This window comes from Amycolatopsis australiensis, assembly GCF_900119165.1.
GTDB classification, from domain to species: Bacteria; Actinomycetota; Actinomycetes; order Mycobacteriales; family Pseudonocardiaceae; genus Amycolatopsis; species Amycolatopsis australiensis.
Genome location: NZ_FPJG01000006.1, coordinates 2,025,183 through 2,140,091 on the forward strand (window position 1 = coordinate 2,025,183; position 114,909 = coordinate 2,140,091).

General features: G+C 70.2%; 105 protein-coding genes, 2 tRNA genes and 1 pseudogene (2 of these 108 running past the window's edge). 63 read left to right on the forward strand and 45 right to left on the reverse strand.

Annotation, left to right across the window (positions count from 1 at the left end; genetic code table 11):
• From BT341_RS11030 to BT341_RS11040, 3 genes are all read right to left on the reverse strand, one after another.
• Positions 1-967, reverse strand: the start of a protein-coding gene (locus BT341_RS11030; protein ID WP_072476190.1) for a GH92 family glycosyl hydrolase. It extends 2,276 nt beyond the left edge of the window; only the first 967 of its 3,243 coding nucleotides appear in the window; the start codon lies at positions 965-967; its stop codon lies beyond the left edge, outside the window.
• A 107-nt stretch (positions 968-1,074) separates the two neighbouring features.
• A complete protein-coding gene (locus BT341_RS11035; protein ID WP_072476191.1) occupies positions 1,075-1,698 on the reverse strand; it encodes a response regulator in 624 nt (207 codons plus the stop codon).
• The gene (locus tag BT341_RS11040; protein ID WP_072476192.1) at positions 1,695-2,849 is read right to left on the reverse strand and encodes a sensor histidine kinase; all 1,155 of its coding nucleotides are present in this window, start codon (positions 2,847-2,849) and stop codon (positions 1,695-1,697) included. The genes BT341_RS11035 and BT341_RS11040 overlap by 4 nt, the downstream gene beginning before the upstream one ends.
• A gap of 104 nt (positions 2,850-2,953) precedes the next feature.
• On the opposite strand from BT341_RS11040, the gene BT341_RS11045 reads away from it, so the two are divergent.
• A complete protein-coding gene (locus BT341_RS11045; RefSeq protein ID WP_072476193.1) occupies positions 2,954-3,469 on the forward strand; it encodes a GlcG/HbpS family heme-binding protein in 516 nt (171 codons plus the stop codon).
• Between the two features lie 14 nt (positions 3,470-3,483).
• Complete coding sequence (locus BT341_RS11050) at positions 3,484-4,695, forward strand: amidohydrolase family protein (protein ID WP_072476194.1); 1,212 nt, start codon at positions 3,484-3,486, stop codon at positions 4,693-4,695.
• Here BT341_RS11050 and BT341_RS11055 read toward each other — a convergent pair.
• Positions 4,685-5,536: a LysR family transcriptional regulator gene (locus BT341_RS11055; protein ID WP_072476195.1), complete on the reverse strand. Its 852-nt coding sequence runs from the start codon at positions 5,534-5,536 to the stop codon at positions 4,685-4,687. The two genes, BT341_RS11050 and BT341_RS11055, sit on opposite strands and share 11 nt — an antisense overlap.
• Before the next feature lie 82 nt (positions 5,537-5,618).
• Between BT341_RS11055 and BT341_RS11060 the strand changes: the two genes are divergently transcribed.
• Entirely contained in the window at positions 5,619-6,887 is a 1,269-nt protein-coding gene (locus tag BT341_RS11060; RefSeq protein ID WP_072476196.1) for an MFS transporter, read from the forward strand.
• On the opposite strand, the gene BT341_RS11065 is transcribed toward BT341_RS11060, so the two are convergent.
• Positions 6,851-8,008, reverse strand: coding sequence for a pyridoxal phosphate-dependent aminotransferase (locus BT341_RS11065; protein WP_072476197.1), 1,158 nt, complete (start codon positions 8,006-8,008; stop codon positions 6,851-6,853). The two genes, BT341_RS11060 and BT341_RS11065, sit on opposite strands and share 37 nt — an antisense overlap.
• A gap of 50 nt (positions 8,009-8,058) precedes the next feature.
• On the opposite strand from BT341_RS11065, the gene BT341_RS11070 reads away from it, so the two are divergent.
• From BT341_RS11070 to BT341_RS11100, 7 genes are all read left to right on the forward strand, one after another.
• Positions 8,059-8,610, forward strand: a complete 552-nt coding sequence (locus BT341_RS11070; RefSeq protein WP_072476198.1) for a helix-turn-helix domain-containing protein — start codon at positions 8,059-8,061, stop codon at positions 8,608-8,610.
• Between the two features lie 99 nt (positions 8,611-8,709).
• The gene (locus BT341_RS11075; RefSeq protein ID WP_072481897.1) at positions 8,710-9,309 is read left to right on the forward strand and encodes a TIR domain-containing protein; all 600 of its coding nucleotides are present in this window, start codon (positions 8,710-8,712) and stop codon (positions 9,307-9,309) included.
• Complete coding sequence (locus BT341_RS11080; protein WP_245804935.1) at positions 9,306-10,925, forward strand: CATRA system-associated protein; 1,620 nt, start codon at positions 9,306-9,308, stop codon at positions 10,923-10,925. Before BT341_RS11075 ends, BT341_RS11080 begins: the two co-directional genes overlap by 4 nt.
• Positions 10,926-10,936: 11 nt before the next feature.
• Complete coding sequence (locus BT341_RS11085) at positions 10,937-11,554, forward strand: hypothetical protein (RefSeq protein ID WP_072476200.1); 618 nt, start codon at positions 10,937-10,939, stop codon at positions 11,552-11,554.
• On the forward strand, positions 11,551-14,649 hold the full coding sequence (locus BT341_RS11090) for a helicase HerA domain-containing protein (protein WP_072476201.1): 3,099 nt from the start codon (positions 11,551-11,553) through the stop codon (positions 14,647-14,649). Before BT341_RS11085 ends, BT341_RS11090 begins: the two co-directional genes overlap by 4 nt.
• 173 nt (positions 14,650-14,822) lie before the next feature.
• The gene (locus BT341_RS11095) at positions 14,823-15,005 is read left to right on the forward strand and encodes a hypothetical protein (protein ID WP_072476202.1); all 183 of its coding nucleotides are present in this window, start codon (positions 14,823-14,825) and stop codon (positions 15,003-15,005) included.
• 99 nt (positions 15,006-15,104) lie between these two features.
• Positions 15,105-16,307, forward strand: a complete 1,203-nt coding sequence (locus BT341_RS11100; protein WP_084743198.1) for a helix-turn-helix domain-containing protein — start codon at positions 15,105-15,107, stop codon at positions 16,305-16,307.
• A 2-nt stretch (positions 16,308-16,309) separates the two neighbouring features.
• On the opposite strand, the gene BT341_RS11105 is transcribed toward BT341_RS11100, so the two are convergent.
• Positions 16,310-19,216 (reverse strand): AfsR/SARP family transcriptional regulator, encoded by a 2,907-nt coding sequence (locus tag BT341_RS11105; RefSeq protein ID WP_245804936.1) that lies wholly within the window; start codon positions 19,214-19,216, stop codon positions 16,310-16,312.
• 148 nt (positions 19,217-19,364) lie between these two features.
• On the opposite strand from BT341_RS11105, the gene BT341_RS11110 reads away from it, so the two are divergent.
• The 5 genes and pseudogenes from BT341_RS11110 to BT341_RS11125 all read left to right on the forward strand — a co-directional run bounded on the left by BT341_RS11110 (position 19,365) and on the right by BT341_RS11125 (position 22,521).
• Positions 19,365-19,964, forward strand: coding sequence for a vWA domain-containing protein (locus BT341_RS11110; protein ID WP_072476204.1), 600 nt, complete (start codon positions 19,365-19,367; stop codon positions 19,962-19,964).
• Between the two features lie 39 nt (positions 19,965-20,003).
• Positions 20,004-20,858 (forward strand): hypothetical protein, encoded by an 855-nt coding sequence (locus tag BT341_RS11115; RefSeq protein ID WP_084742823.1) that lies wholly within the window; start codon positions 20,004-20,006, stop codon positions 20,856-20,858.
• Between the two features lie 439 nt (positions 20,859-21,297).
• Positions 21,298-21,447: pseudogene (locus BT341_RS47810) on the forward strand (RING finger domain-containing protein); the annotation flags it as partial.
• A gap of 18 nt (positions 21,448-21,465) precedes the next feature.
• The gene (locus tag BT341_RS47260) at positions 21,466-21,591 is read left to right on the forward strand and encodes a hypothetical protein (protein ID WP_281255979.1); all 126 of its coding nucleotides are present in this window, start codon (positions 21,466-21,468) and stop codon (positions 21,589-21,591) included.
• A 594-nt stretch (positions 21,592-22,185) separates the two neighbouring features.
• On the forward strand, positions 22,186-22,521 hold the full coding sequence (locus tag BT341_RS11125; protein WP_072481900.1) for a tyrosine-type recombinase/integrase: 336 nt from the start codon (positions 22,186-22,188) through the stop codon (positions 22,519-22,521).
• 284 nt (positions 22,522-22,805) lie between these two features.
• Here the strand turns inward: BT341_RS11125 and BT341_RS11135 are convergent, their stop codons facing one another.
• Entirely contained in the window at positions 22,806-23,087 is a 282-nt protein-coding gene (locus BT341_RS11135) for a helix-turn-helix domain-containing protein (RefSeq protein WP_072476206.1), read from the reverse strand.
• Positions 23,088-23,174: 87 nt separating this feature from the next.
• A complete protein-coding gene (locus BT341_RS11140; RefSeq protein ID WP_143168522.1) occupies positions 23,175-23,945 on the reverse strand; it encodes a sigma-70 RNA polymerase sigma factor region 4 domain-containing protein in 771 nt (256 codons plus the stop codon).
• Between the two features lie 127 nt (positions 23,946-24,072).
• On the opposite strand from BT341_RS11140, the gene BT341_RS44185 reads away from it, so the two are divergent.
• Complete coding sequence (locus BT341_RS44185) at positions 24,073-24,624, forward strand: DUF6907 domain-containing protein (RefSeq protein WP_143168523.1); 552 nt, start codon at positions 24,073-24,075, stop codon at positions 24,622-24,624.
• A 68-nt stretch (positions 24,625-24,692) separates the two neighbouring features.
• Here BT341_RS44185 and BT341_RS11150 read toward each other — a convergent pair whose 3' ends face one another.
• Positions 24,693-25,430 carry a hypothetical protein gene (locus tag BT341_RS11150; protein ID WP_072476209.1) on the reverse strand — a complete coding sequence of 246 codons (738 nt, stop codon included), beginning with the start codon at positions 25,428-25,430 and terminating at the stop codon, positions 24,693-24,695.
• Positions 25,431-26,173: 743 nt separating this feature from the next.
• Here BT341_RS11150 and BT341_RS11155 point away from each other — a divergent pair.
• Positions 26,174-27,790 carry an N-6 DNA methylase gene (locus BT341_RS11155; RefSeq protein ID WP_072476210.1) on the forward strand — a complete coding sequence of 539 codons (1,617 nt, stop codon included), beginning with the start codon at positions 26,174-26,176 and terminating at the stop codon, positions 27,788-27,790.
• Here BT341_RS11155 and BT341_RS11160 read toward each other — a convergent pair.
• The 7 genes from BT341_RS11160 to BT341_RS11190 all read right to left on the reverse strand — a co-directional run bounded on the left by BT341_RS11160 (position 27,787) and on the right by BT341_RS11190 (position 46,515).
• Complete coding sequence (locus tag BT341_RS11160) at positions 27,787-29,916, reverse strand: UvrD-helicase domain-containing protein (RefSeq protein WP_072476211.1); 2,130 nt, start codon at positions 29,914-29,916, stop codon at positions 27,787-27,789. The two genes, BT341_RS11155 and BT341_RS11160, sit on opposite strands and share 4 nt — an antisense overlap.
• A 9-nt stretch (positions 29,917-29,925) precedes the next feature.
• Positions 29,926-31,074 (reverse strand): McrC family protein, encoded by a 1,149-nt coding sequence (locus tag BT341_RS11165; protein WP_245804937.1) that lies wholly within the window; start codon positions 31,072-31,074, stop codon positions 29,926-29,928.
• Between the two features lie 38 nt (positions 31,075-31,112).
• A complete protein-coding gene (locus BT341_RS11170; protein WP_072476213.1) occupies positions 31,113-32,948 on the reverse strand; it encodes a DUF4357 domain-containing protein in 1,836 nt (611 codons plus the stop codon).
• Complete coding sequence (locus BT341_RS11175) at positions 32,948-37,060, reverse strand: Eco57I restriction-modification methylase domain-containing protein (protein WP_072476214.1); 4,113 nt, start codon at positions 37,058-37,060, stop codon at positions 32,948-32,950. The genes BT341_RS11170 and BT341_RS11175 overlap by 1 nt, the downstream gene beginning before the upstream one ends.
• Entirely contained in the window at positions 37,060-39,876 is a 2,817-nt protein-coding gene (locus tag BT341_RS11180; protein WP_245804938.1) for a DEAD/DEAH box helicase, read from the reverse strand. The genes BT341_RS11175 and BT341_RS11180 overlap by 1 nt, the downstream gene beginning before the upstream one ends.
• 100 nt (positions 39,877-39,976) lie before the next feature.
• Entirely contained in the window at positions 39,977-46,195 is a 6,219-nt protein-coding gene (locus BT341_RS11185) for a protein kinase domain-containing protein (RefSeq protein WP_072476216.1), read from the reverse strand.
• 247 nt (positions 46,196-46,442) lie between these two features.
• Positions 46,443-46,515 (reverse strand) — tRNA-Arg (locus BT341_RS11190).
• Positions 46,516-46,776: 261 nt separating this feature from the next.
• Here BT341_RS11190 and BT341_RS11195 point away from each other — a divergent pair.
• The 8 genes from BT341_RS11195 to BT341_RS11230 all read left to right on the forward strand — a co-directional run bounded on the left by BT341_RS11195 (position 46,777) and on the right by BT341_RS11230 (position 54,152).
• Positions 46,777-47,430, forward strand: a complete 654-nt coding sequence (locus BT341_RS11195; protein ID WP_003087851.1) for a response regulator — start codon at positions 46,777-46,779, stop codon at positions 47,428-47,430.
• Positions 47,431-48,039, forward strand: a complete 609-nt coding sequence (locus BT341_RS11200) for a trimeric intracellular cation channel family protein (protein ID WP_072476217.1) — start codon at positions 47,431-47,433, stop codon at positions 48,037-48,039.
• A gap of 67 nt (positions 48,040-48,106) precedes the next feature.
• A complete protein-coding gene (locus tag BT341_RS11205) occupies positions 48,107-48,799 on the forward strand; it encodes a response regulator transcription factor (RefSeq protein WP_072476218.1) in 693 nt (230 codons plus the stop codon).
• Positions 48,796-50,205 (forward strand): sensor histidine kinase, encoded by a 1,410-nt coding sequence (locus tag BT341_RS11210; protein WP_072476219.1) that lies wholly within the window; start codon positions 48,796-48,798, stop codon positions 50,203-50,205. The genes BT341_RS11205 and BT341_RS11210 overlap by 4 nt, the downstream gene beginning before the upstream one ends.
• A gap of 48 nt (positions 50,206-50,253) precedes the next feature.
• Complete coding sequence (locus tag BT341_RS11215; RefSeq protein WP_072476220.1) at positions 50,254-50,676, forward strand: hypothetical protein; 423 nt, start codon at positions 50,254-50,256, stop codon at positions 50,674-50,676.
• 105 nt (positions 50,677-50,781) lie between these two features.
• On the forward strand, positions 50,782-51,582 hold the full coding sequence (locus tag BT341_RS11220; RefSeq protein ID WP_072476221.1) for a DeoR/GlpR family DNA-binding transcription regulator: 801 nt from the start codon (positions 50,782-50,784) through the stop codon (positions 51,580-51,582).
• On the forward strand, positions 51,579-52,661 hold the full coding sequence (galT, locus tag BT341_RS11225) for a galactose-1-phosphate uridylyltransferase (protein ID WP_072476222.1): 1,083 nt from the start codon (positions 51,579-51,581) through the stop codon (positions 52,659-52,661). Before BT341_RS11220 ends, galT begins: the two co-directional genes overlap by 4 nt.
• A gap of 72 nt (positions 52,662-52,733) precedes the next feature.
• A complete protein-coding gene (locus BT341_RS11230) occupies positions 52,734-54,152 on the forward strand; it encodes a trypsin-like peptidase domain-containing protein (protein WP_072476223.1) in 1,419 nt (472 codons plus the stop codon).
• 139 nt (positions 54,153-54,291) lie between these two features.
• Here the strand turns inward: BT341_RS11230 and BT341_RS11235 are convergent, their stop codons facing one another.
• Genes BT341_RS11235 through BT341_RS11255 form a run of 5 tightly spaced genes read right to left on the reverse strand, consistent with a single transcriptional unit; the run spans position 54,292 to position 57,896 of the window.
• Positions 54,292-54,837: a hypothetical protein gene (locus tag BT341_RS11235; RefSeq protein ID WP_072476224.1), complete on the reverse strand. Its 546-nt coding sequence runs from the start codon at positions 54,835-54,837 to the stop codon at positions 54,292-54,294.
• Complete coding sequence (locus BT341_RS11240; RefSeq protein ID WP_072476225.1) at positions 54,834-55,949, reverse strand: molybdopterin-dependent oxidoreductase; 1,116 nt, start codon at positions 55,947-55,949, stop codon at positions 54,834-54,836. Before BT341_RS11240 ends, BT341_RS11235 begins: the two co-directional genes overlap by 4 nt.
• Positions 55,946-56,572, reverse strand: a complete 627-nt coding sequence (locus BT341_RS11245; RefSeq protein ID WP_072476226.1) for a class I SAM-dependent methyltransferase — start codon at positions 56,570-56,572, stop codon at positions 55,946-55,948. The genes BT341_RS11240 and BT341_RS11245 overlap by 4 nt, the downstream gene beginning before the upstream one ends.
• On the reverse strand, positions 56,572-57,255 hold the full coding sequence (locus BT341_RS11250) for a TIGR04282 family arsenosugar biosynthesis glycosyltransferase (RefSeq protein ID WP_072476227.1): 684 nt from the start codon (positions 57,253-57,255) through the stop codon (positions 56,572-56,574). Before BT341_RS11250 ends, BT341_RS11245 begins: the two co-directional genes overlap by 1 nt.
• On the reverse strand, positions 57,252-57,896 hold the full coding sequence (locus tag BT341_RS11255; protein ID WP_072476228.1) for a glycosyltransferase family 2 protein: 645 nt from the start codon (positions 57,894-57,896) through the stop codon (positions 57,252-57,254). The genes BT341_RS11250 and BT341_RS11255 overlap by 4 nt, the downstream gene beginning before the upstream one ends.
• Positions 57,897-58,055: 159 nt before the next feature.
• Between BT341_RS11255 and BT341_RS11260 the strand changes: the two genes are divergently transcribed.
• Genes BT341_RS11260 through BT341_RS11270 form a run of 3 tightly spaced genes read left to right on the forward strand, consistent with a single transcriptional unit; the run spans position 58,056 to position 61,202 of the window.
• Positions 58,056-59,444: a hypothetical protein gene (locus tag BT341_RS11260; protein ID WP_072476229.1), complete on the forward strand. Its 1,389-nt coding sequence runs from the start codon at positions 58,056-58,058 to the stop codon at positions 59,442-59,444.
• Positions 59,445-59,454: 10 nt separating this feature from the next.
• Positions 59,455-60,156 carry a response regulator transcription factor gene (locus BT341_RS11265; protein WP_072476230.1) on the forward strand — a complete coding sequence of 234 codons (702 nt, stop codon included), beginning with the start codon at positions 59,455-59,457 and terminating at the stop codon, positions 60,154-60,156.
• Entirely contained in the window at positions 60,153-61,202 is a 1,050-nt protein-coding gene (locus BT341_RS11270; RefSeq protein ID WP_072476231.1) for a sensor histidine kinase, read from the forward strand. The genes BT341_RS11265 and BT341_RS11270 overlap by 4 nt, the downstream gene beginning before the upstream one ends.
• Before the next feature lie 406 nt (positions 61,203-61,608).
• Here BT341_RS11270 and BT341_RS11275 read toward each other — a convergent pair whose 3' ends face one another.
• Positions 61,609-62,670, reverse strand: coding sequence for an NAD-dependent epimerase/dehydratase family protein (locus BT341_RS11275; protein ID WP_072476232.1), 1,062 nt, complete (start codon positions 62,668-62,670; stop codon positions 61,609-61,611).
• 122 nt (positions 62,671-62,792) lie between these two features.
• On the opposite strand from BT341_RS11275, the gene BT341_RS11280 reads away from it, so the two are divergent.
• The 3 genes from BT341_RS11280 to BT341_RS44190 are packed head-to-tail and all read left to right on the forward strand — an operon-like array spanning position 62,793 to position 63,783.
• Positions 62,793-63,293: a MogA/MoaB family molybdenum cofactor biosynthesis protein gene (locus tag BT341_RS11280; protein WP_072476233.1), complete on the forward strand. Its 501-nt coding sequence runs from the start codon at positions 62,793-62,795 to the stop codon at positions 63,291-63,293.
• Complete coding sequence (locus BT341_RS11285; protein ID WP_072476234.1) at positions 63,290-63,562, forward strand: hypothetical protein; 273 nt, start codon at positions 63,290-63,292, stop codon at positions 63,560-63,562. The genes BT341_RS11280 and BT341_RS11285 overlap by 4 nt, the downstream gene beginning before the upstream one ends.
• Positions 63,563-63,609: 47 nt before the next feature.
• Positions 63,610-63,783, forward strand: a complete 174-nt coding sequence (locus BT341_RS44190) for a hypothetical protein (RefSeq protein ID WP_143168524.1) — start codon at positions 63,610-63,612, stop codon at positions 63,781-63,783.
• Positions 63,784-63,789: 6 nt separating this feature from the next.
• Here the strand turns inward: BT341_RS44190 and mscL are convergent, their stop codons facing one another.
• The 4 genes from mscL to BT341_RS11305 form a co-directional block, all read right to left on the reverse strand.
• Positions 63,790-64,203 carry a large-conductance mechanosensitive channel protein MscL gene (mscL, locus tag BT341_RS11290; RefSeq protein ID WP_072476235.1) on the reverse strand — a complete coding sequence of 138 codons (414 nt, stop codon included), beginning with the start codon at positions 64,201-64,203 and terminating at the stop codon, positions 63,790-63,792.
• An 82-nt stretch (positions 64,204-64,285) separates the two neighbouring features.
• Positions 64,286-64,915, reverse strand: a complete 630-nt coding sequence (locus BT341_RS11295) for an SAF domain-containing protein (protein ID WP_072476236.1) — start codon at positions 64,913-64,915, stop codon at positions 64,286-64,288.
• Positions 64,916-65,046: 131 nt separating this feature from the next.
• On the reverse strand, positions 65,047-65,346 hold the full coding sequence (locus tag BT341_RS11300; RefSeq protein WP_072476237.1) for an FmdB family zinc ribbon protein: 300 nt from the start codon (positions 65,344-65,346) through the stop codon (positions 65,047-65,049).
• Between the two features lie 86 nt (positions 65,347-65,432).
• Positions 65,433-66,023 carry a 5-formyltetrahydrofolate cyclo-ligase gene (locus BT341_RS11305; RefSeq protein WP_072476238.1) on the reverse strand — a complete coding sequence of 197 codons (591 nt, stop codon included), beginning with the start codon at positions 66,021-66,023 and terminating at the stop codon, positions 65,433-65,435.
• A gap of 24 nt (positions 66,024-66,047) precedes the next feature.
• Between BT341_RS11305 and BT341_RS11310 the strand changes: the two genes are divergently transcribed.
• From BT341_RS11310 to BT341_RS11330, 5 genes are all read left to right on the forward strand, one after another.
• The gene (locus BT341_RS11310; protein WP_072476239.1) at positions 66,048-66,953 is read left to right on the forward strand and encodes a UTP--glucose-1-phosphate uridylyltransferase; all 906 of its coding nucleotides are present in this window, start codon (positions 66,048-66,050) and stop codon (positions 66,951-66,953) included.
• Positions 66,950-68,227, forward strand: a complete 1,278-nt coding sequence (glp, locus tag BT341_RS11315) for a molybdotransferase-like divisome protein Glp (protein ID WP_072476240.1) — start codon at positions 66,950-66,952, stop codon at positions 68,225-68,227. Before BT341_RS11310 ends, glp begins: the two co-directional genes overlap by 4 nt.
• A complete protein-coding gene (locus tag BT341_RS11320; protein WP_072476241.1) occupies positions 68,227-68,895 on the forward strand; it encodes a GNAT family N-acetyltransferase in 669 nt (222 codons plus the stop codon). The genes glp and BT341_RS11320 overlap by 1 nt, the downstream gene beginning before the upstream one ends.
• A gap of 162 nt (positions 68,896-69,057) precedes the next feature.
• Positions 69,058-69,882: a divisome protein SepX/GlpR gene (gene sepX / locus BT341_RS11325; protein ID WP_072476242.1), complete on the forward strand. Its 825-nt coding sequence runs from the start codon at positions 69,058-69,060 to the stop codon at positions 69,880-69,882.
• A 54-nt stretch (positions 69,883-69,936) separates the two neighbouring features.
• Positions 69,937-70,012, forward strand: a tRNA-Ala gene (locus tag BT341_RS11330).
• 66 nt (positions 70,013-70,078) lie between these two features.
• Here BT341_RS11330 and BT341_RS11335 read toward each other — a convergent pair.
• Entirely contained in the window at positions 70,079-70,675 is a 597-nt protein-coding gene (locus BT341_RS11335) for a TetR/AcrR family transcriptional regulator (RefSeq protein WP_072476243.1), read from the reverse strand.
• Between the two features lie 102 nt (positions 70,676-70,777).
• On the opposite strand from BT341_RS11335, the gene BT341_RS11340 reads away from it, so the two are divergent.
• From BT341_RS11340 to BT341_RS11350, 3 genes are read left to right on the forward strand one after another with little or no spacing between them, the layout of a single operon-like run.
• A complete protein-coding gene (locus BT341_RS11340; RefSeq protein ID WP_177328784.1) occupies positions 70,778-71,749 on the forward strand; it encodes an N-acyl homoserine lactonase family protein in 972 nt (323 codons plus the stop codon).
• A gap of 58 nt (positions 71,750-71,807) precedes the next feature.
• The gene (locus tag BT341_RS11345; protein WP_072476245.1) at positions 71,808-72,743 is read left to right on the forward strand and encodes an ATP-binding cassette domain-containing protein; all 936 of its coding nucleotides are present in this window, start codon (positions 71,808-71,810) and stop codon (positions 72,741-72,743) included.
• A complete protein-coding gene (locus BT341_RS11350; protein ID WP_072476246.1) occupies positions 72,740-73,480 on the forward strand; it encodes an ABC transporter permease in 741 nt (246 codons plus the stop codon). The genes BT341_RS11345 and BT341_RS11350 overlap by 4 nt, the downstream gene beginning before the upstream one ends.
• Here the strand turns inward: BT341_RS11350 and BT341_RS11355 are convergent.
• Entirely contained in the window at positions 73,464-76,553 is a 3,090-nt protein-coding gene (locus BT341_RS11355; protein WP_072476247.1) for an ATP-binding protein, read from the reverse strand. The genes BT341_RS11350 and BT341_RS11355 overlap by 17 nt on opposite strands.
• Before the next feature lie 111 nt (positions 76,554-76,664).
• Between BT341_RS11355 and BT341_RS11360 the strand changes: the two genes are divergently transcribed.
• Positions 76,665-77,870, forward strand: a complete 1,206-nt coding sequence (locus tag BT341_RS11360; RefSeq protein WP_072476248.1) for a cytochrome P450 — start codon at positions 76,665-76,667, stop codon at positions 77,868-77,870.
• Here BT341_RS11360 and BT341_RS11365 read toward each other — a convergent pair.
• The 3 genes from BT341_RS11365 to BT341_RS11375 form a co-directional block, all read right to left on the reverse strand.
• Positions 77,860-78,504 (reverse strand): DUF6308 family protein, encoded by a 645-nt coding sequence (locus tag BT341_RS11365; RefSeq protein ID WP_072476249.1) that lies wholly within the window; start codon positions 78,502-78,504, stop codon positions 77,860-77,862. The genes BT341_RS11360 and BT341_RS11365 overlap by 11 nt on opposite strands.
• 54 nt (positions 78,505-78,558) lie before the next feature.
• Complete coding sequence (locus BT341_RS11370; protein WP_245804939.1) at positions 78,559-79,509, reverse strand: DMT family transporter; 951 nt, start codon at positions 79,507-79,509, stop codon at positions 78,559-78,561.
• A 76-nt stretch (positions 79,510-79,585) separates the two neighbouring features.
• Positions 79,586-80,308: a DUF2786 domain-containing protein gene (locus tag BT341_RS11375; protein WP_072476251.1), complete on the reverse strand. Its 723-nt coding sequence runs from the start codon at positions 80,306-80,308 to the stop codon at positions 79,586-79,588.
• 87 nt (positions 80,309-80,395) lie between these two features.
• Between BT341_RS11375 and BT341_RS11380 the strand changes: the two genes are divergently transcribed.
• Positions 80,396-81,346 (forward strand): GNAT family N-acetyltransferase, encoded by a 951-nt coding sequence (locus BT341_RS11380; protein ID WP_072476252.1) that lies wholly within the window; start codon positions 80,396-80,398, stop codon positions 81,344-81,346.
• A gap of 18 nt (positions 81,347-81,364) precedes the next feature.
• Here the strand turns inward: BT341_RS11380 and BT341_RS11385 are convergent, their stop codons facing one another.
• Together BT341_RS11385 and BT341_RS11390 are read right to left on the reverse strand one after the other, a co-directional pair.
• Positions 81,365-81,922, reverse strand: coding sequence for a TetR/AcrR family transcriptional regulator (locus BT341_RS11385; RefSeq protein ID WP_072476253.1), 558 nt, complete (start codon positions 81,920-81,922; stop codon positions 81,365-81,367).
• Positions 81,901-82,698, reverse strand: a complete 798-nt coding sequence (locus BT341_RS11390) for an SGNH/GDSL hydrolase family protein (protein ID WP_072476254.1) — start codon at positions 82,696-82,698, stop codon at positions 81,901-81,903. Before BT341_RS11390 ends, BT341_RS11385 begins: the two co-directional genes overlap by 22 nt.
• Before the next feature lie 142 nt (positions 82,699-82,840).
• Between BT341_RS11390 and BT341_RS11395 the strand changes: the two genes are divergently transcribed.
• Positions 82,841-83,812: an NAD(P)H-dependent oxidoreductase gene (locus BT341_RS11395; RefSeq protein WP_072476255.1), complete on the forward strand. Its 972-nt coding sequence runs from the start codon at positions 82,841-82,843 to the stop codon at positions 83,810-83,812.
• Between the two features lie 130 nt (positions 83,813-83,942).
• Positions 83,943-84,464 carry a hypothetical protein gene (locus BT341_RS11400; protein ID WP_072476256.1) on the forward strand — a complete coding sequence of 174 codons (522 nt, stop codon included), beginning with the start codon at positions 83,943-83,945 and terminating at the stop codon, positions 84,462-84,464.
• A gap of 344 nt (positions 84,465-84,808) precedes the next feature.
• Here the strand turns inward: BT341_RS11400 and BT341_RS11405 are convergent, their stop codons facing one another.
• Positions 84,809-86,284: a GAF domain-containing protein gene (locus BT341_RS11405; protein ID WP_072481901.1), complete on the reverse strand. Its 1,476-nt coding sequence runs from the start codon at positions 86,282-86,284 to the stop codon at positions 84,809-84,811.
• A 112-nt stretch (positions 86,285-86,396) separates the two neighbouring features.
• Between BT341_RS11405 and adh the strand changes: the two genes are divergently transcribed.
• Genes adh through BT341_RS11425 form a run of 4 tightly spaced genes read left to right on the forward strand, consistent with a single transcriptional unit; the run spans position 86,397 to position 89,586 of the window.
• Complete coding sequence (gene adh / locus BT341_RS11410; RefSeq protein WP_072476257.1) at positions 86,397-87,920, forward strand: aldehyde dehydrogenase; 1,524 nt, start codon at positions 86,397-86,399, stop codon at positions 87,918-87,920.
• Positions 87,920-88,291, forward strand: coding sequence for a DUF779 domain-containing protein (locus tag BT341_RS11415; protein WP_072476258.1), 372 nt, complete (start codon positions 87,920-87,922; stop codon positions 88,289-88,291). Before adh ends, BT341_RS11415 begins: the two co-directional genes overlap by 1 nt.
• A gap of 31 nt (positions 88,292-88,322) precedes the next feature.
• Positions 88,323-89,006, forward strand: a complete 684-nt coding sequence (locus tag BT341_RS11420) for an MOSC domain-containing protein (protein WP_072476259.1) — start codon at positions 88,323-88,325, stop codon at positions 89,004-89,006.
• On the forward strand, positions 88,996-89,586 hold the full coding sequence (locus tag BT341_RS11425) for a TetR/AcrR family transcriptional regulator (protein WP_072476260.1): 591 nt from the start codon (positions 88,996-88,998) through the stop codon (positions 89,584-89,586). The genes BT341_RS11420 and BT341_RS11425 overlap by 11 nt, the downstream gene beginning before the upstream one ends.
• 44 nt (positions 89,587-89,630) lie before the next feature.
• Here BT341_RS11425 and BT341_RS11430 read toward each other — a convergent pair whose 3' ends face one another.
• Complete coding sequence (locus tag BT341_RS11430; RefSeq protein ID WP_072476261.1) at positions 89,631-91,196, reverse strand: beta-N-acetylhexosaminidase; 1,566 nt, start codon at positions 91,194-91,196, stop codon at positions 89,631-89,633.
• Between the two features lie 76 nt (positions 91,197-91,272).
• Entirely contained in the window at positions 91,273-93,144 is a 1,872-nt protein-coding gene (locus BT341_RS11435; protein WP_072476262.1) for a propionyl-CoA synthetase, read from the reverse strand.
• A 183-nt stretch (positions 93,145-93,327) separates the two neighbouring features.
• Between BT341_RS11435 and BT341_RS11440 the strand changes: the two genes are divergently transcribed.
• Positions 93,328-95,064: a serine/threonine-protein kinase gene (locus tag BT341_RS11440; protein ID WP_072481902.1), complete on the forward strand. Its 1,737-nt coding sequence runs from the start codon at positions 93,328-93,330 to the stop codon at positions 95,062-95,064.
• Here BT341_RS11440 and BT341_RS11445 read toward each other — a convergent pair.
• Positions 95,061-95,630 (reverse strand): class I SAM-dependent methyltransferase, encoded by a 570-nt coding sequence (locus BT341_RS11445; protein WP_072476263.1) that lies wholly within the window; start codon positions 95,628-95,630, stop codon positions 95,061-95,063. The genes BT341_RS11440 and BT341_RS11445 overlap by 4 nt on opposite strands.
• Positions 95,631-95,706: 76 nt before the next feature.
• Between BT341_RS11445 and BT341_RS11450 the strand changes: the two genes are divergently transcribed.
• Positions 95,707-96,420 (forward strand): AraC family transcriptional regulator, encoded by a 714-nt coding sequence (locus BT341_RS11450; protein WP_072476264.1) that lies wholly within the window; start codon positions 95,707-95,709, stop codon positions 96,418-96,420.
• A gap of 1 nt (position 96,421) precedes the next feature.
• Here BT341_RS11450 and BT341_RS11455 read toward each other — a convergent pair whose 3' ends face one another.
• Entirely contained in the window at positions 96,422-97,990 is a 1,569-nt protein-coding gene (locus BT341_RS11455) for a dolichyl-phosphate-mannose--protein mannosyltransferase (RefSeq protein ID WP_072476265.1), read from the reverse strand.
• Positions 97,991-98,057: 67 nt separating this feature from the next.
• On the opposite strand from BT341_RS11455, the gene rsmI reads away from it, so the two are divergent.
• The 3 genes from rsmI to BT341_RS11470 all read left to right on the forward strand — a co-directional run bounded on the left by rsmI (position 98,058) and on the right by BT341_RS11470 (position 100,635).
• Entirely contained in the window at positions 98,058-98,894 is an 837-nt protein-coding gene (rsmI, locus tag BT341_RS11460) for a 16S rRNA (cytidine(1402)-2'-O)-methyltransferase (protein ID WP_072476266.1), read from the forward strand.
• 277 nt (positions 98,895-99,171) lie between these two features.
• Entirely contained in the window at positions 99,172-99,600 is a 429-nt protein-coding gene (locus BT341_RS11465) for a hypothetical protein (protein ID WP_143168526.1), read from the forward strand.
• Positions 99,601-99,894: 294 nt separating this feature from the next.
• Positions 99,895-100,635 (forward strand): hypothetical protein, encoded by a 741-nt coding sequence (locus BT341_RS11470; protein ID WP_072476268.1) that lies wholly within the window; start codon positions 99,895-99,897, stop codon positions 100,633-100,635.
• Positions 100,636-101,197: 562 nt separating this feature from the next.
• On the opposite strand, the gene BT341_RS44195 is transcribed toward BT341_RS11470, so the two are convergent.
• The gene (locus tag BT341_RS44195; protein ID WP_143168527.1) at positions 101,198-101,548 is read right to left on the reverse strand and encodes a hypothetical protein; all 351 of its coding nucleotides are present in this window, start codon (positions 101,546-101,548) and stop codon (positions 101,198-101,200) included.
• A 7-nt stretch (positions 101,549-101,555) separates the two neighbouring features.
• Here BT341_RS44195 and BT341_RS11475 point away from each other — a divergent pair, with 7 nt between their 5' ends.
• From BT341_RS11475 to BT341_RS11490, 6 genes are all read left to right on the forward strand, one after another.
• The gene (locus tag BT341_RS11475; RefSeq protein ID WP_072476269.1) at positions 101,556-101,828 is read left to right on the forward strand and encodes a Hint domain-containing protein; all 273 of its coding nucleotides are present in this window, start codon (positions 101,556-101,558) and stop codon (positions 101,826-101,828) included.
• Entirely contained in the window at positions 101,819-101,962 is a 144-nt protein-coding gene (locus tag BT341_RS45225) for a hypothetical protein (RefSeq protein WP_177328785.1), read from the forward strand. Before BT341_RS11475 ends, BT341_RS45225 begins: the two co-directional genes overlap by 10 nt.
• Positions 101,963-102,006: 44 nt before the next feature.
• Positions 102,007-102,384, forward strand: coding sequence for a hypothetical protein (locus BT341_RS11480; protein ID WP_072476270.1), 378 nt, complete (start codon positions 102,007-102,009; stop codon positions 102,382-102,384).
• An 18-nt stretch (positions 102,385-102,402) separates the two neighbouring features.
• Positions 102,403-102,915, forward strand: a complete 513-nt coding sequence (locus tag BT341_RS11485; RefSeq protein WP_072476271.1) for a hypothetical protein — start codon at positions 102,403-102,405, stop codon at positions 102,913-102,915.
• Between the two features lie 123 nt (positions 102,916-103,038).
• Positions 103,039-103,452: a hypothetical protein gene (locus tag BT341_RS44205; protein ID WP_177328786.1), complete on the forward strand. Its 414-nt coding sequence runs from the start codon at positions 103,039-103,041 to the stop codon at positions 103,450-103,452.
• A 28-nt stretch (positions 103,453-103,480) separates the two neighbouring features.
• The gene (locus BT341_RS11490) at positions 103,481-103,864 is read left to right on the forward strand and encodes a hypothetical protein (RefSeq protein ID WP_072476272.1); all 384 of its coding nucleotides are present in this window, start codon (positions 103,481-103,483) and stop codon (positions 103,862-103,864) included.
• A 5-nt stretch (positions 103,865-103,869) separates the two neighbouring features.
• On the opposite strand, the gene BT341_RS11495 is transcribed toward BT341_RS11490, so the two are convergent.
• Positions 103,870-104,403, reverse strand: a complete 534-nt coding sequence (locus BT341_RS11495; protein WP_072476273.1) for a QsdR family transcriptional regulator — start codon at positions 104,401-104,403, stop codon at positions 103,870-103,872.
• Between the two features lie 49 nt (positions 104,404-104,452).
• Between BT341_RS11495 and BT341_RS11500 the strand changes: the two genes are divergently transcribed.
• A complete protein-coding gene (locus BT341_RS11500; protein WP_072476274.1) occupies positions 104,453-105,409 on the forward strand; it encodes a quinone oxidoreductase family protein in 957 nt (318 codons plus the stop codon).
• Here the strand turns inward: BT341_RS11500 and BT341_RS11505 are convergent.
• From BT341_RS11505 to BT341_RS11525, 5 genes are all read right to left on the reverse strand, one after another.
• Positions 105,386-106,633, reverse strand: a complete 1,248-nt coding sequence (locus tag BT341_RS11505) for an aminodeoxychorismate synthase component I (protein WP_072476275.1) — start codon at positions 106,631-106,633, stop codon at positions 105,386-105,388. The two genes, BT341_RS11500 and BT341_RS11505, sit on opposite strands and share 24 nt — an antisense overlap.
• A gap of 19 nt (positions 106,634-106,652) precedes the next feature.
• The gene (locus tag BT341_RS11510; protein WP_072476276.1) at positions 106,653-107,267 is read right to left on the reverse strand and encodes a glycoside hydrolase family 25 protein; all 615 of its coding nucleotides are present in this window, start codon (positions 107,265-107,267) and stop codon (positions 106,653-106,655) included.
• 78 nt (positions 107,268-107,345) lie between these two features.
• On the reverse strand, positions 107,346-108,110 hold the full coding sequence (locus BT341_RS11515; protein WP_072476277.1) for an ABC transporter permease: 765 nt from the start codon (positions 108,108-108,110) through the stop codon (positions 107,346-107,348).
• Complete coding sequence (locus BT341_RS11520) at positions 108,100-109,077, reverse strand: ATP-binding cassette domain-containing protein (RefSeq protein ID WP_072476278.1); 978 nt, start codon at positions 109,075-109,077, stop codon at positions 108,100-108,102. The genes BT341_RS11515 and BT341_RS11520 overlap by 11 nt, the downstream gene beginning before the upstream one ends.
• Before the next feature lie 82 nt (positions 109,078-109,159).
• Positions 109,160-109,759, reverse strand: a complete 600-nt coding sequence (locus BT341_RS11525) for a PadR family transcriptional regulator (RefSeq protein WP_072476279.1) — start codon at positions 109,757-109,759, stop codon at positions 109,160-109,162.
• A 53-nt stretch (positions 109,760-109,812) separates the two neighbouring features.
• Between BT341_RS11525 and metG the strand changes: the two genes are divergently transcribed.
• The 4 genes from metG to rsmA all read left to right on the forward strand — a co-directional run.
• Positions 109,813-111,609: a methionine--tRNA ligase gene (gene metG / locus BT341_RS11530; protein ID WP_072476280.1), complete on the forward strand. Its 1,797-nt coding sequence runs from the start codon at positions 109,813-109,815 to the stop codon at positions 111,607-111,609.
• Between the two features lie 10 nt (positions 111,610-111,619).
• The gene (locus BT341_RS11535) at positions 111,620-112,456 is read left to right on the forward strand and encodes a TatD family hydrolase (protein WP_072476281.1); all 837 of its coding nucleotides are present in this window, start codon (positions 111,620-111,622) and stop codon (positions 112,454-112,456) included.
• 290 nt (positions 112,457-112,746) lie between these two features.
• Positions 112,747-114,171: a resuscitation-promoting factor gene (locus BT341_RS11540; RefSeq protein WP_072476282.1), complete on the forward strand. Its 1,425-nt coding sequence runs from the start codon at positions 112,747-112,749 to the stop codon at positions 114,169-114,171.
• Positions 114,172-114,287: 116 nt separating this feature from the next.
• Positions 114,288-114,909 carry the 5' portion of a 16S rRNA (adenine(1518)-N(6)/adenine(1519)-N(6))-dimethyltransferase RsmA gene (gene rsmA / locus BT341_RS11545; protein ID WP_072476283.1) on the forward strand. 218 nt of this gene lie beyond the right edge of the window, so only the first 622 of its 840 coding nucleotides appear in the window; the start codon lies at positions 114,288-114,290; its stop codon lies beyond the right edge, outside the window.

Genomic DNA, 114,909 nt, shown 5'->3' on the forward strand with positions numbered 1-114,909 from the left:
CGTGGTAGAGCGCGGTGTAGAACGCCGTCTGCCGCTCGGTCGTGCCCCCGGCGATCTTGATGGCACCGAGCTTGTCGGCCCACTGCTGGTGCAGCGCGGCGCGGGTGGCGTCGAAGTCGTAGCTGTCGTGCGTTTCGGCGGCCAGGTTCTTCCGCGCGCCGTCGAGGCCGGTGTAGGACAGGCCGACCTTGAGCACGACGTCGTGGTCGGTCGTGGCGTCGAAGCTCGCCCAGGCGCCGTTGCTGCCGGTACCCGCGGCGTCGCGGCTGCCCGGCGTGCGCGCCGACCCGCGCCAGGTGCCGAACGAGCTGAACGGCCGGTCGAAGGTGGCGGTGAAGTAGACGGTGTGCTCGTCGTGCCCGGCGCAGAACCCGCCGGCGCGGACGCGGCCTTCGAGGGTGCGGTCGCCGACGACGTGGATCTCGGAGTCCTTGACGGACTGGTTGGCCTGGCCGGTGTTGAACAGGACGTTCGCCTGCCCGGTCGCGGGGAAGGTGTAGCGCTGCCAGCCGGTGCGCGCGGTGGCCGTCAGCTCGGCGTCGATGCCGTACTTCTTCAGGCCGACGCGGTAGTAGCCGGGTTCGGCGTGCTCGTCGTCGTGGCTGTATTCGGACCTGTAGGCGTTCTTGTCAACGTTGTCGACAGCTCCGGTCGTCGGCATGACCGGCAGCTCGCCCATGACGCCGCAGCCGACGCCGGACAGGTGTGTCTGGCTGAAGCCGTAGATCGCGTTCTGCAGGTAGTCGTAGCCGCCCTGGCCACCGGTGTCCGGGCTGACCTGCACCATGCCGAAGGGCGCGCTCGCGCCGGGGAACGTGTTGCCGAAGTTCTGCGTGCCGACGAACGGGTTGACCAGGCTCACCGGATCCGCCGTCGCCGGCGCCGCCTGGGCCACGGCGGGCGCCAGGCCGGCGACCACCACCCCGGCGGCCACCGCGGCGGCCATCCGTCTGCTCTGCGACCACATGGGCGCACCTCCAGGAGATGACAACGTTGTCAAAAGCGGACCGGGGATCGGGTCCGCGGTCGGTGTGCAGCTTTCCACCTGGATGCGCGTTTGAGAAGACCCGCGGTTCAGTCCAGCAGCCGCTGTTCCTTGGCCACGGCGACCGCCCCGGCGCGGGTGTCGACGCCGAGCTTGGCGTAGATGCGGCTCAGGTGGGTCTTGACGGTGGCTTCGCTGATGAACAGCGCACGGGCGATCTCGCGGTTGCCGAGTCCCTGGGCGAGCTGGCGGAGGATGTCGCGCTCGCGGCCGGTGAGGGCCGGGCGCGGGGCACGCAGCTGGGCCATCATGCGGTCGGCGACCGGCGGGGACACGGCGGTGCGGCCGGCCGCGGCCGCCTCGATCGCCGCGTACAGCTCGCCGGCCGACCCGGCCTTGAGGAGGTAACCGGTGGCGCCCGCGGCGATGGCGCGGCTGATGTCCGCGTCGGTGTCGTAGGTCGTCAGGACGAGGATCCGCGGCGCGCCGGGGCCGCCGCGGATCCGGCGCGTGGCCTCGATCCCGTCGATCCCGGCGCCGAGCTGGATGTCCATCAGGACGACGTCCGGCGCGACGACCGCGGCGGCCGCGACGGCTTCCTCCCCGGTCGCCGCCTCGGCGACGACCTCGACGCCGTCCGCGCCCGCCAGCAGGGCACGCAGGCCGGCGCGCACGACGGCGTGGTCGTCGCAGACGAGGACGCGGATGCTCACGAGGCCGCCAGCGGGATCGCGGCCGAAACCACCGTGCCGTGGCCGGGCGCGGACTCCACGGTCAGCCTGCCCCCGAGCTGCTGGGCGCGCACCCGCATGGCCGGCAGCCCGTGCCCGCGGCCGTCCGCGGCCGGCGCCGGTTCGACGAATCCCCGCCCGTCGTCGGCGACGTCGAGCACGACCTGGTCGTCGAGGTGGGTGAGGGTGAGCACGACATGGCCGGCGTCCGCGTGCTCGCGCGCGTTGGCCAGCGCGCCCTGGGCGATGCGGACCAAAGTGGACTGGACCCGCTCCGGCAGCGGCCGGACGGCGCCGTCGACGCGCACCTCGACCGGCAGCCCGGCCCGGCCGGCCACGGCGTGCAGCGCCTCTTCGAGCGACGCGCCGGCGAGGTCGGCGGGCGCGAGGTCCTGCACGAGCCGGCGGGCCTCCGCGAGGTTGCCGGCGCCGATGCGCTGCGCCGCGTGCAGGTGCTCGCGGGCCAGCTCGGGCCGCGCCCACGCCTGGTCGGCGGCCTGCAGCAGCATGGCCTGGCTGGACAGGCCCTGCGCGAGGGCGTCGTGCAGCTCCCGGGACACCCGGTGCCGCTCGGCCAGCACCCCGGCGCGGCGCTCGGATTCGCGCAGCCGCTCGGCTTGGCGGCGCATGTAGGTGATCACCGCGGCGGTGACCGCGGCGATGGCGATCGGCACGATGGTCAGGTTCGGGTCGAAGCCGTCGGCCAGCCGGTTCTCCGAGACGACCACGAGCGCGGTGACCACGGTGACCAGGGCGAGGGCCTGCCCGGCCGGCAGGGTGCGCAGGCCGGTGATGAGCAACGGGATCGCGGACCACGCGAAACTCGGCGCGAGCACGACCAGCACCACCCAGAGCGCGAGGACGACGGTCAGCCAGACGAGGTGCCGGTCGATCAGCCGGCCGGCACCGTACGCGACGACCAGCGCGACGGTGAACCCGAGCACCCACGGCGCCAGCGGGCTGCCGTCGTGGTGCGTCAGGAACCGGACCGCCGACGCGAGCACCAGCAGGAAGAAGGCCGAGTGCATCACCACGGCGAGCCGGCGCGTGTCGGCGTCGGCTCCGGTCATGCCGTCCATGCTCGCTCCTTCCGCCCGCGACACCAGCGTCGACCCGGCCGGGAGGGCGCGCATCAGCCGATCGGATGACCCGGCGGTCGGCCGGGACGACGACCGGAAGGCGCCCTCGGCGGGGTGAAGCTGGAGTCACCGAATCCCCGGAACTCCAGGAGCAGAGCATGATCTCGACCCGTACCCGCATCGCAGCCACCGTCGCCGGGCTCGCCGCGGTCGGCGTCACCACCGTCGGTGCCGTGTCGGCCACCGCGGCGCCGTCCGGCGGCAAGGACGTCGTCCAGACGTCGCACCTGACGATCGGCGCCGCGCAGAAGGCCGCGCAGGCCGCCCTGGACGCCGCCGGCAAAGCGGGGCAGCACGTCTCGGTCGCGGTCGTGGACCGTGACGGCAACACCATCCTGACCCTGCGCGGCGACGGCGCGGGCCCGCAGTCCTACAGCTCGGCGCAGCGGAAGGCGTTCACGGCGGTTTCCTGGAACGCGAAGACGTCCGAACTGGCCGGTCGCCTGCAGCAGACCCCGACGTTGAAGGACATCGACGGCACGCTGTTCCTGGCCGGCGCGGTCCCGGTGACCGCGGGCGCCACCCCGATCGCCGCGGTCGGCGTCGCCGGCGCGCCGTCCGGTGCGCAGGACGAGGCCTTCGCGCAGGCCGGCGTGGACGCCATCGGCAAGTGACTACCGTGTCTCGCATGATGATCCGTGACGTCCGCCCGTGGGGTGGCGAGCGCAGTGACGTCGAGGTGGCCGGTGCCCGGATCGCCGCGGTCCGGCCGCACGACCCCGCCACTCCTGCGCCGCCGGGCGCGGTCGAGGGCCGGGGCCGCCTGCTGTTCCCGGCGTTCAGCGACGTCCACGTGCACCTCGACTCGACGCGGATCGGGCTGCCGTTCCGGCCGCACACCGGTGGCCCCGGCGTGTGGGCGATGATGCTGAACGACCGTCGCCACTGGCGGACGGCGGAGGTCCCGCTGCCCGAGCGGGTGGCGGGCACGCTGGAGCGGATGATCGCCAACGGCACCACGCGCGTCCGCACGTACGCGCAGGTCGACGTCGACTGCCGGCTGGAGAAGCTCGACGCCGTGCTGGCCGCGAAGGAGAAGTTCGCCGGCCAGGCCGAGGTGCACGTCATGGCGTTCGCGCAGGCCGGCATCCTGCGCGAGCCGGGCACGCTGGACGTCCTCGACGCGGCGATGCGCTCCGGCGCCACGGTGATCGGCGGCATCGATCCGTGCACTGTGGACAGAGACCCCAAGGGGCACCTGGACGCCGTGTTCGGCCTGGCCGAGAAGTACCAGGCGGAGGTGGACATCCACCTGCACGAGCCCGGCCATCTCGGCCTGTTCTCGACCGACCTGGTGATCGAGCGCACGAAGGCGCTGGACATGCGGGGCAAGGTGAGCATGTCCCACGCCTACGACCTCGGCTCGATCTCCGAGCCGGTCAGCCGCCGGGTCATCGACGACTTCGCGGAGCTGGACATCGCGATGACGACGGTGGCGCCGTCGGTGTCGGGCCAGTTGCCGTTGCCCGACCTGGTTTCCGCCGGCGTGCGGGTCGGGCTCGGCGAGGACGGCCAGCGCGACTACTGGAGCCCCTACGGCAACTGCGACCTGCTGGACCGCACGTGGCAGCTGGCCTTCACCAACGGCTTCCGCCGCGACGAGCACATCGAGCTGGCACTGGCGGTCGCGACGATGGGTGGCGCGTCGATCATGAGCCACGACGTGCCGCGGCTGGCGGGCGTCGCCGACCGGCCGGGCCTGGCGGCCGGTGACCGCGCGGACCTGGTGCTGGTGGACGGCGAAACCCCGACGAGTGCGGTGATGGACCGCGGGAAGGACCGGACCGTGCTGCACGACGGCGTCGTCGTGGCCGACGGGTTGGCCGTCCTCAAGCCCTGACGAGCCCGCCGGCGGTGGCGAGCAGCGCGGCGATGGCCGGCTTGTTCTCGTCGCGCCGCCGCCACGTCATGGTGACGGTGGTCGTCCGCCCGGCCAGGGGGACGGCCACCGCGCCCGGGTGGTCGACCATCGCGGGCACGATCGCGCACCCGAGCCCGGCCGCCACGCACCGGCCGAGGGCGGCGAGGCTGCCGACCTCCGTGCCGACGACGGGACCGTCGATCCGGTCCAGCATCTCGCGGAAGCCGCAGCCTTTCGGCGTGGCGAGGAAGCCGACGCCGCGGAGGTCGCCGGGCCGGATCTCTTCCTTGCCCGCCAGCGGATGTCCGGGCGGCGCGAGCACCACGAGCGGTTCCTCGCCGAGCGTCCGGCTCGCGAAGGCGGGATCGCCCGGCGCGTCACCGAAGGTGAGACAGACGTCCACTTCGGACTCCCGGACGCCGTGGTACAGCTCGCCGCGGCCGCCTTCGGTGACGGAGATCCGCACGCGCGGCCACTTCGCCCGGTAGGCGCCGAGGAGCGACGGGACCCAGTGCGTGCACAGGGTTTCGAGGGCGCCGATGGTCAGGTCGCCTTCCGGCTCACCGCGTTCTTCGTCCACGGCGGCCTTGGCTTCTTCGGCGAGGGAAAGCATCTGGTCGGCGTATCCGACGAGCCGTTCCCCGGCGGCGGTGAGCCTGAGGCGGCGCTCCCGGTGGAACAGCTTCGACCCGAGCTCGGCTTCGAGGGCCTGGATCTGTTCGGTGACGCTGGACTGCGCGTAGTGCAGCTCGGCGGCGGCCCGGGTGAAGTTGAGCGTCCGCGCGACCACGCGGAAGGTGCGCAGGTGGCGCAGTTCCATGGCATCCCCCATCGGCGTTCCCGATGCCTGCCATCGTAACTGCCTGCTTCCGCCGGTGTCACGGAGCGTCCAGGCTGGCGGGGTGGCAAGACTCCTCATCGGCCTTTCCCTGGGCTACTTCCTGGTCATGCTGGACACGACGATCGTGACCGTGGCGCTGCCGGCCATGTCGCCGTCGCTGTCGGAACAGCAATGGATTTCGAACGGCTACACGCTGACGTTCGCGGCGTTCCTGCTGACGGCGGGGGCGTGGTCCGACCGCTTCGGCGCCCGCCGGGTGTTCTTCACCGGGCTGGCGGCGTTCGCCGTGCTGTCGGGCCTGTCGGCGCTGGCGTTCTCGGCGGCGATGGTGATCGCGCTGCGGGTGTTGCTGGGCGTCGCGGGCGCGTTGCTGGTGCCGTCGTCGCTGTCCCTCATCGCGACGGCGTACCCGGTGCCCGCCGCGCGCGCCAAGGCAATGGGCGTGTGGGCGGCGTTGAGCGGAACGGGCCTGGTGGCGGGCCCGCTGCTGGGCGGCGTCCTGACGCAGGCGTTCGGCTGGCGCGCGATCTTCCTGGTGAACGTCCCGGCGGCGCTGATCGCCCTGGCCTTGTCGGCGGCGGCGCCCGCGACGCCACCCAAGCCGGGCCGCACGGACGTGACCGGCCAGGTCTCGGCGATCGTCGCTTTGTCGACGTTGACGTACGCGCTGGTCGAAGGCCGGCCATGGGTGCTGGCGCTGTCGGCGGTGGCGGCCGCGGTGTTCGTGGCCGCCCAGCGCCGTCCGGACGCGATGTTCCCACCGCGGCTGCTCTCCAGGGGCTTGCTGGCGGGCGCGATCGTGAACTTCGGCCTGTCGGGCGTGCTGTTCGTGCTGTCGCTGTATTTCCAGGAGACCCGCGGTTATTCGCCGTCGTCGACGGGCTTGGCGTTCCTGCCGCTGACCATCCCGACGGCGTTCAACCCGATTTTCACCGGCCGCCTGGTGGCCCGGATCGGCCCGCGAGTACCGGCGGTGTCGGGTTTCGCGCTGATGGCTTCGGGCACGTTCCTCCAGGCGTTTTCCTCATCGGCTGTGTTGTCGGTGATCGCGTTGGCACTGCTGGGGTTCGGAGTGTCGTTGGCCATCCCGTCCCTGCTGACGGCGGTGGTCGGCTCGGCACCTCGCGAGCTGGCAGGAATCGCGGGCGGAGCGTTGAACGCGTCACGCCAGACGGGCGCGGTGATCGGAGTGGCGGCACTGGGCGCGGTCCTGAACGCGACGACACCGACGACGGCGCTCGCCACCGCCGGGGTCGTGCTGTGCGCCGGCGCGGCGATAGTCGCGTGGGAGCCTCAGAAGGCGGCCGCGAACCGCGCCCCCAGGTCCTGAAGGCGTTCGACGGGTTCATTGGCGAACACGAGACGCAGGTACCGGTCCGCGGACGGTCCCCAGCCGGTCATCGGCGTCGCGGCGACCCGGCCTCGGTCGAAGAGCCGGGCCGAGGCTTCGGCCGCGCTGAGCCCGAGCTCCGCGACGTCGACGAGCAGTGACCAGCCGCCGTCAGGTCGGACAACGGGATAGCCGTCCAGCTGCCGCAGCACGGTCTCGCATCGCGTACGCCAGGTCGTCACGGCGCGGGCGACGTCGGCGTCGGCGTCGTCCGCGGCGAGCGCCGCGGCGACGCCCTGCTGCGCGATTCCCACTTGGCAGACGACGTTCGTGAGCCCGACGAGCGCGATGTCGGCGAGGATCGGCGCGGGCCCGACGACCCAGCCGACCCGCCAGCCGATCATCCGCAGTTCCTTCGCCGCCGAGCCGATCGTGACCACGCGATCGGCGAGGCCGGGATGGCTCGCGGGGTGCAGCGGCGGACGGCCGTCGAACCGGATGCGCTCCATGGCCGCGTCGTAGAGCACCCAGGCGCCGTGTTCCCGCACCGGGGCGGCGAGCGCGTCGAGGTGCGCGGGCTCGAGCACGGCCCCCGTGGGCATGGCGGGCCCCATCAGCAGGACAGCGGCCGTGCGCGGTCCCACCGCGGCGGCGAGTTCGCCGGGATCGGTGCGCCACCCGCCGGGGGTCGGTGTCGCCCGGACGTGCCGGGGCACGCCACCGGCCAACCGGACCCGGTTGATCAGCCCGGCGTAGATGGGGTCGCTCAGGACGACCTCGCGACCGGGCTCCACCACGGCGAGCAGGCTGTTGAGGATGCCGTTGAGGCCGCCGGCGACGCTGACGCACTCCGTGCCGGGGTCGTAATCGAGTCCGGCGAGCCTGCCGACGTGGGCTGCGGCCGCCCGGCGCAGATCGTGGTGTCCCTCGAAGGGCAGGTAGCTGTTGGCCGCGTCCTGCCCGATGGCCTCGCGAGTCACCTCGACCGCGATCCGTGGCGGCGGAACGTCGGTGTCGAGGTTCTCCATGCGCAGAAGCTCCGGGTCCCGGGCGGCGTCGGCTCGATCGCCGACGACGTTGACGCCGATGCCGGGGATGTCCTTCAGCCTGCTGACGACCATCGGCACTCCTTGACTGGTTCAGTGGTCACTGTGGCTGTCATACTAGGCACATGGACCAGTCGCCGACCAGCCCGCTCGCGTTCAACCTCCGCCGTCTCCGCAAGGCCCGCGGCCTCACGGTGGTCGACCTGGCCCGGACATCCCGAACGGCCCGCGCGACGTTGACCCAGCTCGAAGCGGGCACCGGCAACCCGACTTTGGAAACGCTGTACGCGTTGGCGAACGCGCTCGGAGTGCCATTGGCGGACCTGATCGCAGAGCGGCCGCCGGCGCCACCGAGCCGGGTGACCCGCCGCGGCGAAGGGGTTCGCGTAGCGGGGAAGTCGGTGGAGGCGTGGCTCCTGGACCGCACACCGGCGGCGGAGATCTACGACTTCACGCTGACCACGTCCGAGATCCAGCAATCGGAACCGCACCCACCGGGAACCTGGGAGCACCTCCACCTCCACACCGGCCGCATCCGAACCGGCCCGGCGGAATCACCGATCGAGTTGGGCCCAGGCGATTACGCCGCCTTCGCGGCGGACGTCGCGCATGTCTACGAACGCATCGGAACGGCACGGGTGACCGGCACTCTGATCATCACGCGAGAGTCGCCGTAGCTGGTGTCCACTTTTTAGCCAGTTTTTGGCAGGTCGGGCAGGATTTGACCACTTTTTCGCCCTGTTCTGCCGCTGTTGGATCTGCCTATCATCGACTGCGTGTCCGGCTACAAGTACGACGTGTTCATCAGCTACAGCCGTCACGGAAGTGCGCCTAAATGGCTGAAGAACCATTTCTATCCGAAGGTCCAGGATTGTCTCATCGACCACATGACGTCGACGCCGAAGATCTTCATGGACAAGACGATGGAGCGAGCGGTCGACTGGCCGGCGGCGCTGGAGAAGGCGCTTCGGTGCAGTAAGATCATGATAGCCGTGCTGACGCCGCGGTACTTCCAGTCACCTTGGTGCATGGCGGAACTGCGGAGCATGCGCGCCCGGGAAAGGCAGCTCGGACTGGCGAGTCAGGAGCGGCCGCAAGGCCTGATCTACCCGATCCTGTATTCGGACTCGGAAAACTTCCCGGAGGAGGAGGGCCTGCGGCGATCGTGGTGGGATTTCAAGAAACTCTCCATGCCTGAACCGGTGTTCCAGGAGAGCCGGGACTGGCCGCTGTTCCACAACACGGTCCTCGAGCTCGCCCGGGATCTGTCCGAGCTGATCCGGCAGGTGCCGCCATGGCAGCCGGACTGGCCCGACGTCGAGCGCCCCGACCCGGTGTTGATACCGCCACCGCCGATTCCGAGGTTCGGCATATGACCGGGACCGTTGTCACCTTCTACTCGTACAAGGGTGGCGTCGGACGGAGTTTCACGCTCGCGAACATCGCCGTCCTCCTCGCCCGATGGGGCCACCGGGTCCTCGCGGTCGACTGGGACCTGGAGGCACCCGGACTCCACCACTACTTCCGGCCGCTGCTGTCCAGGCCGCCCCGCGGAGGGGTGGTCGATCTCGCCGACGATTTCCTGGCCTGCGGTAACCCCCACGACCACGCCATCCCGCTGGACCTCGCGGTGGACGGCTCGGTGGCACTCCTGGCGGCGGGACGGGACGACGCGGACTACACGCGGCGTGTGCAAAGCCTCGACTGGGAAGACCTGTACCGCCGGGGGTTCGCGGAGTTCCTGGAACGGCGCCGCGAGGAGTGGACCGAGAACTACGACTTCGTGCTCATCGACAGCCGGACGGGCATCTCCGACAGCGGCGGCATCTGCACCGCACACCTGCCCGATTGGCTGGTCGTCCTGTTCACGGCGAACCAGCAGAGCGTCGACGGCGTCGTGGACATCGCGCGGCGGGCCGACGCGGCCCGCGACCGCCTGCCCTACGACCGGCAGCCCCACCTCGTCCTGCCGATCCTGTCCCGGCTGGACAACCGGGTGGAGTACGAGAGGGCCGAAGCCTGGCAGGAACGCTGTGCCGAAGCGACCGCCTCGCTGTTCCGGAATTGGCTCGACAAGAGCGTCTCGCAGGAACAGATGCTGAGGCACACCACTGTGCCGTACGTGTCGTACTGGAGTTTCGGCGAGCAGCTGCCCGTCTTGGAAGAACCGTCGCCGTCGGCGGACCAGGTCTCCTTTTCGCTGGAAACCGTGGCCGCGGTGCTGGCCCATCAGTTCGACCGCACGGCGTTGCTGGCGGACAACCGTGACGCCTACGTCGCCGCGGCACGGTCGCACCGGCAGTCGTACGACCTGGACCTGCTCGTGTCGAGCCCACGACCTGCGCAACGGATCGCCAACCAGCTGATCGAGGAACTGAAGACGCTCGGCTTGCGCGTCGATCGGTCGTTGTCCGGTGATCCCGAGTTCCTCGAACAGAGCAGCGATCCGGCCGAGCACCTCTGCCTCATCGTCGACGGAGTGGTGAGCCGCTGGCAGGCGAGCGAGGCCGAGCGCTTCCTGCGGCACGCCCTCGACACCGGCGGCAGGCAGCTGTTCTGCGTGCTGACCGGCCGGACCGACCGCGAGCAGTTGCCGCCTTTCCTGCAGAACCTTCGGCTTTTCGTGCTGGACGCGGCTTCGCGACCCAGGCAGGTGGCACGCCAGCTGCACGAAATCGTCACCGACGGGCCGCCGAATCGCACGGACGCGGACCAGGCGGTGTTGCAGGACGCCGCGGCCGCGTTGCGCGGGGTGCCGGAGGAGCTGACCCACCAAGGGCGCTGGGCCATCGTCGAGCAGACCGTCCGCGACATGACCGCGGCGCTGGATCAGGGAGATGTGGCGTTGCTCAAGGACCTGACGGTCGACCTGGAGCTGCTCAACGACGTCCGGGCCAACGGAAGCCGGTTCGCGGCACCGGCCGGATTGCGTGCGTACATCGACGCGCTGATCAACCGGCTCCACCGCCGGATCGAGGCGTACACCAACTGAAGGAGCGGGGAATGGCGGAACGGTACGGGACCCACGAGCGGGCAGCGCTGCTCTTGCTGCTGATCGAGGGGAGGGCGATCCCCAACGTCGAGATGAGGAAGGACCACGGCATCGAGCTGACCCCGGCCGGTCGCGCGAAGCTCAACAAGGCGGGCTTGCTCGTGACCCGGACGGTGGGCAGGCGGCTGGTGCACGAGATCACGCCGGCGGGCGAACGCTGGTGTGAGGAAGCGCTGGCCACCATCGAGACCCCGCCGCGGGCCGGGGCGCTGGCCCGGATCGGGTTCGAGTGGCTGCGCTCGATCGCCGGGTACCTGCGCGAGCACGACATCCGCCTCCGGCAGGTGCTGGGCGGGAGTGGCGGGACGAACCTGGAGACGCTGATCCGCGCCGCCTACCGCGAGTTGTCCGACGAGCCGCAGGACTGGGTGCGGCTGGCCAAGCTCCGTCCCAAGCTCAACGGTGCGGACAAGGACGAGGTGGACAAGGTGCTCCTGGAGATGACCCGGACCGGGCTCGTCCACCTCGCGCAGTCCGCGAACCGCAAGGCGCTCACCGACGCCGACCACGCCGCCGCCATCCGGATCGGCAGCGAGGAAAAGCATCTCGTGGCGATCGAGGAATCATGACCGAGGAGCTGCGTCAAGCGCTCGCCGCGGTGCGGTTCAACTCCGCGGAGACGCCGGATGACGTCTGGGTCGTGTCGCCCTTCCACGTGGAAGGACTGCACACGAGAGCCGAGCAGCGCATTCACGCCAGCATGGCCGATGCGAAGGCGAGCACCGGCCCGAGCCCGATCGGCCTCACGCTGCAGGGGCAGAAAGGTGTGGGGAAGACCCACCTGCTCGGCCGGGTCAGGCAGGCGGCTCAGCGCGACGGCGGTTATTTCTTCCTGATCGACCTCACGACCGGTCCCGCCTTCTGGGAAGACGTCACCCGCGCCATGCGGAGCGAACTGTGGCGGCCGGACGACGACGGAGAAGTCCAGCTGACCAAGCTGCTGACCCGGTTGTGCGATGCGGCGAAGGTGCCCGAGCCGGTGGCCGCGGCGGTGCTCGGCCGGACTTCCCTGTCCGTGGACGACCTGCATGGTTTCGTCGTGGCGCTCCGCCGGCTCGACGCCCAGGTCGCGGTCGAGTGCGCGGACACTGTCCGTGCGCTGGTGCTTTACAACGCCGTCGACAGCAAGCAGATGAAGATCGGAACCGACTACCTCACCGGTCTGGCCGAGGCGGCCGACGGCGATCGGCAGGCGTGGGGCATCCACCCGCAGCCGAAGTCGCACCGCGCGCTCGTCACCGAGATCTCCCGGGTGCTCGCGCTCACCGGGCACAGCGTCGTCGCGATCGACCAGCTCGATTCGCTGGTCAACAAGGCGCACACGGCGATCGACGACCAAGTGGACGCGGAACTGGCCGGCGAGCTCACCCTGATCGCGGACGGGTTGATGCAGTTGCGGGAGACGACGCGGCGAACCCTGTCGATCGTCGCCTGCCTGCCCGACACGTGGAGCATCCTGAATTCGGTGATCACCGCCACCGTCTCCGATCGGTTCACGAAGACACCGTTGCTCGGGGCCATCGCCGATCCGCGGCTCGGCGAGGCGCTGGTGGCGAAATGGCTCACGACGATCTACGCCCGCGCGGGGTTCGTGCCTCCCCACCCCACCTGGCCGGTCGCGCCCAGCGCGTTCGGTGAGGCTTGGCGCACCTACACGCCGAGGCAGCTGCTGCGGCGAGTGCAGGAGCACGCCGAAGCGTGCTTGAACGGCGAGATCCGCGAACTGCGGTCGTTCGAGGAAGCACCCGTCGAACCGGCCGAAGCACCGCAGGCAAGCCACTCGGAGCCGGACTACTTCGCCGAGTTCGACCGGCAGTTCGACGAGCTGTGGAAAAGCGCCGACGTCGCCGCCGCGTTGAACCAGCACACCGAGGACGACATCATGCCCGAACTGCTGCACGCGGGCCTGCGGTCGTGGATCACCGAGGTCGGCAACGACGACCGGTCGTGGGAGACCGAGCCGCCGCCGGACGGCGGCAACCAGCTGCACGCCGGGCTGCGCAGGACGCTGAACGAGGAACGGGACATCGCCGAACGCTGGGCGTTTCGCGCCATCGCTCCCCGCCACGGCAACGGCATCCTGCGCCGCATCCGGGACGCCAAGGAAGCCGCGGGCATCCGCGACGGCGTGCGCAACCGGCACCTGGTGCTGATCCACCACGGGTCGAAGGGCTGGACCGGCGGCAAGACCAAGGTCCTGGTCGGTGAACTGGCCCGCGCGGGCAGCCCGCGCGTGGAAATCAAGGAGGACGACGTCAGGGCCTTCTGGGCGCTCAAGCAGATGCTCACCAGGCAGAGCTACGAGCTGCTGAACTGGCTGGTGTCGCGCAAGCCGGCGAGCCGGACGAACCTGCTGCGGCAGATCCTCCCCGGCCCGGCGCAGACCCGGAGCAACCAGCGGGAGACCCGTCCGCCGCCGGTGGCGTCCGCGGCCGGTGCCACCTCCGGTGACATCGTCCTCGGGTTGGACGGTGAGATCCGCATCGAACTCGAGTCCCTGCGGAAGCACGCCGTCATCTTCGCCGGCTCCGGGACGGGGAAGACCGTCCTGCTCCGCCGGATCGTCGAGGAGTGCGCGTTGAGGGGCGTGTCGGCGATCGTGCTGGATCCGAACAACGACCTCGCCCGGCTCGGCGATGCCTGGCCGGAAGCGCCCGGAGGCTGGCGCGCCGGTGACGCGGACAGCGCCGCCGATTACCTGGCCAACACCGAGGTCGTCGTCTGGACTCCCGGGCGTGCTGCCGGGCGGCCGCTCAGTTTCCACCCCCTCCCCGACTTCGCCGGCGTGCGCGACGACGAAGACGAGTTCGCCGCCGCCGTCGAAGCGGCTGTGGCGCGGTTGATTCCGCACGCCAGGGTCAGTGGCGGAGCGAAAAGCGCCATCCGCGGCCAAGCCGTGCTGCGCGAAGCTTTGACGCACTACGCGCGGAACGAGTCGCGGAGCCTTTCCGGGTTCGTCGACCTGCTCGCCGACCTGCCGATCGGGGTCAGCAAGCTGGCCACCGGCACGAAGACCGCTGCCGATCTGGCCGAAACCCTGCGGGCCGCGATGGTCAACGATCCGCTGCTCGGTGGCTCCGGCGAGCCGGCCGACCCCGCCGCGCTGCTCACCCCGGGGCCCGGCAAGCGGGCGCGGATTTCGGTGATCAGTTTCGTCGGGCTGCCTTCCGACGAACAGCGGCAGGGGTTCGTCAGCCAGCTCCAGCTCGAGGTGTTCGCCTGGATCAAGCACAACCCCGCGGCCGATCGGCCGCTCGGCGGGCTGTTCGTCATGGACGAAGCCCAGACGATCGCGCCGTCCGGTGGCTGGACGGCGAGCACGCAGAGCACCATCATGCTGGCCTCCCAGGCCCGCAAGTACGGGCTCGGCCTGCTGCTCGCCACCCAGGCGCCGAAGGGGCTGCACAACCAGATCACCGGCAACGCGACCACGCAGTTCTTCGGCCGCCTGAACAGCCCGGCCCAGATCGCCGCGGCGAACGACATGGCCAGGGCCAAGGGCAGCACCGTCGGGGACATCTCACGCCTGGAACGCGGACAGTTCTACGTCACGGGGGAGACGTTCGGGTTCCGGTCCATGCGTGCTCCGCTGTGCCTGAGTCACCACCCGCCCAGCCCGTTGCGGCTCGAGGAAGTGCTCGAGCGCGCCCGCGACGGCCGCTGACCCGAAGGCCGCGTTCCGGCACGGGACGCGGCCTTCGTGCTTTCCCGTTGCCCGCTCGTCCGGGAAACGGTCAACTCCTTGTCGGCGAATCGCCGCTGACGAATCCTGATTGCAGGGCGCGGAAATTCCGCACAGTGCCCTGATAAATCGCCCTTTTTCAAGGAGGATTCGTCATGTCCTTGTCCAAGAAACTGGCCAGAATCGGTGGCCCCGTGCTCGCGCTGTGCATCGTCGCGGCGGCGCCGGTGATCGGCTCCGCAGCGGCGTACGCGGACGGCGACGGCGGGACGCCGCCGCCCGTGACCACCACCACTCCGCCGCCGGCGGGTACGGACGGCAACCCCTGGCACGGCTGACCGGTGCCGGTCCGGCCGCGACGGGTTCGCGGCCGGACCGGCAATTGCGTGCGGCGGGCGAAAATGGTGTACTCGGACACGGCCGGAATGGAGGTCCGCATGGCTCAATCTTTTGGCGCACTGCTGCGGGAATTTCGCGCAGCCGCCGGGATGTCGATGGGTGAGCTGGCCAAGCGGGTCCACTACAGCAAGGGCTACATCAGCAAGATCGAGAACGACCTGAAGCCGCCGAACCCCATGCTGGCGCGGATCTGCGACAGCGTGCTGGACGCCGGTGGCACGCTCATCGAATCGGCACGCGACGCGCGGGCGCGCGCCCAGTCGGCGAACACGCTCGACCGCCGCCGGATGCTGGCCGGCGCGGGAGCGGTCCTCGGCATCGCGCTGGCGGGCGGCCCGCGTCCGATCCTCGACGAACGCGCGGTCACCGGGCTGCGGGCGTCCTTCGAGCAGCTGCGCGCGCTCGGAATGCAGACCAGTCCGGCCGTGGTCCTCGAGTCACTGGTCACCCAGACACACACGGTGCACGCACTGGCCAGGGGAAACCCCGAGCCGATCCGGTCACGGCTGCTGCTGCTGGCCGCCCGGATGGCCGAGTACACCGGGTGGCTGAGCCAGGAAGCGGGCAACGACGAAGTCGCGTTGTCGTGGACGCGGCACGCCGCCGAACTCGCCCGGGCCGGAGGTGACCGGGAGATCGCCGGCTACGCCTACGTCCGGGAGGCCGGGCTGGCGCTGTACCGGCACGACCCGATCAGCGCCATCGATCTCGCCGAGCAGGCACAGCGGCTGGGGCACGCCGGTTCGCGGACCTTCGGCTTGGCCGCCCGGCGGGAGGCCCAGGGCCACGCGCTGGCCGGCGACCGGGATGCCTTCGAGCGGGCGATGGACCGCGCGGCGGACGCGCTGCGGTCGTCGGCTGCGGACACGACGGACTACCCGGTGCTCGGGACGACCGCGCCGGATCCGCTCGCCCTCGCCCGCGGCTGGTCGCTCGCCGACCTCGGCAAGCCCGGCGAGTCGGCCGCCTTGCTGAGCGCCCAGCTGCCCGGGATCCCCGTGACGAACCGCCGGACCAGGGCGCGGTTCGGCGTCCGCCGGTCGCTGGCCCACGCACTGGACGGCGAAATCGACGAGAGCTGCCGGACGCTGGCCGAGACGATCGACGACGTCGCCCACGTCGACTCCGCGACCGTCCGCACCGACCTGCGGGAACTGGCCCGGTGCCTCAGCCGGTGGCGCGGTCACCACACGGTCCGTGAGGTCTATCCCGAGCTGAACCGCGTGCTGCACCGGCATTGACCTCAGCCGGAGCCGCAGGCGCACATCAAGGACGCTCGTTTCTCGCGCACCGCACCGGCTTCCGGCAAGTCCAGCGCGTCGAATTCCGTCTCCGCGGCAGTCCAGTGGGCGACGGCTTCTTCGTGCTTTCCCATCGAGTGCAGCGTTTCCGCGACCCCGCGGTGGGCACGGGCCTGGTAAGCGCGGTTTCCGGCCCCGTCGGCCAGGTCCAGCGCCGCCTTGCTCGCCGCGAGCGCTTCCCGGTGGGCGCCCTGGGCGAGGGCCGTCGCTCCGCGGTCCAGGTAGAGCTGGGTGCGCAGGTCGGTGTCCGGCACGTTCGCCGCCACCTCGCGGGCCTTGTCGTGGTAGCGCACCGCTTCGGCGAACCGGCCCTGCCGGCGGTGCACGTTGCCGATGTTGTTCAGCGCGTAGGCCTCGACGCAGCGGTCGCCGACCTCGGCGGCGTGCGCGTGCGCCTCCGTGTAGCCGGCCAGCGCCTCCGTCAGCAGGCCGAGGTGTTCCTGCACGGACCCGAGGTTGTTCAACGCGTGCGCGAGACCCTGGACGTGCCCGATCTCGCGCAGCATCCGCGCCGCGGCCGAATGCTGGCCCAGCGCGGCGTCGAAGTTGCCGTGCAGCTCGTTGAGGTACCCGAGCATGCTGAGCGCGTGGGCCTCGCCGCGCCGGTCTTCGGTCTGCTCGTACTTCGCCAGCGCCGCTTCGAGGTGGGCCATCGCCTGGTCGTGCTTGCCCAGCTCCATCGTCGGAATCGCCAGCGCGCACAACGTCGCCGCCTCGCCGCGCGTGTCGCCGAGGCGTCGCCACTTCGGCAGCGCCTGTGCTGCCAGCTCCAGCGCTTCGGACAGGCGTCCGCGCCGGTCGTGCGCCGTCGCCAGGCGCAGCAGTACGTGGGCCTGGCCGTAGTCGTCGCCCGCCGGGACAGTCCGCCACGCGAGTTCCAGGGTGCCGATCCAGTCTTCGAACTGGTTGGTCGTGTTGAAAAAGCGCCACAACAGCACCGCCAGCCGCCAGGTGTGCCCGGGCAGGTCGTGGCGGGCGGCGTAGCGGATGGCGGCGACGAGGTTGTCGCGCTCCGCGGCGATCCACCGCAGCGCGGCGCCGGCGTCGGCGAAGACCGGCGTCACCGGGCAGGAACGATCCGTCGACGGCAGCTGCGCGCGGTCGAAGGGGTACGCCGCGCCGACCGCGGCCGCCAGCGTCACCAGGTAGAAGTCGAGCAGCCGCACCAGCGCCTGCCGCGGCGCGGGCTCGACCGCGGCGAACTCCTTGAGCGGGTCCAGCATCTGGTACCGCTCGGGCGCGGCCTCCTCCAGGAGGCTGACCTCGTGCAGGTCGTCGAGCAGCTCACGCGCCTCGGCGACGTCGCAGCCGGCCAGCGCCGCGCCGCCGGCGACGTCGACGTCCGGCCCGGGCAGGCTGCCCAGCAGCCGGAACATGGCCCGCTGCGGCTCGCCGAGCTGCTGGTAGGACACCCGGACGGCGGCGATGCCGTCGTCCTCACCCCACGGCCCGCCCTCCTCCAGCAGGTGGAGCAGGTGGTCCAGCGGCCACCCGGCGTGCCGCCGGAACAGCGCGGCCGCCACCCGGACGGGCATCGGCAGGAACCCGCACCGCTTGACGATCAGCGCCACCTCGGCCGCCCGGCCGCGCACCCGCGGCGGGTCGGTCAGCGCGTGGAACAGCTCGGCCGCTTCTTCCGGCGGCAACGGCGAAAGCCGGACGGGTTCGCCGGTGTCCGCGTCGCCCATCCGGCGGCTCGTGACGATCGCCAGGCAGCCGTCGGCTTCCGGCAGCAGCGGCCGGATCTGCTCGGCCGACGCGGCGTTGTCCAGCACGACCAGCGTGCGGGTGCCCCACAACGTCGTCTGGTAGAGCGAAACCTTGCGGCCGACGGTGGCGGGGATCTGCTCGGCCGGCACGCCGAGTTCGATCAGCAGCTCGGTGAGCGCGTCGCCGACGCTGGTCTCGGCCACTCCGGGTGTGAAGCCGTTGAGCCGGGCGAGGAGCTGGCCGTCGGGAAACCGGTCACGCAGGCGGTGCGCCGCTTCGACGGCCAGGCCGGTCTTGCCGACGCCCGGCGCGCCGCTCACCCAGACCGCGCGCCGCCCGGCCGCGGCGGCCGCCTCGATCGCGGCGAGTTCCGCGGCACGCCCGGTGAACCCGCCGGGCCGGGAAGGCAGTGAGCTGGGCGGGTCACCGTGCTCGGCGCGCGCGGCGAGGTTGCGCAGCACCGGTCCCGGTTCCATGCGCAGCCCGGCGAGGGCGTCGTGGGTGCTGCGGAACACGCGCAACGCGCCCATCCGGTCGCCGCCCGCGAGCAGCGCGCGCATGAGGAGTTCGGCGTGCTTCTGGCTGGCCGGGTCGGACCGGACGAGCGGCCGCAGCCGGTCGCGCGCCGAACGGTGGTCACCGATGCCCAGCTCCAGCTCGGCGAGGTCGCCGACGGCGTCGGAAAGGCTTTCCTCGGGGAACACGACGTCCGGGCCGCCGACCCGGTCGATGTCGATGTCCTCGAGGAACCGCCCGCGCCACAGGGCGACGGCTTCGCGCAGCAGCTCGATCGCCTGGCGCGGATCACCGGTCCGGCCGGCTTCGGCACGCAGCCGCGTGAACCGGACGGTGTCCAGCTGGTCGTCGCCGAGCCGCAGCAAGTACCCGGTCGGGGTCGTCTCGATGCTGACGTCGCCGGCGTCCTGGACGACGTCGCGCAGCCGCTTGATGTAGCCGCGCACCAGCGTGGGCTTCGTTTCGCGGCCGGCCCAGACGATCTCGGTGAGCCGCGCGGTCGACACCGGCTTGTTCGCGTTCAGCAGCAGCACGACGAGGACGAACCGCTGCTGCTGGTCACCCAGCGGCACCGGCACGCCGTCGTGCCATGCCTCGAGCGGGCCGAGCATCCGGAATTCCACGCAGCCTCCCCGGGCGTCAGCTTGCATTCCCCCGGTGATGTCGCGCAATCGGCCGTCGGGGTTTCCGAAATCCGCATTTCTTCCACCTTCGGTACACGCGCGCTTGCCAGACTCCGCCGGTCGATCAGGGGTGAAGGAGAAACCGGGTATGGGGTCCGACGTGTTGCCGTGTTACGTGGCGTGCGACGTCTCGCTGTCGATGGCCGACCACATCGACGAGCTGAACACGGGACTGCGCGAGTTCCGCGGCGCGGTCCACGCGGACGCGTCGGTCGCCGACCGGGTGCTCTGCAGCGTGATCGGATTCGGCGAGGAGCCGTTGGCCGTGCACGGGCTGTACCTGGCGGGCGAAGTGGCGGAGCTGCCGCCGCCGGGCCCGTGCGCGGGAACGAACTTCGGTCCGGTGTTCACGTACCTGCGAACCCGGATCGACTCCGACGTCCACCTGCTGGAAACCCACCGGGTCCGGGTGCACCGCCCGATGGTGTTCTTCCTGTCCGACGGCCAGCCGACGGACCCGGTGACCTGGCCGGCGGCGTTCGCGGCGCTGACGGACCCGACGTGGCGGAACTGCCCGCGGGTGGTGACGTTCGGCGTGGGCGACGCGGACGAGGGGGCGCTGGGCCGCATCGGCACGTACCGCAGCTACCTGAGCCGCGACGGCGTCCGCCTGGGAACGGCGCTGATCGCGTCGGTGATGCACGTTCTGTCCACTTCCGGTCCACCGCCCGGCGGCACGCTGTCGTGAAAAGGGGGTGGCCGTGGAAACGCACTGAAGGAGAGCAAGGTGGAGCGCACTGAGCTGGTGCGGGAGCTGAAGACGCTGCGCAAGGGCCGCGGCCTGGCGGGCCGCATCGAGGACCGGGTGGGCCCGGTGCTGCGCTCGGCGTGCGCGATCTCGGAGAACGACGGATGGGTGGCGATCCGCGCGAAGGTGACGGGCAGGCTGTCGGAGCTGTCGTCCCAGCTGCCGGAGGATCTCCGCCTGGCGGCGTTGGCGGCCTTCGCGATCACGCCGGAGGCCCGCCAGCCGCTGTACCAGGAGAGGGTCCGCTGGGCGGCATCAAGGGTGGACCGCGACCCGAGAACGGTGCGGCGCCGGGTGGACGAGGCGATCGACCTGCTGGCGGAGCTGGCTTCGGGCGAGCCGGCCGGTTCCTCACCGGACAGGTGGCACACGACGGCGTTGACCGTGGCGGTGGTGCTCGAGGAACGGCGCGTGTTCGAGCAGCACCGGGTGAAGGCCGAGGAGGACGGCCTCCGGTCGTTCGACCTGGCGGTTCCCGCGGCGGAGGGCTCGGTGCTGTACGGAGGAACGCTGAGGGAGAGCTCGGTGGAGCTGCCCGGGCCGCTGTCCCGAGGCGAGTCATGGGAGTTCGCTGCGGTGTTCACGGTGGAACCGGCCGAGAACGTCGTCTACGTCCCGCGCCACCGGTGCGAGGTGTTCGACCTGAGACTGAAGTTCGGCACGAGGAACCCGCCGGAGGTCCTGGCCTTGGACGGCGCGTTCAAGAGGGACATCACGGACCCGCGGTACCGGGGCCGCCCGCTACAGCCGAACGCGGCGGGGGAGGTGCACGTGCGGTTCCGGCACCTCACGCCGGGCTTGGCTTATGGCGCCCGGTGGGCGTCCCGGTCGTGAGCTTGCGGCATTCGACTTACGCCGGAAAAGCAAATTCGAAATGCAATAAGGACCGTGGAAAGTGTGCCCCCGGCAGGATTCGAACCTGCGACACCCGCTTTTGTGGATCATGTCTTCCGTTGATCGCCGAAAGCGATCGACATAGTTCGCTACCTGACGATCTCTCGGCTGCGGTGCGCCTGTTCCCGTGGTCATTTGTGATCATCTCGCGACCATTAGCGAGGGTACAGCGTGGCGACGGGCGGGGGAGTTCGGTGCTCGGTCATGGATTCCGGTCCTGCGCGGGGCGGGCATGAAGGGTCCGTGCTGTCGCCGGTGGCCGCCCGGCAGGGCAGCCACTCTTCCCTCAAGGGTAGCCCGTCAGTCGCCGTGTCGGACCGCACGGGCACCCAGAATAGGGTGTTCCCCTACCCGGTTCCGTTCAATTCTGGAGCACCGCATGGACTGCCCGATCTGTGGAGAACCATTCACCAACGGCGAAACGATCAAGCTGCCGTGCGACCACCTCGTATGCCGGAACTGCCTCACCAATTGGCTGTACAGGCTGTACGAGAATCAGCCCACGGCGGACGAATGCCCCCTATGTCGCGCAAAGTTCACCAACACGATGGCATTGAGCGGCGACCTGGACGAGTACATCAGGAACACCATCGCGAACTACGTGGTCGTGTCGGTGTCCGGCGTGGGCATCGGCGTCCCGCTGACCAACGAGGACATCCAGAACGCGTACTGACCCCTGTCCCGATCACACACGGAGGAAGTGGCTACCCGCAGCCGCCAACTGCCGTACTAACCCTCATGCGCAGCAGTTGATCACTGGAAGTCTGGCGGTCGAGAAACTCATTAATTAGTGGGTGGCCTTTCGGCATCTCGTCGACCTGGCGTCGCCCGATCACGCTGTGTCAACGGGGCACTTTCGGCCTGACCGTCACCTACCTGCTCGGCTGCCCCCTTGACGCGGCGTGATAGCCCTCCGGGAGGTTGACGAGATGCCGTTTGGCCGCCCACGGACGCAACCGTCGCGCTCGACTCGGCCATCTCGGAGACCTGCCCGTCCGGCGAGGACATCTTTTCTTCTTGAGCTGCGGCCCCCTGGTGCAGCCGCCGGCCGGTCGCGTGGGTGCCGGAGGCGTGCCCCGCGCGTGCCGGCCGATAGCGGCGCGGCCCCGGAGGGGCCGCCTTGACCGGGACACCTCGGTCGACTTCGATGCCGGCACGATCCGCTTTTACGGCACCGTGATCCGGGTGACCGGACAAGGTTTGTTCGTGCAGGACCACACCAAGAGCCGTGCGGGCATGCGCACGATTCGCCCGCCGGCGTGGGGTGATGGACATTCTGAAGCGTCGTCGTGCGGAGGCTGAGACGCGGTGGGTCTTCCCGTCGGCGACAGGCACTTTGCGGGACCCGGACAACACGCGGGCGCGGTTTCGGATGGTCGTCGAGAAGGCGCCGTACAAGGGTCTGCATCCGCACGACTTCCGGCACTACGTCGCTGGGGTCCTGGACGATGCCGGCTTGACCGCTCGGGAGATCGCCGACTACCTCGGTCATGAGCGCATCAGTACGACGCAAGAGGACTACATGGAACGCGGTGTTGTCGGCGAGGACGTCGGTCCGGCGCTGGAGCGTCCGACGATCGAGCTTCCCAAAGACGAGGGTTAAGCAAGGGTTGGCCAAGCGCGAAGCCCCTGGTCATGATCCCGACCAGGGGTTTTGTGCCCCCGGCAGGATTCGAACCTGCGACACCCGCTTTAGGAGAGCAGTCAACAGCGTTGACTGTGGCCTCTACCTGCAACTTTGTCCTCACGGTTCTCTGTGGTGCCCTCCTGAGCATCGCCAGGCACCAGCGTTTCGGGTCACGAAATGGGCCATGAGATCCCGGCCCGGCGCCCGGGCGTGTCGCGGCTTCCGGTCCCACTCCAGCGGGCGTCGAGCACGCAAGTCGATCACGCCTGGCGGTCGCGTAGGCCAGCCTGAGAGTTCGCAGGCGGAGTTGTCGTGGCCAAGTTGGCGGTGTCGACGACGCTGTTGCTAGTCACGGCAGCCTGCTCGATGTCGTCGATTGCGCGCGCCGGGACGATGATGCGGTTCCGGACCCTGATAGCGGGGAACTCGCCGGCCTGAATTGCCCGGTAAAGCGTCATGGGTGACAGGTTCAGCATCGCTGCCGCTTCGCCGACGCGGTAGAACCGTGGCCGGTCGAGTTCGCGAACTTTTCGATGATTCATGGCATTGGCCTTCTGGGTGAGCTACTGAGAACCCTTCATCACTGGTGGTGTCGGCGGTGAGGCTTGGCTGCCGACACCACCAGCGGGTCATGCTGCGGCGGAATGGCGAGTGAGGGCCTCTGTCAGTCGTCGCTCGGCTCGTGACAGCTGCTGCCGGAATTGGTAGAAGGAGACGCCGCGTTCGTGGGCGACGGATGCGGCTCCCTCGCCGTCGAGCCGTACTCGTCCGATGAGGCTGGCTTCGTCTTCGGTCAGGGTGTCGTCCTTGACGGCTTGTGCCAGGACGAGGTCTGGATGTCCGGTTGTCCGGGCTCGGTACCTGACGAACGTGCTCTCGTCGTAGGTGGAGCGTGTTCCGTTGATCCGGTCTTCCTTGCCGCGGGCTTCCAGTCCGTAGCGGTGGGCCATGAACCGCAGGGACGAGTAGAGCATCGGCTTGTTGGGGTCCAGCGAGTTCAGCGCCTGGAGAAACCCTTCGACGATCTCGGCGTCGAAGTCGGCGATGTCGCCGCGGAAGTTGCGGGCGATGCTGCCGGCGACCTTCTTCAGGCCCGGCATCATCAACCCGAGTGCTGCGGTAGTCCAGGGGTCGCCCTGTTCCTGCGCGCGTCGCACGACCTCGCTCCAGACGGCGTTCTTCACCTGGTTGCTGGTCTGGCGCTTGAGGAGGGTGATCCGGAGTTCGTCCAGGGGGATCGGCCGGTCGGGGAGGCCGAATCCGATGACGCGGCCGTCGAGTGATAGCGCTGTCGGCTGCGCGGTGAGCTCGTTGAAGCGTCGTTCGATGATCTCCAGTGAGGTGAGCGACCGCTGATGGTTAGGCATTGCGTTGCCTTCCTTGTCGGGGGAGGTCGACACCTCCTAATACGGATTCTGCGGCGTGATCATGAAAGGAATCACTCGATTGTGCGACACCTGCAAGGCGTGTCGCTCCGCCGTATTACTCGATCATCTGTCTGCGTCCTCTGTGTTGAAGGAGAACGGTATGGAGAACAAGGCTCTGTTGGGCAGCGTGCCCGGGGTGGATCTGGGTGGGCTCGATGCGGCGCAGCGTGGAGGGCATACCTGCGTCCGGTGCGGACGCGTTCCGCTTCACCGAGTTGACCTGACGCAGGTCGGCGCGCCAGATCTGATCACCTGCTCCGGCGAGGATGCGGCAATCTGCTCGCGATCTGTGTTCTGGCTGGCGAAACCCTGCCCGCGGTGGTGCAACGGTCTACACGACGATCGCGACGCTGGCTCGGATCGTCGTCACTTCTCCAGCTGGGAGGAGCAGGTGCCCCTTATCTTGGAGGATGCCCAGGAGATGGGCCCGGGGTTGGGGTGGCAGCCCGAGCACGTGGTCGTGAGCCTCGACCAGGGCGTCCGCGAGGAGGCACCGCGGATCTGGTGCGGCAAGGGAGTGACCAATCAAGGCTGGCACCTGACCGAGGACGAGGCCCGTCGCCTCGCCGGGACGTTGACGGCCGCGGCGAATCTATCTGTGGGTGAGCCGGCTGATCAGCTGCAATTGCCGTTCGGAATTGTCGCGGCATAGGACGACAAGTTGGCTCGGCATGTCGAACGGCGTGCCGAGCCAGCTCAATTCCGGCGCCGTCTGAATCCTTAGCGCGCGAGCGAAGCGAGGAGAAGTTCGCCGACCAGCGCAATCGTGTCCGGCGTGGTGTCGGAGCCACTAGGTGTTGTCCTGATGAGGCGCAAGCTCCGCTCGGCGGCCGTCCGGAACCACCGTTCGACATGCAACGCTGCGTCCTGTTTCAGCACCATGTCGGCGACGGCGAGCTGAGCGCGGACGACCGGCCCGGTTTCGTCGTCGAGGGCGAGCCGGACGATGTCGAGCAGGTCGGTTGCTTTCTTGACGCGTGCCCGGTTCGGCAGCGCCTGCAACTTTGTCGCGACGAGCGGTCCCGGCTCGGCAACCTGGACCGTGTGCTCGCTCGTGGTGCCCCCACCGACGGCACGGATATGCAGTGGTGTCGCCGAGCGCAGGGCCCAGTCGTGACTGAGCAGGTAGAGCCGATCGGTCGGATCTTCGGGGATATCGTCGAGTTGCTCCTCGCTGACTTCCAGCACGTCCACCAGGACATCGCCACTCGTCGTGGCGACCATCACGCCTGCCCCGTCGATCGCGCTGGCCCCGGTGGCGAGCAGGACATCGAGCTGGCCCGGTTCGCCGAGCCGCCGGTTGACCGTGTCGACATCACTGGTCACCCGGTGCGCGGCGGAACCGAGACGGGACAGGACGGCGAGGCCGCCGACCACGGTGATCCTGCGATCGAGTCGCCGCTCGATCTCCGGAAGCGCCTGGACCAGGGACGCCGTGACCGGACCGAAGAGCTCCACTACCCGTGGTTGATCACCAGATACGTGTTACCTCTTGCGGTGGGTTCCAGCCTTCGAGGATCTCCCGGCCGCGTCCGGGGTCGGTGGCCAGATCGAGAGCCACGAACAGTGGATGTGCCAGCGGCCACGGTGGCCCATCTGGCGATGCCGGGAACCTCAGGGCACACACCTGAGGCACTGGCGCGACCCGGATGGTCGCCCCACGGGCGGCTTCTGATGTCGGCACGCCCAGGAGTGTTTCGGCCCGGTGTGCCGTCGTCGTGTCGGGGACGTAGAAGTCCGGTGGATAGCCAGCTCGGACACCGGCAGGAGCTCCGTAGGCGGCAGCCGCCATCGTGTCCGTCAGAGCCCAGCCGACGCCGGTTGGCGGCTTATTCCAGCCAGTGTGCAACGCGCCGGCGATCGTGGCGTCGGCAAGGAGCGCCACACGTGCCACCTTTGTCTTTGCTGGTCGCCAGGCGCTCGTTGCTTCCCAGAACAGCTCCGGTGTCCGACTGACCAACCTCCTCGGACATCACAGCTAGCGAAGCGAGGAGGAACGCGCCAACCCAGGGCAACTGTGTCCAGCGTGGTATTGGAGCCACTGGGTGTCGCTCTGATGAGGCGCAAGCTCCACTCGGCGGCCTGCAGGGCTGCGTCTGACCGCGGCTAGGTTTCGTCCCGCTCGCGCATCTCATCGTCGGTTTGCGTTGTCAACGTACGCATTCGCCAATTTGGGGCTCTGCAGCGTGTACTGTGGGGGCATGAGTGCCACTCGGACCAGTGCTGCTTCGCTCGTCAGTCCTGCCGAGGTCGCGCGGCTGGCCAAGGTGACACGAGCCGCGGTGTCCAACTGGCGCAAGCGATATGCGGACTTCCCGGCTCCGGTGCGTGGTGCGGGGCGCACAGCCCTGTTCGACCTGGCCGAGATCCGATCCTGGCTGGACCGGCATCGGAAGGGCGATGATCCGTCGCCGGAAGTGGTGCTCTGGCACGCGCTGCGCGCGCGGTACGGCAGCGACATGGTCCGCGGCCTGGCGGACGTCTCGATGCTGCTCACCGCCGGATCGGCCCAGCGGCTCGATTCGGACCTCGGCTCTCTCATCCGGGAGCTCATCGAAGAGCGAACATCGGCCGAAGTCCTCACGGCTCTCGTTGAGCGAATGTCCGGTGGCGAGTACACCTCGACACCTCGCCTGGTGCGCGCGATCGGCCATTTCGTCGGTCCGGTGACTGGTACCGTCTTCGATCCCGCCTGCGGGGTCGGTTCGCTCCTGCTGGCGTTCGCTACTTCCGACACATCATTGGCGGGGCAGGAATGCCATGAGGCCGCGGCGCGCCTGGCCGGAGCGCGCCTGAAGCTTGTCGACCCAGGCGCCGCCGTGCGAGCCGGCGACTCGCTCCGGCAGGATCGGTGGTCTCAGCTGCGCGCTGAACTAGTGGTCTGCGATCCGCCGGTCAACGTCGCGGACTGGGGTCGTGAGGACCTGCTCCTGGACACCCGCTGGGAATTCGGGGTCCCCACCCGCGCTGAGAGCGAGCTAGCCTGGCTTCAGCACTGCTATTCCCACGTCGCCCACGGGGGCAGGGCGGTGGTTGTGATGCCACCGTCGGTCGCCTATCGCAAGGCGGGCCGTCGGATCCGGGCGGAGTTGGTCCGCCGGGGGGTGCTGTCCGGCGTCGTCGCCTTGCCTCCCGGCATGGCCGCGCTGCATGCGCAACCCGTGCAGCTATGGCTGCTGGAGAGGCCGGTCGACGCCGAGTCAAGCCGCGACGTGGTGCGGATGGTGGATCTGTCGGCGAACGACCCGGACGAGACGTTCGAGCCCGTGGCCAGCCAGATCGCGGACGTACCGCTGATCGACCTGTTGGACGAGGACGTCGATCTCACACCGGCCCGTTACGTCGCCGCACAACATGTCGACCACCTGGCCGAGTATGCCACCGCCTGCGCGGCGGTGGTGGCCAGGCTGCACGAGCTCAGTGAGCTGCTACCCGAACTCGGCAAAGGCCAGGGCGCTCTCGACGGCCCGTCGGTCAAGATGGCGGATCTCGTGCGCGCCGGGCTGGTCTCGCTGACCGACGACGGAGCGGCCTCGAAGAGTGACCGGCTGGACACCGACTTCGTGCGCGGTTTTCTGAGCAGCGCCGCGAACGCCAAGCGTGCGACCAGCAGCAGCGGTAGTTTCCGCGCGGACGTGACCGGCGCTCGCATCCCTCAGCTGGGCGTCGACGAACAACGCCGTTACGGCGCCGCGTTCCGCTCGTTCGAGGAGTTCGACCGGTTGCTCGCGGAACTGGCGAAACTGGGACAGCGCGCCACATCGCTTGGCCGAGACGGCCTCACCCTTGGTGCGCTGCGCCCCGAGCCAAGGAATTAGTCGGGCAGGAATGGGCTGGGTGCGCCACTCCACGACACGGACAGGCGTTCGCGTGCCCGGGTGCCGGCGACGAACAACAGGCAACGCTCCCTGAGCAGGTCGCTTGCGTGCTGCTGCGGGTCCACTTCCACGGGCGTGACCTCCTTGGCGAACGGGACCGCACGAGCGGTGGCGCCCACGATCGCGACGCACCGGAACTCGAGCCCCTTCATTGCGTGCATGGTCGCCAGCCGCACGCCCTCGGTGCCGGCCGCCGGACGGTCTTTGACCAGCACTGCCGGAATGTTTTCGGCCCGCAGCCGGTCACGCACCTTGTCCAGCAGGATGTTGAACCGGGTGCACACCGCGATCTCGTGGGGTAGCACACCTTGCCCCAGCCATTCCCGTATGCGTCCGGCGGCCGCGTCGATCTCCGAGTTCTCGTCGGGATATCCGGCGATGTGCGGCCGGGTGCCGTGCAGCAACGATCGGTAGCCGACCAGGCTGTCGTCGCCGTCCCCGCTGAGCTGGCTGACCTGGACGTCGGCCATCACGCCGGTGGACCAGCCGAGGATCTCGGCCGTGCTGCGGTAGTTGACGCGCAACCTGCTGCTCCGGCCGGTGACCGGGATGCCCAGCGCCCGCAGCGACACCCGCGAGTCGTAGATCCGCTGATGGGGATCGCCGGTGATGAACAGGTCGTCCGGTCCTTCGGGCACAGCCGCCCGGAGCACCCGCCACTGCGCTGGGTGCAGGTCCTGTGCTTCGTCGACCACCACGTGGTCATACCGGTGCTGAGTGGCCTTTTGGTCCGACAGCAGCTTCGCGGCGTCCGCACAGACCAGCAGATGCGTGGTCCGCCCCGCGAGTTCGGTGGAGAAGGCAGTCATCGCCTGCCACAGCAGTTCACGCTGCGAAGGCCGCAGCGCGGAGCCGCGGCCGCGGCGCTCGGCCCGGAGGTAGCCGGCTTTGTTCTCGACGCCTTGGGCCAACACCACGTGCCGGAACTCCTGCATCAGGAACTGCTCGGACCACGGCAGGTCGAGCCGGCGGGCAAGGCGCCGCCAGATCTGCCGCTCGTCGGCATCACCGATCGGCGACGGCGCCCGCCCGGTGGCCTCTCGCACCACCCGGTTCGCGAACGCGTCGACCGTCGTGACGTTCACCCGGGCCAGCTGCTCGTCGTCCTCCAGCAGCAGCGCCAGATTCTCCCGCAACATCCCGGCCAGCGCGTTGGTGTAGGTGGAGAGCAGCACCTGAGTGTCCGGCGCGCGGGACAGCAGATGCTTGACGCGGTGCAGGGCGACGACCGTCTTCCCGGTTCCCGGACCACCGGTGACTTGCGCCGGACCACTGAAGGAGGTGCGGTAGGCGACGCGCCGCTGGGATCGGTGCAGGAACACCCGCCACGCGGCGAACGGCTTGTCCAGGGCCTCGGCGAGTTCGTCCGGGCCGGTGACGAGCTTGATCCGGTTCGGCGTGTTGACGATGGCCATCGCCAGGCTGTCGCTCGTACCGTCGCCGCTGGTGGCCGCCAGACGCTCGGCGACCACGTCCCGGTAGACCTCTTCGGCGGTGAACCCCTCGGCGAGGAACTGCAGGACCTCGAACTGATCCTCGGGCAGCACCCCGGCGAAGGCCTCCAGCTGGGCTTGGTCGGCGATGGCCCGCGCCGCGCGCAGGACCTGGTCATCGATGCCGAGCTCGCGCAGAACTGTGTCGGAGTGGCGGGCGAACAGCAGGTCGGGTGCCTTCGCGGCCACCTCTTCGAGGGACGGCGTGAGCTGCTCGATCGCCACCACGTTGCGTACTTCCAACCCGCGGGTCGCCGTGTTGACGGTGTAGAGGCGCTTGGCTGCCCACGAGTAGGCATCGTCATGCGGGACGACGTTGAGCAGCAGGAAGATGTCGCTGCTGTCGTCCGGGGCGAGGACGACGCCGCGCCAGAAGTCGGTGATGCGGATGGTCCGCATGCGCGGGTCACGTGCCTTGTCCACCGACTCCAGGTGCAGCCCCTTGTCCGCGTACAGCTCGGCGATGGACAGCTGCTGGAACTTGGCCATCGCCTTGCGGACACCGGCTTTGACCTGCTTCTCCAGCAGGTCGTAGGTCTCCCAGAAGCTGTTCGCGAAGGCAAGTTGCGGCATGGTTGTCCTTCACTTCCGGATGAGCCGACGGGCCAGGTGCCCGACGCTGGTCAGCAGGTCGCCGGGTGGCTGGTCGAGGTCGAGAACATGCTGGTGGATGGTGATGCCCACGTTGCGGACCCGATGCGAAGCGTGCGGGGCGTTCCCTTTCGCATACACCAGGTGTCCTTCCGGCAGATTCAGCGCCGTGCAGTAGGCCAGCATCTGGTAGAGGTCGGCGTCGGGGAAACCTTCGGGTTTCTCGGCCTTGTACTTGGCGTCGGCCACGGCGAGTGGCGTGCCGTCGTCGGCGTAGTGGACGAAGTCGGGGATCATCCGGATGGCTCTGTCCTCGTCGAGGTGGTGGCGGGCCTGCTGGACAGAGCGTCCACTGTGGCCAGTGAGTGCCTCGCGCAGGGCAGCGGTGAGGAAGTTCTCGAAGACCCGGGCCATGTCGAAGGTGAACCCGTGCACCGTGACGTTCCCGGCGCGATGCTCGACGGACGCGTTGCGCAGGACGAGTTCGGCCAGGCGCAGGGCATGGTGGTAGCGGGCGTTGAGCCGGCTCGGGCGCCAGGTGGGCAGGACGGCGCCGCGGGGAACCGGGCTGACGTCGATCAGGTTAGCCCGCAGCCGAAGCAGCCGCCCGCGCACGTCGGTGGATAGAGGCAGGCGAAGGAGCGCTTCACAGGCTGAGCGCAGGAGCCGGTTCTCGGCAGTTTCGGTGGTGTAGTCGTCGTGGTCGATTTCCACTGGGACGAGTCTGCCGTGGTGCCGGCGGACCTGTTCGGCGAAGCGCAGGCGGCCGCGCATGACGAGTGCTGTTTCCTCGACGGCGACGTAGCCCTTGAGCAGTCCCTGCCGCAGCGCGTGTTCGGATTGGCGGGCGAACAGCCGGGCGAATGCCGGGAGCAGTTCGGATTCCTCGGCCACCTCCACCGCCTCGTCCCGCCAGCCCTTCGGGCTGCGGCTGTAGTCGAGCAGGAACAGCAGGCGCGCCACGGGCAGCTTGGGCTGGATCCGCACGGTGATCGCCCGGCCGCCGGGCACCTGCACGGCCGCCACACCGACCAAGCCTTTGGCCCGGACCCGCCAACGGCCGGGGGTTTCGGGGTCCGGCGCGGCCTCGACCAGGCCCGAGCGCGCCAGAGCACGCCCGGCCGCGCCGTCGAGCGGCACGAACCTGGGCGCGGCGTGTTCGACCAGGTCGAGACTGGTCATGCCGGGTCGATCGAGTCCGGCGTGGGCGTGGCGGCCACCCGCAGAGAAGCCAGGCCGTAGCGGTGCTCGACGTCCATGCCTTCGCCGTAGTGGTGTTCCTCCAGCAACGGGAGGATCTTCGTGCGCCAGGCCCGAGCCAGGCCACCGTCGCGGTGGACGCCGGGTTTCATCAGGTAGGAGGGACCGATCTGGAAATCCGGATCTTCGATGCGGGAGTTCAGCTCGTCGAGCAGGTCGGCGGCTTCAGGGCCGTGGCCCTCGCGGTCCAGCCAGCGGCGGAGCAGGCCGCGAGTGGGTTCGGTCCGCGGGGACAGCTCGACGAACGAGAACCGGCGGCGCATCGCCCCGTCCACCAGCGCGATGGACCGGTCCGCGGTGTTCATGGTGCCGATGACGAACAGGTTGGGCGGCAACGCGAAGTCGTCGCCGGAGTAGGTGAGCCGGACGGACTTGTTGCGGTACTCCAGCAGGAAGTACAGCTCCCCGAAGACCTTCGCCAGGTTCGCCCGGTTGATCTCGTCGATCACCAGGAAATGCGGGATGTGCCGGTTGCCTTCCCGAGCGGCCGCGTTGGCTATTTCGCGCAGCGGCCCGTCAGTGATCCGGAACGCGACCTCCCGGGTGCGCGGGTCCTCCTGGGGCCGGAACCCTTCGAAGAAGTCCTCATAGGAATAGGAAGGGTGGAACTGCACGAGCTTGACCTGTTCCGGGCCACCGCTGAAGTACTCGGCCAGGCGCAGGGCCAGGTAGGTTTTGCCGGTGCCGGGCGGGCCATAGAGGATGACCTGCCGGTCGTCCCAGAGCAGGTCCCGCAGTTCCCGCAACCACGCCACGTCGTGCACCAGCAGCTCCTTGGCGAGGCTGTCCGTCGGTTCGGGCAGTTTCAGCTCGAGCCGGGCCATCAACGCGGCGAGTTCCGCGCTGGACTCCCCGTCGGTCTCTTTGACTTCCCCGGCGAGCTCCTCGTCGCTGCGGCCGAGACCGGCGACCAGCCCCTCGACGCTGGTGAGGTCGACGACGTCGTGCTGGATGGACAGTTTCTGCTGCAGCGCCTCGGGCAGGTCGAGATACGGGTAACCGACGCTGCGCCACTCGGCCGGCCGCCGCAGGTTCGACCGGCCGCCCTCGGAGGCCAGCTGCTCGGCGTCACCGGTGATCTCGCCGACGTAAAGGTCGCCGTTGGAGATCGTGCACACCGTGTCGCCCGGCTTCATCCGGGACAGGAAGACGTGCAACGCCTCGACCAGATGGGTGCGCTGGCTGTAGGTGAGGACCGATTCGTAGTCCTCTTCCACCATAGTGCGCAGTTCGTCCTTGCTCACGCCCTGCTCGACACCTTCGCGCAGGTGACTGGCGGCGAGGCTGACGAGGCCGCGCGGCAACCACAACCGCTGTACCAAGTCGAGACCGGAGACATTGGAGCCGCGGACCAGCCACGTGCGGTTCGGCCCGTACCAGGCGGCCTGGAGAAAGTCCGCGAGTGGACGCCCGTCAGCGGTCTTCCACTCGGTGTAGCCGTTGGCGGACCGGCCGAGCAGGATCTCCGCCGCTGCGGAGGGCGAGTTGCAGATGATGTCCTCGGTCGTCTCCAGGTATCCAGGGAATCGGGTGGATTCGGTGACCCGGCCGCCCGCCCGGAGGCTCTTGCGGAGCTTGTGCGAGGACTTCATCGTCGAGGGGAACGACGGTACCTCCTCCGACCGGACCGGAGACCCCGCACTGACACTGAATTTCTGACTGCCGTTGGTGCCCTTCTCGGTGAGCAGCCGCCCGTGCGCGATGGGGCCGTTGAAGGGAAGCTGGAGCTGGAACTCCGGGTAGGGGCTGTCCATCAGCGTTCCTCGCTAGTGGCCGCCGCAGGATGACGGGGACCCTGGCCGGGTGGCGGGGTGAGGGTGGAGGTGTAGTTCTCCCCGTCGATGAGTGGTGTGGTCAGGCTGACGCCGGCCTGGGCCATCCGGTCGTATTCGGCGAGGATCAGGTCCTTGGTCCGGTAGGTGCCGTACTTCGCGATCTCGTTGTTCTTGAGGCCGCCGGAGTCCGACTGGAATGTATCGAGGATGTAGTCAACGTCGGTGCGTTCGACGCCGTACAGGTGGAAGAAGTACGCGTCCAGCTCGGCGCGCACCTGGGCACGACGCTCCTCGTTCCAGCGGAACGGCTCACTGGAGTCGCCGAGATCCCGGGCGAGCCCTGCCATGTCGTAGGCGGTGTAGACGAGTTCGAGGACCCGCGGAGTGATGAACGGCGTGTGCGGCTTCATCATCTCGGGGGTGGGTACGGGAAGCTGCTTCCACGTCATGAGTGCCATGTGGATTCCGCCGATCTTCTGACGGCTCACAAAGTCGAATACCAGCGAACTCTGGGCGGCGACGAGTGCCGCAATGAGCACCGGCGAGACCCGCGGCAGCATGAGTGGAAAGGTATGGCCAACGGCGGTACGCGGAATCAGAGCAGGGATCGCGGTTCGTTCGTCGGTGGAACGACACACATCGCGCCAACCACACAGCCAGTCCCGATCCCAGGCGAGGCCTGCCAGCCGTAGTTCGACACCAGGGATCTTGACGTCCTTGTCATTCCGCCGGGTCTGGATCAGCCCGCTCTCCGCGATCCAGTACCGCGCGTCCGGCGAGTACCCGGGATCCTGCTTCTCCTCAGGTAGTACCCGCTTCCGGTCTTCATTGCCGGTTCCGTAGTAACGCGCCCAGCGATGGTCGAAAAGATGTGCCATCTTCCCCTCGTAGAGCGGCAGCATCCGCTCCTCGCCTCGCACGAAGACGTTGCCCTCCTGCTGCCAGCCGTCCGCCTCAAGCTCAGCGCGCTTCTTGAAGAGGTCGGAGTCGTCGGTCATGTTGAAGAGATTCTTGAATGAGATCTGCCAGGGGTTTCCGTTCTTCAGACGTTCGTTCCAGAGCACCGGCAGCCGGTGATAGATCGTCGCGGTCAGGTCGGCGTCTCGACGGTTGCGGAACACCGGGAGGTTCCCGGTGTTCGGATTGATGAGCGAGATCTCCTCCGGGCTCAGCGCGAAGATCCGCCCGCGGTCGTCCAGATCTTCGGCGTCGTTAAGGAAGAAGGCGAAGGCGGCCGCAGGTTCACGGATGCCCCGCCCAGCGAGCGAGAGCAGGCAGAACTTGATCCGGGCATCCACCGCAGGGAAGTTGTTGCGGTTTTCGAAGTCGTAGAGAAGCTTGACGGCACCCCGGCGGGTGAGATCACCGAAGAGGTGCTGTCCCCCGGCACCCGTGGCGACGGCGGACTGGACAATGCAGCCGATGCGTCCAGCGGGAGCGGCGATGGTGGCGAACAGCTCGGTGAACAGCTGATCGGTCTGCAGTGAGTTGACGCCCTTCACCGTCAAGCCCTTACCGCACAACGGGAAGGCGCCCGAGCTGCCGGCGAAGAGGAACGTCGACTTCACCTTGCGCCGGCTGGCGCGGTACCGCGTCCCCGCCTCCGGCTGTTCCTTGGCCCACTCCTCGATCCGCCTGCGCCGATCGGCTCCGGAGATCGCGGCGATCGACGGTTCCACGACGCTGAAGTACTTCTTGTCCTCGAAGTCGACCTTGTCCCAGGGCGGGTTCGCCAGCACACAGGAGAAACCCCCGGACCAGCCGGTCGCCGGATCGACCCCGGCATTGTCATCGGGCACTGTGAAGACGTCCGGGAAGGCGAGGTGCCAGTGGAAGAAGCGGTACTCATCCCGCAAACGGATGATCTCGTCGTGCGTCTCCTGCGCAGCGGCCGCGGCCGCCGGGTCCTGCAGCGCCTGGAAGACGTCTTGGGTCACCGGCGGAGGCGCGTCCTTCATCTTGTGCCACATGAACGCCGCACACCAGGCGTCGGCAACGTGCCGCGCGTGCCGGTATTCCGGCGAGTCTTCCCAGACACGGTAGTCGGCGGACTGCCGGTGGACGTCCGCCAAGCTCCGGACCGGGGCATCGATGATCCGCCGGAGCCCGGCGGCGAAGGTGGAGTTGGCGACCTTCGTCGTCTCCGTCGGCTCGAACAGACCCAACTGCCCGAGGCGTTCCTCGTTGTTCTGCTTCTCCAGGAACGCGGCGAACTTCGGGTCGTCACCCTCGACGGCCTTGAATGCCTTGTTCGGGATGCCCTGCCTCAGCAATGCCGGTGTCGCGCCGATGAGGCCGTTGCCAAGTTTGACGTGTGCGTCAAGGAAACTCAGCGGCTTCCCCGGCTCCAGCGCCTCAAGCCACAAAGCGACCTTGGCGAGCTCGACCGCCATCGGGTTGAGGTCGACACCGTAAACACAGCGGGCGACGACTTCGTGCAGCGCGTGACGTATCGCGTCGAGGGTCGGCTCCGGGTTGTTCTCCCTTACCGCGGCCACGCGCTTGGCGATCCGTCGAGCCGCGGCGACCAGGAAATGGCCGGACCCGCATGCCGGGTCGCACACCGTCAGCGACAGTAGCTCTGCCACGACGCTGTCCGCAGGGTCGGGTAGGCCCGCGGCACTCGCCCTCTGCTCACCACGTTTCTGCGCATCGTCGATGATCGGGGCGAGACTGGAGTCCAGCAGGACGTCGATCAGCGCACTCGGCGTGTAGTACGAACCGGTCCTCTTGCGGTCATTGCCCAGGCGATGAGACAGCTCGAACTCGTCGTCCCCGGTACGCCTGGGATCGAGCTCCAGCAGCGATTCGTAGATCGAGCCCAGCTCTTCGGCGTCCATGTTGCGGTAGTCCACCTGCCGCCATCGCAGGCCGTCACGGACCCGGGAAAGGTGGCGCACTGCGTCCAGCAGGCAGCTGTTGGCCAGCGACAGGCCGCGCAAAGGCTCGTCGGCGTCGGTATCGTCGAACAGCCCGCCCAAGCCTGGCAGCCCCAGCTCGGGGCGCCCGCGCTCATCGCCCAGGGCGTCCAGTACGACCCGGACAGCCTGGTAGAGATCGCTGTGCGCAGTGCCCCGGCGGCGGTTCGCCTGGCGACGCAGCCGCGCGGTGGAGAAGTAGGTCGCGTAGCGCCACCGCGTCTGCTCAGACGTTTCGGGAGGATGCAGTGCATCGCGGTCCTCCGCGACGAAGACGAAGATCATCCGGTAGACCAGGCGCAACAGGGCGGTCTGGAAATCGCGCGCGTCGAACTCCCGGCGCAACCGGGCGTTGTCCGGATGCCGGAGGAAGCCGGTGCCCAAGGCCTTGATCGCTGCCTCGACACCGAGACCAAGCTGTTCCAGGGCGCGGGTGCCGGACTTGATCGCTTCCAGGCGCCACTTTTCCAGCCAGCACGAGGCCGGCGCGGCGCCCTCGGCGACCGCGAAGCGGGAGACGTGCAGCAGCCGGTACAACAGGACGAACTCGCTGAACAGCTCACCGTCGAAGATGGCTTCCAGGTCGAAGTCGACGTACGCGGCGGTAGCCAGCGCGCTGGAGTCGCGCAGCAGCCGCAGTTGCCTGCCGTTGGTGATGATCCCCCACAGGTGGGCCTCCGAGCGGTTCAGGCACTCCTGCACCAGCGATTGCGGCGGCACGGTGCCCGGCCCGCCCGGTCGCTTGTCCAGCGAGTGCTGCCACGCCGCCAGGTGGATCGGCACGTGGTTCCACCGGTGACTAATCGGGAACGTCTTGGTGCCGTCGTCACTGGTGATGCCGGTGGTGCCGAGCGGAGTCAGCTCGCCGAAACCGAGTTCGTCGAACAACGGCGCGAGCCACTGCGTCCGCGCCTGCCCGGTGCGGTCGGCCGGTGTCTCGGATTCGGACGCGGCGGGCAGCTTCTCCCGCAGCTCGGCCCACACCGAGCGCAGGTAGTCCCACCGCCGTTCCGCGTCGTCGCGGACCGAGCGGGAACCGACGACCCGGTAGTCGCCGGGGAGACACCCGCTGACATCCTTGCCTTCGGAAATCCGCACCAGCATGTCGGCGGGCAGCAGGCCGCCAACGGTGTGGACGGCCGTGAAAACCTGGTGACGAGCGATGGCGGACATCAGGCGGCCCCTCCCGAGACCGGCAGATAAACGTAGGCACCGAGGATGTCGGCGGACTTCTGGGCGGTGACTCGCATACCCCGGACGATCTCGCCGGAGGCGCTACGCACCCGCCGGTGCGAGGCAAGCAGTTCCGCGGCGAGCTCGTCCCCAAAGGACTCGAGGTGGGCGTTGGCCGCGGCCAGCTGGTCCAGCACCCGTTGCATCGTGCGCTCGCCGAAGGCGGGATCGGTGTTGGCGTCGGCGGTCAGGTCGGCCAGCCGCAGGGCCTCCTCGGCGGGCAGCCAGGTGGCGTTCGCCGGCGAGCCCTGGAACGCGAGTAGGCGCGCGTCCTCGGCGACCAGCTGCCGCTCGCCCGTCCGGGACGGCAGAGTGAGGTGGAAGCGGTAGCGCACCAGCAGCAAGGTCGTGCGGATCTCCACCCCCTTGGTGCGGATGACACCGCAGCGCCGGGCCGGACGCGGGCCGGCCGCCTTGGGGTCGAGCGCCGCGTTGAGCACGTACCCGGCGAGCGCGCCGACCACCGGGTCGGTCCGCACCAGCGCCACTTCTCCGCGGGCAACCGCGGCCGTCGACCGGAACCGCACTGCCCGTCCCGTCTCGACGGCGTCCCCGCCAATCACCGGGGCGACGGCGTCTCGCAGGCCGACATGGGTCCCGCTCAGGTCCGCGGTGAAGCCACCCTCGCCGTCCTCTCGCAGCACGGCTTCCAGCGACCGCAACGCCTGCTGGACGAACCCACGGACCTCACCGGCGCGCCCCAGGGTTTCCCGGACGGCGGCGACCTCTCGGGCGACCTCCTGTGGGTGGATGGCGCGCTGCGCGAACCGCGACCGGGAGGTCTTCTCCCGCTCCGCGGCCGACTTCCAGTCCGCCTCCAGCACCTGCGCCTTGTGCTCCAGGGTCTCCAACTCGAACAGTTCCGCTTGTTCAGGCCGCTGGTCGCGCATCAGGAGCCATTCGACGATCGCGTCGGTCACCGCGGCGGACGCGGCGTCCGGCACCGAAACCGAGATGCCCAGGTCCTTCTGGATCTGGCGGTGCTTCTTGATGAGCACATCCAGAACCTTCCCGTCGATCCCGTTGTCACTGCCGTAGAGGGTGACGACCCGGACCGTGTCCCGCCGCTGCCCGTACCGGTCGACCCGGCCCTCCCGCTGGTCGTGCCGGGTCGGGTTCCACGCCAGGTCGTAGTGGATCACCGCGTCGAAGTGGTGCTGCAGGTTCACGCCTTCCGACAGGCAGTCGGTGGCGACCAGCACCCGGCGGGCGGCTGGATCGTCGCCCGCCTCCTGCGCCAGCTCATCGATCCGCTGCAGGCGCTGCTGCGGCGACAGGGTGCCGGTTACCGCCCGGATCACGACCTTCTTGCCGAGCTTGCCGGCCAGTTGATCGGCGATGTACTCGGCGGTGGGGATGTAGCGGCAGAAGATGATCGGGTGGTAGCCGTCGGCGAGCAGCGCCTTGACTTCCTTCGCCAGCACGGCGAGCTTGCTGTCGGAATCCGGCCCCTCGAGCCGCTCCGCGCGGTCGGCCAAGTCGGCCAGCCGTGCACCCGCTCCCTCGATCTCCGCACCGGGTGCGACGTCGAACCCTTCGAGCGCGTCACCATCGCCGGCGTCCCGCACCAGCGGGGCGCCGAGGCGGTCGGCTTCTTCGACGGTTTCTGCCTGCGCCGTCGCGGACCTGGTACGCAGCGTCTGGGCGGCCGCCCGCGGGGAGGAGACCAGAGATCGCAGCAACGCGATCGCCGACCACCAGGCGACCCGGGCTTCCCGCTTACCCTGGTTGCCCGCGGCATTCACCCGCTCGCTCGCATAGGCGATGGCGTCTTCGAGGAGGTCCCGGTAGGTGGGGGACAGCTTGTAGGTCTGGTCCTTGAAGAAGCGGTCCGACGGGAACTTCGTGTCCTCCCGCAGGCTGTCGTCGGCCAGACCGTCCTCGGTGGTGAGGAACTGTCGTACGTCGGCCCGCTTGCGGTGCACGAAATGCGTGGCGAGCAACGCGCGGCCGGCATCGCTGTCCAGGTTGACGGACGCCAGTTCCGGCCGGACGAGTCCAAGCAGGGCACGGAAGGCGCTCTCTTTACCGCTATGCGGGGTGGCGGTCACCAACAGGAGGTGGCGTTGCTGGTCGCCAGCGATCCGTTGCAGCAGCTCGTACCGCAGCTGACTCTGCGTCGATGCGGTGTCCTCCGCGGCCACGCAGGTGTGCGCCTCGTCCACGATGACGAGGTCCGGGCAGTGCCGGACGAAGTCATCGCGGTGCCGGGTGGACTTGATGAAGTCCGTGGAGACCACCACGTGCGGGTGCCGGTCGAACAACGACTGCCCGAGATCCAGCGCGCGCTCCAATTTGGACACCGTCGAGGCCAGCACCAATTCGGCGTCGATACCGAACTTGGTGCGCAGCTCCTCCTGCCACTGCTCGGCCAGCGCAGGCGAACACAACACGGCGAGCCGCCGGGCACTGCCCTCCGCCAGCAGCTCGCTCGCGATGAGGCCGGCCTCGACGGTCTTGCCGATACCGACGTCGTCGGAGATCAGCATGCGTACCGTTTGCTGACGCAGTGCCATCATTAGCGGCACCAGCTGGTAAGCTCGCGGTTCGACTGCGATACCGGCCAGCGACCGGAAGGGCCCGGCGCCGGAGCGGAAGCCGATTCGCAGCGCCGACCGCAACAGCCCGGCCGCCAGTTCGTCCCCCAAGTCGTCCGGCGACGGTCGCTCGAACTCGGCGTGGCGGACGTCCTCGAACGCCGGGAAGACGGCCGCGATGTCGTCGTCGGCCCCGCCCAGCGGGCGCAGGACGAGCATGTCGTCGGCGCTTTCCGGCAGTACCACCCAGTCCCGGCCACGGGCGGAAACCAGCGAGCCGACGGTGAACGTACTCGTCATGTCCTGTCTTTCGTAGTCGTCAGGCGCCCACGGCAGGGCCGAAGTACTGCTTGAATCGCTCGGCGACGGCCGCCCAGTCCTCGTCGTGGCGGAACCGCACGACGTCCCAGCCCCGGTCGAGCAACCTGTCCTCCGCCTCGGCGTCCCGTTGCGCCACAAAATCGTGGCCGTGCACGGGGCCATCCACGAAGACAGCCACATTGGCCCCCTCCGTCCAATAGACGAAGTCGGGACGGGCCAGAGCTTCCGGGATGAAGGCCTGTGTCTCATCGGGCAGCCGCAGGCCCTGTTCCTTGAACCAAGCCAGAAGCCGTTTCTCCAAGCCGGTGTCGGACTGGTCCGTCAGCCGAGCCAGCTGCTCGGAGCGGGACTCGCCGCGGCCAGTGGCAAGCGCCTGCGCGCCGGCCAAGCGGAGCAGCAGGTCCCGGATGCTGTGCCGGTCGATCGAGCCGTGGTGTAGCTGGTTGCCATAGGTGAGCAGGCATTCGTAGCAACCACGGGCGCAGGGCCTATCCGGGTGCTGGCCGCCGCGGTCAGTTCCGTCCGGCTCGAAGTGGCAGATGTCCAGAGCAGCCCGCACCGCGGTTGCCAACGCTTCCGGATCGGACTGCATCAGCCGCAGCACGCCCGCGCCGCCCTCGGCCGCCTCGGTGAACAGCATCCGGTCGCGGTCACCCCCGTCCGGCGGCAGCAACTCGCTCGTCAGCTCCGAGTCCTCCAGTTCGAAGGCCGCCTCGATGCCCCGTTCCAGGGCATACATCAGCGACAGTGCAACCGCCTCCGGCAGCGGCGCGGCGAGCTTCACCACCAGGATGTTACGGCTGTCCTGAACATACGGGATCACGCGTTTGCGGGGACGCTTCTCGTTGCCGTCGGCGTCGACGGCAGGCAGCTCACTGGAGTCGCCGGAGGCCTCCTTCGCCTGCGCTTCGGTCATCCACTCGCCGTTGACCGGGTCAAGCCAGTAGCCCGGTGGCTCGTCCTCGGCGGCACGCAGCCGACCGATATTGCTGATTCGCACCGTCGCCGAATCGCCGTAGGCCAAGGTAGCGATCTCGCCGTCGCGATCGGACACCGTGGCGTCCCGCCGGCCTGGGCGCGCTCCGTGCTCCTGGAATCGGTAGGAGGTCACCAGCCGGAAGCCCGCACGTCGCCGTTCCTCCTCGTCGGAAGAAATGCGCTCGCGCTTGCGGGTGTAGACGGTGTGCAGGTGCAGCAGGCCGACCGTCTTTTCGGTCAGCGGCGCGTCGCACATGCGGCACCTGCTGTCCTCGACGTCATGGTGGTAACCGCAAGCGGCGCAGCGCTTGGCTTCGGTGGTGACGACGTCGCCGGAGGCGTCGGCGGGCAACTGGATCCGGGTGACCTGGTAGCGGGCGCCCTCGTGATAGATGAGCGCGCCCGGGCCGAACTCGCGGATCGCCAGGAAGCGTGGCCGCTGCAGGTAGTCGCCGTCGGCGAAGCGGCGGCCCGACATCGGGATGTAGGCGGCCAGCGGCAGCCGCGGGAACGAGTAGCCGGGGAGGAAACCCTCGCTGGCCAGGTACCGGTAGGGGTTGAAGTCGGAGAGTACCGAGCTGCTGTCCACGCTCTCGTTCTTCAGCAGGTTGAGCTGTGTCTCGGCTTCCCGGCGCCGGCTCACAGCACTGGTGCGATCGCGTTCGGACAACGTGTGGTCCAGGACCCGCCGGTTCTGCTCGGCCTGGTCGACCAGAGCGGCGCGGAACAGGCCCCGCCATCGGTCGAAGCTGCGGTCGAACACCTCCGGCGCGCGCCGCACGGTGTCCTCCAGCCACTGGTCGTGCCACCAGGCCGTGTCCGCGAACTCGGGCAGCAACCGGTCGAACACGTCACGGGCCGCTGCGACGGCGCGCCGCTGTACAGCGGGGTCGTGTACGGCCGATTCGACATGCTCGTGCAGGCGCAGCCGGGGATCGGGGCGGCGGGCGTCCTCCGGATAGCTGATGTCGATGATCGACGGGATGGCGTTGCCCAGCTTGAGCGAGGACTCGGCCAGCCAGACGGCTTGCACATGCGACCGCACGAGGTCTTCGTTCGCCAGGTCGAGCCGGGGCGGGGCGACGGCACCGGCCACCATCCGGTCGGAACGCCGGAAGTAGTACTGGTCGTGGCTGTTGCCGGTGGCGCAGTAGGTGGTCACGAGCGCCGGCTGCCCGGACCGGCCGGCCCGGCCGCTGCGCTGCGCATAGTTCGCCGGGGTGGGCGGCACATTGCGCATCATCACGGCGTTCAACTCGGAGATGTCGACCCCGAGCTCCATTGTCGGCGAGCAGTAGAGCACCTTCAGCTCGCCCTTGCGGAACTCCTCTTCTCGCTGTTCCCGCTCCTTCGGGTCGACCTGGGCGGTGTGTTCCTTGGCCACCAAGCCGCCCAGCGCACCCGCCGTCTCCCGGTAGAGGTCGCGGAAGAATGTGTTGACACGCGGGCCGTCGCCACTGGCGTAGGTGCGGGTGAGCGGGTCGTGCGTGCCCTTCTCGCCCGTCCCGGCCCGCCAGATCAACGCCCGGGCGGCGATCCGGTAACCGGTGACAGGGACGGCACCTGCCTGCCGCCGGAACCGGCCCGCACGCTGAACCGGGGCTTCGACTTCACGCAGCAGTTCATTCTTAGTCAGCACCCGCAGCAGTTCGACGATGAGCTGTTGCGTGTCGTCGACCGACAACTCCGGGAAATGCTGGCGGCGCAGGTACTTGCCGAACTTTGTCCGCCCGGACAGGAACAACCCCGCGCGGTCCACACCTGGCCGCGAGCCTTGCGCATACGCGGTGCCCACCTGCGGACGGTCGTCTTTGGACAGTACCCACGGGCCGGTCAGACGTTCCTCGCTCGCGCGCTGCAGGGTATCGAAGTCATCCCGGAAGTACTGGACGTCGATGGCGAGGTTGCGGCGCATCTCGTCCAGCAGGGTGCGCATGATCTCGAGCCGGCGGCCGGCGGCGGCGCCCTCCAGATACGTGCCCTGCCACTGCTCTTCCCGCTCCGCGAGCCAGTCCAGGTCCTCGTAGCCGATCCTGAGCAGACCGGTCTGCTCGAGGTTCGGCATGGTGACCCGCCAACCCCGGCGCAGGTCCAGGTACAGGCGGTAGGCGACAACATCTCGCAGCGTCCGCGCGGCGTTGCGCTTTAGCGACGGCGGCAGATCCACCGAACCGGCGTAGTCGGCTTGCTCCACGCCCAACGCGTCCACGACCCGGGACGCGAGCTCCTCGTGGCGGATGCCCTCTTCGCCAGCTTCGATCGTGGCCCGGTACAGGGCCGCTCGCAGCTGCGTTATCTGCACGAAGTCGTTGAAGTGACCAGCCTGCAGCGAGGCGTCCTGGCGGTTGTCGACGAAGGTGAGCAGCTTGCGGGCCCGCTTGTCGAGCGCCTCCTCCGGGATGTTCTTCAGCGACCGCACGATGGAGGCGGATACCAGTGAGGTCGCCGACGAGCGGCCCTCCTGGTCGAGCGTGGCCAGCTTTGCGAAGTCCTTGCCACGAACCTGTTCGTAGCTCACTCCGCAGTGCAGGCAGAACCGGAACGGCGCGGGAATGAACGCCGCTGCCAGGTCACCCTGACCTTCGGTGCCGTAGGGGTCGACAGTGATCGCCCTCGGCAGGTGCTTGCGATAGGACTCCCGCACGGACTCGGTGCCTGCCTCGTCGATCTCCAGCCACGACTCGGGCAACCGGCGATCGCCGATGGCCGCGTTCTCGTCGGCCGGCCAGGAGCGCTCGGGATCGATGTAGAGGTAACCGTCGCCGGACCGGCCTCCGGTAGCGGCAGTGTTCTGCCGGGGCTCGTAGACGTGCCCGCCGCCCTGCGCCGTGCGCCAGACGCTCAGATACTCCTGTCCGCACTCCCGGCAGAAGGCGAGTGGTACGAGGATCTTGCCGTCCGACCCCGGCTGCACCCGCTGATACTCCCGAGTGAGGTAGCGGCTTTCCTTATCCTCGAGCGTGACATAGACGGTGTCACCTTTGGACAGGAACTGGTGCAGCCGGAAAGCGAACAACGGCCGTTCCGTCACCGGATGCCGCGCCTGCGACCCAGCACGGAGTGTTTTGCGAATCGCGTCCGCGCAGACGTCCTCGCCCAGCCCGCTGTCCCGGGCGAGTTCGGCCGACGCCTCTTTGATCGTGGCCAGCCGCTGCCGGACCAGCCTGCCGGTTTCCTCCTCCACGCGCAGGCCGAATCGGGTCTCGATCCAGCAGGCCAGTGGGTCCTCGACCAGCTCCCCGTACGCGTGCGGCGCGTCCGGCGCCAAGAGCCGGTCGATGGGCACCACGGCAGGCGCCTCGGCCGTCGCTCGCACCAAAGTTTCCCCGATCACGTTCTCCGGCTTCACCTCGGTGCCGAACAGGGTGGTCGCCACCCTGGCGACGACGTGACGCTGGTCGGCGAAACTGCCCTCACTTGCCATCGTGGCCGAGGTCCCCACACACTGCAGGTTCTCAGCCTGGCAAGCTTCCCGAACCCGCCGGATGAGCAGCGCCACGTCCGCGCCCTGGCGACCGCGATAGGTGTGCAGTTCGTCGAAGACGAGGAACTCCAGCCCGCCGGCCATCTTGATCAGTGAGCGACGGTCGTCCGGCCGGGTGAGCATCAACTCCAGCATCACGTAGTTGGTAAGAAGGATGTCCGGCGGGTTGTCCCGGATCTCCTTGCGGCGCTCGTCGTTCTCCTGACCGGTGTAGCGAGCGTAGGTGACCGGCTCCCTGCCCTTGCCGTATCCATCGAGCAGGAACTTGTCGAGTTCCTTGAGCTGGCTGTTCGCCAGCGCGTTCATCGGGTAGACGATGATCGCGCGGACCCGCTTGGCGGTGTTCGGACCCGCCGCCTCCCGCTCCCGGAGGATCTTGTCGACGATCGGTACGATGTACGACAGCGACTTGCCGGACCCGGTGCCCGTGGTCAGCACATACGATTGGCCGGACCGGGCCACCTCGATTGCTTCCCGCTGGTGCTGGTGCAACGTCAACGGCCGCCCGTCGCACGCTGTGCCGCCCTCGGTCTTGCCCGCCTGGAAGATCCGCTGGCACTCCTGGCGCAGCAGTCCCGCGGTTGCCAGTTCCATGACCGTTCCGCCCGAGGCGAAGAACGGGTTCAGCGACACCCAGGGATCCGGCCACTGGGACTTCGCGGCCAGGTCCTGCTCGACCTTGGCGGCGATGGTTTCATCGCGGACGATCGTTCCGCCGCGGGTGAAGGCCCGGTAGTCGGCGATGAGGCGCTGGTGCACGTCGAAGACGTCCATTCCGCCGGCGGGCGGCTTCCGCGGGATGGCTGTCCGGACCGGCTTGTCGGTGGGCGTCGTGGAAAGGCCGTCCAGGGGATTCCACTCCTCCCAACCCGGGACGCCGTCATCGCCCACGGCGAACGGCAGCAACGCCTCGCGCACAGCGACAGCGTCCTCCGGCCGCTCGGCTGGGTCTTTGCTGAGCAGGCGCTCGACCAGGCGCGCCAGGTCGGCGGGCACGTCGGGCCGCAGCTGCCGCACCGGCGGCAGTGATTCGTGGAGATGCTTCTGCCCAAGTTCGTGGGCCGACGTGCTGGAAAACGGCGGGACGCCGGTGAGCAGCTCGAACAACACGCACCCGAGGGAGTACAGGTCCGCGGCCGGTCCCACCGTCGAGTCCTGGAACTGTTCGGGAGCCATATAGCGGGCAGTGCCCACCGTCACCCCGGAGCTAGTGATCTGCTGGGCCGCCACGTCGTCGGTGATCCGGCTCATGCCGAAGTCGAGAACCTTGACCACGCCGGTGCGCAGCACCATCACATTGGACGGCTTGAGGTCGCGGTGGACGACCTTCTCGGCATGGGCTGCGGCCAGCCCGTCCGCGATCTGTACCCCAAGGGCCGCCATCCACGCGACCGGCGCCTGTGGACACTCGGAGACCAGCTCGTGGAGCGTGCGGCCGTCGATGAACTCCATCGCCAGGTACGGCAGGCCGCCCTCGTCCATCCCGCCGTCGATCAGGCGCGGCAGGTTCGGGTGGTCGAGGCGCCGCATGATCCGCATCTCGCGCTCGAACCGCTGAACCGCCTTGGGATCAGGGCTGGAGCCCAGGAGTGCGCCGCCGCGGCTACGCAGGATGACCTTGACTGCGACCAGCCGATCCGCCGAGCCCCCGTCCGCATCGAGATCCTCCGCCCGGTAGACCTCACCCATGTTTCCCTTGCCGATGGGACCAAGGAGCCGGAACCGGCTTGCCACGACCTCACGGTTCGCCGACACTTCGCCCTCCCATGATCCGCGCCGAACCTACGCCTATACATCGGTAAAAAGGCGGCATTCATGACAGAGTACACAAGATGCGCTAACGTGACTACCAGATTCACGTTGACGTGGTCAACGGATCCACATCAGCTGTGCGCTCTTCTCGGCGGTGCCACGTCCTCGCGAACTAAGGCATCGTGATGTGACGAGTAGACGGCGAATGCGAAAGGAGAACCAATATCAGCACGCTTGGCCGGTGTTTCTGTGCCCCCGGCAGGATTCGAACCTGCGACACCCGCTTTAGGAGAGCGGTGCTCTATCCCCTGAGCTACGAGGGCCTGCTGCTGCCAGGCTCAGCTTAGCGGGCCTCACCCACGCCGGGCACCTGGGGCGACCCGACGGTCGTCGTCACCCAGGTGAGTGGTTCTCACGCCCTCCCACATCGCGGATACACCCAGCCGGACCGCGCACCTCACCTGACCTGGACGGACCAGTTGGTCACCTGGTCGTGTCTGGTTTCGAACTGCTGAACAACAGTAGGTAACCTTCGTTAACGGGATGCGGGGAGCCGCCTCCACCGGCTGTTGCGGAGGGCTTCGTTGATCAAGCTCATGTTCGCCGACGACGAGGAACTGGTGCGCTCGGGGCTGCGCGCGATGATGTCCGGGGCTCAGGACATCGAGATCGTGGGCGAGGCTTCCGATGGCAGATCCGCGGTCGAGGTCGCCCGGCGGTACCACCCCGACGTCGCCCTGCTCGACATCAAGATGCGTGCTCCTGACGACGGCATCCGCGCGCTCCGGGCCATCCTCGCCCTGCCCGATCCGCCCACCGTCGCCATGCTGACCACCTTCGACATCGACGAGTACGTCAGCCTCGCGCTCCGGCTCGGCGCCAACGGCTTCCTCCTCAAGGACATCGATCCCGCCGCGCTGCTCAGGGCCGTCCGGGACCTGGCGCGCGGCGGCGCCGTCCTCGATCCCGGCGTGGCCGCGCGGATGGTTCAGTCGCACCGGGACGAGCAACGCGCCGCTCAGCCCGCGCGGAAGCTGCTCGCTTCACTGTCCGAACGCGAACGCGAGGTCGTCGCGCTCATCGGGCAGGGCCTCTCCAACGCCGAGATCGGCGGGCGGCTGCACCTGTCCGAAGCCACCGTGAAGGGGTACGTCTCCGCCGTGCTCTCCAAGATCGGGGCGGCCAACCGGGTGCAGGCCGCGCTGCTGGCCTACCGGGGTGGCCTGCTCGACCAGTAGATGCTGCTCACGGCGCTGGAGTTCGTCGGGCTCGTCGCCTTCGCCGCGTCCGGGGCGCTCGCCGCCGTGCGGGCGCGGCTCGACGTCTTCGGTGTCGTCGTGGTCGGGCTCACCACCGCGCTCGGCGGCGGCGTGATCCGGGACGTCCTGCTCGGCATCCACCCGCCCACGACGCTGCGGAACTGGCCCTACCTCGCCGTCTGCGCGGTGACCGCTCTGGTCGTGTTCGCCTTCCACCCGCAGGTCGCGCGGCTGCGTCGCGGCGTGCTGCTCGCCGACGCCCTCGGGCTCGGCGTCTTCGCCACCGCCGGGACGACGATCGCGCTGAACGCCGGCGCGACCGTCTACGCCGCGTGCCTGATCGGCATGACGACCGGGATCGGCGGCGGCGCCGTGCGCGATCTGCTGCTCCGGGAAATCCCGCTCGTCCTGCGGAAGGAGATCTACGCGGTCGCCGCGCTGGCCGGCTCGGTGCTCGTCGCCGTCGGTCACGCTCTGCGACTGCCCGCCGGGCCGGTCACCGTCGTCGCGGCCGCTGTCGTCGTCGCCGTGCGGATGATCGCGCTCTGGCGGCACTGGAACGCTCCGGTCGCCCGCGCACCGGAGTGAGCGATCTCTTTGTGTGTTCTGTGTGTGTTCTTAGGCGAGTCTCAGCACGCTGAGTAAGACTGACGCCATGCGCATCCTTGTGGTGGACGACGACCGCGCCGTCCGTGAGTCGCTGCGGCGGTCCCTGGAGTTCAACGGCTACCAGGTCCAGCTGGCCAGCGACGGTGCGCAGGCACTGGAAGCGATCATCGCCGACCGGCCGGACGCGATGGTCCTCGACGTCATGATGCCGCGGCTCGACGGCCTCGAGGTCGCCCGGCGCCTGCGCAGCACCGGCGACGACCTGCCGATCCTCGTGCTCACCGCGCGCGACACCGTGTCCGACCGCGTGTCGGGCCTGGACGCCGGCGCCGACGACTACCTGCCGAAGCCGTTCGCGCTGGAAGAGCTGCTCGCCCGGTTGCGGGCGCTGCTGCGCCGCGCCAGCCCGGACGCCCAGAACGGCCAGGCCTCGGAGATCCTGTCCTTCGCGGACCTGACGCTGGACCCCGGGACGCGCGAAGTCCGCCGCGGCGGCCGCGAGATCAGCCTGACCCGGACCGAGTTCGCCCTGCTGGAGCTGTTCCTTTCCTACCCGAAGCACGTCCTCACGCGTGGCCGGATCCTGGAGGAAGTATGGGGTTACGACTTCCCGACGTCGGGCAACGCGCTGGAGGTCTACGTCGGCTACTTGCGCCGCAAGACGGAGGCCGAGGGGGAGCCGAGGCTGATCCACACGGTGCGGGGAGTGGGGTACGTGCTGCGGGAAACCCCGCCGTGACCGAGCCCGGCGACCCCCGCGGCACGCGCTGGGGGACGCGCCGGTTCTCGCTGCGCGGCCGGGTGACGCTGCTCGCCGCCGCCTGTGTCGCCGGCGCCGTCGCGCTGGTGTCGATCGGCGCGTACATGGTCGTGCGCAGCAACCTCTACCAGCAGCTGGACGACGGCCTCATGGCGCGCGCGGAAGCGGCCGTCGCGTCGCCGCAGGTCCAGACCGAGCTGCGGCAGGTGCCCGGTGCCTTCCTGGCCAGCGCCGACCTGCAGATCGGGCAGCTCACGGCCGCGCCCGACGTCCAGCACGCCGTGATGACCTACCCGCTGTCGAGCTCGGCGCCGCCGTTCGGGCCGGACGAGCTGGCCGTCGCGAACGGCGACTCGCCGCAGTCGATGCGGACCGACTTCCGCACCGACAGCCGCGTGGTCGCGCTGCCGTCCGGGCACGGCGAGGCCATCGTGCTCGCGCAGTCGATGGGCCCGACCAAGCGCACGCTGAACGAACTCGCGCTCGTCCTCTTCCTCATCGGGGGCGCGGGCATCCTCGTCGCGGCCGCGGCGGGCACGGCGGTCGCCCGGGCCGGTCTGCGCCCGGTCGACCGGCTGACGTCGGCCGCCGAGCGCGTCGCCAGGACCGGCGACCTGCGGCCGATCCCGGTCAGCGGCGACGACGAGCTCGCGCGCCTCACCCAGACGTTCAACACCATGCTCGGCACGGTCGCGGACTCCCAGGAACGCCAGCGCCAGCTGGTCGCGGACGCCGGCCACGAGCTGCGGACGCCGTTGACGTCGCTGCGCACCAACCTCGAGCTGCTGCTCGCCGCGAGCAAGCCGGGTGCGCCGCCGCTGCCGGACGAGGACCGCGTCGACATCATCGCGGACATCAGCGGCCAGCTCGACGAGCTGACCCAGCTGATCGGCGACCTCGTGGAGCTCGCGCGCCAGGACGAGCCGCGTGAACGCTTCGAGCGCGTCGAGCTGCTGGACGTCGTCGAGCGGGCGCTCGACCGGGCGCGCCGGCGGGCGGGTGAGATCAACTTCGACGTCTCGCTGCAGCCGTGGGTCCTGACCGGCGACAACAGCTCGCTCGAGCGCGCGGTGCTGAACCTGCTCGACAACGCGGTGAAGTTCTCGCCGCCGCACTCGACGGTCTGGGTCCGGCTGTACCCGCTCGGCGACGGCACCGCCGTGGTCGAGGTCGCCGACGCCGGCCCGGGCATCGCCGAAGAGGACCTGCCCAAGGTGTTCGACCGGTTCTACCGCTCGTCGGAAGCCCGGACGCTGCCCGGCTCGGGCTTGGGCTTGGCGATCGTGAAGCACGCGGCCGAGCGCCACGGTGGGGCGGTGTACGCCTCGCGGGCGCCGGAGGGTGGCGCGCTGATGACGATCCGGCTGCCGGGGGCGCCGGGCTAATTCCGGCGTTTCCGAGACGCGGGCGGCGGGGTCGACCAGGATCGGCGCATGTCGCTGGTCCGTCGTTGCCTGGTCGCGGCGGCGAGCGGGCTGCTCGCGACGCTCGCGTTGCGAGCGTTCCCCTTTTCGGCCGTGTGCACCGGCCCGGCGTGCATGATCGTCGGGCTCCTGGTCGTGCCGCTCGTGCTGTTCGGCGCGGCCATGCTCGCCTGGGCGCTACTGGCCTTGGCGCGGGTCCGTCCGGCGTGGCCCGTCGCGCTCGGCGGGCCGCTCGTCGCTCTGGCGCTGTTCACCACCGTGCTCGACATGGCGGAGTGTCCGCTCCCGGTGTTCTGCGCCGTCGTCACCGGCTGCTACGCGCTCGCGGCGCTCGTGACCGCGGACGGACTGCCGCGTGTGTGGCGGGTTGCGCTCGGATCGCCCGTCGTGGTGTTGTTCGCCTGGGGCGTGGTGCTGCCGATCGTGCGGTGACCTGCTCTTTCCAAAACTCCGCCCGTGCTGACCCTGCGGATCCCGTGTTGAATCGTGTAGGATTTTGTGTGGTTGGGACTGGCTCAGCGGGGACGGAGTTGAACGGTGCTGGCGCGTCAGCGGCAGGCGGTGATCCTGGAAGAGGCACGGCGGACCGGCGCGGTCCGGGTCAGTGACCTCGTGGCCAGGCTGGGCGTGTCCGACATGACGGTGCGCCGCGACCTCGACGTCCTCGCCGGGCGCGGGCTCGTCGAGAAGGTGTACGGCGGCGCCACGTCGGTCGTCGGCAAGAGCACCGACGAACCCGGGTTCGAGGCGAAGTCCGTGCGCCAGCGCGCGCAGAAGGAAGCCATCGCGGAGCTGGCCGCGACGCTCGTCCGGCCCGGCACCGCGATCGGCATCTCGGCCGGCACCACCACGTGGACGCTGGCGCGGGCGCTGGACGCCATCCCCGGGCTCACCATCGTGACCAACTCGATCCAGGTCGCCGACGTGCTGCGCGGGTCGACGCAGCCGGACCGCACCGTCGTGCTCACCGGCGGCGTGCGGACGCCGTCGGACGCGCTGGTCGGGCCGGTCGCCGTGCACAGCCTGCGGTCGCTGCACCTCGACGTCGTCTTCCTCGGCGTGCACGGCATGGCCGACGGGCCGGGGTTCACGACGCCGAACCTGACCGAGAGCGAGACCGACCGCGCGCTGGTCGAGGCCGGGCGCAAGCTGGTGGTGCTCGCCGACCACACGAAGTGGGGCACGGTCGGGATCTCCACGATCGCGGACCTCGACGAGGCCGACGTCGTCGTCACCGATGACGGGATTTCCGACGAGGCCAAGGAAATACTCGCCGAAAGGGCAGGGGAACTCATGATCGCCGAGACGGCGGAGACGGTCGAGGCCGAAGAAGCGTGAAACGCACCGTACGACACCTGGCCGACGGCCGCGAGATCATCTACTTCGACCAGCCCGGCGCGCCCGACCGCGTCGCCGAGGACACCCGTGACCTGCCGCCGGTTTCGGCCGCGTCGGAGATCCGGCTGGACCCGCTGACCGGGGAATGGGTGGCCATGGCCGCGCACCGGCAGACGCGGACCTACAAGCCGCCGGCCGACCTCTGCCCGCTGTGCCCCAGCAAGCCCGGCAAGCCGAGCGAGATCCCGGAAAGCGACTACGACGTCGTCGTCTTCGAGAACCGCTTTCCGTCCTTCGCCGAAGACGTCGTCGGCGAGCCGTCCACTGTGGATGGTCTCGGGCTGGTGCCGGTGCGGCCGGGACGCGGCCGCTGCGAGGTCGTCTGCTTCACCAGCGACCACGACGGCGCCTTCTCCCGGCTGAGCCCGAAGCAGGTCCGGGCCGTCGTGGACGCCTGGGCCGACCGCACCGCCGGACTGTCCGAAGTGCCCGGTGTGGAGCAGGTCTTCCCGTTCGAGAACCGCGGCGAGGAGATCGGCGTCACGCTGTCGCACCCGCACGGGCAGATCTACGGCTACCCCTTCGTCACGCCGAAGACCGAGCGGATGCTCGAGGTCGCCCGCGCCTACCAGGCCGAACACGGCCGCCCGGTGCTCGGCGACGTGCTGGCCGCCGAGCAGAAGTCCGGCGCGCGCGTGGTGGCGTCCGGCGAGCACTGGACGGCGTACGTGCCGCCGGCGGCCCGTTGGCCGGTCGAGGTGCACGTCGTGCCGCACCGGCAGGTCCCGGACCTGCCCGCGCTGACCGACGCCGAGCGCGACGACTTCGCCGACGTCTACCTGGACGTCCTGCGCCGCTGCGACGCGCTGTACGACCGGCCGCTGCCCTACATCGCGGCGTGGCACCAGGCGCCGGTCCGCCGCGACCGCGAGCTCGGCTGGCTGCACCTGGAACTGTTCTCGGTGCTGCGCGCCAAGGACAAGCTCAAGTACCTGGCGGGGTCCGAATCGGGCATGGCGGTGTGGGTCAACGACGCGACGCCGGAGCAGATCGCGGAACGGCTCCGCGCGGCGGGCTGATCACGCCATACTCATCTGCGATGCACAGGTTCGGCTCAGGAACCTCTCAGGACCATCGCGCAAGGTGAGGACATGACCGAGAACGACCCCAGCGCGCACGACCCCGCCGCGCCGCGGCAGCCCGAGCAGGCCCCGCAGCAGGCCGCTCAGGGCGGTTGGGCGGGGCACCCGTACGGTGACCAGGCCACGCCCGAGTCCGGCGGCACGCCGCAGTACTCGGCGCCGGAGCCGTCCTACCACGCGGTGACCGGGGCCGATCCGTCCTACGGGCCGCCGAACGCGAACCCCTGGTCCGCCCAGGGCGCGGCGTCGGGCCAGACCCAGCAGAGCGTCTACCCGAACCCGAACCCGTATGCCCAGCCCGGCACGTCCGTCTACGGCGCGCCGCCCGCGCAGCCGAAGCGCACCGGCGGGAAGCTGCTGGCCGGCGTCGCGCTGGTCGCGCTGCTGGTCGGCGGCATCGCGGGCGGGACGGTCGGGTACTTCACCGGTGGCTCGTCCCACGGCCCGGCGACCAACGCGCTCGACGCGCCGAAGCCGGCTCAGCAGACCGGCAACGCGCCTGCCGGCTCGGTCGAGGCGGTCGCGCAGAAGCTGTCGCCGAGCGTCGTCGAGCTGCGGGTGAGCGGGCAGCAGGGGGCCGGCGAAGGCTCCGGGTTCGTGATCAGCACCGACGGCTACATCCTGACGAACAACCACGTCGTCGAGGTCGCCGCGAACGGCGGGCAGATCCAGGCGGTGTTCCAGGACGGCAAGAAGGCCGCCGCCAAGATCGTCGGCCGCGACCCGACGACCGACATCGCGGTGGTCAAGGTCGACGGCGTCGGCAACCTGACCCCGGTGGAGATCGGCCGGTCCGACGACCTGCGCGTCGGCCAGCCGGTGGTCGCCATCGGATCGCCGTTCGAACTGGCCGGCACGGTCACGTCGGGCATCGTCAGCTCGCTGCACCGGCCGGTGCGCGCGGGCGGCGGCAGCGGCGGCCAGGAGACGGTGATGGACGCCGTCCAGACCGACGCGGCGATCAACCCGGGCAACTCGGGCGGTCCGCTGGCCAACATGTCCGGCCAGGTCATCGGCATCAACTCGGCGATCTACAGCCCGCAGTCGGCGGGCGGCCAGGGCCAGGGCGGTTCCGAGAGCGGCAACGTCGGCATCGGGTTCGCCATCCCGATCGACCAGGCCCGCCGCACCGCGGACACGATCATCAAGACGGGCCAGGCGGTGCAGACCTACATCGGCGCCCAGGTCACGGACGCCCCGCAGGGCGGCGCCAAGCTCGGCGCCATCACCCCGGGCAGCCCGGCGGAGAAGGCCGGCCTCAAGCCGGGCGACATCGTGACGAAGATCGACGACCGCAACATCGACACGTCCGACACGCTGGTCGCGGCGATCCGAACCCGCGCCCCGGACGAGAAGGCGACGTTCACCCTCGCCGACGGCCGCACGGTCGAGGTAACCCTCGGCGGCCAGCCCGTCCCGGCGAACTGACGGTATCCAGACGCTCGGCCGCCCTTGGGTGGCCGAGACCAGCAACGGCTCGACCCCCGCATCTCGGGGCCGGACCCACTAGGCCACGCGCGACCAGGCACTCGATGCCGGTCGCGCGTGGCCGCATTTGTGGCGCCGGTCAGGCGCCGGGCGGGTCGGTCGGCGTGCCGGGGGAGTCGGCTCGCGGACCTGCGGGGTCGGTTCGTGCGCCGGGTGGGTCGGGTGGCGTGCCGGGCGGGCCGATTCGCGTGACTGACGGGGCACCACGCGTGAGTCGCGGCACGGCATGGCGGGTTAGGGCTGTCAGGACCACCGCCAGCCAGACGGCCGCCAGCGTCAGGGCCAGGCCCTGCGTCGGGTTGCCGTCGTGCAGGCCGGGCATCGGCGGGGTGCCGTACGGGCGCCAGAGCAGTGGGAACGCCAGGATCAGCAGGACGCCCGTGAGCACCGTGCCCGTCACCACCGGAACTCGCCACGGGTGCGGAAGCAGGCGGCCCAGCAGCATGCCGAACACCGCCGTCAGGGGAACGATCACGCCGTCGTTGGCCAGCGGGCCGCCGACGATCCAGCCGATCGTGCCGAACACGTCCGGACGCAACGGCAGCGCGTACCGGGCGAACAGCACCACGCCCCACGCCAGCGCCGCGAGGCCGGGCAGCGCCAACAGTGCTCGAGCTGTCCTCACAGCGCCTCCAGCTTCGTGACCCACTTCGTCTGCAGCACGCCGGGCCGGTCCGGCGCGATGATCCGGCACGGGAAGCCGTGGTCGAGGTCGAGCACCTGGCCGTTCAGCTCCAGCGCCAGCAGCGTCAGGTCGTCCGCCGTGTGTTCGCCGGGCAGGACGCTGACGCGGTACAGCCCAGCACGCTCCATCGAGGACACCCGGATCGCCGTCCCCGGCGCCGCTCCGACGGCTTTCAGCAGCACGGGCAAGGAAATTCCGCGCCAGGTCGCCGACTGGCTCCAGCCCTCCACGCATGCGATCGGCAAATCGGCCGTCGTCTGCGGTAGTGCGCGCAGCTCGTCGAGCGAGAACGCCGTTGTGCCGTGCGGGGTCACCACCGTGAGCCGCCAGGCCGGTGACCACGTGATGCCCGCGGCCGCCGCCGTCCGGTTCACCGGGAGGCCTTGGGTGCCCTTGCCCGTCTTCCACGCGAGCCCGGACACGCCACGCAGGAAGGGGACCGTCGCGCCGGCCGTGGCGACGACCGCGACGCCCGTCGCCAGCCCGGTGGTCAGCAGGAACCCGCGCCGGGACAGCCTCGCGGCCGGCGGCTCCTCTTCGGCTTCGCGGGTCAGCGCCCGCCGGATGACCGGCAGCTTCACCGCGACGTGGAGCAGGATCGAGCCGATCGCCAGCCACGCGACCGCGTAGTGCACCTGCGGGAAGTAGAAGCCCCACGGGTAGTTCTGCGCGACGTTCAGCAGCCCGGTCGTCAGCTCGAAGAACGCCGCACCCGAGAGCACCAGGATCGACAGCCGCTCCAGCGCGTGCGGCAGCGAGCGGACGAGCGGCCGGCCGAACAGCTTCGGGTAGACGCTCCACAGCTTCGCCAGCAGCAACGGGATCGACGCCACGCCGGAGATCACGTGCAGACCCTGCGTGACGCGGTAGAGCCCGATCGGGCGGCTGGGCCAGGAGAACCACCCTGGTGGGTGCTGGATCAGGTGGCTGATCAGGCCCGTCACGAAGCAGGTCGTGAACGTGACCGCCAACGCCAGCCCGATCTTCGACGTGACCCGCTCGTCGTGCGCCGGCGCCGTGAAACGGTCTTCCCGCGGGATCGGCAGCTTCATGATCGCTCCAGGCGCGCGAACCAGCGGTGCCCCCGCTGAGTGGTCCAGGAGACCCGCAGCCCGGCGCGCACGGCGACGTCGGCGATCGCGTCGACGCCGACCCACGCCCAGGTGAACCAGCCGACGTCGGCGTGGCCCGGCCGCAGCCGGACGCGCTCGTGCCGCAGGCCGTGCCCGGGCGGCTCCAGTTCGACGAGGACGTCACCGTCGACGGCGATCAGCTGAGCCGTCCGCCGTAACAGGGCCACAGGGTTTCCGCCGATGCCGATGTTGCCGTCGGCGAGCAAGGCGTGCCGCCATCGGCCTTCGCCGGGGACGTGGTGAAAGACGTTGCGGTGCAAGGCACTCGCGCCACGGCGGCGCGTCAGCCGGACGGCCGTGCGCGAGCTGTCGACGCCCAGCGCGACGACCCCGCGCCCGGCCAGCGCCGCGGTGAGCCGGCCGGGTCCGCAACCGACGTCGATGGTCGGGCCGGAACAGGCGTCGAGCAGCACCTCGTCGCCGGCGGAGGGCGCGGCCCAGCGCTCGACCGGCAGCTCGATCCGTTCGCCGCCGGCCAGTTCGAGCCAGCACCGGTGGCCGAGCAGGCCGCGGTCGAACTCGTTGCCGAGGAGAGTCGTCATCAGGCGACCGCCCGGCCGTGAACCGCCGCGACGGCGCCGGCGAACCGTCCGCCGGGACACGCCGCCGCCACCGCGCGGGCGTCCGCCATGGTGTCCACATCGGACAGGCGGGCGGCTTCCCACGGCCGCAGCCCGCACCCGGCGAGCGCGCTCAACGTCCGTTGGCCGGTGTCGTCGCGGGACATCGGCACGCCCGCGAGGACCTGCGCGTGCTGCGGTTCGGCGAGACCCAGCGCCCACCAGCCCCCGTCTTCGGCCAGGCCGAGCACCGAGTCGTAGCCGCCGTACACGACCGGCGCGGCGGCGGACGCGAGCGACTCCGGCGTGACCTGCGGCGTGTCCATGCCGATCTGCAGGATCGGCAGGCCCGCGTGCACCGCGGCGGCGTCCGCGTGGGCGTTCGCGAGCCGCGCGCCGAAGTCCCAGCCCCGCTGCGGAATCACGGTGGCACGGCGCAGTGCCAGACCGATTTCGGCGGACCGGCCGGCGTGGCCGAGGTCGCCGGTCATCGCGACGACGGGCGCGGCACCGGGCACCGAGTACACGGCGTCGAGCGTGTCGAGCAGCGCGGCCGCGGCGATCTCCGCCGCCTGGGCCGGTGTCGCCGGCGGGCAGAGCCGCGTCTTGGCGAGCCCCGGCACCGGCGCTTTGGCCACGACCAGCAGCACGAACGTGCCCGTCATCGCGCCAGCACCCGCCCGAAGTCGCGGACCGCGCGCAGCGTGCCCCGCACCGAGCCGGACACCTTCGACTTCGTCCCCTTGGCGCGCGCGCCGTACCGGACGTCGAACTCGCGGACCCGCCATCCCGCGCGCTGAGCCTTGATCAGCAGCTCCAGGGGATAGCCGAACGCCCGGTCGGCGACGCCGAGGCCGAGCAGCGCCCGCCGATTCGCGGCGCGCAGTGGCGCGATGTCCCGCACCGGCAGCCCACGGCCGCGCAGCAGCAACGCCAGCACGACGTTCCCGGCCCGCGCGTGCCACGGCCAGACACCAGGACCCGTCGGCACCCGCCGCCCGACGGCCAGGTCGGCGCCCTGCTCGACGGCGCCCACCAGCCGCGGCAGGTCGCCGAGGTCGAGAGACCCGTCGGCGTCGGCGAAGCACACGATGTCCGCGGTGGCCGCCTCCAGGCCCGTGTGCACGGCCGCGCCGTAGCCGCGTCGCGGTTCGTGGACGACCTTCGCGCCGAGCGCGGCCGCCACTTCCGGCGAGCCGTCCGCCGAGCCGTTGTCGACCACGATCGCGCGGTAGCCAGGAGGCAATCCCGCCAGTACGCCCGGCAGGGCTCCGGCTTCGTCGAGGCAAGGGAGGACGACGTCCACTTCCGAGTAAGTCACGCCGCCGACCGTAAGTCCACCATGGACTGCCGAAAACCCTTGCAGTCCTTACTGAATCATGACGAACCGCGAGTTCTTACCGGGTCGTTACGGCTGTCTCCACGAGCGCGCCGGCCGGTGCCGGCGGACTTAGGGTGGGCGGCGATGAGCGAGCCGAACCCGGCAGCCCGGCTCACCGAGCCGCCTGTCCGCGAACCCGAAGCCCCGGTCACCGGCCGCCGCGCCGACCTCCTCGCCGTCGCGGCGGCCGCGGTGCTCGTGGCCTCCGCCACCGCCGTCGGCCTGTACTACAACCGGCCGGGCTCCGGCGTGGTCATCTTCGTCAACGCACCGCCGTTGTTCGCCGACTGGCTGCCGCACGTGGGCCCGGGCTCGCTGTTCGCCGTGCTGATCGCCGTCGTGGTGGTGCTCCACGGGCCCGCGCTGGCCGCCCGGCTGCCTTGGCGCCGCGCGCTCGCCGCCGGCTACCTGGCCTCGCTCGCCTGGATCTTCTCGCTGGCCATGGTCGACGGCTGGGCCCGCGGGTTCGCCGGACGGCTCACCATCCCGCAGGAGTACCTCCACGAGGTGCCGGGCATCACCGACATCCCGCGGATGCTGCGCGAGTTCTCCTCCCGCATCCTCGACTTCCAGCCGAACTCGTGGACCACGCACGTCTCCGGGCACCCGCCGGGCGCGACGCTCGTCTTCGTCTGGCTGGACCGGATCGGCCTGCACGGCGGTGCGTGGGCGGCGACGGCCGTCGTGCTCGTCGGCGGACTGGTCGCGGTCGCCGTTCCCGCCACGGTCGCCCTGCTCGGGCGGCCTGACGCGGCACGCGCGGTGCTGCCCTTCGCCGTTCTGACGCCCGGTGCGGTGTGGATCGGCGTGTCGGCGGACGGCCTGTTCGCGGGGACGACCGCGACCGGCCTCGCGCTGCTGGCGTTGTCCGTGAAGGGGTTCTCCCGAGGCCGCCGGTACGCCGTCCCGGCCGGGCTGGCGGCCGGCGTGCTGCTCGGGTTCGGGATCTTCCTGTCGTACGGCCTGGTGCTGCTCGGCCTGCTCGCGGTGGCCGTGGCTGTGCTCGGTCGCCAGTGGCGGGCGGCCGCGCTGGCGGTGGCCGCGGCCCTGGTGGTCGTCGGCGTATTCGCCTGGGCCGGCTTCTGGTGGCTCGACGGCTATCACCTGGTCGTGGAGCGCTACTACCAAGGAGTCGCGCTCGTCCGGCCCTACTCGTACTGGGTGTGGGCGGACCTGGCGGCGGTCGTCGTCGCCCTCGGCCCCGCGGTGGTGGCGGCTGTCCGGCGCGGCCTCGCGTCCCCGCGCCGCGTCTGGCTGACGGATCCGGTGCTGCTCCTCGGCGTCGCCGCGCTGCTCACCATCGTGTTCGCCGACGTCTCGGGCCTGTCGAAGGCCGAGACCGAACGGATCTGGCTACCGTTCGGGGTGTGGTTGCTGCCGATGGCGGCCCTGCTGCCGCGGCGCCGGTGGTGGCTCGCCGCGCAGGCGGCTACGGCGCTGGCGGTCAACCACCTGCTGCTGACCGGCTGGTGAGGGAGACGTGATGAACGATCAGGCCGGGCGCGTGCTCGTGGTCGACGACGACGAGACGGTCCGCGACGTCGTCCGCCGCTACCTCGAAGTGGCCGGGTTCACGGTCGACATGGCCGGCGACGGCGCGGAGGGGCTGGCGCGGTTCGCCGCGCACCAGCCGGACCTGGTCGTCCTCGACGTCATGATGCCGGGCGTCAACGGCCTCGAAGTGTGCCGGCGGCTGCGCCAGGTCAGCCAGGTGCCCATCGTCATGCTGACCGCGCTCGGTGAGGAGGAGAACCGGATCGCCGGGCTCCAGCTCGGCGCCGACGACTACGTCACGAAACCCTTCAGCCCCAAGGAACTCGCCCTGCGTGTCGCCTCGGTGCTGCGCCGCGCCCGGATGCCGCGTTCGGAACCGGCCGCCGCCGAGCTGGTGGACGGCGACCTGCGCCTCCAGATGACCGCGCGCACCGCGACCCTCGGCGGCCGCGAACTCCCGTTGACCACACGGGAGTTCGACCTGCTCGCGTTCTTCCTCGCCCATCCCGGTGTCGCCTACTCGCGCGCGGACCTGCTCGAGAAGGTGTGGGGCTGGGACTTCGGCGACCAGTCGACCGTGACCGTCCACGTGCGACGGTTGCGGGAGAAGATCGAGCGTGACCCGGCGAAGCCGACCCGGGTGGCGACCGTGTGGGGTGTCGGCTACCGCTACGACCGGGAGCAGCCGTGATCGGCCCGGGCGAGTCCTTCGCGGAGATGCTGACGCATCTCTGGCACATCCTGCCGTTCGCGCTGCTGTTCTCGTTGCCGGTGGCGGCGCTGGGCGGGGTCGCGCTCTACCTCTTGCGCCGCGGCTCCCTGGCCACCACGCTCACGGTGCTCGTCCTCACCCCGGTGCTCGCCACGCTGGTCGGCGTGCTGGGAGTCAGCGGGTTCATGTTCACCCCCGCGCTGACCACGATGCTGCTGGTCTGCCTGCTCGTCGCCGTGGTCACCGTGCCGGCGGCGATCATCCTTGGCCGGGCCATCGCGCGCCGCAGCGTGTGGGAGCGGGAGGCGCGCGACCGCGAGCGCGCGGCCGAGGCGTCCCGGCGCGAACTGGTCGCCTGGATCAGCCACGACCTGCGCAGCCCGCTTGCCGGCATCCAGGCGATGGCCGAGGCGCTCGCCGACGGCGTGGTGTCCGAACGCGACGAGGTCGCCGACTACGCCCAGCGGATCAGCGGTGAGACCACCCGGCTCTCCGCCATGGTCGGCGACCTGTTCGAGCTCTCGCGCATCACCGCCGGCGCCCTCGAGCTGACGATGTCCGCCGTGCCGCTGCGGGACGTCGTCAGCGACGCCGTCGCGGCCCAGGCCCCGGTGGCCGAGCGGAAGCGCGTGCGGGTGCTCGCCAACGCTTCGACCTGGCCGGTCGTCACCGGCAGCGACCCGGAGCTGGCCCGGATCGTGCGGAACCTGGTCTCCAACGCCATCCGCCACACCCCGCCGGACGGGACGGTCGCGGTGCAGATCGGCGTCGACGGCGACGAGGCGCTCCTCGCCGTCGACGACTCGTGCGGCGGCATCCCGGACGACGAGATCGGCCGGGTCTTCGACGTCGCGTTCCGCGGGACGCAGGCCAGGACGCCGGAGCGGAGCGGGACGACCAGCGGCGGCGGGCTCGGCCTGGCCATCACCAAGGGGCTCGTGGAGGCCCATCGCGGCAAGATCGGCGTTCACAACCACGGGCCGGGTTGCCGGTTCGAGGTGCGCCTGCCGCTCGCGATGTCCTAAGCCGTGTCGGATAACGGACTCGGCTGACGCTGGGATTGTTGCGAGGCGTGCGACCCGGCCGCTGGTGACGTTGGCCGGGCCTGGCCAAGCCTGGGACGCGCCGACCTTCCCGCACGTGATGTAGCACCGGCGGATCCCTCGGGCGTCGCGTGGTCGAGCCCGAGGGCCGGCCTGATGGGCCTCGGGGCGACACAGCGTATTCGTCGCGGGCGACCCTTGGGCGTCCGCGCGGCTGCGGCATCATCGCGATGATCGCCGAACCTGCCGGTCAGGTCGGGCACCGCGCACGCCGCGGGTTCCGTCGCGGGCCTCCACCGGCCTTCGCAGCGACAAGCTCGCCAACGTCTGCCGATCAGCTGTTGTCCCGCATGCCAGCTTGCCTGGACCAGGACGTCGTCGGACACCCTCACTGGCCGACAGGGGCGCGCAGTTCCGCCGTCGCGAAGTCGGCGATGCCTTCCGCGAAACCGACCTTCGCGGTGAAGCCGAGCAGTTCCCGGGCACGCGTCGGGTCGGCGACGACGTGGCGGACGTCGGCCGGGCGGGCGCCGCCGGCCACCTTCGGCGCCGGGCCGGCGCAGGCGCGCGCCAGCTCCTGGGCCAGCTCGCCCACCGTGCGTGGCGTGCCGGAACAGACGTTCACCGGGGTGATGTCGCCCGCCGGGCCGGCCGTCCTGAGTGCCAGGACGTTCGCCCTCGCGACGTCGCGGACGTGAACGAAGTCGCGCTGCTGGCGGCCGTCCTCCAGCACGAGCGGTGCCTCGCCGCGGACCAGTGCCGAGCGGAACAGCGACGCCACCCCCGCGTACGGGGTATTCTGCGGCATGCGCGGGCCGTAGACGTTGTGGTAGCGCAGCGCCCACACGGTGCCGCCCGTCTGCCTGGCCCATGCGCCGGCTAGGTGCTCTTGCGCGAGTTTCGTCGCCGCGTATGTGCTGCGGGGGTTCAACGGTGCGTCTTCGGGCACCAGGCGCCAGTCCAGCTCGGTGCCGCAGGCCGGGCAGCGCGGCTCGTAGCGGCCGGCGTCCACATCGGACGCGCGACGCGGGGACGGCGCGACCACGCCGTGGCCTGGGCACGCGTACCGGCCTTCGCCGTAGACCACCATGGACGACGCCAGCACCAGCTTGCGCACGCCGGCCGCGTGCATCCCGGCGAGCAGCACCGCCGTGCCGTAGTCGTTGTGCAGGGCGTACGACGGCGCGTCCGACGGGTCGACGCCGTGCCCGACCACCGCCGCCTGGTGGCAGACCGCGTCGACGCCGTCGAGCAGCTCCGCGACGATCTCGGCGTCCGTGACGTCGCCGCGCAGGAACCGGTGCCTGCCGGTGTACGGCGGCGGAGTGCGGGGGCCGTGGGCCGTCGGCAGGAGGTTGTCGAGCACCACGACGTCGTCCCCGTCGTCGGCCAGGAGGTCGGCGACGTGGGACCCGATGAACCCGGCTCCGCCGGTGACCAATACGCGCACACGGCCACGCTAGGGGCCTCCGACCGGCTCCGCGGCGGCCCGCGGCGTCACGTCACGGAATCGTCAGAACTCACCCGGCACCTCCCGGCGCCGGATGGCCGAAACCGACTACGGTGGGCGCCATGGAACGGAGTGCACAACGGCTGGGCCGGGCCCTCGTGGTCATCGTGGACGATCGCGTGGCGCACGGCGAGCACGAGGACACCAGCGGGCCGCTGGTCACGGAGCTGCTCGAAGAAGCGGGCTTCATCGTCGACGGTGTCGTGGTCGTCGAGGCCGAGACCGCGGGTATCCGCAACGCGCTCAACACCGCCGTGATCGGCGGCGCCGACCTGGTGATCACCGTCGGCGGCACCGGGGTGCTGCCGCGTGACCGCACGCCGGACGCCACGGCGGGTGTGCTCGACCGCCCGATCCCGGGCATCAGCGAGGCCATCCGCGCTTCGGGGCTGGCCGCCGGTGCCGTGGACGCCGGGATCTCGCGCGGGCTGGCCGGGGTGTCCGGCAGCACGCTCGTGGTCAACCTCGCCGGATCGCGGTCCGCGGTGCGGGACGGCATGGCGACGCTGACCTCACTCGTGCCCCACGTGATCGACGAGCTTTCGGGCCTCGAAGAGGTGTGACCGGGCCGGGGCTCGACGAGATCGAGGCGTGGTTCGACGCTGTCCTCTCCGGACGGGTCACCCGGGACGAGGCCGATCGCTGGGCCATGCGCTGGCTCCGCGACGACTCCGCCGGCCTCGTCGAGCTCGACGCCGAGCAGCTCTGGGCGCTCGACCTGCTCGGCGGTATCGACCTCCCGGACGGATCGGGCGCGGGTTTCCTCCACAGCGAGGAGCAGGTCCGCGAGTGGCGGGACGAGGTGCGGGTACGCCGTCGGCAATCCGCCTGAGCTTCGCTCTGGAGTTGTCAAAGAACGCAGCGTGGGACACTGGGGTCATGCCGGGTGAACAGCGGAAACCCCAGACCAGCAGCGAGCGGCGCCGCCGGGTCGACGAGATCTTCGGAGACGTCCTGCCCGAGACCACCTCCGACGAGCGCGACCCCGACCGGCGGACCGGGCTCCCGGACGACTGGTACCGGGAGAACCGGCCACCGCACCACGATCGCTGAGCGGCCTCAGTCCCGGCCGTTGTCGCGCTGGGCCTGGGCGCGCAGCAGGTCGCGGATCTCGATGAGCAGCTCGACGTCGGTCGGCTCGGACGGGCCCGGCTCCTGGCCGCGCTTGCGCCGCTCCTGCAGCTTCTTCACCGGCATCACGATCACGAAGTAGACCACCGCCGCGACCAGCACGAAGTTGATCGCCGCGTTGATCACGCCGCCGAAGTCCAGGAACGTCGACGGGTTGCTTGGGAAGATCTTGAACCCGAGGCCCTGTGCGGCCTCCGTGCCGCCGATCGCGTTGATCAGCGGCTTGATCAGGCCGTTCGTGAACGCCGTGACGACCGCCGTGAACGCCGCGCCGATGACGACCGCGACCGACAGGTCGACGACGTTGCCGCGCATCAGGAAGTCCTTGAAGCCCTTGAGCACTGCTACTCCTCATGAACGGGGACGGTGCTCCACCGCCCCGAGCCTTCCGGGGGACGCCGCGGCCCGTCTCGGCGGGCGTGGGCTAGCGGAGAGTAACCGTTACCGGACGCTCCAGTGAAATCGCCGCCACCCTCGTCGCGATCGCCTCCGGAAGCCGCAGCAGCACCAGCCGCCCCTTCGCCGCGGACGGCTCCTGATGCCCCACGGTCACCACCGTCGCCCCACTGGCCAGCACGGAAGCAAGCACGCCCGGCTCCGGCGCCGCCACGACGTCGACGTGGCGGCCCGGCTCCAGCAGCTCGGCGACGGCCGCGTCGGCCAGCCGGACCGGCACGGTCGCCGTCCCTGGATCACCCGAGGCGGGGATGGCCGTGGCCAGCCGGACGTCGGTCAGGGGCTCGCCGGCACGGACAGCGCCCGCCAGCAGGCGCCCTTCGACGGCGTCAGGAGAACTCAGCACGCCCGCTGGACGGGCATCGTCGGGGAGATCGGCCAGCCGGACGTCGGACGCTCGCAGCGCTGCGCCCGAAGGCAGGTCGTGCGCGGCCACGACGGTCGGGGTCGCCGGCGCGCCTCGCGCGGAGCCGGGGTGCGCGAGCAGCAGCGCGGCGGCGAGCAGCAGGCCGGCGGCGAGCCAGCGGCGGATCAGCCGCGTCCGCCGGCCCCGCAGCCGGGCCAGGTCAGGAGAGTGAAGCTTCGCCAGGACGTCCACAGTGCCCCCTCGGTCGGATCGGGTGCGGCGCTGTGCCGCACAAGATCGACGTTAGGGAAGCCGGACGGGCCGCCGGAAGGGCCGCGTCCGGCATCTGTGGACAACTGGGGTGTTGTGGACAACTCCGGGGGTCAGGAGGCCGCGGCGGCCGTCTTCGTCGTACCCGAGGAGGAGGATGCCGAGCTCGTGTCGGACTTGGACTCCGACTTGGTCTCGGTCTTGGCCGGCGTCGCGGCGGTGCTCGACTTGCTCGAGTCGCGCGAGTCGGTCCGGTAGAACCCGCTGCCCTTGAAGACCACGCCGACCGAGCTGAAGACCTTGCGCAGCGCGCCGGAGCACTGCGGGCAGACGGTCAGGCTGGGGTCCGAGAACGACTGCACGGCTTCGAACCGGTGGTCGCATTCTTTGCAGGCGTACTGGTACGTAGGCACTGACGGCTCCTTTGCTGGCACTCATCCGACCAGAGTGCTAACCCGATTGTGCGGGAAAACATTCCCCGAAAGCAATTCCAGGTTGCTCACATCGGCAGCTCGAGGACGCCGCGGCCCGGGGTCAGGACCCCGGTCATGCGCACGTCGTGAGGCTCGCCCGGCAGCCGTTCGACCAGCTCATCGTCCCGGACGACGGCCAGCAGCGCCGCGCCGGCCGCGGCGAACACCAGCGAGCGGTCGTAGTGGCCGGCGCCCCGGCCGAGCCGGACGCCCCTGTAGTCGACGGCCAGCGCGGGGACCAGGACCAGCTCGGCCATCCCGACGGCAGTCACGCCGAGGCGTTCCCCGCCGGGCTCCCGGATGCCCCGGAACCGGCTGGGCACGAGGTCGGCCTCGCCCGTGTACTCGGCCCAGTCGAGCGGGCCCGGCACCGGCTGGATGACGGGCAGCAGCACCCGCGCGCCGCCCGCCGCCAGCGCGTCGACGAGCGCGGTCGTGCCCGGTTCGGTGCCGAAGGGCAGGTAGGCGCAGACCGTGCGGGCTGTGACCTTCGACACCGCGCCGACCAGCGCGGATGCCTCGCGGGCGTGCGATTCGGCTGTCTGTTCCGCCCTCGCGCGCTCGAGCCGGTCACGCCACTCCGCCTTGCTCAGGTGCTCATTGCCCAGCGCGTGCATGACCTCACGTTAGGCTTTGCGCCCATGACGGGCGCCGCAACCACCCAGACGTTCAGAACCGCCATCGTCCCGGCCGCCGGCCTCGGGACTCGCTTCCTCCCGGCGACGAAAGCCGTGCCCAAGGAACTGCTGCCGGTGGTCGACACACCGGGCATCGAGATCGTCGCGGCCGAAGCGGCCGCCGCCGGCGCCGAACGCCTGGTCATCGTGACCTCCCCGGGCAAGGACGCCGTGGTCAAGTACTTCGAGCAGCAGCCCGAGCTGGAGCGGAACCTCGAGGCCAAGGGCAAGACCGAGCTGCTGGAGAAGGTGCGCCGCGGGTCCGGTCTGCTCGCCGTCGAGACCGCAGTCCAGGAGCAGGCGCTCGGCCTCGGCCACGCCGTCGCGCAGGCCGAGCCGAACCTGAAGCCGGACGACGAAGCGGTCGCGGTGCTCCTGCCGGACGACCTGGTGCTGCCCACCGGCGTCCTCGAAAAGATGAGCGCCGTCCGCGCCCAGTTCGGCGGCAGCGTGCTCTGCGCGTTCGACATCCCGAAGGCCGAGATCTCGCCGTACGGGGTCTTCGACGTCACCGACACCGACGACGAAGACGTCAAGCGCGTGCACGGCATGGTCGAGAAGCCGAAGCCGGAGGACGCGCCGTCGACCTACGCGGCGGCCGGACGGTACTTGCTCGACCGGGCGATCTTCGACGCGCTGAAGCGGATCACGCCGGGCAGCGGCGGCGAGCTGCAGCTGACCGACGCGGTCGCGCTGCTGATCAGCGAAGGTCACCCCGTGCACGTCGTCGTGCACCGCGGCGGACGCCACGACCTGGGGAATCCGGGTGGTTTCCTGCGTGCCGCGGTCGATTTCGCGCTTGAAACGCCCGAGTACGGTCCATCTTTACGGGCGTGGTTGACGGAACGGATCGGGACAGCACGCCCATGACGGAATCCCTCGACGCGGCACGGCCCGAGCTGGCCGAGGGCGAGACCGAGTTCCGCTCGGTCGACGCGCAGATCGCGATGACGCTGGACGCCGCCGTCCGGCCCCAGCCGGTGCGGGTGGCGATCTCGGAAGCCCAGGGCCTGCTCTGCGCCGAGGAGGTGGTCGCCGAGCACGCCCTGCCCGGCTTCGACCAGGCCGCGGTCGACGGGTACGCGGTGCGCAGCGTCGACGTGCGCACCGCCGGGCAGGAGCCGGTGCAGCTGCCGGTCGTCGGTGAGATCGCGGCGGGCTCGCGCCAGCCGCGGCGGCTCCAGCCCGGCCAGGCGGTGCGCGTCGACACCGGGGCGCCGCTGCCGACGCTCGCCGACGCGGTCGTGCCGCTCGCCTACACCGACGGGCACCAGGCCCGGGTCACCGTGCACCGCTCGGTGCCCTCGGCCGGGTACGTGCGGCGGACCGGCGAGGACGTCCAGATCGGCGACGTCGCGGTGCGCCGTGGCGACACGATCGGGTCGGCTCAGGTCGGCCTGCTGGCCGCGGTCGGCCGGGCCAAGGTCCTGGTCTACCCGCGGCCGCGGGTCTCGATCGTGTCGGTCGGCGACGAGCTGGTCGACATCGATCGGACGCCGTCGGTCGGGCAGGTCTACGACGTCAACTCGTACGCGCTGGCCGCGGCCGCCCGGGACGCGGGCGCCGAGGTCAGCCGGGTCGGCATCGTGCCGAGCGAGCCGAAGCGGCTGCGGGAGATCGTCGAGGGCCGGCTGCTGATGTCGGAGATCGTCGTGGTCGCGGGCGGCGCCGGGGGCGCCACCGGCGAGGAAGTCCACGCCGCGCTCTCCGACCTCGGCCGGATCGACATGACCCGCGTCGCGATGCACCCCGGCTCGGTGCAGGGGTTCGGCAGGCTCGGCCCCGACTCCGTGCCGACGTTCCTCATCCCCGGCAACCCGATGAGCGCGCTGGTCGTGTTCGAGGTGCTGGTCCGGCCGCTGATCCGGGCGGCGCGCGGAACGCGCAACCCACACCGGCGGATCGTCGGGGCGCGGCTGCTCTCGCCGATCACGTCGACCGAGGGCCGCCGCGGGTTCCTCCGCGGCCAGCTGCTGCGCGACGAGGCCAACGGCGAGTACCTGGTCCAGCCGCTCGGCCAGTCCGGGGCGCACCTGCTGGCGTCGCTGGCCGAGGCGAACTGCCTGATCAACGTGCCGGAGGAACTGACCGACGTCCCCGCGGGCGAGCAGGTCCAGGTCACCTTCCTGGCGCAACGGGCCTGATGAACTCCGTGTCCGGCGTGTCCTACCCGGTCGAGAGCCGGCACCCGGGCTGGCCCGCCCGGCTCGGCCCGCTGCGGGTGCCCGCCGGCGTGGTCGCGATCCGGCCGGTGCGGCTGCGGGACGCCGGCGAGTGGAGCCGGATCCGGCTCCGGGACCGGGCGCACCTCGAGCAGTGGGAGCCCACCGGCGTCGGCCCGTGGCCGGAACGCAACGCTTTCTGGTCGTGGCCGTCGCAGTGGGCGGCGTTACGTTCGCTGGCTCGGCGTGGTCAGTGCCTGCCGTTTACGATCACTCTCGAAGGACGGCTCGCCGGTCAGATCACTGTGGGTAACGTCATCCGGGCGTCGCTGCGGTCGGCCTGGATCGGCTACTGGGTCTCTTCGGAGGTGGTCCGCGGCGGGGTCGCGACGGCCGCCGTCGCGCTCGTCACCGACCACGCCTTCGGCCCGGCCTGCCTGCACCGGCTGGAGGCCACCGTACGGCCGGAAAACGTCGCCAGCCTGCGGGTTCTCACGAAGGCTGGCTACCGGCAGGAAGGCCTGTTCCAGCGATATCTCGACGTTGCCGGAGCCTGGCGCGACCACTACTGCTTCGCCATCACGCGCGAGGAAACCGGGCCCGGCCTGGTGTCCCGGCTGGTCGCGTCGGGGCGTGCCGACTACGCCTGATCGTGATTACCCACCCGGGTCCGTGAGCGCGTTACCACATGCTGTGAGATTCACCTAATCCGGTGACCCATTTCCGTGATCGAACCCGGCGAGCCTCCGCCCGATCTGTTACTCCTGTGACTAGCGTGATTTCAGGTGAAGGATCGGGGGAGGTGACGGGAGATGCCCAGCTCCGTGATCATCGTCGCGCTCGCCGCGGCATGGCTCGTCGTTCTCGTGCCCATGGTCGCGCGCAAGCGGCAGCAGGTGGCCCGGACGGCCGACTCCGCGTTGGCGGCCAGGGTCGTACGCAGTGGACGCAACGAAGACCGGGAGGAATTCGCCATGTCCGACGAGCCCGAGAAGAAGTCCCGGCCCTCGGTCGAGGACGACCTCGCGGAGCTGGAGGCCGAACTCGAACTCGACGACGACCTCGACGAACCGGAGCCCGAGCCGGAGCCGCTCCCGCAGCCGAAGCGCGCGGCGCGTCCCGAACGCGACCGGCCCGGCTACCGCCCCGGCCGCGGCGGCTTCGACCCCGAAGCGGCGGAGATCGCGGCGCGCGCGAAGTACAGCTTCCGGCAGCGGGTCGTCGTCATCCTGCTGGTGATCGTGGTGGTCACCGCGGCCGTCGCGGGCTTCCTCGTCCCGCTCGTCTGGTGGGGCCACGGCGCGGTCGACGTCGTGCTCGTCGGGTACCTGGGGTACCTGCGCCGCCAGGTGCGCATCGAGGAGGAGATCCGGCAGCGCCGGCTCGCGCGGTTCAACAGCTCCCGCGCGCCGCGGCGTTCGGGCTCGCTGCCTGCGGACCCGGATCCGGTGGAGGAACACGTCGAGGCGGTGGAGGTGGTCGAGCCGGTCCGCCGCGAGGTCGTGGAGCGCCGCCCGTCCCCGACATCCCGCGTCCGCCGCAGCGCGGTGGTCGTCGACCTGGACGACGAGGACCCGGCGTTCGAGGAACTCGACGAGCCCGGGACCGGGCCTTACCGCCGGGCCGTCGGAGAGTGACCCCCCGCTGCGAGTGCTCGTACGGCCACTGATACGCTCTACGAGCACAACCAAGGGGCTGTAGCGCAGTTGGTAGCGCGTCTCGTTCGCATCGAGAAGGTCAGGGGTTCGATTCCCCTCAGCTCCACCAGGGTATGGATGTTCGAACCCCGATCCTCGTGAGGATCGGGGTTTTTGCTTTCCGGGTAGTGGTGCGTCAGAGTGCGTTGAGGGCCGCCACGGTCACCTTTGCCAGCCGGGTCAAATACGCGTCGTCCACCTTCTCCTCCGTGCGGAACAGCCGGATCAGCAGTGGTGAGATCAGCAAGTCGAGGCCCAGTTCGACGTCGATGCCGGCCGGTAGCTCGCCGCGGTCCATCGCGCGTGTGAGGACCGTCGCTGCCGCCGTGCGGCGGGGCTTGTTCACCACGTCTTGCAACGCTGCTGCCAGCTCCGGTGTCCGCGTTGTCTCGACCAGGACGTCCAATGCGATCCGCCGGGTTCGCGGGTCCGCCGCCTGTTTCACGATCACGTCCAGGAACCCGCGTACGTCGCCGCTCAGGGAGCCCGTGTCCGGGACCTCCGGCAGGTTTTGCCTTATCGCCGCCCCCACTAGGTCGATCAGCATTGCCTGCTTCGACGGCCAACGGCGGTACACCGCCGCCTTGCCGACGCCTGCCCGGCGGGCTACGGCGTCCATCGACATTCGCGCGTAGCCGATCTCCGCCAGCTGGTCGAACATCGCGCGGGTGATCGCCGCCGTCACGGATTCCTGCAGCAGTGCTGCTCCTGCCGGTTCGCGCGTGTTCGCCATGTCCGGATCCTACCTTGCGACGGAACAGTTGCGTTCCATCGTCGGCGCGGCTAGCGTCGACGACGGAACAGTTCCGTTCCGTCGCACATGAAGGGGGCGGACATGAAGATCCACCCGTTGCGCATCGGCCGGACCAAGGTGCCGTTCGGGCAGTTCTACGGGGGCCTGCACGGCTTCTCGCTCGGTGACTTCGCCGCGGACAAGGACCACTTCATCCGGGTGCCGATCCACGCCTACCTCATCGAGCACCCCACCGTGGGGCCGGTGCTGGTCGACACGGGGATCAGCCCGGAGCAGGCCGCGCACACCGACTACTACCGCGGTTCCATCATGGAACACGTGATGGACGCCGACGAGTACGACCTGCCGGCCGACCAGACCATGCCGGCCCAGCTCGCGCGGCTGGGCTACCGGCCGGAGGACGTCCGCGCGGTGATCATCACGCACTTCCACGAGGACCACGTCGGGCCGCTGCACCTGTTCGCGCACGCCCCCGTCCACCTGGGAGCGGCCGAGTACGCCGCGCGGGACGACAAGGTCTTCGGGCTGGTGCCGCTGGCCTATCCGCCGTCGATCGCGGCGATCGGCGACTGGCGGCCGATCGAGTTCACCGGCCCCGCCGTCGGCGGGTTCACCGGCTCGGCCGACCTGTTCGGCGACGGGCGCGTGCTCGCCCTGCCCACGCCCGGGCACAGCCCGGGCAGCACCAGCGTGCTGGTCGACCACCGGTTCCTGCTGACCGGGGACGCCATGTACACCATCCGGCACCTCGCGGTGGACCAGGTGCGGGCGATCCAGACCGGTGACGAGGCGCAGTACGTCGACTCGATCCGGCGGATCCACTGGCTGCGCCGCGAACGCCCCGAACTGCTGATCCTCACCGCGCACGACCACACCGACTACGGCGCCCGCCTGATCGCCGGCCTCGCTGACGGTGAACTGTCCGACGCGGACCTCGCCTGGGCCAAGTCCTACGAGCAGGCCACCTTCGACGAACTGGCCAACCTCAACCCGGCCCGGCTGCCGCGGTTCGTCCCGGCCGCAGACGGCGGCCCGGTCGGTCACGTGGCCTGAAAGTCCCGTGTCAGGCCGGGGTCAGGTCCGTGTCAGGGCGGCCGCGCACAGTCCTCCCATGACCACTTCAGCCATCACCGCTTCCGGGCTGCGGAAGGCTTACCAGGACAAAGCCGTCCTCGACGGCATCGACCTGGACGTCGCCGCCGGGTCCGTCTTCTCCCTGCTGGGGCCCAACGGCGCCGGTAAGACCACCACCGTCAACATCCTCACCACCCTGGTCAAGGCCGACGGCGGCACCGTGCGCGTCGCCGGGCATGACGTCGACGCGGAGGCCGAGGCCGTTCGCTCGGCCATCGGGGTCACCGGCCAGTTCGCCGCCGTCGACGAGCTGCTCACCGGGCGGGAAAACCTGCAGCTCATGGTCGATCTCAGTGCCGTCGGCGGCGGCAAGCGGGTCGTCGGTGAGCTGCTCGAGCGCTTCGAGCTGACCGAGTCCGCGGACAAGCCCGCGTCCACCTACTCCGGTGGCATGCGGCGCAAGCTCGACCTCGCCATGACGCTCGTCGGCAACCCGCGGATCATCTTCCTCGACGAGCCGACCACCGGCCTCGACCCGCGCAGCAGGCGGACCATGTGGTCCATCGTCGGCGACCTGGTCGCCGACGGCGTCACCATCTTCCTCACCACCCAGTACCTCGACGAAGCCGACCAGCTCGCCGACCGGATCGCGGTGCTCGACCGGGGCCGCATCGTCGCCCAGGGCACCCCCGCCGAACTCAAGCGCCAGATCCCGGGCACGCACGTCCGGCTCCGCTTCTCCACCGTCGCCGAGCTCGACGCGGCTTCGCGGGTCATCGCCGGATCCACCCGCGACGACGACACCCTGACCCTGCGCGTGCCCGGTGACGGCGGCACGAAATCCCTCCGGACGCTGCTCGACCGGCTCGACGAATACGCGATCGCCGCCGAAGAGTTCTCCGTCCACACCCCCGACCTCGACGACGTCTTCCTCGCCCTGACGGGCCACACCACGGAGGTTCCGGCGAAATGAGCCACTCGACCGTCATGCTGCGCCGCAACTTCAAGCACATCACCCGGAACCCGACCTCGGTGTTCAACGCGGTCCTGATGCCGATCGTGATCATGCTGATGTTCGTCTACATGCTCGGAGACGCCTTCGACGTCGGAGTCGACTACGTCGACTACGCGACGCCCGGTCTGATGGCGCTGGCCGTCTGCTACGGGCTGGGCGCCACCGCGACGTCGGTGAACTCCGACATGACCAAGGGCATCATCAACCGCTTCAAGGTCATGCACGTCTCGCGCGGCGCGGTCCTGACCGGGCACGTCGTCGCCAGCGTGCTGACGAACCTCGTCGCCATCGCCGCGCTCGTCGGCGTGGCGTTCCTGCTCGGGTTCCGGCCTTCGGCGAGCTTCCTCGACTGGCTCGGTGTCGTCGGCATCGTGGTGCTGCTCGCCTTCGCGGCCGGCTGGTTCACGGTCGCGCTGGGGCTGTCGGCGAAGTCGCCGGAGACGGCGGGCATGGCCGCCGTGCCGTTGGTCATGCTGCCGTTCTTCAGCAGCGCGATCGCGCCGGCGGAGAAGATGGGGCAGGGCCTGCGGCAGTTCGCGCAGTACCAGCCGTTCACGCCGATCATCGAGACCCTGCGCGGTCTGCTCAACGGCACCCCGTCGACCGGCTACGCGCTCGCCGCCATCGGCTGGTGCGCCGGCATCGCCGTTGTCGGGTACGTCTGGGCGCGGTCGACGTTCAAGAAGCGAGCGTGACCTCGACCAGCTCGCGCCAGCTCGTCCGTGCCCCGTCCTGAGCCGCCTCGGTGAACCGCCTGTCACCGAGGCGGCTTCGCGCGGCCTGCTCGATGCGAGTCGTGTCCGGATCGGACAGATCAGCCAGGCCGCGGACGTTCGCGCTCGCCGCGAGCAGCCGCGCGGCCTGCTCGTCCTGACCCGTGCGCAGCGCCAGGTCCGCGACTCCGACGAGCACCTGCGCGATCGTCGGCGCGTGGCCCGCTTCGGACGCCGCCTCGACCGCCGCGACGCGGTGTTCGCGCGACTCGCCGGGATCTTCGGCGAGGTAGCCGAGCAAGTCCTCGGTCGTCGCGCGGATGTTCGCCCGCTCGGCCGCGGGGCCCAGCATGGCCGTCGCGACATCGAGCTGGCGGCGTGCTTCCCCGGCGTCGCCCCGCCAGCGGGCGATCTCCGCCTTCGCCAGCGCCAGCTCGGTCAGGGCTTCCGGCCACGCGACGCGTTCCGCGTACCGCTGCGCTTCCGCCAGGGCGGCCGCGCTCGCCTGTTCGTCGCCCGCCAGCCAGTGCAGCTGGGCCTGCCGGGCCCGCATCCGCACGACGTCCTCGATGGCGCCGACCTCGGTGACGACCGCGACCGCGTGTTCGTAGTGCGCGCTCGCGGCGCCGGACTCGCCACGCATCGCGATGCGATCCGCCAGTTCGCACAGGGCGAGGGAAAGGCCCCACCGTTCGCCGAGCGCGCGGAACTCCGTGAGCGCCGCCTCGAGGTGCTCGTCCGCCTCCGCGCCGCCTTGGCCGAGCTGGATGCGCATCTTGCCCAGCTGCAACCGCGCCAGCGCGCGGACCCAGGGGTCATCGGAGGCGAGCAGCGGTTCCCACGCGAGCACGAACGCGTCCGGCGTCCGCACCATGCGTTCCAGCGCGGCGACCAGCTCGACGGCCGGGTGCCGGTGCTCGATCCGCGCGCTGATCTCGTGGACCTCGTGGATCCACTCCGCCGCCTGGAACTGGTCGTTGCCCCGGCCGGCGGTCAGGAACCCCGTGACGAACGCGTACACCGTGGCCCGGACGTCCTCGGCCACGTCGCCGGGAACGGTGGTGGCCGCCAGGAGCAGCTCGTTGCCTTCGGTCTTGTGCCCGCCGAGCCACCAGTACCAGCCGGCGGCCGCCGCCAGCCGCATCGCGCCGGGTGCGTCACCGGCGGCGAGCGCACCGCGCATGGCGGCGGCGATGTTGTCGTGCTCGGCCTCGAGCTTCGCCAGCCACTCCAGCTGCTGCGCACGGCGAAGGTGCGGCTCCGCCGTTTCCGCCAATTCGGTGAAGTACATGAGGTGCGCCCGGCGCGCCGGATCCGTTTCCCCTGCCTCAGCCAGGCGCTGTTCGGCGTACTCCTTGATCGTGCCGAGCATCCGGTAGCGCTCGTTTTCGGCGACCAGCAGCGACTTTTCGGTCAACGCCGTGAGCAGCTCCTCGACCGTGTCGTCCGCGCAGACGCGTTCGGCCGCTTCGAGCGTCGCGCCGCCGGAGAACACCGAAAGCCGGCGCAGGACTTCGCGTTCGGCGTCGGTGAGCAGCTCCCAGCTCCAGTCGATCACCGCGCGCAGCGTCCGGTGCCGCGGGAGCGCGGTGCGGCTGCCGCCGGTCAGCAGGCGGAACCGGTCGTCGAGCCGGTTGGCCAGCTGGTCGAGGGACATGGTGCGCAGCCGGGCCGCGGCCAGCTCGATCGCCAGCGGCATCCCGTCGAGGGCCCGGCACACGCGCGCCAGGGTCGCCGACGTCGCGGCGTCGTCGCCGAGGTCCGTCCGCACCGCGCCGGCCCGCTCCCGCAGCAGCTGGACGGCCGGCGCGGACTCGATCTTGGCCGGGTCGGCGTCTTCGGCGGGCAGGAGCAGCGGCGCCACCGGCCACAGCGCCTCTCCGGTGATGCCGAGCGGTTCCCGGCTCGTCGCGAGGATCCGCAGCCGGCGGCACTCGCCGAGCACGCGGTGGGCGAACGCGGCCGCGGACTCGATGACGTGCTCGCAGTTGTCCAGCACCAGGACCATGTCCCGCTCGCGCAGCGCGGCGACGACCCGGTCGATCGGCTCCGCGTCCGGAGCGTCGCCGAGCAGCGCGTCTCGCAGCTTGAGCGCGGCGAGTGTCGCCTGGGCGACGTCTCCCTCGGTGGGCGCGAGTTCGACCAGCCAGGCGCCGTCCGGCCGGTCGCCGACCAGCGTGCGCGCGGTTTCGGTGGCCAGCCGCGTCTTTCCCGAGCCGCCCGGCCCGACCAGCGTGGTCAGCCGGTGCCCGGCGACGAGCTCCCGGACCGCGCTGACGTCGGCGTCCTTGCCGACGTAGCTGGTCAGCTCGGCGCGCAGGTTCGTCTTGCGCGTCTCCGCACGCCGGCCCAGCTCACCGCGCAGCAGCGCGACGTGCAGGGCGGCCAGCTCCGGCGACGGGTCGACGCCCAGCTCGTCGGCAAGGGTTTCGCGGGTGCGCTCGTAGACGCGCAAAGCTTCGCTGTCCCGGCCGGTCGCGACCAGCGCGCGCATCAACGCGCCGACCAGCCGTTCGCGCACCGGGTGCGCGGCGACCAGGTCGGTCAGCTCGGTGACCGCGCCCGGCCCGAAGTCGATCTCGGCGTCGAACCGGTCTTCCAGCGCGGCCAGCCGGAGACCTTCGAGCCGGGTGACCGCCGCCTCGAACGCTTCGCTGTCCTGCAGGCCGACGTGCTGCATGGCCGGGCCGCGCCACAGGGCGAGCGCCTCACGCAGCCGCCGCGGGTCTTCGCCGGCCTGGGCGACGAGGCGTTCGAACCGCACGGCGTCGACGGAGTCGGGATCGACGGCCAGCCGGTAGCCGGTCGGCACGCCGTCGACCGAGCCGTCCGGCAGGACCTTCCGCAGCCGGGAAACCAGGCGCTGCAACGCGTTCGTCGCGTCGGTGGGCGGCTGTTCGCCCCAGATCCAGTCGATGAGCGACGCCTTCGGGACCACGTGGCCCGGTTCGAGCGCCAGCGCGATCAGCAGCCCGCGCAACCGCGCACCCGGCACGTCGGCGAGCCCGCCGTCGTCCGTGCGAACCTCGAATGGACCCAGCATCCCGATCTGCACGCGGCCAGTCTGCCACGGGTGATCGGGACCGCCGGTGTCCGAGCCGTGTCAGCGCCGTGTCAGGCCCTTCCGCGAACGTGGCCGCAGACCACCGCGACGAAAGGACCTCCGATGACCCCCGACATCCCGAACGGCCTCCCCGTGGACCGCGACGCCGGCCCCTTCGACCCGCCCCGCGCGATCACCCGGCTGCGCGAGGCCCGCCCGGTCAGCCCGCTGCGCTTCCCCGACGGGCACGACGGCTGGCTCGTCACCGGCTACGACGAGGTGCGGCAGCTGATGGCCGACACGCGGTTCAGCTCCCGCCTGGACCTCGACGTCGTCCACGTGCCGTTCGAGACGCCCGGCATGCCGGTGCCGACCGAGCCGTCCCCGCAGCTGCCGGGCATGTTCATCGCGATGGACCCGCCGGACCACGGGCGGCTGCGCAAGCGGCTCACCGGCGCGTTCACGGTCAAGCGGATGAAGCAGCTGGAAGAGCACATCGCCGAGGTCGTCGAGCGGCAGCTGGACCACCTCGCGGGCCTGACCCCGCCGGTCGACCTCGTGCGGGAGTTCGCGCTGCCGGTGCCGTCGCTGGTGATCTGCGGACTGCTCGGCGTCCCCTACGAGGACCGGGACTCGTTCCAGGCGAATTCGGCCCAGTTCATGGTCCGCGACCAGTCGCTGGAAGAGAAGATGGGCGCGTACGTCGCGCTGAACACGTATCTGTCCGAATTGGTCACGCGCAAGCGCGCCGAGCCCGGCGACGACATCCTGTCCGACCTGGCCCGCCACGACGACCTGACCATCGAAGAGCTGACCGGGGCCGCGTTCCTGCTGCTGCTGGCGGGCCACGAGACGACGGCCAACATGCTGTCGCTGGGCACGTTCGCGCTGCTGGAACACCCGGCCGAGCTGGCGGAGCTGCGCGCGGCGCCGGAGCTGATGCCCGGGGCGGTGGAGGAGCTGCTGCGGTACCTGTCGGTGGCCGACATCTTCTACCGCTACGCGACGGAGGACCTCGAGCTGGGCGGGGAAACGATCGGCAAGGGCTCGACGGTCGTCGTCTCGCTGCTGGCGGCCAATCGGGACCCGCGACGCTTCGAGAACCCGGACAAGCTGGACCTGCACCGCAACGCGCGTGGCCTGTTGTCGTTCGGCCACGGCGTCCACCAGTGCCTCGGTCAGCAGCTGGCCCGTATCGAGATGCGCGCCGGGTTCGACGGTTTGCTGCGGCGGTTCCCCGGGCTTGCGCTGGCTGTTCCGGCGGAGGAGGTGAAGCTGCGGACGGACATGAACATCTACGGCGTTCACGAGCTGCCGGTCACCTGGTGACCCCGGCCCGCATCCAGAGCACCACGTCGAGGCAGCGCAGCAGGCTGATGTCCTCGATGCCGCCCGCTTCCGTGCGGAGTGCCTCCACCGCCGCGATTCTCGTGGGGTCCGTGTGGAACCAGCTCCACAGGCAGTGCCACTCGCTGTGCGGTGCCCGCAGCACCGCGCGCACGCGGCTGTCGTACACCGGGATCAGGCGGGGGCGCTTGCGGGCCATGAGCTTGGACGCCGTCACCGGGCGGTGGCTTCCGCCGCAGCGTCTGAACAGGTTCCACAGGCGGTGGGCCGGTGCGTCGCGCTCGTACGCCGACCAGGCCGTCGCGTGCATCGGGAGGTTCGCCGGGATCTGCTCCAGCAGGCCGCGGATCTGGTACGCGTACGTCATCGTCGTGTCGATCGCCACGTCCGCGAGGCTCGTGATGCTGAGGAAGTTGAGCGCCAGGACGTCGGCTTCCGTCACCGTGTTGGCGATGTCCGGGCGGTCGCCGCCGCCGGCGAAGCGTTCGAACCAGCGGCCGGTGTAGCGGGTGCGCTCTTCGCCGAAGTAGCGCCGAAGCGCCGACAGTGATTCTTGGCGGTGGACGCCGCGGACGCAGTCGTCCAGCAGCCGGTGCTGGTGGGCGTAGTCGTTCATGTCGAGCGCTCCCTCATCGCCGTCAGCTGAGGGTCGCGCCCGTCCGGTTTACCGTTACGGCAACGATTTCGGCCATTTCCCACCAACGGGCGGAATCGCCAAGCACTTCGGCGTCGCGAGGCTGCCGGGCGAACTCGCCGGCGCCTTCGCCTGAGCGGGCCACCGGGTCAAGGCGACCGCGGCCAGCACGATCACCATGCCGCCGACCACCCGCGGCGTCAGCGGTTCGCCGAGGACCAGCGCCCCGAGCGCGACCGACACGACCGGCAGCAGGTAGCCGACCGTCGCCGCGGCCGTCGGGCCTTCGTCGGTGAGGACGCGGTAATTCAGGTAGAACGTGATCCCGGTGCCGAAGACGCCGAGGATCGTCACCGCCGCCAGTGCGGTCAGGTTCAGGTGCGGGGCCGTGGTGCTCACGGGCAGGGCCAGCGCGGTGAGCGCGGTGGCCGTCGTCAGCTGCGCGGCCGAGAGCGCTAGCGGCGTGTCGCCGGGTGGCAGTTTCCTTGCCATGTAAGCGAATGCGATCGCGTAGCTGAGCCCGGCGGCGAGCAGGGCCAGCGCTCCGGCGCTCAGCAGGCCGGACTGCCGCCACGGCGCGAAGATCACCAGCACCCCACCGAACCCGAGCACGAGCCCGAGCAGCCGCGCGGGTCCGAGACGGCGTTCGGTGCCGAGCAGCACGCCGATCAGCAGCGACCACAACGGCGTCGTCGCGTTCATGACGCCCGCGATCCCGGAGTCGACAGTGCGTTCCCCGATGCCGAACAGCGCGAACGGCAGTGCGTTGCAGAAGAACGCGGCGATGACGAGCCTGCCCCACGTCCGGCGGTCCCGCGGCAGCCGCTGCCGCGTGGCGAGCGCGAGGACCAGCAGCGTCAGCGCGCCGAGGGCACAGCGGACGAGCGTGAGGTGGACCGGGCTCAGGCCGGTCAGGGCGAGCTTGATCCACAGGAAACCCGAGCCCCACAACAGCGCCAGCACGGCCACGCGCACCCATCCAGTCACGTTTTCCACGGTGCCGGAGGGGTCCTGTCAGGACAAGTGAAGAGTTCTGGAGCGACCTTTAAGGCGTGCTACAAATTCAGCGGGCAGGCAAGGCCTTCAGCCGCCGGGTGAGCGCCGACGGGTCGAGGTTCGCGCGCCTGCCCGCGTCGTGGCCGTCGAGGTAGCCGCTGCCCGACAGGCGGCGGGGTGCGGCCGCGCGCAGGTCGCCGTACTCCTCGTCGAACGCGTGCTGCACCATCTGCGCGCGGTCGCGGACCACCAGTTCCGCCGACCGTTCGCCGGGGACCGCCGTGCGGACCGCGTCCTGCTCGGCGCGGGACAGCCGCTCGTGCACCGCGCGGGCGAAACCGTGCAGCCAGGTCCGGCGGTACGCGGCGAGCGACTCGGGGAAGAAGCCGTCCGGCCGGACGCGCGTCAGCTGCGTGTTCGCCTGCAGCAGCAGGCTGGTGAACAGCAGCTCGACCCGGCCGAGGTCGGAACGGAAGCCGAAGACGGTGACGCTCTCGACCTTCTGGCCGAGGCGGTGCAGCAGCGTCCGGCACCGCAGCGGGTAGGCGACCGAGGTCAGCAGGCTCGCCTTGTCGCGGCTGTAGGGGTCGTTCATCGGGATCTTGAGCGTCCCGATCTCGTCGGCGCTCGCCCCGGACGCGGCGAGCATCGCCTGGTCGATCCCGTACCGCGCGACCAGCTCGGCGGCCTTCTTGTTGTAGGCCTCGGCTTCGGCCTCGGTGACCGCCGGGTCCTCGGCCTTCGCCAGCAGCTTCCGGATGCGCTCGAGCTGCGGGTCTGACTCGGTCATGGGAGGCAGGGTATTCGATCACGTGTTCGGACGCGTACATCGGGTCGGCGTGTCCTGGAGACTGGACGGACGGCCGGAGGGGGCGCGTTGACGACGGACCTGGTGATCGAGCGGTTCGACCCGGCGGCGGCCGGCTTCGCCCGCTGCCACGACCTGCTGGTGGCGAGCCAGCTCGCCGATCGGCCCGGCGAACCCCCGCTGCCCCTGGCGGAACTGGCGGGCCGGTGGACGCGGCCCCTGCCCGGGATGGGCACCGCGGCGCGCTGGCTGGGTTTCCGCGGCGACGCCCTCGTCGAAGTGCACTTCCTCGAAGCCGAGAACAGCGGGATCGGCTTGACGCACATCGTCGTGCACCCGGCCGCCCGGCGCGCGGGCATCGGCGGTGCGATGCTGCGGGCGGTCCTGCCGGCCCTGCGTGAGCGGGGCCGGCGGGTGATCGAAGGCTGGCAGGTCGTCGCCGGCACCGCGGGCGAACGGTGGGCCGCGGCGATGGGCTTCCGGCCGGTGCGCACGATCGTGCGACAGGCACTCGTGACCGCCGAGACCGACCGGTCGCGCTGGGACGTGCCGGTCGGGGCGGGCTACCGGCTGCTGCGGTGGATGGGTGCCGCGCCGGACGCCGTGCTCGATTCCTACGCCGCCCTGCGGGGTGCGATCCACGACGCCCCGCTCGGGCAGTCGGACTACCGGTGGCCGGAGTGGACGTCCGCGCGGGTACGGGCCACCGAAGCCGAGGCGCGGGCGCAGGGCCTCGAACAGCGGATCGTGGCGGCGGTCCACGAGCGCACCGGCGAGGCGGCCGCCTTCACCGAGGTGTGCGTGCACCCGCGCCGTCCGGACTGGGCGTACCAGCGGGACACCGCCGTGGCGGCCGCGCACCGGGGGCGGGGCCTCGGTCGCTGCGTGAAGGCGCACATGGCGCGGTGGCTGCTCGGCGAGCGTCCCGCCATCGCCTGGATCAGCACCACCACCGGTGCCGAAAACGCACACATGATCCGCGTCAACCGGGAGTCGGCTTCACGACGCTGCCGTCGATGATCGCCGTGCAGCGGGAAGTCAGCCCAGGTACGCGTCGAGCGTGACGGCGAGCGCCGACTCCGGGGACGGTGCGAAGCTCGCGCCCGCCAGGCCGCCCCACAGCCACAGCTGCGCCAGGCCGTGCAGCGCGGCCCACAGCGACGCCGCGACCAGCCGCAGGTCGGCGCCCGACCGCGCGACCGGGGTCGGTACCGCCGCCACCAGCACCGCGAAGGTGTCGAACACCGCGCTCGCCGCCGCCGAGAGCGCCGGGTCGTCCGGGTCGACGAGGTCGCGGCGGAACATCAGCTCGAACATCGCCGGGTTGGCCAGCGCGAAGTCCAGGTAGCTGTGACAGGCGGCGGTCAGCCGTTCGCGCGGCGAGTTTCCCGGCAGCGTGTCCCGGCGGGCGAGCAGCTCGGCGTACCCGCGTGTCGCCACGGCGGACAGCAGTTCGGCGCGGCCGGAGAAGTGCCGCAGCGGCGCGCCGTGCGAGACGCCGGCCGCCTTCGCGATCCCGCGCAGCGTCACCGCGTCGACGCCGCCGTCGGCCAGCAGCTCGGACGCGGTGTCGATCAGGCGTTGCCGGGTGCCCACGCCTCGTCCCAGGTCATGGGGAGCAGTTCCGGGCGCTTCGGGAAGAAGCCGTCGCCGGGCTGGCGGCCGATCAGCCGGTTGCGCGTCCGCGTGACGGCGACCGGCAGGACCTCGTGCAGCAGCCAGTGCAGGTCCGCGCGCCGGCCGCCGGGAGCCGCGACGCCGGGCAGCGGCGCGAGCCACGCCGGGTCCGGCTCGAGGCCGAGCCGGTCCAGGACGTACGCGGCCAGCCGGCGGTGGCCGTGCGTGGAGAGGTGGAGCCGGTCGTCGCCGAAGTACCGCGAGTCGGTGACGGCCTGGTCGGGCCACAGGTCGATCAGCAGGGCGCCGTAGCTGACGGCGGCCTCGCGGATGGCGTCGTTGAGCGCGACGATCCGCGGCCGCATCCGGCGGCCGAGGGGCATCCGGCGGGAGACGTCGCTGAGGGTGAAGGTGACGACGACGGGCGAGATGTCCGTGCACGCGCGGATCGCGGCGTCGACCCGCCGGGCGACGGTCCGCGCGTCCCAGCCCCGGCTCATGACGTCGTTGCCGCCGCCGAAGAGGGCGACCAGATCGGGCTCCAGGCGCGTCGCGGCGGGGACCTGCTCGGGGACGATCTGGTCGAGCCGCCGTCCGCGGACGGCCAGGTTGGCGTAGCGGAAGCCAGGCTCGTCCTCGGCGAGGCGGGCGGCGACGAAGTCGGCCCAGCCGCGGTAGGCGCGCTGGTCCGGGTACGGGTCGTCGAGACCTTCGGCGCAGCTGTCGCCGAGGACGACGAAACGGTGGTAGCTCATCCCGATCTCCGTAACCCCTGGTTCACCTTGTGGACACTGTCTATCAAACTGAGGTAGACGCTGTCTACAGCACCTTCGCCTGACATTCCGGCTCGCTGTGTCGTCGTCCTGTTCGGAACCACTCCACGAACAGGGGAGAACGATGATCAAGATCGGGATCGTGCTCGGCAGCACCCGCCCGGGCCGCCGGGGCGACCAGGTGGCCCGGTGGGTCCACGAGCGGGCCGCCCGCCGCACGGACGCGCGGTTCGAACTGGTCGACCTGGCCGACCACCCGCTGCCGCACCTGGCCGAGCCGCCGCGGGCACCGGGCAGGAGCGAGCTGGCGCGGGCGTGGGCGGCGACTGTCGCGGCCTTCGACGGGTACGTCTTCGTGACGCCGGAGTACAACCATTCGGCGCCGGCCGTGCTGAAGAACGCCATGGACACGGTGTATTTCGAGTGGAACACGAAGGCGGCGGGCTTCGTCTCGTACGGCGGCGTCGGCGGGGCCCGCGCGGTCGAGCAGTTGCGGCTGGTGTGCGGGGCGCTGCAACTGGCCGACGTCGCGCCGCAGGTGACGTTGCCGCTGGCGACCGAGTTCGAGGGCGACGCCGTCTTCGAGCCGGGCGAGTACCAGGTGACCGCGCTCGACACGCTGCTGGAGCACGTCGTCGCCTGGAGCACGGCGCTGGCACCACTGCGGCGCGGGGACGCGGAGGCCGCCGTCAGGGGACGCGTCGAGGCCATCGTCGAAGCGTTGCGGGCGAAGGATCTCGAAGGGCTTCGGCGGGTTTACGCGCCGGACGTCGTGTCCTTCGACGTCGAGCCGCCGTTGCAGCACGTGGGCGTCGACGCGAAGCTGAGGAACTGGGCGAAGGTGTTCACGTTCTTCGAGAAGGTGGATTACGAGGTCCGCGACCTGACGGTCACGGTGGGCGCGGACCTGGCGGTGGGCCACGGCTTCGGCCGGGTGAGCGGAACGCTGCGGGACGGCACGGCGGCGGAGGGCATGTGGGTCCGGGTCACGTTCGTGTTCCGCGAAGCGGGCGGCGAGTGGGTGATCGTGCACGACCAGGCGTCGGTGCCGTTCGACATGGCGACCGGGCGGGGCGTGGCGGACCTGGAGCCGTGAGGCCGAGACCGGATCGTGATCCCCGGCGGGAACCACGGTGTATTGCGCACGTCTTGTGAAGTGTTGGGGACCTGATTGCCGGGATTTTTCACCCGGCGTCATTCATCGGTATCGGCAAGGGGGATTCATCATGCGCAAAATCATTGTCGCCGCGGGTGTCGCGGCCGGGGCGGTCCTGTTCTTCCCGGCGGTCGCTTCGGCCGGCTCACCGGGCCTTTCGGTCTCGGTGTCCGGCACGACCGCCACGCTGCACGGGACTTGCGTGGGAAACAACGTGGTGGCAGAAGGGAACTACGGCATCCGCAACGGGCACGAACCGTACGGCGCGGGAGTCATGAAGGCGGACGGGCACCGGCAGACGATCACGTTCGAGAACATCAAGCCAGGCAAGTACATCGCTTTCATGTTCTGCCACGACCAGAAGGACGGAAATTCGACCGTCGTCGATTTCATCATTCCGGGTAAGCCGGCGCCCCGGCCGGCCACGGCGGCGCCGCAGGTCGCCAAGAAACCGCAGGGAGCACCGCAGACGGGCGGCGGTCCGGGCGACGACGAGGGTGGCATCGGGCCGCTCGTCGTGGGTGGTTCGGCTGCCGGGGTGGCCGCCGTGGCAGGGGCTGGGTTCTGGTTGCGGCGGCGTCGTCGCGTGTGACCGGGACCGGCGGGGCCACCGGGGGATGGCCCCGCCGGGGCTCGCGGGGTGGCTGCCGTGGTGGGGCGGCAGCGTCGCTCGTGGCCGGGGGCCGGTGGAGCCGAGGAGGGTGGCTTCGCGGGGCGGACTGCGGGTGGCGGAGGACTGGGGATCGAGGGGAGGTGGCTTCGCGAGGCGGATTGCGGGTGGCGGAGGACTGGGGATCGAGGGGAGGTGGCTTCGAGGCGGATTGCGGGTGACCAGGGGACGGTAGGGCCAACGGGGATGGCCTCACCGGGCCGGGTGGCGGGAGCGGCGAGCCGCCGGACAAACCACCGGGGACTGGCGTCAGCGACCCTGGCGCCTCAAGCGAGCCGCGCGCGGTGGGCCGTTACGGCGGCCCGCCGCGGGTCGGCCGCTGGAAGCGTCTCCAGCAACGCGTCCAGTACGGCGAAGTCGTCCACTCCGCACGCCGTCTCCCAAAACGACCACAGCACCGCCGAGTCGGCGCTGTTCAACGCCACCTGCCTGACCTGCGCCGTCAGCGTCTCGCGTTCCTCCCGGATCGCCGGTGCCTCCGACTCCGGCAGCAGCGGTCCCCGGAACACCCGCAGCACGTCCGACGGCGATCCCGTTCGCAACGCCTCCCGCGCCCGGACGAAGTCCGCGTCCACGTCGGCCGCCAGGCGGTACGGGCGTGTCTGCACCACCGAAGCCCCCAGCTGGGACCGCAGCCGGTGGATCTCCGCCCGTACAGTCACCGGGTTGCCCGTCTCGCCGTACAACTGCAACGCCAGCCGCTCGGCCGAAAGGCCGTTCGGGTGCAACGCCAGCAGCGTCAGGATCTCCGCGTGGCGCAACGTCAACGGCACCTCACGACCGTCCACAGTGGTCGAATGGGCGCCGTCCGACAGGTACTCCAGCCGCAACCGGGAGCGCCGGCCGCCGGTTCCGCCCGAAGCCAGCCTGAGCAGGTAGCCTTCGGGGAGTGGTTCCACCGTCGCCAGCCGCCCGTCCGGCAGAGCGACCGTTCCGCCGCCGCGTCGGACGTCCACTGTGGACGGCAGGAGGCACGACTGGGCCGCCAGCACGCGGCCGCCCGCCGAAAGCAGCGCGCCCGGTTGCCCGCGCAGCGCTTCCAGGTGGGGCATGTTGACGCGCCGCAGCCGCTCGTCGCGGACCGCCAGCTGGGCGCGCAGCTGACCCTCCGCCAGCTGCGCCGTCGCCGTGACCAGGGACAACATTGCCGGGTGGACCGTGCGCAGCGGTCCGCTGACGTCGATCGAGCCGAGCAGCGCGCCCGTTTCCGGGTCGCGCACCGGCGCCGCCGCGCACGTCCACGTGTGGTAGCGGCGGACCAGGTGCTCGGCCGAGTAGATCTGGACCGGCTCGCCCGTGGCCAGTGCCGTGCCCATCGCGTTCGTGCCGATCGCCGCCTCGCTCCACCGCGTTCCCTCGGTGAGCCCGACGCGGTCGCCGCGCAGCAGCTGGCCCGTTTCACCCTCGCGCCAGAGGATCAGGCCGTCCGCGTCGGTCACGATCATCACGTGCTCGGCGTCGTCGGCGATGCTCACCAGCATCTGCCGCAGGATCGGCAGCACCGGGGCCAGCGGATGCGCCTCGCGCAACGCCGCCAGCATGTCCGCGTCGTAGACGAACGGCGCCTCGCCCTCGTCCGGGTCCACCCGCGCGGCCAGCGACCGGTCCCACGAAGCGGAGACGACGGAGCGTGGCGGACGCGGTCCGGGCACGCCGGCGAGGACCGCTTCACGGACGCGTTGCAGTAGCCGCGCGTACGACTCGGGGTCGCGCAGCAGCTCCGGTTCGGGCGCCTCTGCCACGTTCACCAGCGTAGATATCCGGCGAGCCGCGGTGCAACGCGCGTGCAACGTTGCCCCGCCTACCTTCGCCGCCACCAGCTCAACCGTCACTCCGAGCAACGAGGCAGGGAAGATGGTCCAGTACGCCGCACCGAACACCGAAGGCAGCGTCGTCAGCTACGAACCGCGCTACGACCACTACATCGGTGGCGAGTACGTCCCGCCCGCGAGCGGCCGGTACTTCGAGAACCCGACGCCCGTCACCGGGAAGACGTTCACCGAGATCGCCCGCGGCACCGCCGACGACGTCGAGAAGGCCCTCGACGCGGCCCACGGCGCGGCGCCGGCGTGGGGCCGGACCTCGGTCGAGGAACGCGCGAACATCCTGCTGAAGATCGCCGACCGGATGGAGCGGAACCTCGAGGCCATCGCGGTCGCCGAGTCCTGGGAGAACGGCAAGCCGGTCCGCGAAACCCTCGCCGCCGACATCCCGCTCGCGATCGACCACTTCCGCTACTTCGCCGGCGCCCTGCGCGCCCAGGAGGGCGGCATTTCGCAGATCGACGAGAACACCGTCGCCTACCACTTCCACGAGCCGCTCGGCGTGGTCGGCCAGATCATCCCGTGGAACTTCCCGATCCTGATGGCGGTCTGGAAGCTCGCCCCGGCGCTGGCCGCCGGCAACGCCGTGGTGCTCAAGCCCGCCGAGCAGACGCCCGCGTCGATCCACCTGCTGATGTCGATCATCGGCGACCTGCTCCCGCCGGGCGTGGTCAACATCGTCAACGGCTTCGGGGTCGAGGCGGGCAAGCCGCTGGCGTCCAGCAGCCGCGTCCGCAAGATCGCCTTCACCGGCGAGACCACCACCGGACGGCTGATCCTGCAGTACGCCAGCGAGAACATCATCCCGGTGACCGTCGAGCTGGGTGGCAAGAGCCCGAACATCTTCTTCGACGACGTCGCCGCGGCCAACGACGCCTTCTACGACAAGGCGCAGGAAGGCTTCGCGCTCTTCGCGCTCAACCAGGGCGAGGTCTGCACCTGCCCGTCGCGGGCGCTGATCCAGTCCGGCATCTACGACCGCTTCCTCGGCGACGCCGTCGAGCGGGTCCGCAAGATCAAGCAGGGCCACCCGCTCGACACGGACACGATGATCGGCGCGCAGGCGTCCAACGACCAGCTCGAGAAGATCCTGTCCTACATCGACATCGGCAAGCAGGAAGGCGCCGAGATCCTCACCGGCGGCGCGCGCAGCGACCTCGGCGGCGAACTGTCCGGCGGCTACTACGTCGAGCCGACGGTGTTCGCCGGCGACAACAAGATGCGGATCTTCCAGGAGGAGATCTTCGGCCCGGTCGTCTCGGTGACGAAGTTCGACGACTACGCCGACGCGCTGAAGATCGCCAACGACACGCTGTACGGCCTCGGCGCGGGTGTCTGGTCGCGGGACGGCAACGTCGCCTACCGCGCGGGCCGCGACATCCAGGCGGGCCGCGTCTGGGTGAACAACTACCACGCCTACCCGGCGCACGCGGCCTTCGGCGGCTACAAGGCGTCCGGCATCGGCCGCGAGACGCACAAGATGATGCTCGACCACTACCAGCAGACGAAGAACCTGCTCGTCTCCTACTCCGACCAGGCGCTCGGCTTCTTCTGATGACCGGGCGCGTCGACCTGACACCGGCCGCCGCGGACCTGCTGCGGCGGCTGGTGTCGCGCCACGGGCCGGTGATGTTCCACCAGTCCGGCGGGTGCTGCGACGGCAGCGCCCCGATGTGCTACCCGGCCGGGGAGTTCCGCACCGGCGCGTCGGACGTGCTCCTCGGCTCGCTGCCCGTCGAGGGCATCGGCGACGTGCCGGTGTGGATGTCCGGGCCGCAGTTCGAGTACTGGCAGCACACGCACCTGACGATCGACGTCGTGCCCGGCCGCGGGAGCGGGTTTTCCCTGGAAGCGCCCGAAGGCGTGCGGTTCCTGACCCGCTCCCGGCTGCTCACCGACGAGGAGTCCGCGGCGCTGAACCGCTGAACTGTACGAACGGTCGTGCTACCTTCGAGGGATGGACCTCGTGGGCGTGTACGTGGGAGAGCCGAGCGTGCTGGGGTACCGCCGGGAGCGGCCGGTGCTGAGCGCGATCACCAAGGCGCGGGTCACGGCGCCGCGGCTGCGGCTGACCGAGCTGAACCTCGACGGTGACCGGCAGGCCGACCTCACCGTGCACGGCGGGGCCGACAAAGCGGTTTACGTCTACCCGGCCGGGCACTACCCGGCCTGGGCGGCCGACGGCTTCGAGGCCGGGACCGGCGACTTCGGCGAGAACGTCTCGCTGACCGGCGTCACCGAGGACGACGTCCGGATCGGGGACGTCTGGGCCTGGGGTGACGCACTGGTCCAGGTCTCGCAGCCGCGGTCGCCGTGCTTCAAGCTGGCCATGAAGACCGGCCGGAAGGACATCGTGCCCGCGATGATCGGCTCCGGGCGCTGCGGCTGGTACCTGCGCGTGCTGCGGCCGGGCACGGTGCCGACGTCGGGCAGCCTGGAGCTCGCCGAGCGCGCGGACGGGCCGACGATCACCGAGGTGTACCTCGTGTCCTACGCCAACTACGGGCAGCTGCCCGAGGAGAAGGTCGAGGCGGCGCTGGACCTCGCCGACCGCGTGCTGGCGGCCCCCGCGCTCTCGGCGTCCTTCCGCGACGGCGTCCAGTCCACCGTGGATCGCTGGCGGGCGCGGCGTGCCGGGTGACCGACGGCTCGCCCGCGGCGACGCGACCCGGCGCCTGGTGCTGCGCCGGGCGGTGGACGTCGCGTCGGTGGACGGGCTCGACGGCCTGTCCCTCGGCCGGCTGGCCACCGAACTGGAGCTGAGCAAGAGCGGCGTGTTCGCGCTGTTCGGCTCCAAGGAAGAACTGCAGCTGGCGACGATCGAAGCGGCGCTGGAGATTTTCCGCTCGCACGTCGTGACGCCGTCGCTCGACGTCGCGCCGGGATTGCCGCGGCTGCGGGCGATCTGCGAGAACTGGCTGGACTACTCGGAAAAGCGCGTGTTCCCCGGCGGGTGCTTCTTCTTCAACGTCGGCGCGGAGTTCGACGCGCGCCCGGGCCGGGTGCGCGACGCCGTGGCGGCGGCGAGCGGCTCGTTCGCCGGCCTGATCCGCGAGACGGCCGTCGAAGCGGTGGCGCTCGGCCACCTCGACGCGGACCCGGAAGTCCTGGCGTTCGAGCTGCACGCGCTGGGCCGCGCGGCCAACGCCGACGCGGTGCTGAACGGCGGCACCCGCGCCTACGCCCTGGCCAGGCAAGCCATCGGGGCAAGACTGCCGTGAGCGGGAAACAGGGTGCTAACCCGGTTTCCCGCTCACGAGCGTGCTCACTTCCAGTCGACCTGCGGGCTGCGGTAGAAGTCGATGCCCTGGACCACCCAGCGCGGCGACTGCTTGGCCAGGCGGGCGCGGTAGGCGGCCCAGTCGTGCGTGGACTTCGGCGACCAGCCGATCTCCGCGATCCCCGGCAGCCGCGGGAAGGCCATGTACTCGATGTCGTCGCTGGTCCGGATCGTCTCCGTCCACAGCGGCGCCTCGACGCCGGCCACCTGGCTCTCGCCGACGCCGTTCACCAGCGACGCCGGATCCCAGCTGTAGCCGTCGCGGACCTCGATGAGCGCCGCCCAGTCCTGGCCCAGCTTGGTGCCGGCGTTGTACTTCATGTCCAGGTACGCGTAGTTCGCCGGCGACATCAGGATCTTGCTGCCGCGAGCCGCGGCGGCCGCGACGCTCGGGTTGTCGCCGCCGAAGTCCCAGTACTGCGGGACGGCCGACGCCGGCGGGTCGGACTTCGCGATCTCGTGCCAGCCGGTGATCTTCTTGCCGTACTTGGCGACGATCGGCTGCACCTTCTTCTCGAAGGCGAGGTAGTCCGCGGGCGGTGTCGCGTGGGCCTCGTCGCCGCCGATGTGCAGGTACGGGCCCGGTGTCAGGGCCGCCAGCTCGCGCACGACGTCGTCGACGAACTTGTACGTCACCGGCGAGGAGATGCACAGCGAGCTGTAGCCGACCTCGGTGTCGGTCCGCGGCGGGACGGCCTTCCCGTCGCAGTTCAGCTCCGCGTACGTCGACTGCGCCGCGTTCGTGTGGCCCGGCATGTCGATCTCCGGGATCACCGTGATGTGCCGCGACGCCGCGTACGCGACGATGTCCTGGTACTCGGCCTGCGTGTAGTAGCCGCCCGGGTCGCCGTCGACGGCGGTCCGCCCGCCGACCGTCGCCAGCTTCGGCCAGCTCTTGATCTCGATGCGCCAGCCCTGGTCGTCGGCCAGGTGCAGGTGCAGCGTGTTGATCTTGTACTGGGCGATCTGGTCGACGTACAGCTTGACCTGGTCCGGCCGGAAGAAGTGCCGGGCGACGTCGAGCATCGCGCCGCGCTCGGCGAAGCGCGGGTAGTCGAGGATCGTGCCGCCCGCGACCGTCCACGTCCGGTGCTGCACGCGCTTCGCGTCGATCGCCGACGGCAGCAGCTGCCGCAGCGACTGGACGCCTTCGAAGAGCCCGTCCGCGGTGTTGGCCTTCAGGGTGACGCCGTCGCGCGCCACCTTGAGCTGGTAACCCTCCGTGCCGATCCGCGGGTCGTGGCCGAGCTGCAGCGAGATCGCGGGCAGGCCGGCGGCGTGCGGCACGACCGGCAGCGGGTAGCCGGTGGCCGGGCGCAGCAGGCCGCGCAGGTAGTCCGCGACCTGGCCGGCGCCGCGGTCGGCGCTGATCACGGTGAGCGGCGTGAGCCGGAACTCGCCTTTCGGGTCCGCTTTGGCCGAGACGGGCGCCGGGACGACGTCGGTCACGCTGCGTTCCGGAGCCGCCGGGGCGGCCACCGCCGAGGCGGGCAGGCCGGCGGCCGTGAGACTCACGAGGGCTGCGGTCAGGACGGCTCTGGACAAGCGCATCGGGCACCTCCGGTCGGGGACTCCCCTCAAAGGTACAGACCAGCCGGGGCATTTGGAACAGCTCTTAACGAAGGCGTCAGCGGAGAGCGGCCCGGATCGCGTCCAGGACGCTCGGGTCCTCGATGGTCGAAGGCACCGCCTCGTCGCGGCCGTCGGCGATCGCGCGCATGGTCTTGCGCAGGATCTTGCCCGACCGCGTCTTCGGCAGTGCGTCCACAATGGACACGTCACGGAACGCGGCAACCGGCCCGATGTCCCGGCGGACCAGCGCCACGAGCTCCTCGCGCAGCTGGTCCTCGGGGATGTCCGCGCCCGCCTTCAGCACGACGAACCCGCGCGGGAGCTGGCCCTTGAGCTGGTCGGCGACGCCGATGACCGCGCACTCGGCGACCGCCGGGTGCGAGGCCAGCACGGCTTCCATCGACCCGGTGGACAGCCGGTGCCCGGCGACGTTGATGACGTCGTCGGTCCGGCCCATGACGAACAGGTAGCCGTCTTCGTCGAAGTAACCCGAGTCGCCGGTCAGGTAATAGCCCTCGTACCGGGACAGATAGGCCTCGCGGTAGCGCTCGTCGTCGCCCCACAGCGTCGGCAGCGAGCCCGGCGGCAGCGGCAGCTTCACGGTGATGGCGCCTTCGCGCCCGGCCGGCAGCTCCTCGCCCGCCTGGCCGAGGATCCGCACGTCCCAGCCGGGGACCGGCTTGGTCGCCGAGCCCGCCTTGACCGGCATCGGCTCGAGGCCACGCGGGTTGGCCGCGATCGGCCAGCCGGTCTCGGTCTGCCACCAGTGGTCGACGACCGGCGTGCCGAGCTTCTCGTGCGCCCAGTGGTAGGTCTCGGGGTCGAGCCGCTCGCCGGCCATGAAGAGCGTGCGGAACTGCTCGAGGTCGTACTTCCGCAGCTCGACCGCGTCCGGGTCGACCTTCTTGATGGCCCGCAGCGCGGTCGGCGCGGTGAACAGCGCCTGGACGCCGTGCTCGGCGATGACCCGCCAGAACGCGCCCGCGTCGGGCGTGCCGACGGGCTTGCCTTCGTACATCACCGTCGTGGCGCCGACCAGCAGCGGCGCGTACACGATGTAGGAGTGCCCGACGACCCAGCCGACGTCGGACGCCGTCCACCAGACGTCGCCGGCGTGGACGTCGTAGACCGCGTCCATCGAATAGGCGAGCGCGACGGCGTGGCCGCCGGTGTCGCGCACGACGCCCTTCGGCTTCCCGGTGGTCCCGGACGTGTAGAGGATGTACAACGGGTCGGTGGCCGCGACCGGCACCGGGTCGGCCGGGTCGGCGCTCGCCGCCAGCTGCCGCCAGTCGAGGTCGCGCCGCGTCAGCTCGGCCGGGGCCTGTTCGCGCTGCAGCACGACGACGTGGTCCGGCTGGTGCTCGGTCATCCCGAGCGCGGCTTCGATGATCGGCTTGTACTCCACCACCCGTGTCGGCTCGATGCCGCAGGACGCCGCCAGGATCACCTTGGGCTTGGCGTCCTCGATCCGCGCGGCCAGCTCCTTCGGCGCGAACCCGCCGAAGACCACCGAGTGCACCGCGCCGATCCGCGCGCAGGCCAGCATCGCGATCGCGGCCTCCGGCACCATCGGCAGGTAGACGATGACGCGGTCGCCCTTGCCGACGCCCAGCGAACGCAGCGCGCCGGCGAACCGCGCGACCGTGTCCCGCAGCTCCTCGTAGGTGTAGGTGCGAGCTCGCCCGGTCACGGGGGAGTCCCAGATCAGCGCCGCCTGGCCACCGCGGCCGGCCTCGACGTGCCGGTCCAGCGCGTTGTACGCGGTGTTCAGCTCGGCGCCGGGGAACCACCGGTAGAAGGGCGGCCGCGAGTCGTCCAGCGCCCGCCGCGGCGGTGTGGTCCAGGTGATTTTCGAGGCCGCTTCCAGCCAGAACGCGTCCGGCTCGGCGAGGCTGCGCCGGTAGGCCTCGGAGTACGCGCCCATTGCCCGCTCCTTCGCGTCGATCGTCCGCCGGACCCCATCATGGCGCGGGAGCGGCGGCGGCGCCGGATTCGTCCGGGTGAAGACCCGGCAACCTCACGGCAAGCGCGAGCGTCCTAAGCTGGACCGCGGGAAAACGCCGCGTGATGGCACGAAGTGAACACCGACAGTGAGGGGAGCCCGGCGGTGGACGGACTCGCGAGCGCGTTGCTCTCGCTAGCCCACTCCTTGTTCGGCCCGGGCTTCTGCCCCGGCGACTGGGTGTGGGCCACGAGTGCGGCCGGCGCGCTCGTCGCGCTGCTGCCGCCGATCGGCGCGCTGGCCGTGGCGATCATCCGGAAGGGCACGGGCAACCGCTACGACACGACGACGCTGTCGGTGTTCGGCGGGATCGGCCTGCTGACCGCGCTGGTGCTGCCGTGGCTGCTGTCCAACGGGGTGTCGGGCGTGTTCCGCGCGGAGTGGGCCGGGGCGGACTCGGGCCTGCCGCGGGCGGCCGCGACGTCGCTGAAGAGCGGCGGCTGCTGGGTCAGCACCCAGCGCGAGTACCTGGGCGGCGGCCAGACCGTCTTCGACGTGCTGTCCTCGCAGCACGGCAAGGAGCTGCCGTTCTTCGTCTACCTGCTGGCGTTCGTCGTCCTGGGCGCCGGCTCGCTGCTGTTCGTCATGCTGCAGGCCCGCACGGCCTTCCGGCGCGGCCCGAAGTGGCCGTCGCGGTTCTTCTGGATCCCGTTCGCCGCGATGCTCGTGTTCAGCGTCGGCATGGAAGCGAACACCGCGCTGCACTTCTGGCTCGGGTTCCTGCCGTTCAGCGTGCTGGGCCTGATGCCGGTCGCGATGGTCGGCCCGCCGCCGTGGTCGGTGATCAACCGGCCGGACGCGCCGCCGCGCCGCGAACCGGAGCCGTACCGGCCGCCGCCGTCGCAGGTCCAGCCGCGGCCGACGCCACCGCCTCCGCCGCCGCCGGTGAACAAGCCGTACCCGAAGACCGCGCTGGCGTCGGCGCCGGAGCCGCCGATGGCCGGTGCACTGGCCGCCGCGCCCGGCCCGATCCCGCCGCCGCCGGGGTCGCGCAACGCCGGCGGCAGCCGCTACCGGCGGATGAAGCAGCTCGGCGCGGGCGGCTTCGGCACCGTCTGGCAGGCCGTCGACACGCAGCTCAACCGCACGGTCGCGCTGAAGATCGCGCACGCGCCCGACCGCGACACCGCCGAGCGCATGCAGCGCGAGGCCCGCGCGCTGGCCGTGGTCAGCCACCCGAACTGCGTCAAGGTGTACGACCTGGTCGAGGAGCCGGACGGGCTCGCGCTGGTCATGGAGTACCTGGAGGGCCGTCCGCTGGCCGAGCTGGTCGACGGGCAGGGCCCGCTCGACGACGTCGCCGCGGGCCGCCTCTGGGCGACGATGGCGGGCGCGCTGGCGGCGGCGCACGAGAAGGGCGTGCTGCACCGCGACATCAAGCCGTCGAACATCATCCTCGACCCGAGCGGCCTGGCCCACCTCATCGACTTCGGCATCGCCCGCAGCCAGGGTGACTCGAAGATGACGGCGACCGGCATGATGATCGGCACGCCCGACTTCGTCGCCCCGGAGCAGGCGATGGGCGCGGCGGCGTCCCCGGCGTCCGACGCGTGGCAGCTGGCGGCGACGATCAGCTACGCGCTGTCGGGCCAGCCCCCGCGCGGCACCCGCGAGACCCCGATGGCGGCGCTGATGGCGGCGGCACGGGCCGAACCGGTGTCCCGGCTGCCGCAGCGCAGCGCGCACGCGCGGTTGCTGGCGGCGTCCCTGGACCCGGAGCCGCGCCGGCGTCCGACGCTGAACGCCGTGCGGCGCGAGGTGGAGGGCTGGCTGTCGCGGGCGGGCAAGTCCGCGGACGGCCCGGTGACCCGCGTGGTCCCGCGGCAGCCGCACCACCGCTAGCCGGGCTTCACCGCCGAGAAGGTCAGCAGCTCCTTCGGCCGGACGTCGACGCCGACCCGCTCGAACCCGGCCTTTTCGAGGCGGGACGGCAGCGTGGCGGCGTCGACGACGTTCATCGTGTCGCCGATGTGCAGCAGGCGGAACCGCAGGTTGAGCTGGCCGTCGCTGCCGCAGTACGTGCCGCCGGGCCGCAGGACCCGCGCGGCCTCGGCGAAGATCGCGTCCTGCAGCTGCCGGGTCGGGACGTGGTGCAGCATCGTGAAGCAGACAACGGCGGAGAAGCGGTTGTCGTCGAACGGCATCTGTGCGCCGCTGCCCTCGACGACCTCGGCGCGGCCGCCGTACTTCGCGCGCAGCAGCTCGGTGGACGCGTGGTCGATCTCCAGCACCGTCAGCTTCGGGACGACGTCCAGCAGCACCTTCGTCGTGGCGCCGAAGCCGGGGCCGATCTCGAGCACGTCGTCGCCCAGGTCTCGCTGCTTCAGCCACGGCGTCAGGCGCTCCTCGACGGTCGCCGCCCACTTGCCCGAGCTGCAGATTCTCCGGTGGATGAGGTTCATCGGCATGGCTGCGACGCTAATGAGCCACGTCGGTGACCGGTAGCCGATATCCTGTCAAGTCATGTCGCCAACCAGCCAGGCCATGCTGCTCGGCGAGGTCGACCTGCCCGCCGGGACCTGGTTCCCGTGGCATGAGCATCCGGTGCACCAGCTCGTCTGGTCGGCCCGCGGGGTGGTCGCGGTGGAGGCGGGCGACGCGGGCTGGGTGCTGCCGCCGACCCGGGCGCTGTGGCTGCCGGCCGGAATCCGGCACCGCACGGGCGCGCTCGGCCACGCGGCACTGCGCGGCATCTACGCCGAGCCGTCGCGGTCCCCGGTTTCGTGGCCTTCGCCGCGGATGGTGGTGGTCCGACCGCTGCTGCGTGAGCTGCTGGAGTACCTGACCGGCGACGGCGTCGCCCCGGCGGCCCGGCTGCGCGCGGAGGCGGTGGCGTTCGACCTGCTGGAGCCGCTGGACGTGGTCCCGATCGTGGTGCCGTCGCCGGCCGACCCGCGGGCCCGCGACGTCGAGCGTGCGCTGCTCGTGAACCCGGCGGACCCTCGCAGCCTGGCGGAGTTCGGCCGCGAGGCCGGTGCGGCGGAGCGCACGCTGGCGCGGATCTTCGTCCGCGAGTGCCGGATGCCGTTCGGAACGTGGCGCACGCAGGTGCGGCTGCGGGCGTCGCTGCCGCTGCTGGCCCAGGGCCTGCCCTTGGCCGCGGTGGCCCACCGGGTGGGCTACAGCTCGGCGAGCGCGTTCGTGGCGGCCTTCCGGCGGGCGGTCGGCGTCACGCCGGGGGCGTACTTCGCGGGCTGAGCTATCGCCAGGACGGCAGCCAGCGCTCGGCCTCCCACTGGCCCGTGGTGATCGCGACGCCGTTCAGGATCGGCCACAGCCAGGCGAAGTTCGCCACCACCAGCCCGACGTACAGCGACACGACGAGCAGACCCGTCCCGCGTCTTTCGAACCCGCGTTTCGCGCTGCCCAGGATCTGGCCCAGGCACAGCGTCAGCCCGAGCGCCAGGAACGCCGCCAGCGGGGTCGCGTAGAAGAAGTACATCTGGCGGTCGATGTTGCTGAACCAGAAGACGTACCCGCCGAGGTAGCCCACCAGCACCGCCGCGTAGCGCCAGTCCGCGCGGAAGAACCAGCGCCACGCCGACCAGCCCAGCATCGGGATCGCCAGCCACCACATCGCCGGCGTGCCGATCAGCATCGTCGCGCTCACGCAGCGGGCCTCGCCGCAGCCGGTGACGTCGCCGTCGTAGCTGTAGAGCATCGGGCGCAGGCCCATCGGCCACGTCCACGGCTTCGACTCCCACGGGTGCGGGTTGTCCTTCGGCGTGACCAGCGTTTCGTGGAAGTGCAGGACGTTCGCCGTGTAGTCGCCGAGCGAGCGCAGCGCCGGCGGCACCCACGACCAGAAGCCCGGCGCGATGTCCTTGATCTCGGTGTAGTGCCGGTCGGTGGCCGTTTCGCTGGCGAACCACGCCCAGTACGCGGCGAAGTACATCAGGAACGGGATGACCAGGATCGCCCACAGCGCGGGCAGCACGTCCCGGCGGAGCGTGCCCAGCCACGGCCGTTCGACGCCGGCCGCGCGCCGGGCCGCGACGTCGAAGCCGACGCACAGCAGCCCGAACGCCACGATGTAGTACAGCGCCGACCACTTGACGCCGAAGGTGAGCCCGATCATCAGGCCCGTCGCGAACCGCCACCAGCGGAAGCCCAGCTTGGGGCCCCAGACCGACTCGTTGACCCAGCCCTCGCGGACCGCCGTGGCGAGGCGCTCGCGCACCTGGTCGCGGTCGGCGAGCAGGCAGGCGAACGCGGCGAGCACGAACAGCGCGATGAAGATGTCGAGCATGCCCATGCGCGACTGCAGGTGCAGCACGCCGTCGCAGATCACCAGGATGCCGGCGATGCCGCCGAGCAGCGTCGAGCGGGTCAGGCGGCGCGCGACGCGGACGGTCAGCAGCACCATCAGCGTGCCGGCCAGCGCGGGCATGAACCGCCAGCCCCAGCCGTCGTAGCCGAACAGCCACTCGCCGATCGCGATCAGCTGCTTGGCCAGTGGCGGGTGGACGACCAGCTCGTAGCCGTAGTTGTCCTCGTAGCCGCCGTTGCGCAGCATCTGCCACGCCTGCGGCACGTAGTGCTTCTCGTCGAAGACCGGGCTGCCCTTGTCCGTCGGGACGCCCAGGTTCTGCAGCCGGACGATGCCGCCGACCACGGTCAGCACGAGCGTGACGATCCAGCCGCGGAGCCGGTCGGTGGGCATGCCGCGGCCGAGCAGGGTCGCTTCGCGGTCGGTGGGCGGCCCGAGCACCTCGACCGGGTCCGGCCGGACGCCTTCGTCGTCGGGACGGGTCAGCACGGCGGTCACGGGGCGATCCTACGGGCGGGGCAGGGCGTGCGTCGTCCGGATCCGCTGATCAGCCTAGGCTGGGCCGGTGACCCAGGGCCGCCTCATCCTCGCCGCCACCCCGCTCGGCGACGTCCGCGACGCCTCGCCCCGCCTGGCCGAAGCGCTGGCGGAAGCCGACGTCATCGCGGCCGAGGACACCCGCAGGCTGCGGTCGCTGGCGTCCGCGCTGGAGGTGACCCCGCGCGGCCGCGTGGTGAGCTTCTACGAGGACGTCGAGACGGCGCGCCTGCCCAAGGTGCTCGAATCGTTACGCGCGGGCGAGACGGTGGTGCTGGTGACGGACGCCGGGATGCCGAGCGTGTCCGACCCGGGGTTCCGCCTGGTGTCGGCGTGCGTGGCGGCGGACATCCCGGTGACGTGCCTGCCGGGCCCGTCGGCGGTGACGACGGCGCTCGCTTTGTCCGGTTTGCCGTGCGACCGGTTCTGTTTCGAAGGATTCGCGCCGAGAAAGCCGGGCGAGCGGTCCCGCTGGCTGGAGTCGTTGCGCGACGAGCCCAGGACAGCGGTGTTCTTCGAGTCCCCGCACCGGTTGGCATCACTGCTGGCCGACGCGGCAGCGGCACTGGGCGGCGCTCGCCGCGCGGCGGTGTGCCGCGAGCTGACGAAGACGTATGAAGAGGTGAAGCGCGGGACGCTGGCGGAGCTGGCTGCGTGGGCGGCGGACGGCGTGCGTGGGGAGATCACGGTGGTACTGGCGGGAGCGGAGCCGAGGGCGGTTTCGGTGGCGGACCTGGTGGAAGAGGTCCAGTCCAGGGTGGCGGAAGGCGAGCGCCTGAAGTCCGCGGCGGCGGAGGTGGCCGAGGCGACGGGAGTGTCCAAAAAGGAGCTTTACGACGCCGTGCTCGCGGCGCGTAAGGCGTGATGCCCGGAAGGTGGTCGGAGTTGTCCGGCGAGAGCGTCGGCTCGGGATGATGCGTCGGCTGCAAAGTGCCGCTCTTCCTCGGCGGCGCCGACGTTGTCGAGAATCTGCAAGAGTGACGTCTACTGGTCATTGTGCTCAACTGCGGCTGGGTGCGGGCGGTTCCAGCCGGTGGGTGCCTGTGCGTCCTCACCCGGGCGCGAAACCTCGGCTTCCCGGATGGAATCAGGTTGGCTGAGCGGGCTTCGCAAGTGTGCCTGCGGCAGCTTGCAATCCGCGGATGGCCGAATTCGCCTGGTGGGAAATGCACTGCGACCGCAACCACGTCTGGTGGCGGTCGCTCTCGGCCGCGGCTGAACCTTCCGCGAACGACCTGGTGTGTCCGGTTGACGGCGAGCAGGCGGTCACTGCCGGTTCGCGCGCGCTCGCGGATCGAGCCGAGTTGCGACTGATCCCTGCGGCATGGGACGACGAAGGTGTTGTCGGGTTCGAGGACGAGTACTTCGTACAGATCACCGATCATGCGAGTGGCCAATTCCTGCGCTCGGCCAAGACGTTCGATTTCGACGCGGCCTGCAAGCGTCTTTCGTGGTTTCGGAGAATGACCTGGCCGGATGCCGAGCGTGAATGGGGTAAAGTCGGTCTCGGAGAAACCGACGACTCGGCGGTGGCCGGTTCGAGTGTCAGCTTCGGAGAAACATGTGAATGACGAACTTCCGTACGGCACGAGAAGTGACCTGCTGCTTGCCTTCTCGAAGACGTCGACGGCGTCGGTGCTCGACTACGGGGCCAGTCGCGAGCTGGGAGATGCTGGCTGAACCGGTTTCCCGTCCTGGAACCCGTAGCGGTCTGCTGGGGCACACAAGTCATGCCGACAATCCTTGGCGCCCGTCGACATCATCCTCCGGAATACCGCCGCCATTCTCGAGGCGGGCAAGCACGGCGCCGGAGGTTGACCGACAGCTCCGGCCGCCGTGCTCATCGGCAAGAAGCAAGCGGGTCCGTGGCGCTCGTCGCCAAGTACGATGAGGCAGCGCGTAACGGTCAAGCCGAGGACTGGACATCGAGCGACGACATCGGCGACCGGTTCGGCGGTGAAGTGCTTTCGACCGCCGAGTACTACCGGGTCGAGAATCGCTATGTCGACTTCGTCCGGTCGCTCGCAGTTTCGTGCGGCGCCGGCGAATTCGTCGTCAGGGCCCCGACGGTGACGAAGTCGCTGCCGTCGTGGGTGCCGTTCCTGCGGAGCGGGCTCGTGGTCGATCTGAAAACCGCGCCGGCGCTCGTTCGCCGGATGCTTCGGGGCAGCGACCTGTCCTGCGTGCTTTGCAGCGACGAGTTGTGGGTCAGTGTCGAGACCGATTTCTACCTGGCCGTGGAAGCAGAAGACCGGAAGGTGGCGGAGTCCGCGCGGCGGTTCGGCCTGCACGTGTATAGGGCAGACAACTGGTCGTGGTTCGAGGTGGACGATGACACAGCGGCGCTGGGCAGACCAAGCCGTGATTTCCCGCAGCAGGTGCGGCTTTCCTGCGGCGCTGACGAGCCGCTCGTCCTTCTGGAGCGCCGGGTCAACGGGCCTGGGGCTCAGCGGTGGCACCTACTGCACGGTGCCGACTCGCTCGATTGGACGCTCCAGTTGCCTCCTGGCGTGGCCCTGGCGGCCCTGCCTGATGTTTGCTCGCCGGAGTCACCCCGGACGGCGACGGTAACGTCGACGCACTGTGGGATGTGGACCTGGCGCTGATCCGCTGACGTCGTCCAACTCAGCGGTCGCCGCGCGCAAACTGGTCACCAGCGAACACCCACATTTCCCACATCATCATCGATAGGCATTGGTCCTCGCCAACAACTGCGGGCAGTGGTGCTACTCTCCGCATCTTCGTTGTAGTGGTGAATCGGTCTGGTGGCGAATCTCCTCTGGAACGGGCTTGTCTGGGTCGCCGAGGCTTACCATCGTGCGACAGCATGGATGCAGGAGCAGGTCGAACGGTGACAATGTCCTCGCTGCGGACTATCTGACGGACTGGGATCGGGCCGATACCCACTGGTACCGGTCGGGAAACAGCATCATCTTCGGACTGCTGCCTGGTTCCGAAAGCTCTTTGGAATGTTCGGTCTTCGAAGAACGGCCGACACCGGCCCGTCCTGTTATCTTGGCCCGGCAGGCGATTTCGGCGCCGTCACGGCGTCTGGTAGTACACGATCCGAAACAAGCAGTTCGGTTCGAGTTTAATGTGAGAGCCGAGATCGTCGAGCTGTTTCTGCTGGTGGACAACACTGATTTTGCTTCTCGGGTACAGATCGCACTACTCCGGCGGGCTGATCGAATCGGTGTCGCGGCAGGTGCCGTCTTCGCGTTGGTCGGTCGATGTAGTGGATGAGCGACTCGCCGGTCCGCCGGCAGATAGACCGGTTCGGCGGCAACGGCGGCTCTTGCCGCATCGCAATGACCACGGCTGAACAGCCGTTCCTGCAACCTTGCCGTCGTGTGCTGCAGGCAAACACTTGCCCGGCAGGAAGCGCTCGGCACGTGCATCCGGACGGTGATCAACTTCATCCCGTGGGGCAAGATCCCTGAGGGCCGGCGAGATCATCGCGGACTTCTGGAAGGGCGCAAAGGCGTCCGGCAAGAAGGACGAGAAGGTCATCGTCGACACGGAGGAGGTGCTGGCCGACGCCGACAAGGCCGCCAACGCGACTGCTGATGCCGAGCGAGTGGCTTCGGAAGTCGGCTATGGGGCGCGGAGGCGGCCGAGCGCGGCGGAAGGAAGCACCAGTTTCCAGCCGGGAACTCGCGTCACGCTCGCCGACGGATCCGCCAAGCCGATCGAGCAGGTGCGCCTGGGCGATCGGGTCCTTGCGGCCGACCCCGGGACCGTGGCGGAAGCGGTGGTTGCCACCATCGTCGGCCACGGCTCAGGTAACTGGTGGAACTGACCTGCGAGGCCGAGGAGCCGTCCGGCGCAGCGATGGCCGACGTCGTCGCGACCGACGGTCACCCGTTCTGGCTGCCGGACGAGGGGCGCTGGGTAACCGCCGGGGAACTGCGGCTTGGTGAGTCGTTGCCCTGAACTGGGGCGCGTCACTGACGGCCACGGGCTGGCACCTCGTCTGGGTGGAAGAGGCCGGTGACTGGGTCGCGATCGGTTCGCTGACCGCGGGCGAGCACCTACACTCGGCGGATGATCAGCCGTCCGAGATCACGTCGGTTCGCCACTTCGAGCAGGTGGCGCCGGTCTACGACCTCACAGTGGACGCGGTCCACGACTACTACGTGGGCGCGGCCGGCTCGTCGGTCCTGGTCCACAACTGCAATGTCACGCCGAAGGAGCACTTTCAGCCGACTCCTCGGGAGGCGCAGGAGATTGTTCAGAACGCTCCTCGTGGAAGTTCTGCTGCGGTGAAGTCCGACCCTTACCGCCGTGCGGCAGCCTGGATGCAGGACATGCACGTTTCGATGCCTGTGCACGAAGCCTTTAAGCCCATTAGATAGCAGTCAAGGATCGTGTTGATGCGAGAGGTTTGGGAGAAATTCGACTCAGAGCTGTTCTTCGAGTTCGGTTTTCCGTACCCCGGGGAGCTGTCGTACGGATGGCGTACTGGTTTCCTGAATACGAATGAACTCATGCGCGCCATCGACGGGCTGGTTCGGCGAGCGCTACCGTTGACTTCGGAGGAGGCGGAGATCTCGCTTTTGCTGTCAGCGGACGTCGAATCGGCGAGGCTATTTGCCGAGGCTTTGCGGAGGTATGAAACAGATAACTCTGCGGAAGTTTGGCAGTACTATATTTCAGCTTCCATCAGTGCTGCTGTCGCTGACTTGTCGGCACGGTTCGATCTCCTGGCTGCTGCGTGGGCGGACCTCGGTTATCCGGAGGAGATGAGCGAGGTGATTTACCCGGAAAGTGGTGTGCCTTCTCATCTGTATGTGAGCGCCGGCAGTGCGGCGCTTACCCGATTCATGAGTGGGTGGCAGGAGAAATTGAGCTGCAGAATTGCGAATCTTCGAACCTTTGCCAATTAGCAGCTTTCGATTCTTTATACGGGGAATTCATTTGGGGTGAGTTTCTGTTAGGGTTGATAAACCTGTCAGCTCAACAGAGCGGTCACCGCGGCGTGCGCCTTCTCCGCATCGGGTGCATCGCCGGTGACCACGTCCGTGTACGCGAACGACTCGCGTGGATCCCCGACCATCAGCCCCCACGTGCCTGGTCACTCCGGGGACACCTCAAGCCGCCAGTCGGTCCGGCGCTTCCAGGACGGCTCGCTGGTGTACGACCTCGGGGTCGACGCGGTGCACGACTTCTACGTCATCGCCGGCGGAACGTCGACCTTGGTGCCCAACTGCGGTGGCGGAGCACCACCGGAGCGAGTCGTCAACCTGCCCGAAGAAGCCGCGCCGAAGCCGATGAAGCCGGAACATGCGGTCCAGGCGTGGACCGACCACCTGGGAGAAGGTCCGTACACCGATGTGCATCCGAGAACCGGTGTGGTGGATCCGAATCGACTCGTTTCGGCTGACGGGCGCCGTTCACCAACGTCTGGACTGTTCGCAACGTGATGCAACGGGGTGCCGTTAAAGTGAGTCCATGCGGGTAGAGATCACCGAAGTTCTCGAGCCGGACCGTCGTCTGATTCGTTTCGAGTCCGACTTCGGTTCGGCCGACGCGGTCCTGTGCGGACAAGCACCTCCGGATCGGAGGGCGCTCGACGTCGAGTTCGACATTCCTGACGAAGTGGTGACGTGGGCAGTCGCGAATCAGGAAGAGGCCGCTATTGCCGGCCAGGTGAACGGGTGCGCGCGACTCGTCGGAAAGATCATCGGCATCGATGCCGACGACAAGATCGTGAACCTGCGAGTGGGTGGCGACGTGTTTCTCGTCGAGTTCGTCGATCTGCCAGGCGAAGAACTGATTGACTCTTGGGTATCCGTCGACGTGCGGCAAATTCATCTGTACGAAGTGACTATGTGACCCCGTCAGCTCAACAACGCGGTCACCGCGGCGTGCGCCTTCTCCGCATCGGGCGCATCCCCGGTGATGACGTCCGTGTACACGAACGACTCGCCGATCCGCACCAGCAGGTAGGCCAGGTCCGGCACTGGCAACGGCGGATCCAACCGCCCGGCCGCCACCTCGCCGTTCAGCAAGTCCGAAAGCCGAGCCGTCGTTCGCTGTTGGCAAACGCTCGCCCGGGTCGTCAGCAGCCGCAACGCGCGCTCCGGCTCCCGGCGCAAGAAGTCCCGAAACGGAGGTGAGTCGTTCGCGAACCGGACATATCCGCTCACGAAGTCCGCTACCCCCGCCGCGCCGCGGCCGACGCACGAAGGCCACAACCGGGCGATCGAAGCGGACGAAAGCGACCACAGGATCTCCCCGAGCAGCCGGTCGCGGGACCCGACCCGGCGGTGCAGCGTCGCCCGGCTGATCGACAGCGCCTCCGCCAGTTCGCCCATGTCCACCCGGCGGCCGGACAGGAACCACGTACGGGCCAGCTCGAACTCCTGAGACATATGCCAGAATGTCTCACATCGAGCAGCGGACGGCGAGAGGGACGGCGACATGCGTGCAGTGCAGGTGACCGAGTTCGGCGGCCCCGAGGTGCTCACCCCCGTCGAGCTGCCCGATCCCGTGCCTGGTCCCGATGAGGTGCTCATCGACGTCGAGCGCGTCGGGGTCAACTACGCCGACACCCACCAGGCCGAGAACTCCTACCTCGCCCCCAGCAAGCTGCCGCTCATTCCCGGCGGTGAAGTGGTCGGCACCCACGATGGCAAGCGGGTCGTCGCGCTGCTCAACGGCGGCGGCGGGTACGCCGAGAAGGCCGTCGCTCCGGAAGCGATGACCTTCCCCCTGCCCGACGGCATCGACGACCTCACCGCCCTCTCCATGCTGGTCCAGGGCACCACCGCCTGGGTCCTGCTCAAGAAGAACGCCCACCTCGAAAAGGGCGAATCGGTCGTCGTGCACGCCGCCGCCGGTGGGGTTGGGACCGTCGCCGTGCAGCTCGCCAAGGCCTGGGGTGCCGGGCGGGTCATCGCCACCGCCAGCAGCGACGAAAAGCGCGCCCTCGCGCTCGAACTCGGTGCCGATGTCGCCGTCGACTCCCGGGCCGAGGACATGACCCAGACCCTGATCGAGGCCAACAACGGCCGCCGGGTCGACGTCGTGCTCGACATGGTCGGCGGGACCACCACCGACCAGAGCATCTCCGCCCTCGCCCCCTTCGGGCGGCTCGCCTTCTACGGCATGGCCGGCCGCGAGAACCCGAAGCCCGTCGAGCTGCGCAACCTGCTCGGCCACAGCACCACGATCAGCGGCATGTGGCTGCCGCACGTCTTCCGGCTGCCGGGCAACGTCTTCGGGACCGCGCTCACCGAGCTGTTCGAGCTGGTCCGGGCGGGCAAGCTCAAGGCGATCCCCGGCGGCGAGTTCCCGCTCTCCGACGCGCGCGGCGCGCACGAGGCCCTTCGCTCGCGCAAGACCGTCGGCAAGCTACTGCTCGACCCCGGCAAGTAGGCGTTCCAGGGGTGCTGCCTTGTGGAGGCACTCCTGCCACTCCGCCTCCGGGTCCGAATCCGCCGTGATGCCGCCGCCCACTCCCAGCGACACCGTGCCCGCCGCGATCTCGAACGTCCGGATCGCGACGTTCAGCTCCAGCCCCGCCGCCGGGGACAGCAGTCCGATCGCGCCCGTGTAGACCCCGCGTCCGCACGGTTCCAGTGACGCGATCAGGTCCAGCGCCCGGATCTTCGGCGCGCCCGTCACCGAGCCCGGCGGGAAAGCCGCCGCCAGGAGAGCGGAGTCCGACACCGCGGGTCGCAAAACCCCCGTCACCGTCGAGTCCAGGTGCCACACCCCCGGCGCCGGACGGACCTCCAGCAGCGACGGCACCGTCACCGACCCCACCTCGCACACCCGGCCCAGGTCGTTGCGCACCAGGTCGGTGATCATCACGTTCTCCGCCACGTCCTTCGTGGACTGACGCAGCAGCGAAGCGTTCCCGTCGTCCGCCGGCCCACGCCGGGGGAGCGTTCCCTTGATCGGTCTCGACCGCACCGAACGCCCGTGCCGGGCGAGGAACAACTCCGGTGAAAACGAGACGACCGACCCCCAGCCGCCGGACAAGAACGCCGCCCGGCGGGGGGACAGCGAAGAAACCCCCGCCGCGAACAAGGCGGCGGGAGACCCGGAGAACGAACCCGTGAACCGGCTGCAGATGTTCGCCTGGAACAGCTCCCCGGCCTCGATCGCGTGCACGCACGCCTTCACCGCGTCCCGGTGTTCCGACGGCAGCGGGCGCCGCAGCGGCCCGGCGGTCCACGACAAGGCAGGCGCCGGTGCGGCCAGCATCGATTCCATAGTGGACACCGACGGGCCGCCGCCGTCGACGGACTCCAGGTAGCACGTCCCGGACGCGGACCACCGCAGCACGTGGTCCGCCCAGCCCCACGCCGACGCCGGGAGCGCGCCCGAACGCCCGGACGGGTCCGCCAGGTCGTAGGACAGGTACCCGAACCACCCGCCGCCGATCACCCCCGGCGCGGCATCGACCTCGGCGCAAGACGGGAACCCGCCCGGCGAAACGGAGAGCGACGGCGCGATCACGGCCCGGGCGGAGAACCAGTCACCCGAAAGCATCGCCGGCGGCGGCAGCCCGCGGGAAGCGGCGTGGTGAGCGAGTACCGCAAACGCGCGCGCGGGCGTGACGTTCGTCCGGATCGGTGTGCTCGTCACGCGCATGGCGCCATACCACCACACGTCAGAGCAGCAAGTCACCCAATGTGAACGGGTACACGACGGCGTTCTGCTCGACCGGCCCGTCGATGCCCGGGACGTCCGCCGCGCACGCGTGCTGGTGCACGCCGAGCCGCGAGTGGAACCAGCCCGCCCGTCCCGGGATGCCGTTGTGCCGGATCAGCCACAGCACCACCTCCGAGTCGGCCCAGCGGTCCGGGTGCAGGCGGTGCTGCCAGCAGTCGAAGTCGGCGTAGACCAGCACCCGCTCGATGCGCGCCGCGTGCCGGACGTGCTTGATCCACGCCTTGACGAACCGGTCGTCGACGCTGGGTGCCGCCACCTCCAGCGCCGGCGCGAGCGACCCGGGGGCGAACGCGCCGAGCCTGCTGGCCGTCCGGACGAAGAACTCCGCCTGGTCGTGCACCGCGCCGGGGCGCGCGTAGTGCCGGCCGCCGACGTGCAACCCGGCCTCCTGCGCGCCGGTCAGGTTCCGCTCGGCGGCCGGGTTGGTCCAGTTGACGTTCTCGCTGATCGTCACCGACACGAACCGCGTCTCGGCCGCACGGACGGCGTGCCAGTCGGAGACGCGCTCGCGGTGGGACAGCGAGATCCCGCGTTCGCTCTCCGGCTCCGTCACAGTCCGCCCCCGGCACGTCGGTGGAGAGGCCACCATACGTCGCCGGGAGCGGGCCCGCAGTCAGCAACACCGGGATGATCAGGCGTTTTCCCGGTGGAACGTGCGTGTGCCCCACCACACCGACACGACGGCCATCAGCAGCACCACGACGCTTCCGGTGAACAACGCGTCCAGCGAGAAGTCGCCGCGGAACGTGCTGCGCTCGACGTCCACGACGTGCCGGAACGGGTTGATCTGGGAAATCGTGTACAGCCACTTCGGCGCGACGCCCGCCGTGATCGGCAGGAGGATGCCCGAGAGCAGCAGCAACGGCAGGAGCACGGCGTTGAGCAGGGCGGGGAACGTCTCCTCGCTCTTGATGGTCAGCGCCAGCGCGTACGAGCACGACGCCAGCGACACCGCCAGCAAGAACACGATCACCAGGCACAGCAGCACGCCGCCGACCGGCGCGTCGAGGTCGAACGCCAGGTACGCCAGCGCGATGATCAGCACGGACTGGACGACCGCCTGCAGCGCGCTGGCCAGCACCTTCCCCAGCAGCAGCGCCGTCCGGCTGACCGGCGTCACCCGGAACCGCTCGACCACGCCGGAGCGGTACTCGGCGAGCAGCCCGAACCCGACGAACGAGCTGCCGAACAGCGCCAGCTGGGCGATCAACGCCGGCGTGAGCAGCATCCAGCCGTCCACTTCGGACATGCCCTGGGCGTGCACGGCCTTCACCATCAGCGGCCCGAACAGGAACAGGTACAGCAGCGGCTGCATGATCCCGATCAGCACCCAGGTCGGGTTGCGCAGTGCCGCCTTCATGTCGCGGCGGAAGATCAGCCAGGTGTCACGCAGCACGGCTGCCCTCCTCCGCTTCGCGCAGCGAGCGCCCGGTCAGGGTCAGGAAAACGTCGTCGAGCGTCGGCCGGCGCACCTGGACCGACCGCGTCGGGATGTCTTTGGTGTCCAGCGCGCGCAGCAGCTCCGGCAGCGCGACGTCGCCACGCGGCACCCGGAACCGGACCAGCCCGCCGGACTCGGACAGCTCGTGCGCGCCGGTGAGCCGTCCGGCGATCTCCGCGGCGTCCGCGCCCCGCTCCGGGTCGACGCCGACCTCGACGCGGTCGCCGTCGACCCGCGCCTTGAGCGCGTCCGGCGTGCCCTCGGCGACGATCCGGCCGCCGTCGATCACGATCAGCCGGTCCGCCAGCGCGTCCGCCTCGTCGAGGTAGTGGGTGGTCAGGAAGACCGTGATCCCCTGCTCGGCGCGCAGCCGGCGGATGTGCTCCCACAGGTTGGCGCGGCTCTGCGGGTCCAGCCCGGTCGACGGCTCGTCGAGGAACACCAGACCGGGTGAATGGATCAGCCCGAGCGCGATGTCGAGGCGTCGCCGCTGGCCGCCGGACAGCGTCTTGGCCGGCCGCTGGCCGAGGCCGGTCAGGTCGAGCTGCTCGGCGAGTTCGGCGCCGCGCGCGACGGCGTCGGCCTTGCTCATCCGGTACAGCCGGCCCTGCAGCTCCAGCTCCTCGGCGACCGTGGACTCGGGGGCGGTGCCGCCGCCCTGGGCGACGTAGCCGATGCGCTCGCGCACGCCGACCGGATCGGTCAGCAGGTCGCGGCCGCCGACGGTCGCGGTGCCCGCGGTCGGTTTCAGCAGGGTGGTCAGCATGCGCAGCGTCGTGGTCTTGCCGGCGCCGTTCGGCCCGAGGAACCCGACCAGCTCGCCCGCCGCGACGTCGAGGTCGACACCCCGCACCGCGTGTACTTCGCCCCCAGAGCGGCCCTTGCGGCGGAACCGCCGCTCGAGACCGCGTGCCGTGATCATGGAAACCCCTCTCGTCGGTAGTCAAAGTTGACTAGTTGACCCGCACACTGTGCCCGAGGCCGGGCCTGCTAGTCAAACTTGATTACCGGGACGACGGGGTGCCGAAGGCGTCGCCGCGCTCGTCGGCCATCACGTACTCGCCGGCCTCGAGCCGGGCGATCAGGCCCTGGAGCCAGGCGAGGCTGGTGTCGGTGATCCCGTTCCACAGCCGGAACAGCTCGCCGACGTGTTCGGGCGTGCCCAGCTCGATGTCCGACTTCAGCTCTTCGAGCATCAGCCGCGCCCGCCGCTGCTCGGCCTCCAGGTGCACCAGCCGGTGCCGCAGCAGGTTGATCACGCGGGCCCGCGGCAACGTCGTCATCAGCGAAATCGCGGCCGAGAGGTCGGGGTGGTTCAGCTCGGGATCGGACAGCGCCTTCGCCAGCAGCACCTGGTACTCCTGCTCGCCGTCGGCGGTGAGCCGGTAGGCCGTCCGGTCCGGCCCCGACCGCCCCGGCTCGACGTCGACCTGCTCCAGCAGGCCTTCGGAGTTCATCTTCTTCAGCGCGTGGTACACCGACCCGGGCTGGACGTTGGCCCACTTGTCCGCCGACCAGCTGAGCAGCTCGCGCCGCACCTGGTAGCCGTGCGCGCGGCCGAACATCCGTACGACTCCGAGCACGAGCAGCCGTGTCGCCGACAACCCCGGCCTCCCTCCCGACAATGCGCGTGACGCCCTCCGTAGGCTAATAAGGTATGAGCACCCCTGTGTTGACCGCGGTGGCCTGGCCCTACGCCAACGGCCCCCGCCACATCGGCCACGTGTCCGGATTCGGCGTCCCGTCCGACGTCTTCTCCCGCTACCAGCGAATGGCCGGCAACCGGGTGCTCATGGTGTCCGGCACCGACGAGCACGGGACCCCGATCACCGTCCAGGCCGACAAGGAGAACGCCACCCCGCAGGAGACGGCGGACAAGTACACCCGCCAGATCGGCACCGACCTGCAGGGCCTCGGCCTGTCCTACGACCTGTTCACGCGGACCACGACCGGCAACCACGCCGAGGTCACGCAGCAGATCTTCCTGGCGCTGCACCGCAACGGCTACGTCGTGCCCAAGACCACGCGCGGGGCGATCAGCCCGTCCACCGGCCGCACGCTGCCCGACCGCTACGTCGAGGGCACCTGCCCGATCTGCGGGTACGACGGCGCGCGCGGCGACCAGTGCGACAACTGCGGCAACCAGCTCGACGCCGCCGAGCTGATCAACCCGCGGTCGCGGATCAACGGCGAGACGCCGAAGTTCGTCGAGACCGAGCACTACTTCCTCGACCTGCCCGCGTTCACCAAGACCCTCGGCGACTGGCTGTCGACCAAGACCGACTGGCGGCCCAACGTCCTCAACTTCACCAAGAACCTGATCGACGACATGCGGCCGCGGCCGATCACCCGCGACCTCGACTGGGGCGTCAAGATTCCCCTCGACGGCTGGCGCGACCAGCCGCTGAAGCGGTTCTACGTCTGGTTCGACGCGGTGATCGGGTACTTCTCGGCCAGCGTCGAGTGGGCGCGGCGCTCCGGCAACCCGGACGCGTGGCAGGAGTGGTGGAACAACGCCGACGCCCGGTCGTACTACTTCATGGGCAAGGACAACATCACCTTCCACGCCCAGATCTGGCCGGCGCTCCTGTTCGGCCACAACGGCGAGGGCGACAAGGGCGGCGAGCCGGGCAAGTACGGCCGCCTGCACCTGCCGGACGAGATCGTCTCCAGCGAGTTTCTCACGATGAGCGGCTCGAAGTTCTCGACCTCGCGCGGGCGCGTGATCTACGTCGAGGACTTCCTGCGCGACTTCGGCCCGGACACGCTGCGGTACTTCATCACCGTCGCCGGCCCCGAGACCCAGGACACGGACTTCACCTGGGACGAGTTCGTCCGCCGGACCAACTTCGAGCTGGCCAACGAGTGGGGCAACCTGGTCAACCGGTCGATCTCGATGGCGCACAAGAACGTCGGGGCCATCCCGCGTCCGGAAGCGCCGACGGCCGCCGACGAAGAGCTGAAGGCGTTGTCCCGCAAGGCGTTCGACACCGCGGGCGCGCACCTGGCCCGGTCGCGGTTCAAGCTCGCGGCGAGCGAGGCGATGAAGGTCGTCACCGCGGCGAACAAGTACATCTCCGACCAGGAGCCGTGGAAGCTCAAGGACGACCCCACGCGGCGCGACACCGTGCTGCACACCGCGCTGCAGGTCGTCAGCGACGCCAACACACTGCTGACGCCGTTCCTGCCGCACTCGGCGCAGAAGGTGCACGAGGCCCTCGGCGGCACCGGCGTCTGGGCCGCCCAGCCGGAGCTGCGCGAAGTCGAGGACCTCGACATCGCCGGCCGGGTCAACCCGATCCTGACCGGGGACTACGCGGCCGAGCAGGCGAAGTGGGAGTCGACGCCGATCGAGGTCGGCCGGCCCCTGGCCAAGCCGACGCCGCTGTTCACCAAGCTCGACCCGGCGCTCGGCGAGACCGGCCCGGAGTGGGCGCCGATCACGAAGGACTAAGAGGGAATGCATGGGTGACGAGAAGCGCGAGCTGCCACCGGTCCCGGACCGGCTCCCGGTGTCGGTGGTGGACGCGCACACCCATCTCGACGCGTGCGGCGCGGTCACCGCGGCCGATGTCACGGCCATGGTCGACCGCGCCGAGCGCGCCGGCGTCGCCCGCGTCGTCACGGTCGCGGACGACCTCGCCTCGGCCCGCTGGGCCGCCGAGGCGGCGACGTGGGATCCGCGGGTCTGGGCCGCCGTCGCGATCCACCCGACGCGGACCAAGGAGTTCGGCGAGGCCGAAAAGTCCGAAGTGGAGCGCCTGGCCGCGGCCGAGCGCGTGGTCGCCGTCGGCGAGACGGGCCTCGACTACTACTGGGACTACTCGCCGCACGACGCCCAGCAGGAGGCCTTCCGCTGGCACATCGACCTGGCGAAGCGGCTGGGCAAGCCGCTGATGATCCACGACCGCGACGCCCACGAGGACGTGTTGCGCATCCTGGCCGAAGAGGGTGCGCCGAACGCCGTAATCTTCCATTGTTTTTCCGGGGACGCGGAAATCGCCCGCCGGTGCCTCGACGCGGGATACGTCCTTTCCTTCGCGGGCACGGTGACGTTCAAGAACGCCAAGGGCCTCCACGAGGCGGCGCGGCTGTGCCCGCCGGGGCAGTACCTCGTCGAAACCGACGCACCGTTTCTGACCCCCCATCCGTTCCGTGGACGGCCGAACGAGCCGTTCGGCGCCGCCTACACCGTCCGTCACCTCGCGACGCTCAGGGGCGAAGCTGTCCACGAAGTCGCCGAATCGGTCCGGACCACCGCCGAGCGGGTCTACCGACTCCCGAGCGTCACATCGGGTTGAACGCATTGCGACAAAAGGGTTCCCGCGTCCGCCACCTGATGGAGTGACCCAGATCACGACACTCCGGGGGGTGTTTGCGCAACCCGCCGCGACCCGTTACTGTCCCGTGATCGTGCCGGTCGGTACTGCACTCAGCAGTTGCCGGCTGTTACGCCCACAGTCACGTCAGTGCACGTCGGGGAAGCGGAACCGGAGTGAGGTACGACCCGGAACCGTGACGATGGCGCCGGCTGCGGGCCCAGACGTAAAGACGTCGCCCCGAACGGCGTCTTGGGAAAGGGAACGACCCGGTGACAGGTAGCAGACAGGCTGGAGCGCGCTCTACGGCCGTTCTCGACCGCGAGTTCGAGGACACCGCGTACGGCCAGCTCGACTTTTCTGACGACCCGAACATCACGCAGCAGGACATCCTCGCCGCGCTCGGCCCCGACGCCGACGCGATGATGGCCGAGATCGACGTCGACGTCGACGAGCTGATCCGGCTCATCAACGCCGAGACGACGTACCTGCCCCCGATCGTCATCCCGGACGCGCTCGAGGCGGACCGCACGGCGTCCCCGCAGGCCCGCAAGGCCGCGCTCGACGAGGGCATCCGCGAGACCACCAAGGTCTGGAAGCGCCGGTTCCTCAAGGGCGCCGTCCTGTCCGTCATGATCAGCATCGCCGGCGGCGGCGCGGCCGCGCTGGCGATGAACAAGAGCATCACCGTCGACGTCGACGGCCAGCAGCAGACCGTGCACACCTTCGGCGACACCGTCGGCGAGGTGCTCGAGGACGCGGGCCTGTCCGTCGGTGCGCACGACTCGCTGTCGCCCTCGCCGCAGGCCGAGGTCGGCGACGGCGGCGTCATCAAGCTCGAGCGCGGCCGCCAGCTGAAGCTGATCGTCGACGGCGCCGAGCACACCTCCTGGGTCCGCGCGACCCACCTCGGCGACGCGCTCAGCCAGCTCGGCATGGCCGGCGTCGACAAGCCCGGCACGTGGATGTCGATGCCGAAGAACGGCGAGCTGCCGCTGCAGGGCGCGACTGTCGAGATCAAGACGCTGAAGAACATCACGCTGTACGACGGCGCCAACGCGCCGAAGAAGGTCCAGACGACGGCCGTCACGACGAAGGAGTTCCTGGGCGAGTACAAGCTCACCCTGGGCCCGGAGGACCAGGCCGAGGGCGGCCTGGACGTCAAGCTGGTCGACGGCGCCGAGGTACACATCAGCCGCACCGGCGTCTCGACGGTCACCCAGAAGGAGACGATCGACCCGCCCGAGCAGCGCGTCGACGACCCGGACCTGGACAAGGGCAAGACCGAGGTCGAGGACCCCGGCACGCCCGGCGAGAAGATGGTGACCTACAAGGTCACGCAGAAGAACGGCAAAGAGGTCTCGCGCGAGAGCGTCTCCGAGCAGGTCATCACCCAGCCGAAGCCGAAGATCGTCCACGTCGGGACGAAGAAGGCCCCGACCCCGGACATCGGCGACGGCTCCGCGTGGGACCGCATCGCGCAGTGCGAGTCGGGCGGCAACTGGGCCATCAACAGCGGCAACGGCTACTACGGCGGCCTCCAGTTCGACAAGCGCACCTGGGACGCCTACGGCGGCGACCAGTACGCGGCCTACCCGAACCAGGCGTCGCGCGAGCAGCAGATCGCGGTCGCGGAGAAGGTCCGCGACGCCCGCGGCGGCTACAGCGCCTGGCCGGTCTGCGGCAAGAAGGCCTGAGGTCTTTCCGAAACAGCCCTCGTCCGACCGGACGGGGGCTGTTTCGCGTGCGCGGGCCTCGCACGGCAGGTTGCACCGAGCGGGGCGCGCCGGAGTGCGCTCGGTAGGCTCGTCCGGTGGTTGAACTGCTGGGACCTGCCGAGATCCGCGGGCTGGCGGCCGAACTCGACGTGCGGCCGACGAAAAAGCTCGGGCAGAACTTCGTGCACGATCCCAACACCGTCCGCCGGATCGTCGAGCTGGCCGGGATCTCGCCGGACGACGTCGTCCTGGAGGTCGGGCCCGGGCTCGGGTCGCTCACCCTCGGGCTGCTCGCCACCGGCGCCCGGGTCGTCGCCGTCGAGATCGATCCCAAGCTCGCGGAACGGCTGCCCAAGACCGTCGCCGAGCGGGCACCCGAGGTGGCCGGGAACCTCACCGTCGTCGGGGCCGACGCGCTGCGCGTCACCAGCGCCGACCTGCCCGGCGCGCCCACCGCGCTCGTCGCCAACCTGCCCTACAACGTCGCCGTCCCGGTCGTGCTGCACCTGCTCGCCGAGGTGCCGTCCCTGCGGTCCGGGCTCGTGATGGTCCAGACCGAAGTCGCCGACCGGATGGCGGCCGCGCCCGGCAGCCGGATCTACGGCGTGCCCAGCGTCAAGCTCGCCTACTACGGCCCGGCACGCAAGGTCGCCGCCGTGCCACGCTCGGTGTTCTGGCCCGTGCCGAACGTCGATTCCGCGCTCGTCGCCTTCGAAC

Coding starts and splice junctions, on each gene's coding strand:
- BT341_RS11040 (WP_072476192.1), bottom strand. CDS start 2,849: ATGCGCGCCCTCCCGGCCGGGTCGACGCTGGTGTCGCGGGCGGAAGGA.
- BT341_RS11045 (WP_072476193.1), top strand. CDS start 2,954: ATGATCTCGACCCGTACCCGCATCGCAGCCACCGTCGCCGGGCTCGCC.
- BT341_RS11050 (WP_072476194.1), top strand. CDS start 3,484: ATGATGATCCGTGACGTCCGCCCGTGGGGTGGCGAGCGCAGTGACGTC.
- BT341_RS11055 (WP_072476195.1), bottom strand. CDS start 5,536: ATGGAACTGCGCCACCTGCGCACCTTCCGCGTGGTCGCGCGGACGCTC.
- BT341_RS11065 (WP_072476197.1), bottom strand. CDS start 8,008: ATGGTCGTCAGCAGGCTGAAGGACATCCCCGGCATCGGCGTCAACGTC.
- BT341_RS11070 (WP_072476198.1), top strand. CDS start 8,059: ATGGACCAGTCGCCGACCAGCCCGCTCGCGTTCAACCTCCGCCGTCTC.
- BT341_RS11080 (WP_245804935.1), top strand. CDS start 9,306: ATGACCGGGACCGTTGTCACCTTCTACTCGTACAAGGGTGGCGTCGGA.
- BT341_RS11085 (WP_072476200.1), top strand. CDS start 10,937: ATGGCGGAACGGTACGGGACCCACGAGCGGGCAGCGCTGCTCTTGCTG.
- BT341_RS11090 (WP_072476201.1), top strand. CDS start 11,551: ATGACCGAGGAGCTGCGTCAAGCGCTCGCCGCGGTGCGGTTCAACTCC.
- BT341_RS11095 (WP_072476202.1), top strand. CDS start 14,823: ATGTCCTTGTCCAAGAAACTGGCCAGAATCGGTGGCCCCGTGCTCGCG.
- BT341_RS11100 (WP_084743198.1), top strand. CDS start 15,105: ATGGCTCAATCTTTTGGCGCACTGCTGCGGGAATTTCGCGCAGCCGCC.
- BT341_RS11110 (WP_072476204.1), top strand. CDS start 19,365: ATGGGGTCCGACGTGTTGCCGTGTTACGTGGCGTGCGACGTCTCGCTG.
- BT341_RS47260 (WP_281255979.1), top strand. CDS start 21,466: ATGGCATTGAGCGGCGACCTGGACGAGTACATCAGGAACACCATCGCG.
- BT341_RS11125 (WP_072481900.1), top strand. CDS start 22,186: ATGGACATTCTGAAGCGTCGTCGTGCGGAGGCTGAGACGCGGTGGGTC.
- BT341_RS11135 (WP_072476206.1), bottom strand. CDS start 23,087: ATGAATCATCGAAAAGTTCGCGAACTCGACCGGCCACGGTTCTACCGC.
- BT341_RS44185 (WP_143168523.1), top strand. CDS start 24,073: ATGGAGAACAAGGCTCTGTTGGGCAGCGTGCCCGGGGTGGATCTGGGT.
- BT341_RS11155 (WP_072476210.1), top strand. CDS start 26,174: ATGAGTGCCACTCGGACCAGTGCTGCTTCGCTCGTCAGTCCTGCCGAG.
- BT341_RS11160 (WP_072476211.1), bottom strand. CDS start 29,916: ATGCCGCAACTTGCCTTCGCGAACAGCTTCTGGGAGACCTACGACCTG.
- BT341_RS11170 (WP_072476213.1), bottom strand. CDS start 32,948: ATGGACAGCCCCTACCCGGAGTTCCAGCTCCAGCTTCCCTTCAACGGC.
- BT341_RS11175 (WP_072476214.1), bottom strand. CDS start 37,060: ATGTCCGCCATCGCTCGTCACCAGGTTTTCACGGCCGTCCACACCGTT.
- BT341_RS11180 (WP_245804938.1), bottom strand. CDS start 39,876: ATGCTCGTCCTGCGCCCGCTGGGCGGGGCCGACGACGACATCGCGGCC.
- BT341_RS11200 (WP_072476217.1), top strand. CDS start 47,431: ATGCTGCTCACGGCGCTGGAGTTCGTCGGGCTCGTCGCCTTCGCCGCG.
- BT341_RS11205 (WP_072476218.1), top strand. CDS start 48,107: ATGCGCATCCTTGTGGTGGACGACGACCGCGCCGTCCGTGAGTCGCTG.
- BT341_RS11215 (WP_072476220.1), top strand. CDS start 50,254: ATGTCGCTGGTCCGTCGTTGCCTGGTCGCGGCGGCGAGCGGGCTGCTC.
- BT341_RS11230 (WP_072476223.1), top strand. CDS start 52,734: ATGACCGAGAACGACCCCAGCGCGCACGACCCCGCCGCGCCGCGGCAG.
- BT341_RS11240 (WP_072476225.1), bottom strand. CDS start 55,949: ATGAAGCTGCCGATCCCGCGGGAAGACCGTTTCACGGCGCCGGCGCAC.
- BT341_RS11245 (WP_072476226.1), bottom strand. CDS start 56,572: ATGACGACTCTCCTCGGCAACGAGTTCGACCGCGGCCTGCTCGGCCAC.
- BT341_RS11250 (WP_072476227.1), bottom strand. CDS start 57,255: ATGACGGGCACGTTCGTGCTGCTGGTCGTGGCCAAAGCGCCGGTGCCG.
- BT341_RS11260 (WP_072476229.1), top strand. CDS start 58,056: ATGAGCGAGCCGAACCCGGCAGCCCGGCTCACCGAGCCGCCTGTCCGC.
- BT341_RS11265 (WP_072476230.1), top strand. CDS start 59,455: ATGAACGATCAGGCCGGGCGCGTGCTCGTGGTCGACGACGACGAGACG.
- BT341_RS11280 (WP_072476233.1), top strand. CDS start 62,793: ATGGAACGGAGTGCACAACGGCTGGGCCGGGCCCTCGTGGTCATCGTG.
- BT341_RS44190 (WP_143168524.1), top strand. CDS start 63,610: ATGCCGGGTGAACAGCGGAAACCCCAGACCAGCAGCGAGCGGCGCCGC.
- BT341_RS11305 (WP_072476238.1), bottom strand. CDS start 66,023: ATGCACGCGCTGGGCAATGAGCACCTGAGCAAGGCGGAGTGGCGTGAC.
- BT341_RS11310 (WP_072476239.1), top strand. CDS start 66,048: ATGACGGGCGCCGCAACCACCCAGACGTTCAGAACCGCCATCGTCCCG.
- glp (WP_072476240.1), top strand. CDS start 66,950: ATGACGGAATCCCTCGACGCGGCACGGCCCGAGCTGGCCGAGGGCGAG.
- BT341_RS11320 (WP_072476241.1), top strand. CDS start 68,227: ATGAACTCCGTGTCCGGCGTGTCCTACCCGGTCGAGAGCCGGCACCCG.
- sepX (WP_072476242.1), top strand. CDS start 69,058: ATGCCCAGCTCCGTGATCATCGTCGCGCTCGCCGCGGCATGGCTCGTC.
- BT341_RS11335 (WP_072476243.1), bottom strand. CDS start 70,675: ATGGCGAACACGCGCGAACCGGCAGGAGCAGCACTGCTGCAGGAATCC.
- BT341_RS11340 (WP_177328784.1), top strand. CDS start 70,778: ATGAAGATCCACCCGTTGCGCATCGGCCGGACCAAGGTGCCGTTCGGG.
- BT341_RS11345 (WP_072476245.1), top strand. CDS start 71,808: ATGACCACTTCAGCCATCACCGCTTCCGGGCTGCGGAAGGCTTACCAG.
- BT341_RS11350 (WP_072476246.1), top strand. CDS start 72,740: ATGAGCCACTCGACCGTCATGCTGCGCCGCAACTTCAAGCACATCACC.
- BT341_RS11360 (WP_072476248.1), top strand. CDS start 76,665: ATGACCCCCGACATCCCGAACGGCCTCCCCGTGGACCGCGACGCCGGC.
- BT341_RS11365 (WP_072476249.1), bottom strand. CDS start 78,504: ATGAACGACTACGCCCACCAGCACCGGCTGCTGGACGACTGCGTCCGC.
- BT341_RS11375 (WP_072476251.1), bottom strand. CDS start 80,308: ATGACCGAGTCAGACCCGCAGCTCGAGCGCATCCGGAAGCTGCTGGCG.
- BT341_RS11390 (WP_072476254.1), bottom strand. CDS start 82,698: ATGAGCTACCACCGTTTCGTCGTCCTCGGCGACAGCTGCGCCGAAGGT.
- BT341_RS11395 (WP_072476255.1), top strand. CDS start 82,841: ATGATCAAGATCGGGATCGTGCTCGGCAGCACCCGCCCGGGCCGCCGG.
- BT341_RS11400 (WP_072476256.1), top strand. CDS start 83,943: ATGCGCAAAATCATTGTCGCCGCGGGTGTCGCGGCCGGGGCGGTCCTG.
- adh (WP_072476257.1), top strand. CDS start 86,397: ATGGTCCAGTACGCCGCACCGAACACCGAAGGCAGCGTCGTCAGCTAC.
- BT341_RS11415 (WP_072476258.1), top strand. CDS start 87,920: ATGACCGGGCGCGTCGACCTGACACCGGCCGCCGCGGACCTGCTGCGG.
- BT341_RS11420 (WP_072476259.1), top strand. CDS start 88,323: ATGGACCTCGTGGGCGTGTACGTGGGAGAGCCGAGCGTGCTGGGGTAC.
- BT341_RS11430 (WP_072476261.1), bottom strand. CDS start 91,196: ATGCGCTTGTCCAGAGCCGTCCTGACCGCAGCCCTCGTGAGTCTCACG.
- BT341_RS11435 (WP_072476262.1), bottom strand. CDS start 93,144: ATGGGCGCGTACTCCGAGGCCTACCGGCGCAGCCTCGCCGAGCCGGAC.
- BT341_RS11445 (WP_072476263.1), bottom strand. CDS start 95,630: ATGCCGATGAACCTCATCCACCGGAGAATCTGCAGCTCGGGCAAGTGG.
- BT341_RS11450 (WP_072476264.1), top strand. CDS start 95,707: ATGCTGCTCGGCGAGGTCGACCTGCCCGCCGGGACCTGGTTCCCGTGG.
- BT341_RS11465 (WP_143168526.1), top strand. CDS start 99,172: ATGGCCGAATTCGCCTGGTGGGAAATGCACTGCGACCGCAACCACGTC.
- BT341_RS11485 (WP_072476271.1), top strand. CDS start 102,403: ATGCGAGAGGTTTGGGAGAAATTCGACTCAGAGCTGTTCTTCGAGTTC.
- BT341_RS11490 (WP_072476272.1), top strand. CDS start 103,481: ATGCGGGTAGAGATCACCGAAGTTCTCGAGCCGGACCGTCGTCTGATT.
- BT341_RS11495 (WP_072476273.1), bottom strand. CDS start 104,403: ATGTCTCAGGAGTTCGAGCTGGCCCGTACGTGGTTCCTGTCCGGCCGC.
- BT341_RS11500 (WP_072476274.1), top strand. CDS start 104,453: ATGCGTGCAGTGCAGGTGACCGAGTTCGGCGGCCCCGAGGTGCTCACC.
- BT341_RS11505 (WP_072476275.1), bottom strand. CDS start 106,633: ATGCGCGTGACGAGCACACCGATCCGGACGAACGTCACGCCCGCGCGC.
- BT341_RS11520 (WP_072476278.1), bottom strand. CDS start 109,077: ATGATCACGGCACGCGGTCTCGAGCGGCGGTTCCGCCGCAAGGGCCGC.
- metG (WP_072476280.1), top strand. CDS start 109,813: ATGAGCACCCCTGTGTTGACCGCGGTGGCCTGGCCCTACGCCAACGGC.
- BT341_RS11535 (WP_072476281.1), top strand. CDS start 111,620: ATGGGTGACGAGAAGCGCGAGCTGCCACCGGTCCCGGACCGGCTCCCG.